At 42.2% G+C, this 115,343-nt stretch carries 96 protein-coding genes, 9 tRNA genes, 6 rRNA genes, 1 other RNA gene, 1 pseudogene and 1 other annotated feature (2 of these 114 cut by a window edge); of the genes and pseudogenes, 45 read left to right on the top strand and 68 right to left on the bottom strand.

Features of this window, described 5'->3' with window-relative positions; all coding sequences use genetic code 11:
- The 25 genes from mazG to metG form a co-directional block, all read right to left on the bottom strand.
- Positions 1-1,471: the 5' portion of a nucleoside triphosphate pyrophosphohydrolase gene (mazG, locus tag NYE65_RS12920; protein WP_340861034.1), read on the bottom strand. 2 nt of this gene lie to the left of the window's left edge; 1,471 of the gene's 1,473 nt are visible here — the first part of the coding sequence; its start codon is at positions 1,469-1,471; only part of the stop codon is in view: it crosses the left edge, with 1 base visible at position 1.
- Positions 1,464-3,086: a putative polysaccharide biosynthesis protein gene (locus NYE65_RS12915; protein WP_340861033.1), complete on the bottom strand. Its 1,623-nt coding sequence runs from the start codon at positions 3,084-3,086 to the stop codon at positions 1,464-1,466. Before NYE65_RS12915 ends, mazG begins: the two co-directional genes overlap by 8 nt.
- Before the next feature lie 178 nt (positions 3,087-3,264).
- Positions 3,265-3,801, bottom strand: a complete 537-nt coding sequence (gene spoVT, locus NYE65_RS12910; RefSeq protein WP_034316314.1) for a stage V sporulation protein T — start codon at positions 3,799-3,801, stop codon at positions 3,265-3,267.
- Between the two features lie 187 nt (positions 3,802-3,988).
- Positions 3,989-7,525, bottom strand: a complete 3,537-nt coding sequence (mfd, locus tag NYE65_RS12905) for a transcription-repair coupling factor (RefSeq protein ID WP_340861032.1) — start codon at positions 7,523-7,525, stop codon at positions 3,989-3,991.
- Positions 7,526-7,681: 156 nt separating this feature from the next.
- On the bottom strand, positions 7,682-7,912 hold the full coding sequence (locus NYE65_RS12900; protein WP_063574553.1) for an anti-sigma-F factor Fin family protein: 231 nt from the start codon (positions 7,910-7,912) through the stop codon (positions 7,682-7,684).
- A 105-nt stretch (positions 7,913-8,017) separates the two neighbouring features.
- Positions 8,018-8,578, bottom strand: a complete 561-nt coding sequence (pth, locus tag NYE65_RS12895; protein WP_034316321.1) for an aminoacyl-tRNA hydrolase — start codon at positions 8,576-8,578, stop codon at positions 8,018-8,020.
- Positions 8,579-8,841: 263 nt separating this feature from the next.
- A complete protein-coding gene (locus NYE65_RS12890; protein WP_057276499.1) occupies positions 8,842-9,480 on the bottom strand; it encodes a 50S ribosomal protein L25/general stress protein Ctc in 639 nt (212 codons plus the stop codon).
- 192 nt (positions 9,481-9,672) lie between these two features.
- The gene (locus tag NYE65_RS12885; protein WP_063574554.1) at positions 9,673-10,425 is read right to left on the bottom strand and encodes an ATP-binding cassette domain-containing protein; all 753 of its coding nucleotides are present in this window, start codon (positions 10,423-10,425) and stop codon (positions 9,673-9,675) included.
- 13 nt (positions 10,426-10,438) lie between these two features.
- Positions 10,439-11,212, bottom strand: coding sequence for an aliphatic sulfonate ABC transporter permease SsuC (gene ssuC, locus NYE65_RS12880; protein ID WP_340861031.1), 774 nt, complete (start codon positions 11,210-11,212; stop codon positions 10,439-10,441).
- Positions 11,187-12,353 (bottom strand): FMNH2-dependent alkanesulfonate monooxygenase, encoded by a 1,167-nt coding sequence (gene ssuD / locus NYE65_RS12875; protein ID WP_340861030.1) that lies wholly within the window; start codon positions 12,351-12,353, stop codon positions 11,187-11,189. The genes ssuC and ssuD overlap by 26 nt, the downstream gene beginning before the upstream one ends.
- Before the next feature lie 12 nt (positions 12,354-12,365).
- Positions 12,366-13,346 (bottom strand): sulfonate ABC transporter substrate-binding protein, encoded by a 981-nt coding sequence (locus tag NYE65_RS12870; protein WP_328178550.1) that lies wholly within the window; start codon positions 13,344-13,346, stop codon positions 12,366-12,368.
- A gap of 312 nt (positions 13,347-13,658) precedes the next feature.
- Positions 13,659-14,612, bottom strand: a complete 954-nt coding sequence (locus NYE65_RS12865) for a ribose-phosphate diphosphokinase (RefSeq protein ID WP_034316329.1) — start codon at positions 14,610-14,612, stop codon at positions 13,659-13,661.
- Positions 14,613-14,627: 15 nt separating this feature from the next.
- Positions 14,628-16,001, bottom strand: coding sequence for a bifunctional UDP-N-acetylglucosamine diphosphorylase/glucosamine-1-phosphate N-acetyltransferase GlmU (gene glmU / locus NYE65_RS12860; RefSeq protein ID WP_098186206.1), 1,374 nt, complete (start codon positions 15,999-16,001; stop codon positions 14,628-14,630).
- A 574-nt stretch (positions 16,002-16,575) separates the two neighbouring features.
- Positions 16,576-16,872 carry a septation regulator SpoVG gene (spoVG, locus tag NYE65_RS12855; RefSeq protein ID WP_034316332.1) on the bottom strand — a complete coding sequence of 99 codons (297 nt, stop codon included), beginning with the start codon at positions 16,870-16,872 and terminating at the stop codon, positions 16,576-16,578.
- A gap of 190 nt (positions 16,873-17,062) precedes the next feature.
- Positions 17,063-17,437 carry a RidA family protein gene (locus tag NYE65_RS12850; protein WP_034316334.1) on the bottom strand — a complete coding sequence of 125 codons (375 nt, stop codon included), beginning with the start codon at positions 17,435-17,437 and terminating at the stop codon, positions 17,063-17,065.
- A gap of 13 nt (positions 17,438-17,450) precedes the next feature.
- A complete protein-coding gene (gene purR, locus NYE65_RS12845; protein WP_048690004.1) occupies positions 17,451-18,275 on the bottom strand; it encodes a pur operon repressor in 825 nt (274 codons plus the stop codon).
- A gap of 61 nt (positions 18,276-18,336) precedes the next feature.
- On the bottom strand, positions 18,337-19,206 hold the full coding sequence (ispE, locus tag NYE65_RS12840; RefSeq protein WP_034316338.1) for a 4-(cytidine 5'-diphospho)-2-C-methyl-D-erythritol kinase: 870 nt from the start codon (positions 19,204-19,206) through the stop codon (positions 18,337-18,339).
- A gap of 324 nt (positions 19,207-19,530) precedes the next feature.
- Positions 19,531-19,707, bottom strand: a complete 177-nt coding sequence (locus NYE65_RS12835; RefSeq protein WP_034316340.1) for a small, acid-soluble spore protein, alpha/beta type — start codon at positions 19,705-19,707, stop codon at positions 19,531-19,533.
- 151 nt (positions 19,708-19,858) lie between these two features.
- The gene (veg, locus tag NYE65_RS12830; RefSeq protein ID WP_034316343.1) at positions 19,859-20,110 is read right to left on the bottom strand and encodes a biofilm formation stimulator Veg; all 252 of its coding nucleotides are present in this window, start codon (positions 20,108-20,110) and stop codon (positions 19,859-19,861) included.
- Between the two features lie 314 nt (positions 20,111-20,424).
- Entirely contained in the window at positions 20,425-21,303 is an 879-nt protein-coding gene (gene yabG / locus NYE65_RS12825) for a sporulation peptidase YabG (protein WP_048689999.1), read from the bottom strand.
- A gap of 201 nt (positions 21,304-21,504) precedes the next feature.
- On the bottom strand, positions 21,505-22,383 hold the full coding sequence (rsmA, locus tag NYE65_RS12820; protein WP_328178552.1) for a 16S rRNA (adenine(1518)-N(6)/adenine(1519)-N(6))-dimethyltransferase RsmA: 879 nt from the start codon (positions 22,381-22,383) through the stop codon (positions 21,505-21,507).
- Positions 22,376-22,939, bottom strand: coding sequence for a ribonuclease M5 (gene rnmV, locus NYE65_RS12815; RefSeq protein WP_328178553.1), 564 nt, complete (start codon positions 22,937-22,939; stop codon positions 22,376-22,378). Before rnmV ends, rsmA begins: the two co-directional genes overlap by 8 nt.
- Before the next feature lie 245 nt (positions 22,940-23,184).
- The gene (locus NYE65_RS12810) at positions 23,185-24,339 is read right to left on the bottom strand and encodes a ubiquitin-like domain-containing protein (RefSeq protein WP_340861029.1); all 1,155 of its coding nucleotides are present in this window, start codon (positions 24,337-24,339) and stop codon (positions 23,185-23,187) included.
- A 278-nt stretch (positions 24,340-24,617) separates the two neighbouring features.
- Positions 24,618-25,385, bottom strand: coding sequence for a TatD family hydrolase (locus NYE65_RS12805; RefSeq protein ID WP_034316352.1), 768 nt, complete (start codon positions 25,383-25,385; stop codon positions 24,618-24,620).
- Positions 25,386-25,594: 209 nt separating this feature from the next.
- Positions 25,595-27,556 (bottom strand): methionine--tRNA ligase, encoded by a 1,962-nt coding sequence (gene metG / locus NYE65_RS12800; RefSeq protein WP_328178555.1) that lies wholly within the window; start codon positions 27,554-27,556, stop codon positions 25,595-25,597.
- A gap of 618 nt (positions 27,557-28,174) precedes the next feature.
- Here metG and NYE65_RS12795 point away from each other — a divergent pair.
- A complete protein-coding gene (locus NYE65_RS12795) occupies positions 28,175-28,459 on the top strand; it encodes an AbrB/MazE/SpoVT family DNA-binding domain-containing protein (RefSeq protein ID WP_034316356.1) in 285 nt (94 codons plus the stop codon).
- A gap of 46 nt (positions 28,460-28,505) precedes the next feature.
- On the opposite strand, the gene rsmI is transcribed toward NYE65_RS12795, so the two are convergent.
- The 23 genes and pseudogenes from rsmI to tadA form a co-directional block, all read right to left on the bottom strand.
- The gene (gene rsmI, locus NYE65_RS12790) at positions 28,506-29,387 is read right to left on the bottom strand and encodes a 16S rRNA (cytidine(1402)-2'-O)-methyltransferase (protein WP_328136263.1); all 882 of its coding nucleotides are present in this window, start codon (positions 29,385-29,387) and stop codon (positions 28,506-28,508) included.
- A gap of 1 nt (position 29,388) precedes the next feature.
- The gene (locus NYE65_RS12785; RefSeq protein WP_034316360.1) at positions 29,389-29,649 is read right to left on the bottom strand and encodes a GIY-YIG nuclease family protein; all 261 of its coding nucleotides are present in this window, start codon (positions 29,647-29,649) and stop codon (positions 29,389-29,391) included.
- Positions 29,636-30,379 carry a tRNA1(Val) (adenine(37)-N6)-methyltransferase gene (locus NYE65_RS12780; protein WP_034316362.1) on the bottom strand — a complete coding sequence of 248 codons (744 nt, stop codon included), beginning with the start codon at positions 30,377-30,379 and terminating at the stop codon, positions 29,636-29,638. The genes NYE65_RS12785 and NYE65_RS12780 overlap by 14 nt, the downstream gene beginning before the upstream one ends.
- 177 nt (positions 30,380-30,556) lie before the next feature.
- Positions 30,557-30,931, bottom strand: a complete 375-nt coding sequence (gene yabA / locus NYE65_RS12775; protein WP_034316364.1) for a DNA replication initiation control protein YabA — start codon at positions 30,929-30,931, stop codon at positions 30,557-30,559.
- Between the two features lie 14 nt (positions 30,932-30,945).
- Positions 30,946-31,776: a PSP1 domain-containing protein gene (locus NYE65_RS12770; protein ID WP_048689969.1), complete on the bottom strand. Its 831-nt coding sequence runs from the start codon at positions 31,774-31,776 to the stop codon at positions 30,946-30,948.
- A 1-nt stretch (position 31,777) separates the two neighbouring features.
- On the bottom strand, positions 31,778-32,782 hold the full coding sequence (gene holB, locus NYE65_RS12765) for a DNA polymerase III subunit delta' (protein WP_412762759.1): 1,005 nt from the start codon (positions 32,780-32,782) through the stop codon (positions 31,778-31,780).
- 8 nt (positions 32,783-32,790) lie between these two features.
- Positions 32,791-33,231, bottom strand: a pseudogene (locus NYE65_RS12760) (YaaR family protein).
- Positions 33,232-33,255: 24 nt separating this feature from the next.
- On the bottom strand, positions 33,256-33,585 hold the full coding sequence (locus tag NYE65_RS12755) for a cyclic-di-AMP receptor (protein WP_034316369.1): 330 nt from the start codon (positions 33,583-33,585) through the stop codon (positions 33,256-33,258).
- Positions 33,586-33,670: 85 nt separating this feature from the next.
- Positions 33,671-34,312, bottom strand: a complete 642-nt coding sequence (tmk, locus tag NYE65_RS12750; RefSeq protein WP_034316371.1) for a dTMP kinase — start codon at positions 34,310-34,312, stop codon at positions 33,671-33,673.
- Positions 34,313-34,351: 39 nt separating this feature from the next.
- On the bottom strand, positions 34,352-35,806 hold the full coding sequence (locus NYE65_RS12745) for an aminotransferase class I/II-fold pyridoxal phosphate-dependent enzyme (protein ID WP_340861028.1): 1,455 nt from the start codon (positions 35,804-35,806) through the stop codon (positions 34,352-34,354).
- 236 nt (positions 35,807-36,042) lie between these two features.
- A complete protein-coding gene (locus tag NYE65_RS12740; RefSeq protein WP_082609258.1) occupies positions 36,043-36,261 on the bottom strand; it encodes a sigma factor G inhibitor Gin in 219 nt (72 codons plus the stop codon).
- 210 nt (positions 36,262-36,471) lie between these two features.
- Positions 36,472-36,587 (bottom strand): 5S ribosomal RNA (rrf, locus tag NYE65_RS12735).
- Between the two features lie 64 nt (positions 36,588-36,651).
- Positions 36,652-39,584: ribosomal RNA gene (locus NYE65_RS12730) — 23S ribosomal RNA — on the bottom strand.
- Positions 39,585-39,688: 104 nt separating this feature from the next.
- Positions 39,689-39,764, bottom strand: a tRNA-Ala gene (locus tag NYE65_RS12725).
- Between the two features lie 16 nt (positions 39,765-39,780).
- A tRNA-Ile gene (locus NYE65_RS12720) sits at positions 39,781-39,857 on the bottom strand.
- A 115-nt stretch (positions 39,858-39,972) separates the two neighbouring features.
- Positions 39,973-41,523: ribosomal RNA gene (locus NYE65_RS12715) — 16S ribosomal RNA — on the bottom strand.
- Together the 16S, 23S and 5S rRNA genes with 2 tRNA genes alongside form the textbook arrangement of a ribosomal RNA operon.
- A gap of 341 nt (positions 41,524-41,864) precedes the next feature.
- Positions 41,865-42,134: a pro-sigmaK processing inhibitor BofA family protein gene (locus tag NYE65_RS12710; RefSeq protein WP_412102290.1), complete on the bottom strand. Its 270-nt coding sequence runs from the start codon at positions 42,132-42,134 to the stop codon at positions 41,865-41,867.
- Between the two features lie 104 nt (positions 42,135-42,238).
- Entirely contained in the window at positions 42,239-42,457 is a 219-nt protein-coding gene (locus NYE65_RS12705; protein ID WP_034316261.1) for a YaaL family protein, read from the bottom strand.
- Positions 42,458-42,477: 20 nt separating this feature from the next.
- On the bottom strand, positions 42,478-43,074 hold the full coding sequence (gene recR, locus NYE65_RS12700; RefSeq protein ID WP_034316264.1) for a recombination mediator RecR: 597 nt from the start codon (positions 43,072-43,074) through the stop codon (positions 42,478-42,480).
- Between the two features lie 60 nt (positions 43,075-43,134).
- Positions 43,135-43,452, bottom strand: a complete 318-nt coding sequence (locus NYE65_RS12695; RefSeq protein ID WP_048688709.1) for a YbaB/EbfC family nucleoid-associated protein — start codon at positions 43,450-43,452, stop codon at positions 43,135-43,137.
- 21 nt (positions 43,453-43,473) lie between these two features.
- Positions 43,474-45,162, bottom strand: a complete 1,689-nt coding sequence (gene dnaX, locus NYE65_RS12690) for a DNA polymerase III subunit gamma/tau (RefSeq protein WP_054398423.1) — start codon at positions 45,160-45,162, stop codon at positions 43,474-43,476.
- Positions 45,163-45,346: 184 nt separating this feature from the next.
- An RNA gene (gene ffs, locus NYE65_RS12685) (signal recognition particle sRNA large type) lies at positions 45,347-45,611 on the bottom strand.
- Positions 45,612-45,758: 147 nt separating this feature from the next.
- A complete protein-coding gene (gene tadA / locus NYE65_RS12680; protein ID WP_255294719.1) occupies positions 45,759-46,265 on the bottom strand; it encodes a tRNA adenosine(34) deaminase TadA in 507 nt (168 codons plus the stop codon).
- A 137-nt stretch (positions 46,266-46,402) separates the two neighbouring features.
- Between tadA and NYE65_RS12675 the strand changes: the two genes are divergently transcribed.
- From NYE65_RS12675 to NYE65_RS12665, 3 genes are all read left to right on the top strand, one after another.
- Positions 46,403-46,948: an isochorismatase family cysteine hydrolase gene (locus NYE65_RS12675; protein WP_340861027.1), complete on the top strand. Its 546-nt coding sequence runs from the start codon at positions 46,403-46,405 to the stop codon at positions 46,946-46,948.
- A 180-nt stretch (positions 46,949-47,128) separates the two neighbouring features.
- On the top strand, positions 47,129-47,788 hold the full coding sequence (locus NYE65_RS12670; protein WP_063589582.1) for a deoxynucleoside kinase: 660 nt from the start codon (positions 47,129-47,131) through the stop codon (positions 47,786-47,788).
- Positions 47,766-48,437: a deoxynucleoside kinase gene (locus NYE65_RS12665; protein WP_340861026.1), complete on the top strand. Its 672-nt coding sequence runs from the start codon at positions 47,766-47,768 to the stop codon at positions 48,435-48,437. The genes NYE65_RS12670 and NYE65_RS12665 overlap by 23 nt, the downstream gene beginning before the upstream one ends.
- A gap of 121 nt (positions 48,438-48,558) precedes the next feature.
- Here the strand turns inward: NYE65_RS12665 and NYE65_RS12660 are convergent.
- The 4 genes from NYE65_RS12660 to guaB all read right to left on the bottom strand — a co-directional run bounded on the left by NYE65_RS12660 (position 48,559) and on the right by guaB (position 53,374).
- Positions 48,559-48,651 (bottom strand) — tRNA-Ser (locus NYE65_RS12660).
- Between the two features lie 131 nt (positions 48,652-48,782).
- Positions 48,783-50,060 carry a serine--tRNA ligase gene (gene serS, locus NYE65_RS12655; RefSeq protein ID WP_328177898.1) on the bottom strand — a complete coding sequence of 426 codons (1,278 nt, stop codon included), beginning with the start codon at positions 50,058-50,060 and terminating at the stop codon, positions 48,783-48,785.
- Positions 50,061-50,123: 63 nt separating this feature from the next.
- Positions 50,124-50,348, bottom strand: a binding site (T-box leader).
- 69 nt (positions 50,349-50,417) lie between these two features.
- Positions 50,418-51,737: a D-alanyl-D-alanine carboxypeptidase family protein gene (locus NYE65_RS12650; protein ID WP_340861025.1), complete on the bottom strand. Its 1,320-nt coding sequence runs from the start codon at positions 51,735-51,737 to the stop codon at positions 50,418-50,420.
- Positions 51,738-51,910: 173 nt separating this feature from the next.
- Positions 51,911-53,374, bottom strand: coding sequence for an IMP dehydrogenase (gene guaB / locus NYE65_RS12645; protein WP_048688703.1), 1,464 nt, complete (start codon positions 53,372-53,374; stop codon positions 51,911-51,913).
- Between the two features lie 111 nt (positions 53,375-53,485).
- Here guaB and NYE65_RS12640 point away from each other — a divergent pair, with 111 nt between their 5' ends.
- Complete coding sequence (locus NYE65_RS12640; protein ID WP_328177899.1) at positions 53,486-54,451, top strand: YaaC family protein; 966 nt, start codon at positions 53,486-53,488, stop codon at positions 54,449-54,451.
- An 81-nt stretch (positions 54,452-54,532) separates the two neighbouring features.
- On the opposite strand, the gene rrf (NYE65_RS12635) is transcribed toward NYE65_RS12640, so the two are convergent.
- From rrf (NYE65_RS12635) to dnaA, 12 genes are all read right to left on the bottom strand, one after another.
- A 5S ribosomal RNA gene (gene rrf / locus NYE65_RS12635) occupies positions 54,533-54,648 on the bottom strand.
- Between the two features lie 64 nt (positions 54,649-54,712).
- Positions 54,713-57,645: ribosomal RNA gene (locus tag NYE65_RS12630) — 23S ribosomal RNA — on the bottom strand.
- A 104-nt stretch (positions 57,646-57,749) separates the two neighbouring features.
- Positions 57,750-57,825 (bottom strand) — tRNA-Ala (locus NYE65_RS12625).
- Positions 57,826-57,841: 16 nt separating this feature from the next.
- Positions 57,842-57,918 (bottom strand) — tRNA-Ile (locus NYE65_RS12620).
- A 115-nt stretch (positions 57,919-58,033) separates the two neighbouring features.
- Positions 58,034-59,584 (bottom strand): 16S ribosomal RNA (locus NYE65_RS12615).
- Positions 59,585-60,327: 743 nt separating this feature from the next.
- A complete protein-coding gene (gyrA, locus tag NYE65_RS12610; RefSeq protein WP_063574565.1) occupies positions 60,328-62,880 on the bottom strand; it encodes a DNA gyrase subunit A in 2,553 nt (850 codons plus the stop codon).
- Between the two features lie 95 nt (positions 62,881-62,975).
- A complete protein-coding gene (gene gyrB, locus NYE65_RS12605) occupies positions 62,976-64,901 on the bottom strand; it encodes a DNA topoisomerase (ATP-hydrolyzing) subunit B (protein ID WP_268936136.1) in 1,926 nt (641 codons plus the stop codon).
- A 75-nt stretch (positions 64,902-64,976) separates the two neighbouring features.
- Entirely contained in the window at positions 64,977-65,240 is a 264-nt protein-coding gene (gene remB / locus NYE65_RS12600; protein WP_034316197.1) for an extracellular matrix regulator RemB, read from the bottom strand.
- 12 nt (positions 65,241-65,252) lie between these two features.
- Positions 65,253-66,371, bottom strand: a complete 1,119-nt coding sequence (recF, locus tag NYE65_RS12595) for a DNA replication/repair protein RecF (protein ID WP_034316194.1) — start codon at positions 66,369-66,371, stop codon at positions 65,253-65,255.
- 21 nt (positions 66,372-66,392) lie between these two features.
- Positions 66,393-66,605 carry a S4 domain-containing protein YaaA gene (yaaA, locus tag NYE65_RS12590; protein ID WP_034316192.1) on the bottom strand — a complete coding sequence of 71 codons (213 nt, stop codon included), beginning with the start codon at positions 66,603-66,605 and terminating at the stop codon, positions 66,393-66,395.
- A 219-nt stretch (positions 66,606-66,824) separates the two neighbouring features.
- A complete protein-coding gene (gene dnaN, locus NYE65_RS12585; protein WP_054398443.1) occupies positions 66,825-67,961 on the bottom strand; it encodes a DNA polymerase III subunit beta in 1,137 nt (378 codons plus the stop codon).
- Between the two features lie 193 nt (positions 67,962-68,154).
- Entirely contained in the window at positions 68,155-69,504 is a 1,350-nt protein-coding gene (gene dnaA / locus NYE65_RS12580) for a chromosomal replication initiator protein DnaA (RefSeq protein WP_034316187.1), read from the bottom strand.
- A gap of 933 nt (positions 69,505-70,437) precedes the next feature.
- Here dnaA and rpmH point away from each other — a divergent pair.
- From rpmH to NYE65_RS12525, 11 genes are all read left to right on the top strand, one after another.
- Complete coding sequence (gene rpmH, locus NYE65_RS12575; RefSeq protein WP_034316183.1) at positions 70,438-70,572, top strand: 50S ribosomal protein L34; 135 nt, start codon at positions 70,438-70,440, stop codon at positions 70,570-70,572.
- An 80-nt stretch (positions 70,573-70,652) separates the two neighbouring features.
- Positions 70,653-71,009 (top strand): ribonuclease P protein component, encoded by a 357-nt coding sequence (rnpA, locus tag NYE65_RS12570; protein WP_328175839.1) that lies wholly within the window; start codon positions 70,653-70,655, stop codon positions 71,007-71,009.
- A gap of 174 nt (positions 71,010-71,183) precedes the next feature.
- Positions 71,184-71,972, top strand: a complete 789-nt coding sequence (spoIIIJ, locus tag NYE65_RS12565) for a YidC family membrane integrase SpoIIIJ (protein ID WP_098185086.1) — start codon at positions 71,184-71,186, stop codon at positions 71,970-71,972.
- Complete coding sequence (jag, locus tag NYE65_RS12560) at positions 71,969-72,589, top strand: RNA-binding cell elongation regulator Jag/EloR (protein ID WP_034316177.1); 621 nt, start codon at positions 71,969-71,971, stop codon at positions 72,587-72,589. The genes spoIIIJ and jag overlap by 4 nt, the downstream gene beginning before the upstream one ends.
- A 334-nt stretch (positions 72,590-72,923) precedes the next feature.
- Complete coding sequence (mnmE, locus tag NYE65_RS12555) at positions 72,924-74,309, top strand: tRNA uridine-5-carboxymethylaminomethyl(34) synthesis GTPase MnmE (protein WP_057278282.1); 1,386 nt, start codon at positions 72,924-72,926, stop codon at positions 74,307-74,309.
- 21 nt (positions 74,310-74,330) lie between these two features.
- Complete coding sequence (gene mnmG / locus NYE65_RS12550) at positions 74,331-76,217, top strand: tRNA uridine-5-carboxymethylaminomethyl(34) synthesis enzyme MnmG (protein WP_230135002.1); 1,887 nt, start codon at positions 74,331-74,333, stop codon at positions 76,215-76,217.
- Between the two features lie 29 nt (positions 76,218-76,246).
- Positions 76,247-76,963, top strand: a complete 717-nt coding sequence (gene rsmG, locus NYE65_RS12545; RefSeq protein WP_328175837.1) for a 16S rRNA (guanine(527)-N(7))-methyltransferase RsmG — start codon at positions 76,247-76,249, stop codon at positions 76,961-76,963.
- Positions 76,964-77,344: 381 nt separating this feature from the next.
- Entirely contained in the window at positions 77,345-78,205 is an 861-nt protein-coding gene (gene noc, locus NYE65_RS12540; RefSeq protein WP_034316169.1) for a nucleoid occlusion protein, read from the top strand.
- Between the two features lie 260 nt (positions 78,206-78,465).
- A complete protein-coding gene (locus NYE65_RS12535; RefSeq protein ID WP_034316249.1) occupies positions 78,466-79,227 on the top strand; it encodes a ParA family protein in 762 nt (253 codons plus the stop codon).
- Positions 79,220-80,080, top strand: coding sequence for a ParB/RepB/Spo0J family partition protein (locus NYE65_RS12530; RefSeq protein WP_340861024.1), 861 nt, complete (start codon positions 79,220-79,222; stop codon positions 80,078-80,080). The genes NYE65_RS12535 and NYE65_RS12530 overlap by 8 nt, the downstream gene beginning before the upstream one ends.
- A gap of 52 nt (positions 80,081-80,132) precedes the next feature.
- Entirely contained in the window at positions 80,133-80,834 is a 702-nt protein-coding gene (locus NYE65_RS12525; protein ID WP_340861023.1) for a DUF554 domain-containing protein, read from the top strand.
- Between the two features lie 48 nt (positions 80,835-80,882).
- Here the strand turns inward: NYE65_RS12525 and yyaC are convergent, their stop codons facing one another.
- Positions 80,883-81,518 (bottom strand): spore protease YyaC, encoded by a 636-nt coding sequence (gene yyaC / locus NYE65_RS12520; protein ID WP_053536995.1) that lies wholly within the window; start codon positions 81,516-81,518, stop codon positions 80,883-80,885.
- Between the two features lie 370 nt (positions 81,519-81,888).
- Between yyaC and NYE65_RS12515 the strand changes: the two genes are divergently transcribed.
- The 25 genes from NYE65_RS12515 to rlmN all read left to right on the top strand — a co-directional run bounded on the left by NYE65_RS12515 (position 81,889) and on the right by rlmN (position 104,330).
- Positions 81,889-82,725, top strand: coding sequence for a mechanosensitive ion channel family protein (locus NYE65_RS12515; protein ID WP_098185079.1), 837 nt, complete (start codon positions 81,889-81,891; stop codon positions 82,723-82,725).
- A gap of 20 nt (positions 82,726-82,745) precedes the next feature.
- Entirely contained in the window at positions 82,746-82,943 is a 198-nt protein-coding gene (locus tag NYE65_RS12510; protein WP_034316158.1) for a DUF951 domain-containing protein, read from the top strand.
- A 166-nt stretch (positions 82,944-83,109) separates the two neighbouring features.
- Positions 83,110-84,210 carry a redox-regulated ATPase YchF gene (gene ychF, locus NYE65_RS12505; RefSeq protein WP_340861022.1) on the top strand — a complete coding sequence of 367 codons (1,101 nt, stop codon included), beginning with the start codon at positions 83,110-83,112 and terminating at the stop codon, positions 84,208-84,210.
- Positions 84,211-84,404: 194 nt separating this feature from the next.
- Positions 84,405-84,689: a 30S ribosomal protein S6 gene (rpsF, locus tag NYE65_RS12500; RefSeq protein WP_034316153.1), complete on the top strand. Its 285-nt coding sequence runs from the start codon at positions 84,405-84,407 to the stop codon at positions 84,687-84,689.
- A gap of 69 nt (positions 84,690-84,758) precedes the next feature.
- Positions 84,759-85,283, top strand: coding sequence for a single-stranded DNA-binding protein (gene ssb / locus NYE65_RS12495; protein WP_057278276.1), 525 nt, complete (start codon positions 84,759-84,761; stop codon positions 85,281-85,283).
- 48 nt (positions 85,284-85,331) lie between these two features.
- A complete protein-coding gene (rpsR, locus tag NYE65_RS12490) occupies positions 85,332-85,571 on the top strand; it encodes a 30S ribosomal protein S18 (RefSeq protein WP_053348323.1) in 240 nt (79 codons plus the stop codon).
- Between the two features lie 238 nt (positions 85,572-85,809).
- Positions 85,810-86,757, top strand: coding sequence for a YybS family protein (locus NYE65_RS12485; RefSeq protein WP_328175834.1), 948 nt, complete (start codon positions 85,810-85,812; stop codon positions 86,755-86,757).
- A gap of 41 nt (positions 86,758-86,798) precedes the next feature.
- Positions 86,799-88,769, top strand: coding sequence for a DHH family phosphoesterase (locus NYE65_RS12480; protein WP_340861021.1), 1,971 nt, complete (start codon positions 86,799-86,801; stop codon positions 88,767-88,769).
- Positions 88,766-89,215, top strand: coding sequence for a 50S ribosomal protein L9 (gene rplI, locus NYE65_RS12475; RefSeq protein WP_034316140.1), 450 nt, complete (start codon positions 88,766-88,768; stop codon positions 89,213-89,215). The genes NYE65_RS12480 and rplI overlap by 4 nt, the downstream gene beginning before the upstream one ends.
- A gap of 140 nt (positions 89,216-89,355) precedes the next feature.
- Positions 89,356-90,720, top strand: a complete 1,365-nt coding sequence (dnaB, locus tag NYE65_RS12470) for a replicative DNA helicase (protein ID WP_034316139.1) — start codon at positions 89,356-89,358, stop codon at positions 90,718-90,720.
- 280 nt (positions 90,721-91,000) lie between these two features.
- The gene (locus NYE65_RS12465; protein ID WP_034316136.1) at positions 91,001-92,293 is read left to right on the top strand and encodes an adenylosuccinate synthase; all 1,293 of its coding nucleotides are present in this window, start codon (positions 91,001-91,003) and stop codon (positions 92,291-92,293) included.
- Positions 92,294-92,571: 278 nt separating this feature from the next.
- A tRNA-Lys gene (locus NYE65_RS12460) sits at positions 92,572-92,647 on the top strand.
- A gap of 8 nt (positions 92,648-92,655) precedes the next feature.
- A tRNA-Glu gene (locus NYE65_RS12455) sits at positions 92,656-92,727 on the top strand.
- A gap of 23 nt (positions 92,728-92,750) precedes the next feature.
- Positions 92,751-92,826 (top strand) — tRNA-Asp (locus NYE65_RS12450).
- Between the two features lie 30 nt (positions 92,827-92,856).
- Positions 92,857-92,929 (top strand) — tRNA-Phe (locus NYE65_RS12445).
- Between the two features lie 408 nt (positions 92,930-93,337).
- Positions 93,338-94,756 (top strand): M23 family metallopeptidase, encoded by a 1,419-nt coding sequence (locus NYE65_RS12440; RefSeq protein WP_340861020.1) that lies wholly within the window; start codon positions 93,338-93,340, stop codon positions 94,754-94,756.
- A 281-nt stretch (positions 94,757-95,037) separates the two neighbouring features.
- Positions 95,038-95,745, top strand: coding sequence for a response regulator YycF (yycF, locus tag NYE65_RS12435; protein WP_034316131.1), 708 nt, complete (start codon positions 95,038-95,040; stop codon positions 95,743-95,745).
- A gap of 5 nt (positions 95,746-95,750) precedes the next feature.
- Positions 95,751-97,583 carry a cell wall metabolism sensor histidine kinase WalK gene (gene walK, locus NYE65_RS12430; protein WP_340861019.1) on the top strand — a complete coding sequence of 611 codons (1,833 nt, stop codon included), beginning with the start codon at positions 95,751-95,753 and terminating at the stop codon, positions 97,581-97,583.
- Positions 97,580-98,917, top strand: a complete 1,338-nt coding sequence (locus tag NYE65_RS12425) for a YycH family regulatory protein (RefSeq protein WP_268591254.1) — start codon at positions 97,580-97,582, stop codon at positions 98,915-98,917. The genes walK and NYE65_RS12425 overlap by 4 nt, the downstream gene beginning before the upstream one ends.
- A complete protein-coding gene (locus NYE65_RS12420; protein ID WP_340861018.1) occupies positions 98,904-99,698 on the top strand; it encodes a two-component system regulatory protein YycI in 795 nt (264 codons plus the stop codon). The genes NYE65_RS12425 and NYE65_RS12420 overlap by 14 nt, the downstream gene beginning before the upstream one ends.
- Positions 99,699-99,704: 6 nt before the next feature.
- Positions 99,705-100,499 (top strand): MBL fold metallo-hydrolase, encoded by a 795-nt coding sequence (locus NYE65_RS12415; protein WP_034316123.1) that lies wholly within the window; start codon positions 99,705-99,707, stop codon positions 100,497-100,499.
- Between the two features lie 271 nt (positions 100,500-100,770).
- The gene (locus tag NYE65_RS12410) at positions 100,771-101,991 is read left to right on the top strand and encodes a S1C family serine protease (RefSeq protein ID WP_340861017.1); all 1,221 of its coding nucleotides are present in this window, start codon (positions 100,771-100,773) and stop codon (positions 101,989-101,991) included.
- 176 nt (positions 101,992-102,167) lie between these two features.
- A complete protein-coding gene (locus NYE65_RS12405; protein ID WP_065310847.1) occupies positions 102,168-102,329 on the top strand; it encodes a CxxH/CxxC protein in 162 nt (53 codons plus the stop codon).
- Between the two features lie 372 nt (positions 102,330-102,701).
- Complete coding sequence (gene rlmH, locus NYE65_RS12400) at positions 102,702-103,181, top strand: 23S rRNA (pseudouridine(1915)-N(3))-methyltransferase RlmH (RefSeq protein WP_034316119.1); 480 nt, start codon at positions 102,702-102,704, stop codon at positions 103,179-103,181.
- Between the two features lie 81 nt (positions 103,182-103,262).
- Entirely contained in the window at positions 103,263-104,330 is a 1,068-nt protein-coding gene (rlmN, locus tag NYE65_RS12395) for a 23S rRNA (adenine(2503)-C(2))-methyltransferase RlmN (RefSeq protein WP_095678798.1), read from the top strand.
- A gap of 59 nt (positions 104,331-104,389) precedes the next feature.
- Here the strand turns inward: rlmN and NYE65_RS12390 are convergent, their stop codons facing one another.
- The gene (locus NYE65_RS12390; protein ID WP_057278265.1) at positions 104,390-104,722 is read right to left on the bottom strand and encodes a heme oxygenase; all 333 of its coding nucleotides are present in this window, start codon (positions 104,720-104,722) and stop codon (positions 104,390-104,392) included.
- A gap of 293 nt (positions 104,723-105,015) precedes the next feature.
- Between NYE65_RS12390 and NYE65_RS12385 the strand changes: the two genes are divergently transcribed.
- Positions 105,016-106,464: a DEAD/DEAH box helicase gene (locus NYE65_RS12385; protein WP_340861016.1), complete on the top strand. Its 1,449-nt coding sequence runs from the start codon at positions 105,016-105,018 to the stop codon at positions 106,462-106,464.
- Positions 106,465-106,969: 505 nt separating this feature from the next.
- A complete protein-coding gene (locus tag NYE65_RS12380; RefSeq protein WP_340861015.1) occupies positions 106,970-109,039 on the top strand; it encodes a catalase in 2,070 nt (689 codons plus the stop codon).
- A gap of 61 nt (positions 109,040-109,100) precedes the next feature.
- On the opposite strand, the gene pepT is transcribed toward NYE65_RS12380, so the two are convergent.
- Together pepT and NYE65_RS12370 are read right to left on the bottom strand one after the other, a co-directional pair.
- Positions 109,101-110,336 carry a peptidase T gene (gene pepT, locus NYE65_RS12375; protein WP_328175827.1) on the bottom strand — a complete coding sequence of 412 codons (1,236 nt, stop codon included), beginning with the start codon at positions 110,334-110,336 and terminating at the stop codon, positions 109,101-109,103.
- A gap of 142 nt (positions 110,337-110,478) precedes the next feature.
- Positions 110,479-111,942, bottom strand: a complete 1,464-nt coding sequence (locus NYE65_RS12370; RefSeq protein ID WP_241636705.1) for an alpha-amylase — start codon at positions 111,940-111,942, stop codon at positions 110,479-110,481.
- Positions 111,943-112,619: 677 nt separating this feature from the next.
- On the opposite strand from NYE65_RS12370, the gene NYE65_RS12365 reads away from it, so the two are divergent.
- Both NYE65_RS12365 and NYE65_RS12360 read left to right on the top strand, forming a co-directional pair.
- Complete coding sequence (locus NYE65_RS12365; protein ID WP_328175825.1) at positions 112,620-113,972, top strand: aspartate aminotransferase family protein; 1,353 nt, start codon at positions 112,620-112,622, stop codon at positions 113,970-113,972.
- Between the two features lie 7 nt (positions 113,973-113,979).
- Positions 113,980-115,343: the 5' portion of a pyridoxal phosphate-dependent decarboxylase family protein gene (locus tag NYE65_RS12360; protein ID WP_340861014.1), read on the top strand. The gene runs 145 nt beyond the window's last position; only the first 1,364 of its 1,509 coding nucleotides appear in the window; its start codon is at positions 113,980-113,982; its stop codon lies beyond the right edge, outside the window.

Here is a 115,343-nt window from a genome sequence, read left to right as displayed (position 1 = left end):
AAAGTCCTTTAGCTTTTGCTTCATCCCAATATGTATCCAATTCTTCCAATGTATAATCCTCAAATTTTTTGTCTGCCCTTTGAATGCACTCTTCTATATATGTAAAACGCTGGTGGAATTTCTGGTTTGCTTTGTAGACGGCTTCTTCCGCTTGTATGTCATAATAACGTGAAATGTTGACAAGCGCAAAAAAGAGGTCGCCCAGCTCTGATTTTATTCTTTCGGCATCCCTGTTCGGACTTAATATTTCCTCTTCCAATTCCTGCACTTCTTCCCTGACCTTCTGCCAGGCTTCGGAAACCTCATCCCAATCAAATCCAACCTTCGCAGCCCTTTTTTGATACTCTTCGGCCCGAAGTAAGTTTGGCAGCGATTTCTCAATACCATCCAGTATGGATTTCAGAGCTTTTGATTCGCCCCCCTTTTCACCTTCTTTGATTTTTTGCCAGTTCACCAATACATCTTCCTCACCGTTCACTTCAACATCTCCGAATACATGCGGGTGGCGCCGAATCATTTTTGCCGTAATGCCTTCAATCACATCATCTATCGTGAACATGCCCTCATCTTCACCGATTTGTGAATGAAGCATCACCTGAAGCAGGACATCCCCAAGTTCACCAACCATACCCTCATCGTCACCTTCATCGATGGAATCAATCAGCTCATATGCTTCTTCTATTAGATATTTCTTTAAACTTTCATGAGTTTGTTTCTTATCCCACGGACATCCGTCAGGACCTCTAAGTTCTGCGATGACCCGCCGCAGCTTAGAAAACTCCCTATACCGTAAAGCTTCATCTTTAACGGGCGGAACATAAACACTCGTCAAGTTACTTAACTCCATCTGACGGTCGAGTTCGAAGAGGGCGCATTTTGTCACTTTTTCCTGACTGCTGCCTGCTGCAGTTACGATATATACCTCGTAGTCATCCGGTAGCTTTTCCATCAAAGTCAGCTTCACATCGGATGCACTGAATGCGTCATACACCTGTCCGATTATCATATGCTGGGTAATGTGTAAATCATCCGGTGAAAGATCTGTTCCATCCAATAGCTGAAACCCTTCAATTGGATCGATCCTAACAGCCTGAAACAATGGGTCAAGGAAACTTTGCCCGCCTTCGAGCTTAATAGCTATTCCAAGAGCCGGACCCTTTTCTAGCAAAAGCTGTACCGTTTTTTCCGCAACCATCGGATGCCCCGGAACTGCGTATAAAACGGAACGGTTCGAGGCCTCGTGTAATAATGTTTCGGCAATTTCTTCATATACGTCTTCAAATTGGTCGTGCTTTTCATATATCCCGTCGAACGCCGTGAAATTTATTCCTTCCCTTTTCAAATCCCCGATTACCGGATGATCAGCCGTTCTGACATAGCATTGTCCCGTTTGAATCAATTTTTTATAAATCCCTAGTGGAAGCTGCTCTAAATCCCCAGCACCAAGGCCTATTATCGTAATCTCATTCATGATTTCGTATACTCCTATTCGTTATTATTAATCGTTTAAGCTTTGAACCTGCAGGTATAAGTGAAAGTTCTTCTTCACCAAATAAGCCTGCACGAATGGCGGTCATCACAAACACGGCTGCACCGATCCCTACACCGGTCAAAGCTTGGACCGTAGCTAACAACCGGCTCTCGCCTGAGGTCATCCATTCGAATAAACAATTGAATAAAACAACCGCCGTACCCATGTACACCGTACTCTTCAAGATTATTAGCACATGTTGCTTTTCAATTAATGTCTTTTTGATATGTACTCTCAATACCACATAAAATAATACCGTCATGATCATATACGCAAGTACTGTTGCCGAGGCTGCCCCCGCGATTTTGTAATGCGGCACAAGGACAAGGTTCAAAGCCCACTTGCTGCCCACCCCCACAATCGTGATGATCACCGGCACGAACGAATGGCCTAAACTTTGAATCACTGCCGCTTCCGCCATTATGAGGGATGTGAATAAAATCGATAAAGAGAAAATTGCTAAAGTAATCGTCCCTTTAACATCAGTGAACAGCATATGATTGACAGGCTTCATCGTCACCACCAGCCCGATCGCAGCAGCGACCCCGATCGTCGCACTTACACGAAGCGCCAATTTGATCTTATTCAATAATTCAAATTGACTTTTACTCTGAACGAATCCGGATATGACAGGTACTAGCGCCAATGCAAAAGAATTAGCCACGACTGTACCTAGCTGAAGCAAAGGCTGTCCTCGATCATATACCCCTTTCCATTCTTTGGCTTCCCTTTCCCCCATCCCCGTTTCCCTTAGCAGGGAGTACAGGTGCATTGAATCGACAAACTGAAACAAGATAAGGATCAAACCAGTAATGCAAAAGGCCAACCCTTGGAAAACCAGGGCTTTGGAAATTTTGATGAAATTCACCGGTTTGATTCTCATTCGTAAAAAAAGCTTCCATTCTTCTCTTAAAATAACGAAAGCAATAAGCAGTACCAGGCCAGTTATGCCGCCTGTTATCGAACCGAGGACCGCCCCCTTGCCGACAACATAATCAGAGTAGCCCTGATGCACGAATATTGTGGAAAGGACCAGTATCGTCAATACCCGGATGCATTGCTCAGCTACCTGCGAACTTGCCGTCGGTAGCATGTCGTTTATTCCTTGAAAATAGCCCCTTAATAGAGAAGAAATGGGCATTAATAAATAAGAATAGGCAACGATTCTCAGCAGACCGGCTAAATGCGGATCCTTCATCCATCCTGCAATCCAATCGGCGCCAAGGAATAGTGCAGCAAACATCATGACACTTATCGAACTTAAGACGACGAATGATGTCACCAATATATCCTTGACCGCAAAGTTATTATTGGAAGACTCCCGTTCTGCAATAAGTTTGGATATGACTACCGGAAAGCCGATTGTCGATAATGTAAAAGCAACACCGTAGAAGGGATAAACCTGTTGATAGATATAAAACCCGATGTCACCCGCAATGTTCTGATATGGTATGCGATAGGCCGCGCTCAAAACTTTTACGATAATCGCTGCAGCGCTCAAAATCAGCGCACCTCGAAAAAGTTCATTTGATGTTTTATTAGGCTTTTCAGCCATTCTTTTTCCCCTTTTCACTCATATGTGGTAGTTATTATAGCATAATTCTAATGGTTATTTTTCAATCCCACCCATACTGTTAATTATTTTCCATTTCCGTTTCTTTTTTAGAAAGTGCAAAAAGGACAGCGCGAATGCTGCCCTTTCCATCTTTTAAGATATAAATGCATGTCCAAGGTTACTGTTCCATTTGTCTAGCTAGGAAGCTTGCTGCTGTTTCAACCGATTTCTGTTCCACTTCACCAATGGTGCTGTCTTTAGAGAAAATCAAGACGGCACCAATCGGGTCGCCACTCGCAATGATTGGAGCTGCAGTATAAGATTGGACCTCTTCATCATTGGAATCAACGAATGAGACTTGTCCGTTCGGAGACTCCAAAACAGGATTTCTTTCTTCCATGATTTTTTCCACTAGGTCACTCACACTTTTGTTTAAGTATTCTTTTTTGGAGCCGCCTGCCACCGCAATGTAAGTATCCCTGTCACAAATCATAACTGGGTTTCCAAGGCTATCATATAGTGCTTCTGCATATTCCCTTGCAAAATCGCCTAATTCACTAATTGGAGAGTATTTCTTTAGGATGACTTCACCATCTCTATCCACAAATATTTCCAGTGGATCTCCTTCACGAATACGGAGTGTCCTGCGAATTTCCTTCGGGATGACGACTCTTCCTAAATCATCAATTCGGCGAACGATACCAGTTGCTTTCATCTAATGTTGCCTCACTTTCATCTAATTGATTTGATAAATCCTCATTTTGTAGCAAAATCATCACCAGCTATTGTACTTAGTATTTTTCTAATGGTAAGTTCTATGCACTTTGAAAAAATTTTTCTTTTTGTTGCATTTTTTTACCATGGTACCTAAAAAAATTTCTTCAAGAGGACAATCATCAATTCTAGTTTTTAGTGGCTTGCGTCTCTTTTTTTACATACTGTAAACCCTTGGCTATCTCAAATAAGATATTGAGCCATTTGCTTTGTTCCACGCCTTTTATGTGCAGGACCAGCTTCATTCGATTGCCGTCCATGCCGAAGCCCACCATACGGCCATACTTCGATCCCAGCTCGAACACTTTTTGTCCATCCACATCGCTGCTGACCTTTTCCCTAAGGAGAATGCTGATTTCCTGCTTTAATTGTTTAATGCTTTCAATTCCGGCCTTTTCAGCATATACCTTCATTTCGGCAATCATGAATAAATAGGAAACCTCTTCTGGATACTCTCCGAAACGATCGATCATTTCATCCTGTAATTCTTCCACTTCTTCAAGTGAAGCGATACCTCTGAACCTTTTATACATTTCTATTTTCTGATGTCCATCCATTATGTAGGCATCAGGGATATAAGCATCCACTTCAACGTCAATTTCCAGTGTGTTCCTCTCTTCAGCTGGTTGGTCATTACGTTTCGCATCCACCGCTTCTTTGAGCATTTGTGAATACAGATCAAAACCAACCGAATCGATGAAGCCGTGTTGTTGAGCCCCTAGAATGTTTCCAGCTCCCCTGATGGATAAATCACGCATCGCGATTTTGAACCCTGAACCTAATTCTGTAAATTCCTTAATGGATTGAAGACGCTTTTCTGCCACTTCCGTCAACACTTTATCTTTCCTATAAGTGAAGAATGCATATGCCACCCGATTGGATCGACCTACTCGGCCACGCAGCTGATAGAGCTGTGAAAGTCCCATTCTATCCGCTTCATTCACGATAAGCGTATTTACATTCGGGATATCAACACCCGTTTCTATAATGGTTGTACTTACCAAAACATCATATTCGCCTTCCAAAAAGCCGAACATGACGGCTTCCAGTTCTTGCTCTGTCATTTGCCCATGAGCATAGGTAACACGGGCATCGGGCACAAGCATGGAAATTTCTTCTGCTTTTCTTGCTATATCCTCTACCCGATTGTAAAGGAAATAAACCTGACCGCCCCTGGCCAATTCCCGTTCTATCGCTTCCGTTACCAATGAGCCATTATACTCCATGACATAAGTTTGGATCGGAAACCGGTTCTCAGGCGGAGTTTCGATGACGGACAGATCCCTCACGCCCAACATCGACATATGAAGGGTCCTCGGAATCGGTGTCGCAGTCAAAGTCAGTACATCCACATTAGTCTTTAACCGTTTGATCTTTTCCTTATGTGTAACGCCAAAGCGCTGTTCTTCATCAATGATAAGCAATCCCAAATCGCGGTACACGATATCTTTGGATAAAATCCTATGCGTGCCAACCACAATATCCACCGTGCCGGACTTCAATCCTTTTATCGTCTCCGTTTGCTGCTTTTTAGTCCGGAAGCGGCTCATATGGCCAATCGAAATCGGATAATCCTGAAAACGCTCCCTTAATGTTTCATAATGCTGCTGGGCAAGGATTGTGGTCGGAACTAGAAACGCAACCTGCTTCCCATCCATTATGGCTTTAAAAGCGGCCCGGATCGCCACCTCTGTCTTCCCATAACCAACATCGCCGCATAATAAACGATCCATCGGCCGTTCCCGTTCCATATCCTTTTTGATTTCGACTATGGAACGTAATTGATCTTCCGTTTCGTTATAAGCGAATGATGTTTCGAATTCCCTCTGCATATCACCATCAGGTGAAAAGGCATAGCCCTTTGCCGCTTCTCTTTCTGCGTATAACTTGATTAAATCATCGGCAATGTTCTCAACGGATGATTGGACCTTGCTTTTGACACGTTTCCATTCCGTACCGCCTAGCTTATAAAGCTTCGGCTCTTTTCCTTCAGAACCGACATATTTTTGGACAAGATCAATTTGGTCGACAGGCACATACAATTTGTCATCCGCTTGATAACGAATATTCAGGTAATCTTTATGGACCCCATTTATTGTAAGGGTTTCAATACCCAAGTATTTACCGATACCGTGGTTAACATGAACGACATAGTCACCGATCTTCAGTTCGGAATAACTCTTGATTCGTTCTGCATTCGATAGTTTCTGTCTCCGTACCGATTTCTTTGACTTCTTATTAAACAATTCCGTTTCCGTGATGATACTGAATTTTTGCATAGGCAATTCAAAGCCACTATTCAGACTGCCGCGTAAAATCTGTACTTTACCTGGAAGGATGCTGTCAGCATTAAACAGTTCTGCTGCCTCTATATCATAGTCGGCTAAAACCGAATGCAGCTTTTTCACCCGTTCTTCATCCTGTCCAAGTATGACGACTGTATATTTCCCTTTTTTCCAACGTTCCAGTTCAGCTTTGAACACATTCATCTGTCCATGGAAATTTTGCATTTGTTTACTGGCAAAATTCAGGATATTCTGAGGATTCGTATGCGGTACATGCCGTAAAAATAATGAAAGGTATACAAACGGCCTGCTGGATTTCATTATTAATTCCTGCATGGGATGAGCCAATTTAATGTCATGGATAATTTGTCCCTGGCTTAAAAGGTCCGTGTACCAACCAGCCTCTTCCTTTTCCAAAGAATCATTGATTTCCTGGATTCTACTGATTTCATCTAAGAAAACCAAACCATTTACCGGTAAATAATCTATTAAACTAGCTGGATCTTCATACGCTAAACTTAAGTATTTAAAGATTTTGTCGGGTATATCCCCCATTTTCAGCTGTTCAAGTTCATAACTGATCGTTTGGACCAGCTGTTCCTTGGTTTTCTCGTCCTTAAGTTTCTTCAAGCTTTTACTTAATCCGCTCTCGAGCCTAGTTATGATTCTTTCGATATGCTCCGTCTCTAGCAAAGCCTCACTGACGGGACCGATCGTCACTTTCTGGAGTTTTTCGATGGATCGCTGATCTTCACTTGAAAAAGTCCTTATTGAATCTATTTCGGTATCGAATAATTCAATTCGTATTGGATTAGGTTCGGTAATCGGGTAAATATCGATGATACCGCCCCTGATACTGAATTCACCTGGAGAAGCAACCATTTCAGACCGGTTATAACCCATGGCAATGAATTTATTAAGCGTTGGTTCAAGCTCGATGTCTTCCCCTAGATTAAACGCTAGCTGATGCCTCTTCCAAATATCCTTTGGAGGAAGCACACGACGCACCCCAGGAATCGGGGCAATGACAATCCCTTTCTTTCCCTCTGCCCAAAAATTCAATGCCTCAACACGTTGGGCCCTTAATTCCGGGCTTGCAACACTCAAATCAGCCGCAATCAATTCATTGGCTGGATATATATATAATTCTTCCTCAGGAATGAAACTTGATAAGTCCTCATGGAATTTTTGTGCTTGCAATAAATTATGGGTAACCAATAAAATAGGCCTATTCGTCTTTTCATATACGGAAGCCAGCAATAGTGATCTCGAGGAACCTGTGAGACCAGAGACGATTTGCTCCTTAAGCCCTTCATCGATGCCGGCTATTAACGAATGAACATCATCTTGTTTGGAGAACAAGTTCTGCAATCCATTCATTTTCTTTCCCCCCCTCTCTTTAACGTGCGAAAAACCATTTGCTGTATTTGAACTTGGCCATCACCAAGACCCTCTTTATTAACGGCAACTTTTATGTGCCCTGGTATTCCAGACAAACGGAAAAATGCTTTGGATTTTGTCCAAAGCCCTCTCCCGCTAATGAATAATATAATCGTTTTCATATAAATCAGGGTTTCTTTGCAGCGTTTCATGGCAATCTTCACATATCGCCCTTACATGCATATCCCCTTCAGAATCATAAACGATCATCTCTTGTCGCTCTTCATCGGTAAGTTGATTAAAACCTAACTGCTCCGTACTCAGTGAGTGTGCCTCGATTGAGCCCAGCTTAGTTCCGCAATGTCGGCATCGATAATGGAGAGCCATTTGGTAACCCCCTATTTTTGTAATAGTGTTAGTATGTACAAAAGTAGAGGGTTTTTATTCAGCGAAACAGGAAGATATTATTCTTTACTTATATCTACTCTCTGCTTATTGGTTATATTCGTTCATGACCTGTATAAATGGTTTTTCCAACCAGGCTTCACATGAAGCTGCGCTTTTTTCGATCGTTGCTCCGACATGATCCCATTCTTCAGGCGAAAAACGCCCTAATACATAGTCAGATACCGGAATGCGGCCAATCGGGCGGCCAATGCCTATTCTGATTCGATTGAATTCCTGTGTACCCAAATGGGCAATTGAAGATTTTATCCCGTTATGACCGCCTGCACTTCCTTTTTGACGAAGGCGAAGCTTTCCTGGAGGCAAATCAAGGTCATCATATATTATGACTACATCCGCGATATCCACCTTAAAGAAATGCATGACAGCCGAAATGGATTCTCCTGACAAATTCATATAGGTTAAAGGTTTAAGCAATAAAACTTTTTCTCCCTTTACCATTCCTGAACCATATATCCCCTTATGTTTTGCTTGATCAAGAGGGATCGACCATCTCCTGGATAACTCATCTATTACTTCAAAACCGACGTTATGCCGGGTTTTTTCATATTGTTTACCGGGGTTCCCTAACCCTACAATAATTTTCATGATTCACACTCCGTCATTACGGTTATTTAGGGAGTTACACTGGGACGAAGTTTTTCCAAGATCCATTGACCTTAGAAAAATAGTACCCTAATTTCAAGCTGGACTGCAAGCGACCGGAGAACTAATTAGGTAAAATCCAAATTAAAGGATTCCATTACGAAAAAAATCTGTCCGATTTAAATTGATGCATCCAGAGATTGAAAAGACGTAACTCGTTAAGAGCTACGCCTATTATAACACGATTCACTTGTTTAATCCCGGCATCATGACTCTGGTGATGCCTTGGTTTCCCTGCCTTCTTCATTTTCAGGGATACCGCCATCCTGCTGTTCACCTGTACTTATTTCCTCTTCCTGGCGAGGAGCCAAAACAGATGCAACAACTTCTTCGCCATCGTGGCCGATTGTAACTTGCTTATTCGTTTGGATATCGGATATGTAGATTGTATCCCCTACCTGAAGTTCGGTAACGTCAACATCGATGGAGTCAGGAATGTCATTAGGTTTAGCCGTGACCGTCACTTCATGAAGAGACTGCTGGAGGACCCCACCGTCTTTCACGCCTTTACAAACACCAACAAGGTTGATGCGAACTTGTGCCTGTAATTGAGCGGACATATCCACAATTAAAAAGTCTGCATGATAAATGGAGTTTTTTAGTGGATCCTTTTGATAATCGGAGAGCATGACTTCATAACTCTTACCTTCCAAGTCCAAAGAAATGATTCCATTACGGCCTATTTCCTTGATTGTCTTTTGAAGCTCGATATTATTGACGGAAATGGCCGTACTGTCATTTTTATTGCCATATACTATCGCTGGGATTTCGCCGCTTTCCCTCAAATTCCTTAAATTAGAGTGTTTTGAATCCGTACGTTCTTTTGCAGCTAATATATTACTCATACATCCTCCGCCTTCCTAATATGAATTACAAGTTTTCCTAATATGAATTACAAGTTTCTCTATATTTAACATTTCCCTAAATGGTGAATCATTAAACATGAAAGGTAAAATCCGACGGGAGCAAGAAGGCGATAAACATATGGTAAACTTAGGAATTCCCTGCAAAATCTTTTTTCATTCTTTTTCTCTAATTCAAGCGTGAATCGCTTTTTTTTCCATTTCCCCCTCAACTTGCATCACTCGGTCAAGGATTTGGGCTGCTAGTGATGAGTATTGAATACTATCCTTTTTCCGTGGTCTCGGCAGATTGATTTCCTTATTCATGACGACTTTGCCTTCTTCGATTAATATGACACGGTCGGCAAGCATTACAGCTTCTTCAACATCATGTGTAACGAGTAAGGCAGTAAAGTCCCTTTTTCTCCATAGTTCTTCAATCAGCCTTTGCATGCCAATCCTCGTTAAAGCATCCAATGCCCCTAGCGGCTCATCCAAGAGGAGAATGTCAGGTTGGTTCACCAATGCCCTCGCTAATGCAACCCTTTGTTTTTGCCCCCCAGATAAAACGGACGGCCAATCATTTGCTCGATCTGCAAGGCCCACTTGCTCCAGTAATTCCATAGCGTTTGACTTCCAATCCCCTTTCAAGCCTACGCCAATATTTTGAAGGATTTTTTTCCAAGGAAAAAGCCTACCATCCTGAAACATCGTACGTGATGATTTATTTAGCCCATTCAATGGTTTTCCATTCACCAGTATCTGCCCGCCCGTCGGCCTTTCCAGTCCTGCCACAAGACGAAGCAAGGTGCTCTTTCCACATCCACTCTTACCGACAATGGCTATGAATTCTCCCTTTTTAAATGTCAGGTCCAGCCCCTTTAATACTTCAAACTCCCCAAAATCCTTTCTTACACCCTGCAACTCCAACGAATTTCCATTTTTCATGTTAACGACCTCCTCATTGGTATGACGGATGCCACTTTAAGCATCTTTTTTCAATTAATTTGGCCGCAACGTCCGATATTTTTCCTAATAAGGCATATAAGAGAATACTAAGAACAACAATATCCATCCTCATGAATTCACGGGCATTCATAGCCATATATCCAATTCCGGAATTAGCGGATATTGTTTCTGCGACAATTAATGTGACCCACATGATTCCAAGGGAGAAGCGGATACCCACCAAAATGGATGGAAAGGCCGCAGGGAGAATCACATTCCAGAATAAAGAAAAACCACTTAACCCATAAACCCTCGCCGCTTCGATTAATTCCTTATCCACCGATTTCACACCATGAAATGTATTTAAATAGATAGGAAATACAACCCCTAAAGCGACAAGGAAGATTTTCGCTTCTTCTTCTATACCAAACCATAGAATCACGAGCGGTATTAAAGCTAAATGCGGAATATTACGCAACATCTGAAGCGAGGTATCGAATAAGGTTTCAGCAATGGCTGATAATCCATTTAATAAACCTAGTACAAAACCAATGATTCCACCTATTAAAAAGCCGATGAAGGCTCGCTGAGCACTGATACCGATATAATCAATAAGTTCACCCGTCCCCAATAAAGCGACACCTGCTTGAAACACTTCAGTCGGGGCAGGCAATATCCGATCCGATAAAATTCCCCACAAGGACAGCAGCTGCCAAGTTACCAAAAGGAGAATGGGCACAATCCATGATATGAGGTACAAACTATTGAACTTTTTGTTTAACTTCATCTTCAATTTCACTTCCTTTTGTAGGGTAGTGGTCATTAGCCAATATTTCCCCGAATGGGCTCGTAGCTTTTGAAACGGGTCCTTGCAGCCTTTCAACAGGGAGTAAGGGGAATAATAATTCCGCAACTCTATACGCTTCTTCAAGATGAGGGTATCCAGATAAAACAAAGGATTCTATTCCGATTTCTTCATATTCCTTCATTCTGGCAGCAACATTTTCTGCACTCCCTACTAGTGCCGTACCGGCGCCCCCGCGCACTAGACCAACACCCGCCCATAAGTTTGGACTGATTTCGAGTGAATCCCTGCTTCCTTTATGAAGTTGCGACATCCTCTTCTGACCCACTGAATCAAATCGTTCAAAAATCTTTTGTGAATTTTCAATCATTTCATCATCCACATATTTAATGAGTTCGTCGGCTGCCTGCCAAGCTTCTTCTTCCGTTTCTCTTACAATGACATGCATTCGTATGCCAAATCTGACCTCACGTCCATATTCTGCTGCCTTTTTACGCACCTTTTCAATTTTCTCAGCCACTTGCAACACGGGCTCACCCCAAGTCAAGTACACATCTATATGCTTTCCTGATATATCGATGGCCGGGTCGGAAGAACCTCCGAAATAGAGTGGTGGATACGGTTTTTGTACAGGCGGCAACAGGATATTCCCGCCCTCAACCTTTAGGTGCTTCCCTTCAAAGTCCACTTTATCCCCAGACATTTCCTTTCTCCAGATATCAAGGAATTCATCTGTTTGCCCATACCGTTCCTTATGATTCAGAAATACGCCATCACCTGCCAATTCGACCGGGTCCCCCCCAGTTACAACATTGATCAAAAGACGGCCATTCGACAACCTGTCGAAGCTTGAAGCCATACGCGCAGCCAAGGTTGGCGACATTAAACCTGGACGGATAGCAACTAAAAATTTCATTCTTTCCGTTGCGGAAATCAATGAAGAACCAACTACCCAAGCATCCTCACAGGATCGTCCCGTTGGAAGCAAAGCCCCTTCAAATCCCAAATGATCAACCGCCTGTGCAATTTGTTTTAAATAAGGAAGTGTAATCGCTCTCCCTCCCTTTGTCGATCCTAAATAGCGACTTTCCCCATGTGATGGCAAAAACCAAAATACTTTCATTTTATTTCCCCCTTATTTTTTATTAACATCTGCAGATGCATCTAGAACATTAATTTTGCTTGGAATTAATTTAAGATTGTAAAATGTATCGGCAATATTTTGTTGATCATCCAAAACCGTACTGGAAATCTCCTCAAGTCCGTATTCTTTTCTATTTAATGTTTTTTCCAATGCCTCCACACTCATTCCAATTTCCGGAGATAAAAACTCAGCGACATCGCTTGGGTTTTCTTCAATCCATTTATCAACTTTTATCAGTTCTTCTTTGATGATCTTCAAAGCCTCTTCATTCCCGGCAAATGAATCAGTTGCCAAGAAGAATTCCCGATTCGCAACCAGTCCTACTCCATCCCGGATCGTTTTCGTTTCAAGCTCCAATTCCGCCGCTGATAAAAATGGATCCCATATTACCCAGGCATCGATTTGGTTTCCTTCAAAAGCAGCCCTCGCATCAGCCGGTGGCAAGTAGACGGGCTGAATGTCATCAAGAGTAAGACCTGCTTCCTCTAACGCTTTGACCAATAAATAATGAACATTGGAACCTTTATTCAAGCCAACCTTCTTTCCCTTTAACTCTTTCACATTTTTAATGGGTGAATCCTTTTGTACGACTATAGCCTCTCCTGATGGGTTTGCCGGTTGATTGGCAATATAGACAAGTGGTGCCTTGGCTGCTTGTGCAAATATCGGCGGCGCCTCCCCTGTATGCCCAAAATCAATGCTGCCGACATTCAAGGCTTCAAGCAGCTGAGGTCCTGCAGGGAATTCAGTCCAATCGACGGTATATCCCACTTCTTTTAAACGTGTTTCCAGATCCCCTTTTGATTTTAAAATATTTAATGTCCCGAATTTTTGATAACCGATTTGGATGGTTTTCTCTGATTCCTTTGCGTCAGCACTTGTGGAGCTGTTCTTTTCCTGCCCACATGCACTCACTATCAGCATGAAGATGCTGAAGATGGACAGCAGCCATATCTTTCGTATTTTCTTCATATTCTGCACACCCTTCTTAAACTTTTTATATAAAAATAAAAGGCTCCTTTCCTTCACCAATTGGACAATAAGGCAAAATGATGCCTAATGTTCAATGGTAAGTGAAAAGGAGCCTTCGGTAGTCCGATCGGCATTCAGTATGCACTTGCATAGTACAGTTTTTCATTCCATGAAGATGAATTGTATTTTGTATGGTTATTTTATTATTACTATTCTCATCTGTCAACTAAGAATTAAATATTTTCTGAAACTTTTAAACAAAAACACGGCGAGCCCGAAAGGCCCGCCGTGTTTCGTTTTTTTATTTGGTTATCAATCGAATAATGTACTGACTGATTGTTCCTCATGCACACGAATGATTGCCTCTGCAATCAAAGGTGCTACAGAAAGACCGACAATTTTATCGATTTTCTTATCTTCAGATAGGGCAATCGAGTTAGTCACGACCAATTCCTTGATCGTTGAATTTTGAATCCTTTCGATGGCAGGACCTGAAAGGACTGGGTGTGTACAACAAGCGTACACTGCTTTAGCACCATTCTCCACAAGGGCATTGGCCGCTAATGTAATAGTTCCTGCAGTATCGATGATGTCATCAATCAGTATTGCTGTCTTCCCTTCAATATTACCAATGATGTTCATGACTTCAGCCACGTTCGGTCTTGGGCGGCGCTTATCGATAATGGCGATCGGTGCTTTTAGGCGATCGGCCATTTTACGGGCACGTGTTACACCACCATGATCTGGGGAAACGATGACGATATCACTTAAATCTTTTTCCTTGAAGAAATCAGCTAAAATCGGAACAGCAACAAGGTGATCGATCAGAATATCGAAGAAACCTTGAATTTGAGGTGCATGAAGATCTAATGTGATTACACGGTGGGCACCAGCCGTTTCTAAAAGATTTGCGACAAGTTTAGCTGTAATTGGTTCACGCGCACGCGCTTTACGATCTTGGCGGGCATAACCGTAATATGGCATTACAATATTGATCGTTTTAGCTGAAGCACGTTTAAGAGCATCGATCATAATTAAAAGTTCCATTAAATTTTCATTGACTGGTTGGCTTGTTGATTGGATTACGAATACATCACAGCCACGGATACTTTCTTCAATATTAATTTGAACTTCACCGTCACTGAAACTTGTTACACTACATTTTCCAAGTTCAACACCGATTGCTGCAGCAATTTCCTGAGCTAAATCGAAGTTTGAATTTAAAGAGAATACTTTTAAATTAGGATCTAAATACTGATTTGACATGATGACCTCCGTCGGTTATTTATTAAATTTCAAATTCTTGACATAATCTTCTTTGTTAACTTGACGAGCCCGGGCAACGGATAGGGCTTGCTGCGGTACATCTTGCGTGATGGTTGAACCAGCAGCTACATATGCCCCTTCTCCTACTGTCACAGGTGCAACCAGATTAGAATTGCAGCCTATGAAGACATTGTCTTCAATCTTCGTCAAATATTTATTTTTCCCGTCGTAATTCACGGTAATAGATCCACAGCCTATATTAACATTCTCCCCAACCTCTGCATCACCAATATAACTCAAATGTGAGGCCTTGCTTCCTTTGCCAAAAACGGTTTTTTTGATTTCGACAAAATTACCGATCTTAACGGAATCCTTAATATCTGATTGAGGTCTAACATGTGCGAATGGACCGATTTTAACAAAACTTCCAATACTGCTTTCGTGCACAACCGATTGGAGGACTTCCGTTCCATCACCAATTTCACAATTACTGATTTCCGTATTCGGGCCAATCAAGCAATCCTGCCCGATGATACTTTTTCCTTTAATGAATGACCCAGGGTTAATGACTGTATCCTGTCCGATTTGCACATCCGCTTCAATGAAAGTTGTAAGCGGGTCGATGATGGTTACACCGTTCCTCATATGCTTTTCATTGATGCGTTTCCGTAAAATTTGCTCAGCCTGCGATAAAGCCACACGGTCATTCACACCCAATGTCTCCTCGAATTCACTGGATTGGAAAGCCGTCACCACTTCGCCTTCTTCTTTTAAGATTTCAATAACATCCGGTAAGTAATATTCTCCCTGGACATTTTCATTCGAAACCTTTTTCAGCGCGCTGAATAATGCTTGGTTGTCGAAGCAATATGTACCGGTATTTATTTCCTTAACATATCTTTCTTCTTCCGAAGCATCCTTATGCTCGACGATTTTTTCTACAAGTCCGCCTTCACCGCGAAGGACCCTTCCATAGCCAGCAGGGTTATCTGCATATGCTGTTAAGATTGTTGCTTTCGCCTGACTTTGCTCATGCAAAGCTATAAGCTCTTTCATTGTTTCCGCTTTAATCAGAGGCGTATCACCGCAAATAACAAGGGTCGTGCCACTTCTTGCGGATAAAACGCTTTCCGCTTGCATTACAGCATGTGCCGTGCCTAATTGCTGTTCTTGTAAGGCATACTTGCATGAATCACCAAGTTGCTCTTGAACCTTTTCAGCACCATGGCCGATGACTGTTACAATATCTTCTATTTGAAGTTGATTGACTTGATCGATAACATGTTGTACCATTGGTTTCCCGCAAACAGGGTGCAAAACCTTATAAAGCTTAGATTTCATCCTAGTACCTTGCCCAGCGGCCAATATTATTGCATAGCGATTACTCATAACAGGCCTCCATTTTCACCTTTTTATCCACTAAAAATATTATCTCAAATAGTGATTCTTTTCAAGGTAACAATTAAAAGTACATATAATTGTCAACCAATCGGGTGAAAAATTTCCGTTATCCGACAGCTTACAAATGCCAGCATTGGACCTTGGGCCATTATTTGGCATCATGAAATGAATGATATATGCCCGGTCAATGTACAGTAACATGTTTCCTCCCCTTTATCCCAAAACACCGCCACGACCGCGCCATACCCTATGTACAAGCCATCTGGCAGCACTGCACCCGTTGTTTACTCCCATTCCGAGATCAGGTTACCGATTCATGTCATTAGAGAGATCCCCTTACAGGAATTTCAATTTCCGTTGAACAAAAAGGTTTTAAAAATAAAAGGATGGGTACTTAAACTTTAGATAACACGTAAGTTTTACAATTCATTTAAGCAAATGTGTATGATAAGCGGATAAGTTCTAAACTTATCTGTTTTTGAATAAATAAAAAAGAGCACTACTTATGAAGTAGGCTCTAGATGCACGACTTATAAATTTAAAGTTTAAAAGTAAGGTTATTTTAAGAAGCACCTGCTCCAGCTTCCTCTAATTCAGTTTCAAGTTCTCCCAATCGATGATATTCTGTCAAGACAGCTTCTTGAATTTTCCCGCGTGTCGAGGAATTGATTGGATGAGCGATATCCCGGAATTCTCCATCTGGAGTTCGTTTACTTGGCATTGCTACAAATAAACCATTGTTTCCGTCGATCACACGAATATCATGAACCACAAATTCATTATCCAGTGTAATTGATGCGATAGCTCTCATACGACCATCCGTATTCACACGGCGTAATCTTACGTCAGTTACTTCCATTTAAGCTCACCATCCCTTTTTGTTGTTGTTAAAACTTAAAGTACATATTCAACAAAAAAACGTGAACTCCTTCTATTATCTGTAATTTTTTTAGAAAATTCAGCCTAGTTTTTAAAAATATTAAAAATCACCCATATATTGCAGGAAAATTACCCATTACGAATGCCCTGAAAAATAAAAAAACGCCCGTTTATTTAACGAGCGCTACCACTTCTATTTCCACTAGTGCATCTTTAGGAAGGCGAGCAACCTCTACACAAGAGCGGGCAGGTTTGTGAGCAGAAAAGTATTCTCCGTATATTTCATTAATCGAACCGAAATCGTCCATACTTTTAATGAATACTGTAGCCTTAATGACAGTTTCCAATGAAGCCCCGGCTTCTTTCAATACAGCTTGGAGATTCTTAAAGACCTGGTGTGTTTGTTCCTTGACATCCCCTGTCACCATCTCACCAGAAGCAGTAAGCGGGATCTGTCCCGAACTGAAAAATAACGTATCCACGATCACGCCTTGTGAATATGGTCCGATCGCTGCCGGTGCTTCATCCGTATGTATCGTTTTCATGAAATGATTCCCCCTATTCCTTTTTCGTAAAATAATTCCCACGGCTGACCTTGATTTTCTTGTCTCTTTCGACCACCTGTGTCAACTTGATTAAAGAAACATAGTCCTCGACAAGGCACTCCTCCGTATGTTCGGATTCGACCAGCACCGCAATTCCGGCAACTGTTGCCTTGAATTCATCCAATAGACTGACCATACCGTTAATGGTACCCCCAGCCTTCATAAAATCGTCTACAATCAATACATTCGAACCTTCAACCAAGCTTCTCTTAGAGAGTACCATAGTCTGGATCCTCTTTGAAGAGCCTGAAACATAATTGATGCTCACTGTAGAACCTTCCGTTACTTTATTATTCCTGCTTACAATGACAACTGGAACATTCAAATAATTTGCCACGGCGTATGCCAATGATATCCCTTTGGTTGCCATTGTCATGATGACTGAGACATTTTTCTTGGCATACATTGAGGCGATTATCCTTCCAACCTTATTCACGGTTTGCGGATGTCCTAAGATGTCTGTCATATATAGATAACCGCCAGGAAGTAGCCTTTCGGGACTAGCGATCGTATCGCATAATCCGTCAATGAAGGCATTGACTTCTTCTTCCTTGATGGAAACAATATATTTCACTCCACCGGCCGCACCTGGAACAGTTGTCAAAGAACCTATCCCGCGTTGTTCAAAGGTATCTTTGATGATCGTCAAATCTTCACTGATCGAGGACTTTGCCGAACTATATCTTTCCGCAAAATAAGTCAGCGAAACAAGTTCCCCTGGATGTTCTAATAAATAATTGGTCATATCGACTAGCCTCTCGCTGCGACGAAATTTCATTGAGACACCCCCTTTGTGAATTCCGAATATTATATAGCAACTATACCATTAATGTACGTTTCTATTCAAGATTGTTTCGATCACCTAACAAACGGACCGCATAGACTTGATCACAAAATCCACGAAGACCATTGTAAATTCTCTGCATTCGCGAATCATGTTCCACCAAACCAAAAACGGTCGGACCGCTTCCGCTCATCAAGACCGAATCTGCTCCAAATGTCTTCATTTGATCTTTAATGTTCGCAACCTCCGGGTATAACTGCAATGTCACTTGTTCAAGAACATTCCCCAACCCTTCACATACATCGTGATAATTGTTTTCCATAATAGCCGAAATCATTCCAGGTACATCCGGATGCTCCATTTTTGAAGTTTGTAGCCTTTTGTATATATCGGCAGTCGAAACGCCGATCGTCGGTTTGGCCAAGATGACCCAGCACTTTGGCGGTGCAGGAAGATGCGTGATTTTTTCCCCGCGCCCTCTGGCCAATGCCGTACCTCCATATACACAAAATGAAACATCAGAGCCAATTTCAGCTCCGATTTCCGCAAGTTCATCCATGGAAAGACCAAGCTTCCACAGTCTATTTAATCCTCTTAAGGTTGCTGCGGCATCACTGCTGCCACCAGCAAGTCCTGCGGCTACAGGTATATTTTTCTCTATAGTTATGGAAACACCTTTATTGATCCCAAAACGTTCCTTTAGAATAAATGCAGCTTGATAGGCCAAATTCCGATGATCATCCGGAACAAATCGATTATGGGATAGAATTTGAATATGATTTCCCGTTATTTCCTTTAGTTCAATTCTATCGGCAAGGTCGACTGTCGTCATGATCATTTCCACCTCATGATACCCATCAGGCCGTTTGAAAAGCACATCCAAAGCCAAATTAATTTTAGCCGGGGCTTTTTCCATAAGCTTCAATATGTCCACCTACTTTAACGTTCTTAAAAGTTCTTGTCCTATTCTATCATATTTGTTTATATTCTAAAGGTTTTTTCATCGTAATTTCAATGTAATGAAACTAAGATTGGCCCTTAGAGGAGAATAGACACATGTAGGCTCATTGGGGGAGCAGCCACTTCCTGCATCCCAAAAGACTTGCTACATTTCCATATAGCATTCACCGATACATAAAAAAACCAGACTCCTTAACTACAATGTAAGCAAAAATGAATAGAGCTATACATTGTATAAAGAGTCCGGCTTCCATCAACATGACGGCATGATCCAATTAAGTGTTTTATCTTACTCTTTGTTCACCAATTGACGTTGTGCTTTTTCGATCGCAAGTTTTACCATGTTTCCTGCATCCCTGGCCCGGATTCCTCCCCAGCCTTCTTTCTGGACAACATCGTAAAATCCAAGTTCCTTAGCCAATTCCTCTTTAAGATCATTTGACATAATCCCTTTTTTCCTGCTCAAGCGAAGCAACCCCTTTCACATGCCGTCACATGCCTAGTGTTTGCAACATACTCTATTTCATTACATCCTTTTTAAGCCTTTATTGGGACTCACAGGATATTTTATACAAAACAAAAAGCAGCAAACAAAATTGTTAGCTGCCTCGTCTAAGTTACATCTCTTGTTGTTTGTTTAAAAATGTTAGTTCTACGGTTTCCGTTAAAACATCCGCATAGCTGTAAGATACTCTTTCAAACGCATTTTCATCTTGGTCGAGCTCAATTACAAAAACAGCCGGATAAGTTTCCGCCAAAGTTCCAAATCGTTCTACAGTCTTTCTTCTTCCACCGTTTGCTTTTAAGAGCAATCTTTTACCCAGGTTTGAATCAAGTGCAGTTTTAATATCAGCTAGAGTTTTTGGCATTTTCGGTCCACCTCACTAAGTTAAGTATATCACAATTTAGAAATATACGCAAACAAAATAATAAATTATATCAGCACTTAAAAATGTAGTCAATATATTTTTATCTGAAATTCGGCAAAATCGCGAACAATTTTATTATATCCTGGGAAATGAAAAATTATGTAAACGAACTATTCCATTATTTATTAAGCCGAATTTTCGTAATTAAATCATTGCCTACGAACATTGCCCCACAAATAACCCATTTTTTTGTGAGGATATCCGAATTCTCCCCCTACCAAAAGCAAGCTGCATTCTTTCAAAATGCAGCTCGTTCATTCTTCCTGAAATGGCTTGAAAGGCAACCCGGTCCGTAACACCCCTTTTGTCTCAATTCCCCCCAGCCCCTTCTCTCCCGTTAATGTATTCCGAAGGACATCCCATACATGAATATGATCGGAAAAAGGCGTAAAGCTTATCTTTCCGACGATATATACCGGATCAAGAGCATGTATATTAACACGGGAAGGAGAACTTGCGAAATTTGCACCCGCTTGGATCAGCGATTCAAAATGCGACTGACAAGCCCCGGCAAATATAATCAGTTGGTCTAAATGAGAAACCCTCCTTCTCGCTTCTCTAACTGTCTGTACAAAATCCTTTGAGTGACGGTAGGCATTAATATCGGACATCGGTCCTTTTGATTTTGAATAGGCATCATGACCGGTGACAACAAGAATGTCCGGCCGATAATGATCCAGCAACCCCCCGATCCTTTGGGGCATTTCCTTTTCATTGCAATAGATGCCATTCACCGGAATACCGAATTTCTGATATAGATCCATGCATTTCCTTAAGTAAGATGCATCCCCATCAACATGGAGCACCCTCCCTGGTATTTGGAAATATTCACCGCTATACCGATAGCCATTACTGGATTGATAGCCGTTTTTTTGTTGTTGCAGCTCTAGATCTTGCGTTAATAAGCGGTCAGATTGTTCTTGTAGTACCTCATTCGACCTTTGTCGATCATTTCTTTCATTATCATTAATAATCATTAAATCTTGAAAAGGTGCATCTGCAATCAGTCGGATATCTTCCCCATAAAGAATAGCTTCACGCCTTCCGTCAATATCGCGGATATCAATTACCCGGAACAACACGTCGCATTTATAAGAAACCCGACCAACAATATCGTTTATTTGAATATTCATGGCCCCACCCCATGAGAAGACTTATTTTCAGCCCGCCCTAGTTTATTTTCATTCTTAAGTTATGCGAATCAATCTTGAATGGTGAAAGGTGGAGATTGGCTACATTTTCGGGTATGTTCCATCATGATGGAGCAATCTCAAAACAAAAAAAGCCGGAAGCTGGGCGTGACCCCATTCCGACTTGAATCTTTCACATTTTCTTTATTTGAAGTTCGGCAATAACGCATCACTTAAGCGGCCAAATTCTTTGATGCTCAATGTTTCGCCCCGTCTGGAAGGATCCACTTCCGCGGCTTCGAGAGCGGCAAGTATGTGTTCCTTTTTTGATTTACCATCTGGCATCTGACTGGTTAAGTTATTTAAAATCGTTTTCCGACGCTGTGCAAAGCACGCCCGGGTCACAGTGAATAAGAAATCCTCATCCAGGACCTCGACGATTGGCTTCACACGCCTAGTAAGGCGGATTACAGCTGAATCAACATTAGGCTGAGGCATGAATACCGTTTTTGGTACGATCATCACTGTTTCGGCTTCTGTATAATATTGAATGGCAATGGATAAAGAACCATATTCCTTTGTCCCGGGTTTTGCGGCAATTCGGTCAGCCACTTCTTTTTGCAGCATGCACACGATACCTCTAATGGGCAAGTCCTCGGACAATAGCTTTAAAATGATCGGTGTCGTGACATAGTATGGCAGGTTTGCAACAACCATCAAGTCCGAGAATCCAGTAAATTCATCCTCGATGACCTTCTTGACATCAGCCTTAAGAACATCCCCGTGAATGATGTTTACATTGTTATAGGGAGACAGTGTATCCGATAAAATGGGCAGTAGACGCTGATCAATCTCAAAGGCCGCAACCTTTTTGCTGCTTTTCGCCAGTTGTTCCGTCAATGCCCCGATTCCCGGCCCAATTTCGATGGCGCCGCTTTCCTCTGTCAAATTGGCATGTTCGACAATACGTTTCAAGATATTCGTATCGATTAAAAAGTTTTGGCCTAAGCTTTTTTTAAAGGAGAATCCGTACTTCTTTAATATTTCTTTCGTTCTGACAGGGGTTGCAATATCCTTATTCATTTTTTTCCTCCTGAATTATCTGTACCATCGCTTTTTCAAAAGCCTCAGTTGATATTTGGAACATTTTTAGTCTCTTATATAACTGTTTACCATTGGTAAACCCGATTTTTAATATAGATCCAAGTTTTTCCCTTCGTTCCTTGGCACCGGATCCCCCGATTAAACCTGCATCTATTAAATCCTGGTGTGAAATCTCTTCTGAAGCCTCTTCATCCATTATTTGGGCATCCTTTAAAGCATTACGAATTGCCTCAGGAGAAGCATGTTCCACACCAATTCCTCTACCTGACTTAGGAAGGGCTTCCTTCTTCGTTAAAAAGGCGTGTTTACACCCTTTTACTTGTTCTGAAATGATATTCCTGATTTTTTGACCTGGAAAATCAGGGTCAGTGAAAATGATGGCTCCACGTGTCTTTTGTGCAAGCCTCACCTGTTCAATACAGGACTCATTCACCGCTGATCCGTTGGTTTCTATTGTATCAGCATTAACAGCCCTTTTTATCGCCACCGTATCGTCTTTTCCTTCTACAATAATAATTTCTTTAATCTTTTTCATGGTTTCCTCCATACAGAAAAGCGCAAGCGCTTTGATTAGCTCTTGGATAAACGTAACCGGTCCCCCGTAAAAAACTTTTTTGGGTAGAGAAGATCATTTATGAAAGTTTACACGCATATATTGAAATCTTATGGAATGGTGAGACGTCTATCTTATTAAAACAGTTTTACATGGGGTTTTTCAACAAATGGAAAATAAAACGCAAAAAACAGGAGACGAATTCATCTCCTGCGAGAGAAACCTTATTAGTCCAATACGCGAATCTTTACTCTCTTAACACCCCAGCGATAGGCATCATTTTTTGAAGAAAAGAAGACGTCAATCCTATTTCCCTTTATTGCTCCGCCTTTATCAGCTGCTACAGCATAGCCATATCCCTCTACATATACTTTCGACCCCATGGGAATTACGCTTGGATCGACAGCAATGATTTTCGCACCTGGATTACTCTTTAGATCTACTCCTGTGGACGTGACTCCGGAACAGCCCTTACAACTGGCAGTATAAGCTGTTGAAGATACGTATATTTCTTTTCCACTTGAAGAACTAACGTTAGTTACTCCCCGTGATGCCTGCGCAACCGTCGTTCGAGTTCCGACCGTTACAACTTTATCCTGCTTTTTATTAACTACTTTTTCTGAAAGTAATTCTCTTTTGACCTCTTTGCCATTTTCTTTAACAACTTCATATTTCTTGGAAACGAGTCCATCTTTTCCTTCTTTGACAATTTTCTCTTTCCCTTTTGATAAAGAGTCATCTTTTTTAGTTATGACAGCAAAGTCAACTGGTTCTTCCACTACATCGGTGACTTTTTCAATTCGAACTACGTTTACCGTATTCCCAGCTTTAACTTTTTCGGTTAATTCTGGCTCAACTCGATCCAAATCATTGAGTTTTACTCCTTGTTGCTTTAAAAAGTCAGCGACAGTAGTCGAAGTTGACCATACCTGCTTTTCGTCTCCACCCACCACTAATTTCAGTGAAAAGGCTTTGTCTATGGCAACTTCCATATTCGCTTTCAGCTTCGTACTTTTTGAAGGGGTGATCTTATCCTGTTCCTTCACACTTAGATTTTGGTCTTTTAAAAGTTCATCTACCGTATCTGCGGTGGACCAGACTTCCGTCTTCTTACCATCCTGTACCATGATGATTTTTTGTGCAGGCTTCCAAACCACCTCCAAATCATCATCAACCTTTGTGGCTCTTGATGGGTGGACATAATCTGCGGCTTGAACCTTAATCTCTAAATCTTCCAACATATCATTTACAGTAGCCGCGTGTGTACGCACTACCTCTTTTTTTCCATCTAGCATGATTGTTACTGTATCCTTTGTTCCTTGATATATAAGTATTCCCAATGCTGTAGAAACAAGAATAGCACTGCAAATGGCCATTGCCATTCTCTTCTTCCCAAAAGGTTTGGGAATAAGGTTTTTCATAGTTTTTAATAGAATGAAAAACTCCTCCTTCCTCCCGGTGATTATATAGACTTAGTTATCAAGCTGTCAACCCATTCACTTCTCATTCAGGAAATTACTACCTATTATGCATATTCCATATTGAAAAGGAAAGGGCGACTTCTCGACATAATAAGCCTATAGTTGGAGTGAAATTTGTTGAAACCTTAAAAAAATCGATTTTAGCTAGCAAACCCCGGGAGATATTGTAAAAAAAAATGTCAGTTAATGCCGAATAATTTCTTGGCATTTTCCGTTGTTGCCTGGGAAACTTCCTCTATTGTAAGTTGTTTGATTTCTGCAATTTGTTCAGCGACAAGTTTCACATATGAAGGTTCATTACGCTTCCCTCTATATGGATGTGGAGCCAAGTATGGACAATCGGTCTCAATCAGTAAACGGTCTAAAGGTACGGCTGCTGCCACTTCCTTAGGTTTTTTTGCATTCTTGAAGGTCACAGGGCCTCCCAATGAAATATAAAAATTCATATTGATGCACTCCAAAGCCGTTTCTGCACTTCCGCTAAAGCAATGCATGATGCCCCCAACCCTTGATGCCTCTTCTTCCTTCAGTATGTTCACGATATCCGCGGTCGCTTCCCGATTATGGATGATAATGGGCAGCCCCACCTTTTTGGCCAATCGAATCTGCTTCCTGAACACCTCCATTTGAACATCTTTCGGAGATTTATCCCAATGATAATCCAGGCCCATCTCCCCAATGGCCACAACCTTTGGATGATTGGATAATTCCTCGATCCATTGTAAGTCGTCTTCTGTCATATCTATAGCATCCACAGGATGCCATCCGACTGCGGCATACATGAAATCATAAGTTTCTATTAATTCCATTGCCCTTATAATGGTAGGCCGGTCAAAACCAACGACTACCATATTATCGACCCCTGCTTCCTTAGCTCTTTCTATTACGTCTTCGAGATCCTCGTTGAATTGTTCCGCATTAACATGTACATGTGTGTCAAATAACATTATTTTTCTTCCTTTCTAGCACTATTTTATAAAAAAATGAAAGTTTTATGTTTCACATTTAGGTAACAAACAGATTACAAAAGAGGCAGTATGCCCAATTAATAAATGTAGAACCAAAAACTAAACCTATATTACGTTACTTTTTCCAAAAGCATAAAGAAAAAAACATAAAAATGTTTCATATGAAACACCTTTATGTTTTCATCCGTTTATTTCACCTTTGAACCATTTGGAATCGATGAATCTATTGTAGCGACTGAGAGCACATCATCCTGGCTTCCCGCCAAAATCATTCCTTGAGAGAGCTCGCCACGAAGTTTAACAGGTTTCAAATTCGTGACACATATCACTTTTTTGCCTACTAAATCTTCTGGTTTATAGTGCTGTGCAATGCCTGATACGACTTGCCGTTTCTCATAACCCAAATCAAGCTGAAGTTTAAGAAGCTTATCCGCCTTCTTTACAGGCTCAACTGCCATTACCTCAGCAACACGCAGCTCCACTTTTGTAAAGTCATCAATAGTGATTTCATCAACCTCGGGAATCGTCTCTTCCACTTTTTCCTCGGCCTTAGGGGCATCCCCCTGCATTTGTTCTTTAATATATAAAACTTCCTCTTCCATATCCAAACGAGGGAAGATCGGGTCTCCCTTCAAGACTTTTGTTTCAGCAGGAATTTGACCGAACTCTGCTAAACTGTCCCAGGATTTCAACACATCATCTTTGATGCTAAGCTGAGCAAAGATCTTTTCCGGTGTTTGCGTCAAGAACGGTTTCAAAAGGATTGCCGTCCTGCGTAATGATTCCGCCAAATGAACCATGACACTGGAAAGGTCTTGTTTCTTTGATTCATCTTTTGCAAGAGTCCATGGCTGGGTCTCATCAATGAATTTATTAGTTCTGCTCACGAGTTGCCAAATGGATGTCAGTGCAACTGAAAATTCCATGTTTTCCATTGCTTCCTCATACTTGCCAACCGTTTCTTGGTTCATTTCAAGCAAAGCTTTTTCGAATTCGCCATTGGATCCTTCGTAATTTGGAATCACACCATCAAAATATTTATTGACCATTGCAACTGTTCGATTTAATAAATTCCCTAAATCATTGGCCAGGTCAAAATTGATCCGTTCCACAAACCCTTCCGGTGTAAATACCCCATCGGAACCAAATGGTACTTCACGCAATAAATAGTAGCGTAAAGAATCCAAACCGTAACGATCGATCAATGTAACGGGATCCACTACATTTCCTTTTGATTTGGACATTTTACCATCTTTCATGAGAAGCCATCCGTGGGCGAAGACTTTCTTTGGAAGCGGCACGTCAAGAGCCATTAACATGATCGGCCAATAAATTGTATGGAAACGAACGATTTCCTTTCCGACCAGATGTACATCGGCCGGCCAATAATTCAAGTATTTAGAATCATTGTCCGTTCCATACCCTAATGCCGTTATATAATTGGTCAAAGCATCAATCCATACATAAATGACATGCTTTGGATCTCCCGGCACCTTGATGCCCCAATCGAAAGTAGTACGTGAAACGGCCAAATCTTCCAATCCAGGCTTGATGAAGTTATTGATCATTTCGTTTTTGCGGGATTCCGGCTGAATGAAATCCGGGTTTTCCTCATAAAACTTAAGTAACCGATCCGCATATTTACTCATCTTAAAGAAATAAGATTCCTCTTTCACCTTTTCAACAGGCCTGCCGCAATCAGGACAGTTTCCATTACTCTCTTCGACTTGACGTTCCGTGAAGAAAGATTCGCAAGGTGTACAATATAATCCTTCATATTGGTCTAAATATATATCACCCTGGTCCAATAACCTTTTGAAAATCTTGGCTACGACCTCTTTATGGCGATCTTCCGTCGTCCTGATGAAATCATCATATGAAATATCAAGCTTTTCCCAGAGTTCTTTGATCCCTGATACGATATTATCTACATATTGCTGTGGAGTGATTCCTTCCTCAGCCGCTTTACGCTGGATTTTTTGACCATGTTCATCAGTTCCTGTTAAATACATGACATCGAAGCCACGCATCCTTTTATAACGAGCCATGGCATCCCCTGCCACTGTCGTATACGCGTGCCCTATATGTAAATTGCCACTCGGATAATATATGGGTGTCGTGATATAGAATGTTTTTAATTTATCTTGCACTTCGTTCCCTCCTCATCATTTGAAAAACCGGCTATGGGACTGGCCCAAGCCATAAGAATATATTTAAGCTATTATCTCTATTTTAACGCTATATACAATTCTGTGCGACAATAATCACTAATCTAATCATCATGTTAATAGAATAAAAAAATAATAAGTAGACTCAACTTAAAAATAAGGATACTTCCCTTCTGTCAGCATTACCTCTTACCTCAACAAAATATACCTAAATTTCTTTTTTTGTGCAACAACTCACATATTCGCAAACTTTTTCAGAAAATTATCCTTAATTCAGAACTTTTGTTTTGAAACTAAAATATATTTAATCATATAATAGGGAAGTATGTTTTCATATGCATACTTTGTCGAAATGTGGTGAAGGGAGCAGTTCTTTGTATCCTGCATTTCTTTACTTTTAAAGGCATAACCGATTTTTTCTCTTTAAAAGCCATTTTGTCACACGAAATGGGCCCTGCTATTTCTTACAAAAAAATGAAAATAAATCATTGACGAATTTGGGAATGGCTGGTATTATAAATTTATAAAAAAATTTGTCGAATAATGGCGAAAAAAATAGAAATAGGGTACTAGATTGTAACTGAGAGGAGAATTTTTTAAATGAAATCTACAGGTATTGTTCGTAAAGTTGATGAGTTAGGCCGGGTGGTTATTCCAATCGAACTTCGTCGTACATTGGGTATCGCTGAGAAGGACGCTCTAGAAATCTATGTGGATGATGAGCGCATCATCTTGAAAAAATACAAACCAAACATGACTTGCCAAGTTACAGGTGAAGTTTCCGATAACAACCTTACACTTGCCAATGGTAAATTGATTCTTAGTCGTGAAGGTGCAGAATTACTTATTCAAGAAATTCAACAAAGCTTCACTGCTTCTAAATAAATGATAAAAAAACTTCCGTTCTTCGGAAGTTTTTTTATGCTCATTATTATTGTATATCAATGTGAAACGCTTGATATACATCGCGTTTTTGCATATTGCGATCTTTTGCGACCTGCTTGATTGCGTCCTTTGAAGTGAACTGCTTGGATTCTATATAATGATTAACATGACCGACGATATCCAGGGCCATCCACCAAGCTTCTTCCGATTCATCCTCCGACCATTGCCCGCCTTCTATTATTAGACAGAACTCACCGCGGATTTCGGATTCCACCGCCCATGCCAAGGCCTCACTCACAGTCCCTCGAATGAACTCTTCAAATTTCTTGGTTAACTCCCGGCATAATACTATACGACGGTCACCTAAAATTTCATGCATATGTTTCAATGTTTCTTTCAATCGATGTGGCGATTCATAAACGATCCAAGTTGATTCCATTTTTTTTAATTTTTCCAGTTCCTGCTTTTTTTCTTTTGCTCCCCTTTGTAAAAAACCATAGAAGTAAAAAGGCTGGGGAACCAGTCCAGATGCAATCAATGCAGTTAATGCAGCATTTGCCCCCGGCAACGGAATGACTTTAAACTGTTCGGCAATGGCATCTTTGACCAGTTCATATCCCGGGTCGGATATCGTCGGCAAGCCAGCATCACTTACCAATGCGATGACCTCTCCAGATCGAAGCCTCTCAAGCATTTGCTTCCCGCTATATTCCTTATTATGTTCATGGTAGCTGACGATAGGTGTCGAAATTTCAAAGTAGTTGCATAATTTCTTCGTATTTCGCGTGTCCTCAGCAGCAATGACATCCGCTTCCTTTAAGATTCTTAAAGCCCGGAAACTCATATCCTCAAGGTTTCCTATCGGTGTAGGAACCAGATATAGAGCCGGCTCCAATCCTTCTTTTTCAAAACTCTTTTGCTGCCACATATCATGTATCCTCCTTTGCCATCCACTTTTCCTTTTGTTTTCTTGTTAATTGCTTAAATTTATATTCAGCCTGCATGGCCAATGTCCGTGTTTCGAATATTTCATGATAAATCAGTTCAACCGGTGTCCGGCCACGTGTATACTTAGCGCCCCTGCCTTGATTATGAACATCAATCCTGCGGTGCAAATCATTGGTATACCCAGCATAATAACTGCCGTCCCTGCACTTTAAAACATAAAAATAATGCTTATTCCTCTCCATATAGAATCCTTCTGATTTCGGGATTATACTCATTTTGATCATTATATACAACAAGCGGGGGAAGAATCTTCAAATCAGGGTTGCCGTCCTTTATCCCTTCTATAAGAATCGTATTCGCTTCTTTTGAACTCTTAGGATAAACGAATTGCAGGCGCTTCGGCTCAATTCTGTACATCCTCATGAAATGCAGGATATCCATCAGACGGCCCGGTCTATGAACGAATGCGGCTTTCCCACCTTGACGCAGCAATTGGCTTGAAACACGCATGACATCCTCAAGATTACACATGATTTCATGTCGGGCAATTGCAAAGTGCTCATTTTTGTTAATTTCCTCGATGGATGGCGTCGGGAAATAGGGTGGATTGCAAGTAACGACATCATATTTGCTATACCCTATCTGCTTTGGAATTTCTTTTATATCTCCATGAATCATCTCGATTTGGGAGGTCACGCCATTATAATCCATGCTCCTCTGGGCCATGTCATATAACCGCTCTTGAATTTCAACACCGGTAATTGTCCCTTTTGTTCTTGTACTCAGCAGCAAAGGTATGACCCCATTGCCTGAGCAAAGATCGACGATTTTCCCTTTTTGAATCGGTACATTCACGAACCTTGATAATAAAACGGCATCTAATGAAAAAGAGAACACCGATGGGCTCTGGATGATCCTTAAATTCTCAGCCAAAAGATAATCCAGGCGCTCATCTCCATTAAGTTCTACCATTGCTGTTACCCTCCTAATCATGTATGGAAAAAGCATGTTTAGGGACCATGCTTCTAAGTTACTATCGTACAAAAAGGGGCCTGACTCATAGTATGCGTCAGACCCCGAATCACTATATATTGTAAACGGTCTATCTATCACGTAAAAGAGATGGAGCATCTTTTATATTATCCATTATCACTTCTTGTTTAAAAAAGATAAACAGAACAGGCAATCCCCTTCTTTTCGTAAACTGCCAAAATGCAGATTGCAAATATGAAAGCCTTCTTGATAGATACGGGCTAAGTTATCATAGCCTTCCCCGATATCCATAACCTTTTCCGCACTTGGAGTACGGTTTTTCACTTTTTGTTTGACCTTAACTGCAGCAGGCGCACTTTCGACTTCCACAAGGCCCAACCGATGGCGCAAATGCTCGTTTTCCAGCTTGACCGACTGATTTTCCTCAAGGATTTCAGCTAAGTTCTGCTTCAATTCTCCAAGCTGCTTATATAATTGGCCTATCTGGGTTTCCATATTGGTCACCGAATCAAAAATATTTTTCTTATCCACGCTCTCCCACCACCTTAATAATCTGTGGCTTGAATAGAAACGGCTCCCTCTTTTAGAATCTCATCTAGAGTATACTCTAATACTCTTTCTTGCCCGATTAGTTCAATCTGAAGTACGCGTTCTAGAATATTAAGCCCCACTACCTTGCCTTTGCCACCAGGCGTATTAATCATTTCACCTAAATCAGGAAGCATTTCCTTCGCACTTTCATACTCATCATTTTCATATTTCAGACAGCACATCAATCGACCGCATAAACCTGAGATTTTTGTAGGGTTTAATGATAAATTCTGATCCTTCGCCATTTTGATGGAAACCGGTTCAAAATCTCCAAGAAATGTGGAGCAACAAAGCATTCTGCCACAAGGTCCGATGCCACCAAGCATCTTTGCCTCATCCCTTACCCCAATTTGGCGCAGTTCTATGCGAGTTCTGAATATGGCAGCTAAATCTTTGACTAAATCACGGAAATCCACGCGACCATCCGCTGTAAAATAAAACACGACTTTATTTCTGTCGAAAGTATATGACACATCAACCAGCTTCATATCCAGCTTATGTTCCACAACCTTTTGACAACATATAGTGTAAGCCTCTTCTGCAGCCGCCTTATTCTCGTCTACAATCAGCTTATCTTTTGCATCAGCGACCCGAAGTACTTTTTTCAATGGCAGGACAACATCGTTTTCATCTACTTGTTTACGGGCTGTAACGACTTTACCGAATTCAACACCGCGGACAGTCTCCACTATTACAAAATCGTCCTTAGGAATTGCGAATTCACCCGGATCGAAGTAGTATATTTTGCCCGCCTTTTTAAAACGGACACCTACAACATCATACAAATCATGATCCCTCCTGCAAATTCAGCACAAGCTGTTCCATCAACAGCTGTGGATTCGTGTTGGACATCAGCTTCCTTTTTGCTTCCAAAATGCAACCCATATGTTCAGCAAGGCGTCTTGGGGAAAGATGAAGAGCGTGAGTTTCAAATTCCTTCAGTTTATTTTGGAACACAACGAAGTCCTTTTTGTCCAACTGAATGTATAATAAATCCTTATATATAAGAAGTAACAAATCAAGACCTCTGTCAACCTGTTCTCTTTCTTTAAAGTGTGTGAACCAATCCGTCTGAAGGTACAGCATTGCCTTCAAGGAATTAAGTTTTAACACTTCATATAATTTTACCACTATTTTTTGAGCTTGTACAAACCATTCATCATGGCTAAGCTCGATTCCAGCTTCCACATTCTGTGTGATGTGGGCAATAACTGAGGCCAGCTGTGGTTCTAACTCCTCTTCTATCAGCTTCCGTTTCACATTCTCCGGAGATAATGGCTTGAACGAAATCACTTGGCACCTAGATAATATAGTCGGTAGAATCCTCTGAAGCTGTTCGGTCATCAATATTGCTACAGTATCAGCCGAAGGTTCTTCTAAAAATTTCAATAGACTGTTGGCTGCCCCCACCGACATTTTGTCAGCATCGGCAATCATATAAACCTTCCGATCTGCCTCTACGCTCTTTTTCGAAAATTCTTCCTGAAGCCCCTTGATTTGCTCTTTCTTTATTGAGAGACCGTCTTTTTCTATCAAATGGACATCTGGATGATTCCCACTTGAAATCCGTTTGCAATTCCGACAAAGTTCGCATGGCTCATAACCTGCCGTCGGGGCTTCACATAGTAAGCTTTTGGCAAAGGCATAGCTTATCTCTTGCTTGCCTGTCCCTTTTTCTCCTTCAAATAAATACGCATGAGCCACCCTGTTCTTCGTTATGCTATTTTGCAGCATCGTCATTACCTGCGGCTGAATTTCACTCATGTCCTGCCATGTTTTATCCAAAACCATCAACTCACTTAGGTATATAAATTAATCAGAAGACCTTTAATCTCACCAATCATTTCCAATATTTCAAGCGAACTTTTCTCTTTATTAAGAATTTCCTAGCTTAACTCAACTAATTTTGCATCTATCGTTTCCACGGTGTTCAATGGCCGGCTCTGGCCATATTCATTCCAGCTCGTTGATTGCTTAAGTTCCAGTCCATATTCAACCGCTTCTTTAACAAATCGTTTCACCAATGCTTTATATTTTGCCAATTCCCTAAAAGTACGTGACCTTACTAAACGCTGACCCGCCCCTTCAATATCGCCTATCAAACGGTTTAATGTTTGGATTTGCATCTTTTGATCCTGTGTCTGGACCATTTGTTGAAACCTTCAATTTCCGGTTTGAAATTGTTTGGCATCCTGACGCGATTTATCCGGCTTAATAGGGATATCATGGTTGATTTTCATAATGAACCTCCCTGAAACTAACCGTTAAAATTGTAAAAAGTTTTCAACCGGCAGAACAAAAATGGTCGCACCGCCCACTTGAATCTCCACTGGGTAAGGTACATATGACTCGGCATTCCCGCCCATCGGTGAAACCGGTGAAACTAATTGGGATCGTGACTGACAATTCTGTTTGATGATCTGGATGGCTTGGTCAACACGTTCATCCTCTGTTCCAATCATAAAAGTCGTATTACCTGATTTTAAAAACCCGCCAGTGCTGGCTAGCTTGGTCGTTCCGAAATTATTTTCCACTAATTGATTCAGCAGGCGATGACTATCCTTGTCTTGAACGACAGCAATGATCATTTTCATTCTCATCATCCTCCGGTTACTCTGAATTTTTACTAACTACATTATATCAAATAGTATTGGTTGAATAATATGGAAACCTATATAATCAGTTTCCCGCTTTCGCTAAAAAATCCAATAGGCCGGCTTTCGTTTCCTCAAAGACTTCATCTATTGACCGGCCTGCATCCACGATAATGAAACGTTCTTTCCATCTATTTATAATGAACTGATACCCTTCACAAACTTTTTTATGAAAGTCGAGGGCTTCAAGATCCAGCCGGTTCACTTCCCGTTCTCCATTGGACTGGATGCGTCTCAATCCCTCTTCTGGGTCGATATCAAAAAAGAGCGTGGCATCTGGCATCATATCTCCAATTGCAAATTTATTGATATTGTAAACTTCTTCTATATCCAAACCTCTTGCATGACCCTGATAGGCTAACGAGCTATCTATAAACCGGTCACAGAGGACAATTCCCCCTCGTTCCAGCTCAGGCATGACCACTTCCACTAAATGCTGACGCCTTGCTGCTGCGTATAATAAAGCCTCTGTCCTCGAGTCCATTGCTGTATTATCTTTATTAAGGATCACTTCCCTAATTTGCTCCGAAATGGGAACTCCCCCTGGCTCACGGGTTAATAGAACTTGATAGCCTTCTTGTTGCAGAGCCTTGCCAAGCATTTGGGTAATGGTTGTTTTCCCGGCACCCTCTGGCCCTTCCATTGTTATAAAAATACCACGTTTCATCGATGTACCTCCAAGGTTCTTTGTATGTAGTATATCATTTTAACCAGTCTGCCCGCTTTCATAAACGATTAATTCTTCATTTGAAAGGGAGGAACCACCATGAAACCTTGATCCCATTTCCAGCAGTCTCCGCAAATTGGATATATGTTCAGGAGTAATCATTTCCCCGGACATAATTAAAGGGATGCCCGGCGGATAAGGAATGACCATCTCGGCGGATACCTCTCCGACTGCTTTCCGTAATGCGACAGGTCTTGCTTTGCTATGCTTCATGACGGAGTAGGGCATTTCAAGCCCTGCCATTGACCTTCCATCAGGCCAGAGGACCCGAAGATCTGCTTCCTTGTTTCCAGTTCTGTCTTGAGTGGCACTTTTTATAGTTTGTATGATTTCATGAAAAGGAAAATCGGTACCCATTTTTAATAAGGGTAAAATCATTAATAAATTATCAGGATCAGCCAACTCCGTAAAAATGCCTTCGGCTTCACATAGCTGCTGTAACTCAAATCCACTTAAACCATTTGTTGATTGAATGACTACTTTTAGCGGGTCTGCCAAGGTGCCTGGCGGCGCCTCCAACACCCTTACTGTCTGCAGGGCACCCAATTTTCCTCTGAAGTCCGATATCTTTTCAATAAGGAATTTTTTATCTTCTGATGTAAAAGCGGCTAAATAGGCCCTGGCCAAGTCGAGCGAACCCATAATTGGGTAAGATGGACTGCTGGACTGAAGCATTTGTAAATAGAATGATGCTTGGTCAACATCAATTAAGGATGAATTCACATGAAGAAATGACCCCATCGTCATGGCTGGCAGTGTTTTATGCGCTGAATGGACAACGGCGTCTGCCCCTGCCAAAATAGCCGACTTGGGAAACGGACTTCCTAACTGAAAATGAGCGCCATGTGCCTCGTCCACCAGCACTGGGATCCCCCTTTGATGTGCGAGTCTTACCATTTCCGTCAAGTCTTCACCAATTCCATAATAATTAGGATAGGTAACAATGATGGCTTTTGCATCTGGATGTACACTCAAGGCTTCTTTAATTAAATTTGATCCCACACCGCCGGCAATGCCCCATTTCTCATAATAATCCGGTTGTAAAAAAATCGGTTGTACATTCGCTAACATCAATCCATGTAAAATTGATTTATGGCAGTTCCTTTGGACAAGGACTTTATCACCTTCCCGGCAGGCAGCAAGAATCATGGCAATGTTGCCTACTGTTGACCCATTAACGAGAAAATAACTCCGCTTTACCCTATATAGATCAGCGAGTAGTTGCTCGGACTTTAGAATGGCCCCCTCTGGAGCATGCAGGTCATCTAAGCCGCTTATTTCCGTGGCATCAATACCAAGCAGGGGGTTGTATAAGGCTTGGCCCTTTTTATTAAACACCCGTCCATTTTTATGCCCTGGGACATGCAGGGATATGGAGCTTTTTTTATGAAAAGCACTCATTGCATCGAACAATGGTGTCTGTGATTGATTCATTTTTCTCTTCCCTCATATCATAGTATTTTTTCATTTTATCAAATAAGTATAATTTTATCTCATATTGCGTCGACAGAAAGGCAATTATGCATCTCTGAGTCTGTTTGGAGGGAACTTACAGAAACATGGGAGCATGTTGCCAAGCATTCTTCTAAAGCACCAAAAAAAGAATCAGAGACTAAAGAAACACACATTTCTTTTATCTCTGATTCTTTAACTTTCCACAAACTATTTTTTCATGATAATATTTCAGGATTAGTGACTTTTCTTAATTTCTTTAAGTAATATTGGTACTTGGGATCGTTCGTATCCGTCCCGATCATATCCCTTTCGCATTCCTCACAAATAAAAGTCGTATATAGATGTATACCCATCCCTTTTACTTGTTCACAAACCGCGCACGTTTCCCCTGCCGTTGTTTTGGTTGTTGTTGTCCCCAACATCTCCACCTCCATACCTGCATTCTCCCCAAAAACCATTGTTCGCATACATTGATTTAAATAGTTTAAGAGAACCCGGGGATGCTTTTAACAATGTATGATGAAGAATTTCAATACGTGTATGTCTTCATAAAAGTTTCCATAATTGATAATCCCTTTATATCCAATGATTTTTCTTTGCATAAGCAAAAAAAAGACCAGCCGGATGGCTGATCTTTTTAAATGGCTTGGCGGCGTCCTACTCTCACAGGGGGAAACCCCCAACTACCATCGGCGCTGAAGAGCTTAACTGCCGTGTTCGGAATGGGAACGGGTGTGACCTCTTCGCTATCGCCACCAAACATAAAAGGAACGTTGTTCCTTCAAAACTAGATAATAAGAAGGTATTTCATTTTTTAAAAAGCGTTGGTTAAGTCCTCGATCTATTAGTATCAGTCAGCTCCACATGTCACCATGCTTCCACCTCTGACCTATCAACCTGATCATCTTTCAGGGATCTTACTAGCTTGCGCCATGGGAAATCTCATCTTGAGGGGGGCTTCATGCTTAGATGCTTTCAGCACTTATCCCGTCCGCACGTAGCTACCCAGCTATGCCTTTGGCAAGACAACTGGTACACCAGCGGTGCGTCCATCCCGGTCCTCTCGTACTAAGGACAGCTCCTCTCAAATTTCCTGCGCCCGCGACGGATAGGGACCGAACTGTCTCACGACGTTCTGAACCCAGCTCGCGTACCGCTTTAATGGGCGAACAGCCCAACCCTTGGGACCGACTACAGCCCCAGGATGCGATGAGCCGACATCGAGGTGCCAAACCTCCCCGTCGATGTGGACTCTTGGGGGAGATAAGCCTGTTATCCCCGGGGTAGCTTTTATCCGTTGAGCGATGGCCCTTCCATGCGGAACCACCGGATCACTAAGCCCGACTTTCGTCCCTGCTCGACTTGTAGGTCTCGCAGTCAAGCTCCCTTGTGCCTTTACACTCTACGAATGATTTCCAACCATTCTGAGGGAACCTTTGGGCGCCTCCGTTACTCTTTAGGAGGCGACCGCCCCAGTCAAACTGCCCACCTGACACTGTCTCCCACCCCGATAAGGGGCGCGGGTTAGAATTTCAATACAGCCAGGGTAGTATCCCACCAACGCCTCCACCGAAGCTGGCGCTCCGGCTTCTCAGGCTCCTACCTATCCTGTACAAGCTGTACCAAAATTCAATATCAGGCTGCAGTAAAGCTCCACGGGGTCTTTCCGTCCTGTCGCGGGTAACCTGCATCTTCACAGGTACTATAATTTCACCGAGTCTCTCGTTGAGACAGTGCCCAGATCGTTACACCTTTCGTGCGGGTCGGAACTTACCCGACAAGGAATTTCGCTACCTTAGGACCGTTATAGTTACGGCCGCCGTTTACTGGGGCTTCGGTTCAAAGCTTCGCTTGCGCTAACCTCTCCCCTTAACCTTCCAGCACCGGGCAGGTGTCAGCCCCTATACTTCGCCTTGCGGCTTCGCAGAGACCTGTGTTTTTGCTAAACAGTCGCCTGGGCCTATTCACTGCGGCTTTTCTGGGCTATTCACCCTAAAAAGCACCCCTTCTCCCGAAGTTACGGGGTCATTTTGCCGAGTTCCTTAACGAGAGTTCTCTCGCACACCTTAGGATTCTCTCCTCGCCTACCTGTGTCGGTTTGCGGTACGGGCACCTTACATCTCACTAGAGGCTTTTCTTGGCAGCGTGGAATCAGGAACTTCGGTACTATATTTCCCTCGCCATCACAGCTCCGCCTTAATGGAAACGGGATTTGCCTCGTTTCCGGCCTAACTGCTTGGACGCGCATATCCAACAGCGCGCTTACCCTATCCTTCTGCGTCCCCCCATCGTTCAAACGATGTATAGGTGGTACAGGAATATCAACCTGTTGTCCATCGCCTACGCCTTTCGGCCTCGGCTTAGGTCCCGACTAACCCTGAGCGGACGAGCCTTCCTCAGGAAACCTTAGGCATTCGGTGGAAGGGATTCTCACCCTTCTTTCGCTACTCATACCGGCATTCTCACTTCTAAGCGCTCCACCAGTCCTTCCGGTCTGACTTCAACGCCCTTAGAACGCTCTCCTACCATCGACACCATACGGTGTCAATCCACAGCTTCGGTGATACGTTTAGCCCCGGTACATTTTCGGCGCGGAGTCACTCGACCAGTGAGCTATTACGCACTCTTTAAATGGTGGCTGCTTCTAAGCCAACATCCTGGTTGTCTAAGCAACTCCACATCCTTTTCCACTTAACGTATACTTTGGGACCTTAGCTGGTGGTCTGGGCTGTTTCCCTTTCGACTACGGATCTTATCACTCGCAGTCTGACTCCCAAGAATAAGTATTTGGCATTCGGAGTTTGACTGAATTCGGTAACCCGTTGGGGGCCCCTAGTCCAATCAGTGCTCTACCTCCAATACTCTCATCTTGAGGCTAGCCCTAAAGCTATTTCGGAGAGAACCAGCTATCTCCAGGTTCGATTGGAATTTCTCCGCTACCCACACCTCATCCCCGCACTTTTCAACGTGCGTGGGTTCGGGCCTCCATTCAGTGTTACCTGAACTTCACCCTGGACATGGGTAGATCACCTGGTTTCGGGTCTACGACCTCATACTCATTCGCCCTATTCAGACTCGCTTTCGCTGCGGCTCCGTCTCATCAACTTAACCTCGCATGAAATCGTAACTCGCCGGTTCATTCTACAAAAGGCACGCCATTACCCATTAACGGGCTTTGACTACTTGTAGGCACACGGTTTCAGGATCTATTTCACTCCCCTTCCGGGGTGCTTTTCACCTTTCCCTCACGGTACTGGTTCACTATCGGTCACTAGGGAGTATTTAGCCTTGGGAGATGGTCCTCCCTGCTTCCGACGGGATTTCTCGTGTCCCGCCGTACTCAGGATCCACTCAGGAGGGAACGAAGTTTCAACTACAGGGTTTTTACCTTCTTCGACGGACCTTTCCAGGTCGCTTCATTTACCCCGTTCCTTTGTAACTCCATGTTGAGTGTCCTACAACCCCAAGAGGCAAGCCTCTTGGTTTGGGCTAATTCCGTTTCGCTCGCCGCTACTCAGGAAATCGCGTTTGCTTTCTCTTCCTCCGGGTACTTAGATGTTTCAGTTCCCCGGGTCTGCCTTCAGTACCCTATGTATTCAGGTAAAGATACTGTTCCATTACGAACAGTGGGTTTCCCCATTCGGAAATCTCCGGATCAAAGCTTACTTACAGCTCCCCGAAGCATATCGGTGTTAGTCCCGTCCTTCATCGGCTCCTAGTGCCAAGGCATCCACCGTGCGCCCTTTCTAACTTAACCGTTAAAAAAGATCTTACAGATGCTTTGAAAAAAATTAATTGCCTTCTATCTATTATCTAGTTTTCAAGGAACAAGCTGTCCCAATCACAACGTGATTGTTTCATTGGTGGAGCCTAGCGGGATCGAACCGCTGACCTCCTGCGTGCAAGGCAGGCGCTCTCCCAGCTGAGCTAAGGCCCCGTTTTGGGAAATGGAATGGTGGGCCTAAATGGACTCGAACCATCGACCTCACGCTTATCAGGCGTGCGCTCTAACCAGCTGAGCTATAGGCCCATTCACATAAATAATAAGCTTCTGCTTCCCAAGCTTATCGCGGGATTGCTATTTAATTGAATGAATCACTCATTCAAAACTGAACAAAACAAAAGCGCCTCGTAATTATCCTTAGAAAGGAGGTGATCCAGCCGCACCTTCCGATACGGCTACCTTGTTACGACTTCACCCCAATCATCTGTCCCACCTTAGGCGGCTGGCTCCATGAAGGTTACCTCACCGACTTCGGGTGTTACAAACTCTCGTGGTGTGACGGGCGGTGTGTACAAGGCCCGGGAACGTATTCACCGCGGCATGCTGATCCGCGATTACTAGCGATTCCGGCTTCATGCAGGCGAGTTGCAGCCTGCAATCCGAACTGAGAATGGCTTTATGGGATTCGCTTACCTTCGCAGGTTTGCAGCCCTTTGTACCATCCATTGTAGCACGTGTGTAGCCCAGGTCATAAGGGGCATGATGATTTGACGTCATCCCCACCTTCCTCCGGTTTGTCACCGGCAGTCACCTTAGAGTGCCCAACTGAATGCTGGCAACTAAGATCAAGGGTTGCGCTCGTTGCGGGACTTAACCCAACATCTCACGACACGAGCTGACGACAACCATGCACCACCTGTCACTCTGTCCCCCGAAGGGGAAAGCCCTATCTCTAGGGTTGTCAGAGGATGTCAAGACCTGGTAAGGTTCTTCGCGTTGCTTCGAATTAAACCACATGCTCCACCGCTTGTGCGGGCCCCCGTCAATTCCTTTGAGTTTCAGCCTTGCGGCCGTACTCCCCAGGCGGAGTGCTTAATGCGTTAGCTGCAGCACTAAAGGGCGGAAACCCTCTAACACTTAGCACTCATCGTTTACGGCGTGGACTACCAGGGTATCTAATCCTGTTTGCTCCCCACGCTTTCGCGCCTCAGTGTCAGTTACAGACCAGAAAGTCGCCTTCGCCACTGGTGTTCCTCCAAATCTCTACGCATTTCACCGCTACACTTGGAATTCCACTTTCCTCTTCTGCACTCAAGTTCCCCAGTTTCCAATGACCCTCCACGGTTGAGCCGTGGGCTTTCACATCAGACTTAAGGAACCACCTGCGCGCGCTTTACGCCCAATAATTCCGGACAACGCTTGCCACCTACGTATTACCGCGGCTGCTGGCACGTAGTTAGCCGTGGCTTTCTGGTTAGGTACCGTCAAGGTACCAGCAGTTACTCTGGTACTTGTTCTTCCCTAACAACAGAACTTTACGACCCGAAGGCCTTCTTCGTTCACGCGGCGTTGCTCCGTCAGACTTTCGTCCATTGCGGAAGATTCCCTACTGCTGCCTCCCGTAGGAGTCTGGGCCGTGTCTCAGTCCCAGTGTGGCCGATCACCCTCTCAGGTCGGCTACGCATCGTCGCCTTGGTGAGCCATTACCTCACCAACTAGCTAATGCGCCGCGGGCCCATCTATAAGTGACAGCGTAAACCGTCTTTCCATCTTCTCTCATGCGAGAAAAGAACGTATCCGGTATTAGCTCCGGTTTCCCGAAGTTATCCCAGTCTTATAGGCAGGTTGCCCACGTGTTACTCACCCGTCCGCCGCTAATCTCAGGGAGCAAGCTCCCGTCGATTCGCTCGACTTGCATGTATTAGGCACGCCGCCAGCGTTCGTCCTGAGCCAGGATCAAACTCTCCGAAGAAATGTTTGACTTGCTCATTTGCTTTTTTGATAGTGTGTGCTCACTTAAAATTTAACGTTGGCGCTTTGTTCTGTTCAGTTTTCAAAGAGCGATTTATTGTCGTTACTTCGTAAGCGACTTTATTATCTTATCATTTACCAAACCTGATGTCAACAACTATTTTCATATTGTTTTTTGGTTAAGCAATGTATGATGTCGTTATTGGCGACTCCTAATATATTATCAGGTTGTTCAATAATCGTCAATGGTTAAATTAGTTTTTTTAAAAAAACTATAGCATGATAAAAACCCCAAGGAAATATCCATGAGGTTTTCATAAGATGACTTCGACACAGAATCCTTTAAATGATCCAATAACCAATGGCCGCCAATGCGGCAACTCCCGGTATTCCAAGCAGGCCGGCGACTGCCGAGGTAACAGGGTTGATCGGGACATGAATGCCCGCCTGATTCCCAAGTGTATTCAAAAAGAACAAAAATGCTGCACCGATAATGACCTTTATAATGCCCTGCCCTATGAACCGGACAGGTCTTAATGGGGCCCCGATAATGAGGAGCATCAAAATCAAGCCGCCAACTATGGCAACAAAGATAACTGGTTCCAAACTCATTCCTCCCCGCAAGCTTGTACTAAACTTATATGAAGAAAACGCTGGATTAAGAACCGAAAAAAATGGCCATGAGGAACAAACAATCCTTCACAGCCATTTCCTTATCATCTTTTTAAGCGAACATTCCTTCTTTTAACTTCCCTGAATAAGTAGAAATATTTCACTTCCGCCAGTCTCGTTTGGGCGATTACTTCCTCAGATGGATCAACGCTTTTTTCAAGTAATGATTTTTGATTATGCCAATTCCATTTCAATTGTTCAAGCTCTTCGATTAATGAATCATTGAATTCATTCCGAAGTTTCTTTTTTTTACGAAAGAACAAGTGAAGTCCTCCCAGCTATCTTATATTTCTCTTCTTCCTTCTATTGCTTTTGATAGCGTCACTTCATCCGCATACTCCAAATCTCCGCCAACAGGAAGTCCGTGGGCAATTCGGGTCACTTTGATGCCTGATGGTCTAAGCAACCGGGAAATATACATGGCTGTCGCTTCACCTTCAATGTTAGGATTAGTGGCCAAAATTACCTCCAGCACTGTTTCATCTTGCAGGCGCTTTAATAAATCAGGAATATTTATATCTTCCGGACCGATTCCGTCCATCGGGGAAATACTGCCATGCAGTACATGGTATAAACCATTGAACTCTCTCATCTTTTCCATAGCTATAACATCTTTCGGATCCTGAACCACACAGATCAAACTTCTGTCCCTCTTTTGATCTTCGCAAATATAGCAGGGGTCTTGATCTGTAATATGACCACAGACTGAGCAATACATAAGATTCCGCTTAGCATTAACAAGTGCTTTTGCAAAATCCAAAACAGTATCTTCCTTCATGCTTAATACATGAAAGGCTAATCGAGCAGCCGTTTTAGGACCAATCCCCGGCAATTTCATAAAACTGTCAATGAGCTTGGAAATTGGTTCTGGATAATGCATCGAATTCCTCCTAAAAATTTCAAAAGAAACCCCCTGAAAGGAAGTTTCTTTTGAACTTGCTTAAAACATACCCGGAAGGTTCATTCCCTTAGTGAATTGTCCCATCGTTTGGTTTGTCATTTCTTCCGCCTTTTTCAAAGCATCGTTAGTGGCAGCCAACACTAAATCCTGAAGCATATCGATATCATCCGGATCGACAACTTCCGGTTTGATGACTACATCGACTATTTCTTTATGTCCAGTCACGATGACCGTTACCATTCCGCCGCCGGCAGTTCCTTCAACCCTTTTTTCACCTAATTCTTCTTGTGCCTCTGCCATCTTCTTTTGCATCTTTTGCATTTGTTTCATCATGTTCTGCATATTACCGCCGCGCATACCCATTTTCCTTACCTCCAATTATTCTTTAATTTCAAGTAAATCATCGCCGACTAATTTTCTAGCCTCTGCTATAAAGGGGTCTTCTTCTTTTGATTCCGTTTCTTCTGGACCGTCGAACTGCTGTGTTGAGATGAAGTCCTCCCGCAACCTTTGCCACTGGCTTTCCGGAACTCCAGCTATCTCCATTCGGTGTCCGGTCAATTGCTGCATGATCGAGGCTATCACTTCCACGAAACGGTTATTTTCCATTGCCATTTGACAATGAATATCATATTTGAATTTTACCACAAAAGCTTCAGTTGACGCAGCAACAGGTTCTGCCTCCGTTAATAAAGCTGCCAATGACTTTTGGTTTTGCAGACCTAACTGTTCAAGCACTTCCCCCCACTTACTTTTCACAGCATTAAGACCTGGCTTTGTAGCTTGTTTCAAAACTTGATTGATCTTTCCGGCAGGTGCTTTATATGACTTTTTAACGGCCCTTTGCGCCTTAGCCTGCTCTGCAGGTTTTTCTGCCATGGCTGCCGGAATCCCGTTTTTCTGCATTTCGAGTAATTTCTTCTCTAAATCTTCTATTTTCTGCTGCAGCTGTTGAAGCTGCCCGTTATCAATTTGATTTGGCCTTTGCTCATTACATAACTTGACAAGTGCCACCTCAAGGAAAATCCTTGGATGATTTGTCCATTTCATGTCCTGCTGTGTTTGATTGAAGCTTTCAATTATGGAGTAAATCGATTCAGAAGAAATCACTTCTGCCAATTCCTTGAATTGGGGATCTATCAAAACACGCTCGAAGGATTCTGCCAGTGCCGGTGCCGTTTGAAACAAAAGCATATCACGGAAGTAATAAATCATGTCTTCTATGAACCTAGCCGGGTCTTTTCCCATGGCCAGCAATTCTTCAAGGACTTCAAGTGCCACCGCTACTTCTTTATCATATATAGCTTTTGCCAGCCGGCTTAAAAACGCTTGCGAAACAGATCCGGTGACAGTCAATGCATCTTCCACTGAAACCGTCTCCGAACTGAAGGATATCGCTTGATCAAGAAGGCTTAGTGCATCCCGCATCCCGCCTTCGGCTGCCCTCGCAATGATATGCAGGGCTTGTTCATCACAAGAAACACCTGTTTCTGCAATGATTTGTGACATCCGGCCAACTATATCTTGAGGCTGGATCCGTTTAAAATCAAACCTTTGGCAACGGGAAATGATCGTTAGTGGAATCTTATGAGGCTCAGTCGTCGCCAATATGAAAATCACGTGCTTCGGAGGTTCTTCCAATGTCTTTAAAAGCGCATTGAACGCCCCTTGTGAAAGCATATGTACCTCATCAATGATATAAACTTTATATGTAACCGCATTAGGTGCATATTTGACCTTATCACGAATGTCACGGATTTCCTCGACACCATTATTGGATGCTGCATCAATTTCTATAACATCTGATATGGAGCCATCGGTGATTCCGCGGCAGGTAGCACATTCGTTACAGGGCTCACTTGTCGGGGCATGCTCACAATTCACTGCTTTTGCTAGAATTTTGGCAGCACTTGTTTTCCCTGTTCCACGTGGACCGGAAAATAAATAGGCATGTGAAACCTTTTGCCCGACCAAAGCATTCTGCAACGTTTTCGTCACATGTTCCTGCCCGACTACATCAATGAATTGTTGCGGCCGCCATACCCGGTATAATGCTTGATACCCCACGGAAATCCCTCCTTCTTTTCTCCATCTTGTTTATTATACATTACTGATTTCCTTAATATCAAAGTCTAAAATGAAATTTCATCATTGCCTCATTTTTTATCAGAAATACCAAGCACTTTACCTTCTTGGCATAAAAAAAAACCCACCCGATACGAATGAGTTTTTTGTTTATGTAAAATAACTGCCGTGCACCTTCTGTCGATTAGCAACCATAAGCGTTACTTAAGCAGTTAGCTCGGCCCAGGCAACCCTGCGGCACATGAGAACTTCCACTTAATGCTGCTTCCTTCCGGACCTGACATGGTTCATGGAGTCCCATTGCGCAGGACCCGGGCGTCAACGCCACTTACTTAAGGCAGGCCCTACAGAATGCTAACCTCGAGAAGGGATTCAACCTCGCTAGAGCGGATTGCGAGTACAGGGCACCGCTACCTCCCCGTCTAGCACGGCAAAAGTAATACCAATTTCACAGCGTCATTACGACGCATAATTCATTATACTAAGGTAACAAAAAAAACGCAAGTGTTGTTCTTGGACAGTTCAATTCCAAATTTATCAAATGAAGCAAAGATTTATCTTCAACATTCGTTTTTCACTTATTTATTTTCTTCAACAAGCTTGAGTGCCTGCTCTCTTTTCAACGTTTTCTTTCTATCCCTTAGCTCCTTAAAAAAAGAAGTCAAAATCCAGCCGCACTCTTCCCCCAATACACCGCTGGTTACATCACATTGATGGTTAAAGCGTTCATCTCGAAGTAAATCCATGAATGTGCCTGCACAGCCAGCCTTTGGATCATGTGCTCCAAAAACAACCCTTTTCACCCTTGATTGCAAGATGGCACCGGCACACATCGGGCAAGGTTCCAGCGTTACATATAATGTCGCATCTTCAAGACGCCAACTGCCGGTGGCACGGCAAGCCTCATTAATTGCAAGGAGCTCCGCGTGTGCCGTGGCATTCTGTTCCGTTTCCCTCAGGTTATGCCCCGTCGAAATAACTTGATCATCTATTACGATTAAAGCGCCAATCGGCACTTCATTCAATTGCCGCGCCTTTTTTGCTTCCTCTAAGGCTAAATTCATGTAATGAACATCATCCTTCAAAAAAAAACCCCCTCTTTAAATAGGAGTAAACAGACAAATATAAGACAAAATAAAGGTCATACTACTTGTTCTAATGAATAGTAACGCATTCGGCATATGTGCTGCAAGTAAATTCTCACAATACAGGAGGATATACCATGAATCGACCTGAATCGCCTTCCTTTGCATTGCTTATCATTGATATGATCAATGACTTTGACTTCAAATACGGGAATATGCTCCTTGCACATACGAAACTTATCGTCGATCCGATCTTGAAATTAAAGAAGCAAATGAAAGAAAAAGGTTTTCCAATCATTTATATCAATGATCATTATGAGTTATGGCAGGCTGACTTCGATAAAATCATTGATAAATGTAAAAATGAAGGTAATGCCTCATTAATCGAAAGAATAAAACCTCAACAGGACGAATTTTTTCTCATCAAGCCGAAGCATTCAGCATTTTATGGGACGGCACTCAATACACTGCTTAAACGACTAAACGTGGATACCCTGATCATTACTGGCATAGCTGGCAACATCTGCGTGCTATTCACGGCCAATGATGCCTATATGCGGGAATATAAATTATGGATTCCGAAGGATTGCATTGCTTCTGCATCAAAGGAAGATAATCATTACGCATTAAAAATGATGAACCATGTTCTCAAGGCATCCATAAAACAAGGTGAAGACATGTAAGCATTCAATCGAACAAGGCATTAATCTACATACCTCCCCAATTAACACTCTTTCATTCTCTTTCTTTATCAACCTGACAAAAATGTCACTAAAGTCCCAAGTCTGTGATACAATATCTCTTGGCGAAAATCCTATGACCGGGAATTTTAGCTTGATACCTCATGAAGGAGGACAGATTGGATGAAATCCACCCCATTTATCACTGTCGAAGGTCCAATCGGTGTGGGAAAAACATCACTCGCAAAAGTTATCGCAGATCATTTTCAAATTTCATTATTAAGGGAAATTGTCGATGAAAATCCATTTCTCGGGAAATTCTATAAAGATATTGATGAGTGGAGCTTTCAAACAGAAATGTTTTTTCTGTGTAACCGTTATAAACAATTGGAAGATATCGAAAAAAAGTATCTTACTAATGACCAAGCCGTAGTGGCTGATTATCATATATTCAAGAACTTGATATTTGCTGAAAGAACGTTAAAGAACGAACAATACAATAAGTACCTTGAGATATTCAATATTTTAACACGGGATATGCCTGAACCTAATATGGTGATTTATTTAAACGCAAGCCTTGATACTCTTCTCTCCCGAATCGGTAAAAGAGGTCGTGAAATCGAAGAAAATATATCCTCCATTTATTTAGAGCAGTTATCCGCGGATTATCGAACATTCATGGAAACATTCGAGAAACAGCACCCTGACATCCCTGTTCTTACATTCAACGGAGATGAGCTGGATTTTGTCGGGAACAAGGATGATTTAAAAACGATAATCAGCCAAATAGAGAATGCCCTGCACAAAGGAGTAAAGTCAAATGAACTTACGAAAGAAATATAATATTCCAAACAACGCCGTCATTACGATAGCAGGGACGGTTGGCGTAGGAAAATCGACCATGACCAATGCGTTAGCCGATGCCCTTCAATTCAGGACATCATTTGAGAAGGTTGATACGAACCCCTACCTGGATAAGTTTTACGATGATTTTAATCGTTGGAGTTTCCACCTGCAAATCTATTTCCTCGCTGAACGTTTTAAAGAGCAAAAAAAAATCTTTGAATATGGCGGCGGTTTTATCCAAGACCGTTCCATTTATGAAGACACCGGGATTTTTGCAAAAATGCATTATGAAAAAGGCACGATGAATGACGTGGACTACGAAACGTATACAAGCCTTTTCAATGCCATGGTAATGACGCCATACTTCCCGCACCCTGATTTACTTATCTATCTCGAAGGTTCGATCGATGATATCCTCAACCGGATCCAAGAGCGCGGCCGTCCAATGGAACAGCATACCCCAATTGAATATTGGCAGGAAATGCACGGCCGTTACGAAGAATGGATTGATCAATTCAACGCCTGCCCTGTCCTTCGATTAAATATAAACGAATATGATCTTATGCAGGATGAAGCAAGTATCGAACCTCTTATAAAACGGATTGCCGAATATATGGAGCAAACCAAGTTGTTGCGAAATGTGTAAAACAGAAAAACCACCGGTTATCCGGTGGTTTTTTAATATATTAGAAAACAAAAATTCCGTTACATTACTGTAACGGAATTCATCGATATCCAATTTATGCGCTGTGGTTATTAATAAGTTATGGAGGAGGTAGAGGGATTCGAACCCCCGCGGGATTTGACTCCCCTGTCGGTTTTCAAGACCGATCCCTTCAGCCGGACTTGGGTATACCTCCGTATCAACATTTATTATATTACATGGAATCAAAATCAAAGTCAAGCCCTCTATAAAGTTTTTTTAAAATAATTTTCAAACTTTGATAAAAGGGGAATCAGCCTCTTTAACCAGAAGCTGATTCCCTTTGACTTACGGTTTAATGACTTCCGCACCGCGCATATATGGACGTAATACTTCAGGAATGATAACACTGCCATCTTCCTGCTGGTAATTCTCCAAAAGGGCAGCGACTGTACGGCCGATTGCCAAACCTGATCCATTTAGGGTATGGACGTGTTCCGGTTTGCCTTTTGCATCACGTCTGAAGCGAATATTGGCCCGTCTAGCCTGGAATGCTTCAAAGTTACTGCAAGAAGAAATTTCGCGATACGTTCCATAGCTCGGGATCCAAACCTCGATATCATACTTTTTAGCAGCTGTGAAACCAAGATCTCCTGTACACATGCTTAGCACTCGGTATGGAAGACCCAGCAATTGGAGGACCTTTTCGGCATGACCTGTGAGATTTTCCAACTCTGCATAGGAATCTTCCGGCTTCACGAACTTCACTAGTTCAACTTTATTGAACTGGTGCTGACGAATTAGCCCTCGCGTATCACGACCCGCAGATCCTGCCTCTGAACGGAATGAAGCACTGTATGCCGCATAGCTAATCGGCAGATCGTCCGTGCTCATGATTTCATCACGATGGAAATTTGTCACCGGCACTTCAGCTGTAGGAATCAAGAAGTAATCATCACTTTCAATACGGAAAGCATCCTCTTCGAATTTTGGCAATTGACCTGTCCCGGTCATGCTTGCACGGTTCACCATATATGGTGGCAGCATTTCTTCATATCCGTGTTCCTCAACATGAAGGTCTAACATAAAGCTAATTAGTGCACGCTCTAATCGAGCACCAAGACCCCGATAAAATACAAATCGGCTTCCGGTCACTTTTGCTGCCCGTTCAAAATCCAGGATGCCTAGATCTCCAGCTACATCCCAGTGTGGTTTCGGTTCAAACTTGAATTCAGGTAACTCCCCCCATTTACGGATTTCGACATTATCGTCTTCCGTCTCACCAACAGGCACGCTTTCATGCGGTATATTAGGAATGGAAAGAAGTAATGTTTCTAATTGTGCTTCCACTTCACGAAGCTCATCATCGAAACCTTTTATACGGTCACCGACTTCACGCATTTCCGTAATCAACTGATCTGCATCTTTTTTCTCCCGTTTCAATATGGCCACTTGCTGTGAAACTTCATTTCTTTGGCTTTTTAACTTTTCCGTTTCAGCAATTAAGGTCCGGCGCTTTACATCCAGTTCCTCGAATTTTCCTAAATCAGTTAAATCTTCACCTCTGAATTGCAATACACGCTTCACTTCTTCAAAATTATTTCTTACATATTTCAAATCCAACATTTCAGTTCCTCCTTAATGTTTTTGATGATTTATCAAAGAACGCAAAAAACTCCCGTCCCCTGAAGAAGGGACGAGAGTTAACCCGCGTTGCCACCCTAGTTGAAGGCCTATGAAAAACGCCTACCACTTATCACGATAACGGCTTTTAACCGAAAGTATTTACTGACCCAAAAGGCTTTCCATACTCTGCTCCAGGAGGGATTCACAAAACTCTCACACCGATTTCCACCAGCCATCGGCTCTCTGTAGAAAGAAATACTTGTTACTATTTCCTGTCATTGCTTTCTTATATAATCAAATTGTTTTCCATAATGTACTATAATTTTATACATTACGCAACCGTTTTATACAGTAAACTTAAAACCAGCCTTTAACAGTGGAAGCCACACTGCTCCAAACGTCTCCAAAGAATCCGCCAACCGCCCGCATTGATAATACGAACCAGTTTGCCTTTTCAACGGATTCGGCAGCTACGACGTTAACCTTAACTGGATCGCCGTTGATGTACCCGTAATCTTCTCCTTTTTTAGGAGTGACTGTGATGTAGCCTAGCTTTTCACCTTTTTTGATTGGTGCAGTCAGCTTACCATCATCATTCAATTTGTTTTTATCGATCACTAAATCTGTTTTATAGTTGTCTTTCCCACCATTTTCAACAAGTAGCTCGATTGCTTTTTCAGATTGAATCTTAACTTCTTTTTCCTTGCCTTTCACTACTGAAAGTGTTTCTTTCCCTTTCACCTGGTAGTTGGCTGGAAGGACTTTTTCCTTTTTAAATGTTGCATAAGCATAGTTCATAAGCTTAGTGCTATCTGCAAAACGTTCGTTTTTATTAGTGGACTTCATGACCACCGTGATATAGCGCTGACCGTCCCGGATAACCGTCCCTGTATGGCCATAACCGGCAAAGTCGGTAGATCCCGTCTTTAGTCCGTCTACGCCTTTATATTCAAAAATCAGGCCAGGCAGCATCCAGTTGAAGTTCGGATATTCTTTTCCATCACGGAACTTCAATTTAGGAATGCTGGCGATTTTTAAAACTTCCGGATAATCATTTATTAAACGATAAGCAAGAAGTGCAGTATCTTTTGCTGTCATGATATTTTCATCATCTTCATCACCTGAAGGATATTGCCCTAATAAATCGGAGTTATTCAACCCGCTGGCGTTAACGAATTTATGATTTTTCAAGCCTAATTCTTTTGCTTTTTCGTTCATTAACTTAACGAAGCTCTTTTCACTTCCGGAAACTAGCTGTGCTAAAGCTACTGTTGCCGCATTTCCTGAATAGACGGCCATAGCTTGATATAGTTCCTTAACTGTATAATCTTCACCTTCCGTTAACCCAACATTCGACAAATTGGGTGCTTTTGAAAGGTCATGTACATATTTATTTATTTTTACTTTTTGATCCCAACTGATTTTCCCATTTTCAATTGACTCCATTATGATGTACTCGGTCATCATTTTAGACATGGATGCAATCCCTAATACTTTATCGGCATTTTTTTCATACACGATTTGTCCCGTTTCACCATCGATTATGATGGCTGCCTCTGCTTTTAAACCTAAATTATCAGATTCAGCAACAGCTTCCCCCGGTTGATAGGCAAATTGCGACATAACAAGAACAAAAACAAAAGTGAAAATGAGGGTCATCTTGCTGATTTTTTTCAATTTCCAATACCTCCAACTTTTAAGCTAATCTCTATAACAAAGAAGAAACTTTATGTAAATCCCTTGACACCTTGTCTAGTTTATCACAGAAAAAATAAAAAAAATAGACAGAGTAATCGCAGACTCTGTCTATTTTAACAATAAATTTTAATGACGATTATATGTTAAATTCATTACATTGAGTAGTTCGGTGCTTCTTTAGTTATTTGGACATCATGAGGATGGCTCTCCCTTAATCCAGCACCGGTCATTTTGACAAATTGAGAGTTTTCTCTCAACTCTTCCAATGTGGCTGTACCGCAATATCCCATACCTGAACGAATGCCGCCAATCAGTTGGAAAATGGTATCTGATAGAGGTCCTTTGTATGGAAGGCGCCCTTCGATGCCTTCCGGAACGAATTTCTTGTTATCTTCCTGGAAGTAACGATCCTTAGATCCTTTTTCCATTGCAGCAACAGATCCCATACCCCGATACACTTTAAAACGGCGACCTTGGAAAATTTCCGTTTCGCCAGGGCTTTCAGTTACACCTGCAAGCATACTGCCAAGCATTACTGCATGTCCACCTGCAGCCAGGGCTTTAACGATATCACCTGAATATTTAATTCCGCCATCAGCGATAATCGTTTTACCATGCTTTCTTGCTTCTGTTGCACAGTCGAAGACTGCCGTGATTTGTGGAACACCTACACCGGCTACAACCCTTGTCGTACAGATTGACCCTGGTCCGATTCCCACTTTCACTACATCGGCTCCCGCTTCAATCAATGCTTTCGTCCCTTCAGCTGTTGCCACATTACCGGCAATGATCGTCAATTCAGGATAAGTCGCGCGGATTTCCTTCACCATTTCAAGGACGCCTTCTGAATGACCGTGAGCTGTATCAAGTACAATTGCATCGACATGGGACTTAACAAGCATTTCAACACGCTTCATTGTATCCTTAGTGACTCCGACTGCAGCACCTGCAAGCAATCTCCCTTGCTTATCTTTCGCCGAATTCGGGAACTCAATGACTTTCTCGATATCCTTGATCGTAATAAGTCCTTTAAGAACTCCATTATCGTCTACAAGAGGAAGCTTTTCGATTTTATACTTTTGAAGAATCTTCTCTGCTTGTTCCAAGTTAGTTCCTACTGGTGCTGTGACGAGATTCTCAACAGTCATGACACTGGAAATCTTCAAGGAAAAATCGGAAATAAATCGCAAATCACGGTTTGTAATGATACCCACAAGTTTTTGATCCTCAATATTGTTGACTACAGGAACACCCGAAATGCGATATTTACCCATTAAATGCTCTGCATCGAATACCTGGTGATCTGGCGTCAAGAAAAATGGATCGGTAATTACACCGCTTTCTGAACGTTTTACTTTATCCACCAGTTCAGCTTGTGCTTCAATGGACATATTTTTATGAATGATACCCAATCCGCCTTGACGAGCCATGGCAATCGCCATCTCTGCTTCCGTCACGGTATCCATTCCTGCACTGATGATAGGAAGGTTGAGCTTTAAGTTTTCAGCTAAGTTGACTTGAAGGTTGACATCTTTCGGCAAAACCTCTGATTTCGCTGGAATTAATAGGACATCATCAAAGGTTAAACCTTCTTTTGCAAATTTATTTTCCCACATTATTTTCCCCTCCTGCTTAAAAATATTATTTGTAGGTTATCAATAGGACATACTACTGTCAAGAAGAGAAATAAATGTTTGATTATTCTATTAATTCGGAGGACAGCTGCAATGCCTGAAAACAATGATAATTTCGATAAATATACACCTTTTTTTTCCGCATCTTCCTCTCAACTTTTTTTACAAAAATGTTACACACAAGAAAAAATAGCAGAAGCGGAAATCAAAAGTTATGATAATTGTTATCCATTTATTTACCATCTTGAACATGCTAAAACATATTATAATCAGGCAGCCATTGCACCACTTTCCATTCAACCAATCCTTACATTTTATGGATTTGCCCAATTATTAAAGGCCTGTTTGCTCACGATTGATCCTAACTATCCGGAATCGACTTCGATGCTTGCCCATGGGGTAACTACGAGGAAAAAGAAAAAGCAACAATATGAATTTTTGAAGGATGAAGTAAAAACGCAAAAAAATGGACTTTTCACCTGCATCGCCGAGAAGTTATTTCATATCAAGCATCTGGAAGGTGAAAAGTTTTCCATGGGTACACTTATGAAAGAAATCCCGGATATGCAAAACTTTACATGGTCCATTTCCAAGAAAAATTTTGTCGCCCTACTACCCTTTCCCAATGGTTTTCAATTGCCTTCAACCATATTGGATAGCTATCAAATGTCCAGCAGTCGATTGGAAGAATTTTTGAAAGCTAAAACGAATCAAATTTACAGTATTTCGGAAGCTCCTGGAACACTGCATTTAAAGACAGAGGGTGTTCCCATTCATAATGCCACATCTCCAATACGGTATAATTTAGCAGAAGGACAATTCATGCTATCTCTGAATAAAGATTCGTCCGCTTTTTCATTACCTGAACTTTTGATTCATTATTTGATTTCTTATAACCTTAGCATAATAGCTCGTTATGAAACAGAATGGTGGGCAGAGCTGATGAAAACCATGCCTAATGACGATTACCCTTGCATTGTGCAATTCCTTAAAATAAGCCAAGCTAAGGTGCCATTTTTAATATTTGAATGGATTAAGTCGGAAAGGTTCCACATCTGATCCTTCCAACACCCTATTGGTGAAATAATCTGACCTGAAACGACAAAAAAAGACCAGCCGGATGGCTGATCTTTTTAAATGGCTTGGCGGCGTCCTACTCTCACAGGGGGAAACCCCCAACTACCATCGGCGCTGAAGAGCTTAACTGCCGTGTTCGGAATGGGAACGGGTGTGACCTCTTCGCTATCGCCACCAAACATAAAAGGAACGTTGTTCCTTCAAAACTAGATAATAAGAAGGTATTTCATTTTTTAAAAAGCGTTGGTTAAGTCCTCGATCTATTAGTATCAGTCAGCTCCACATGTCACCATGCTTCCACCTCTGACCTATCAACCTGATCATCTTTCAGGGATCTTACTAGCTTGCGCCATGGGAAATCTCATCTTGAGGGGGGCTTCATGCTTAGATGCTTTCAGCACTTATCCCGTCCGCACGTAGCTACCCAGCTATGCCTTTGGCAAGACAACTGGTACACCAGCGGTGCGTCCATCCCGGTCCTCTCGTACTAAGGACAGCTCCTCTCAAATTTCCTGCGCCCGCGACGGATAGGGACCGAACTGTCTCACGACGTTCTGAACCCAGCTCGCGTACCGCTTTAATGGGCGAACAGCCCAACCCTTGGGACCGACTACAGCCCCAGGATGCGATGAGCCGACATCGAGGTGCCAAACCTCCCCGTCGATGTGGACTCTTGGGGGAGATAAGCCTGTTATCCCCGGGGTAGCTTTTATCCGTTGAGCGATGGCCCTTCCATGCGGAACCACCGGATCACTAAGCCCGACTTTCGTCCCTGCTCGACTTGTAGGTCTCGCAGTCAAGCTCCCTTGTGCCTTTACACTCTACGAATGATTTCCAACCATTCTGAGGGAACCTTTGGGCGCCTCCGTTACTCTTTAGGAGGCGACCGCCCCAGTCAAACTGCCCACCTGACACTGTCTCCCACCCCGATAAGGGGCGCGGGTTAGAATTTCAATACAGCCAGGGTAGTATCCCACCAACGCCTCCACCGAAGCTGGCGCTCCGGCTTCTCAGGCTCCTACCTATCCTGTACAAGCTGTACCAAAATTCAATATCAGGCTGCAGTAAAGCTCCACGGGGTCTTTCCGTCCTGTCGCGGGTAACCTGCATCTTCACAGGTACTATAATTTCACCGAGTCTCTCGTTGAGACAGTGCCCAGATCGTTACACCTTTCGTGCGGGTCGGAACTTACCCGACAAGGAATTTCGCTACCTTAGGACCGTTATAGTTACGGCCGCCGTTTACTGGGGCTTCGGTTCAAAGCTTCGCTTGCGCTAACCTCTCCCCTTAACCTTCCAGCACCGGGCAGGTGTCAGCCCCTATACTTCGCCTTGCGGCTTCGCAGAGACCTGTGTTTTTGCTAAACAGTCGCCTGGGCCTATTCACTGCGGCTTTTCTGGGCTATTCACCCTAAAAAGCACCCCTTCTCCCGAAGTTACGGGGTCATTTTGCCGAGTTCCTTAACGAGAGTTCTCTCGCACACCTTAGGATTCTCTCCTCGCCTACCTGTGTCGGTTTGCGGTACGGGCACCTTACATCTCACTAGAGGCTTTTCTTGGCAGCGTGGAATCAGGAACTTCGGTACTATATTTCCCTCGCCATCACAGCTCCGCCTTAATGGAAACGGGATTTGCCTCGTTTCCGGCCTAACTGCTTGGACGCGCATATCCAACAGCGCGCTTACCCTATCCTTCTGCGTCCCCCCATCGTTCAAACGATGTATAGGTGGTACAGGAATATCAACCTGTTGTCCATCGCCTACGCCTTTCGGCCTCGGCTTAGGTCCCGACTAACCCTGAGCGGACGAGCCTTCCTCAGGAAACCTTAGGCATTCGGTGGAAGGGATTCTCACCCTTCTTTCGCTACTCATACCGGCATTCTCACTTCTAAGCGCTCCACCAGTCCTTCCGGTCTGACTTCAACGCCCTTAGAACGCTCTCCTACCATCGACACCATACGGTGTCAATCCACAGCTTCGGTGATACGTTTAGCCCCGGTACATTTTCGGCGCGGAGTCACTCGACCAGTGAGCTATTACGCACTCTTTAAATGGTGGCTGCTTCTAAGCCAACATCCTGGTTGTCTAAGCAACTCCACATCCTTTTCCACTTAACGTATACTTTGGGACCTTAGCTGGTGGTCTGGGCTGTTTCCCTTTCGACTACGGATCTTATCACTCGCAGTCTGACTCCCAAGAATAAGTATTTGGCATTCGGAGTTTGACTGAATTCGGTAACCCGTTGGGGGCCCCTAGTCCAATCAGTGCTCTACCTCCAATACTCTCATCTTGAGGCTAGCCCTAAAGCTATTTCGGAGAGAACCAGCTATCTCCAGGTTCGATTGGAATTTCTCCGCTACCCACACCTCATCCCCGCACTTTTCAACGTGCGTGGGTTCGGGCCTCCATTCAGTGTTACCTGAACTTCACCCTGGACATGGGTAGATCACCTGGTTTCGGGTCTACGACCTCATACTCATTCGCCCTATTCAGACTCGCTTTCGCTGCGGCTCCGTCTCATCAACTTAACCTCGCATGAAATCGTAACTCGCCGGTTCATTCTACAAAAGGCACGCCATTACCCATTAACGGGCTTTGACTACTTGTAGGCACACGGTTTCAGGATCTATTTCACTCCCCTTCCGGGGTGCTTTTCACCTTTCCCTCACGGTACTGGTTCACTATCGGTCACTAGGGAGTATTTAGCCTTGGGAGATGGTCCTCCCTGCTTCCGACGGGATTTCTCGTGTCCCGCCGTACTCAGGATCCACTCAGGAGGGAACGAAGTTTCAACTACAGGGTTTTTACCTTCTTCGACGGACCTTTCCAGGTCGCTTCATTTACCCCGTTCCTTTGTAACTCCATGTTGAGTGTCCTACAACCCCAAGAGGCAAGCCTCTTGGTTTGGGCTAATTCCGTTTCGCTCGCCGCTACTCAGGAAATCGCGTTTGCTTTCTCTTCCTCCGGGTACTTAGATGTTTCAGTTCCCCGGGTCTGCCTTCAGTACCCTATGTATTCAGGTAAAGATACTGTTCCATTACGAACAGTGGGTTTCCCCATTCGGAAATCTCCGGATCAAAGCTTACTTACAGCTCCCCGAAGCATATCGGTGTTAGTCCCGTCCTTCATCGGCTCCTAGTGCCAAGGCATCCACCGTGCGCCCTTTCTAACTTAACCGTTAAAAAAGATCTTACAGATGCTTTGAAAAAAATTAATTGCCTTCTATCTATTATCTAGTTTTCAAGGAACAAGCTGTCCCAATCACAACGTGATTGTTTCATTGGTGGAGCCTAGCGGGATCGAACCGCTGACCTCCTGCGTGCAAGGCAGGCGCTCTCCCAGCTGAGCTAAGGCCCCGTTTTGGGAAATGGAATGGTGGGCCTAAATGGACTCGAACCATCGACCTCACGCTTATCAGGCGTGCGCTCTAACCAGCTGAGCTATAGGCCCATTCACATAAATAATAAGCTTCTGCTTCCCAAGCTTATCGCGGGATTGCTATTTAATTGAATGAATCACTCATTCAAAACTGAACAAAACAAAAGCGCCTCGTAATTATCCTTAGAAAGGAGGTGATCCAGCCGCACCTTCCGATACGGCTACCTTGTTACGACTTCACCCCAATCATCTGTCCCACCTTAGGCGGCTGGCTCCATGAAGGTTACCTCACCGACTTCGGGTGTTACAAACTCTCGTGGTGTGACGGGCGGTGTGTACAAGGCCCGGGAACGTATTCACCGCGGCATGCTGATCCGCGATTACTAGCGATTCCGGCTTCATGCAGGCGAGTTGCAGCCTGCAATCCGAACTGAGAATGGCTTTATGGGATTCGCTTACCTTCGCAGGTTTGCAGCCCTTTGTACCATCCATTGTAGCACGTGTGTAGCCCAGGTCATAAGGGGCATGATGATTTGACGTCATCCCCACCTTCCTCCGGTTTGTCACCGGCAGTCACCTTAGAGTGCCCAACTGAATGCTGGCAACTAAGATCAAGGGTTGCGCTCGTTGCGGGACTTAACCCAACATCTCACGACACGAGCTGACGACAACCATGCACCACCTGTCACTCTGTCCCCCGAAGGGGAAAGCCCTATCTCTAGGGTTGTCAGAGGATGTCAAGACCTGGTAAGGTTCTTCGCGTTGCTTCGAATTAAACCACATGCTCCACCGCTTGTGCGGGCCCCCGTCAATTCCTTTGAGTTTCAGCCTTGCGGCCGTACTCCCCAGGCGGAGTGCTTAATGCGTTAGCTGCAGCACTAAAGGGCGGAAACCCTCTAACACTTAGCACTCATCGTTTACGGCGTGGACTACCAGGGTATCTAATCCTGTTTGCTCCCCACGCTTTCGCGCCTCAGTGTCAGTTACAGACCAGAAAGTCGCCTTCGCCACTGGTGTTCCTCCAAATCTCTACGCATTTCACCGCTACACTTGGAATTCCACTTTCCTCTTCTGCACTCAAGTTCCCCAGTTTCCAATGACCCTCCACGGTTGAGCCGTGGGCTTTCACATCAGACTTAAGGAACCACCTGCGCGCGCTTTACGCCCAATAATTCCGGACAACGCTTGCCACCTACGTATTACCGCGGCTGCTGGCACGTAGTTAGCCGTGGCTTTCTGGTTAGGTACCGTCAAGGTACCAGCAGTTACTCTGGTACTTGTTCTTCCCTAACAACAGAACTTTACGACCCGAAGGCCTTCTTCGTTCACGCGGCGTTGCTCCGTCAGACTTTCGTCCATTGCGGAAGATTCCCTACTGCTGCCTCCCGTAGGAGTCTGGGCCGTGTCTCAGTCCCAGTGTGGCCGATCACCCTCTCAGGTCGGCTACGCATCGTCGCCTTGGTGAGCCATTACCTCACCAACTAGCTAATGCGCCGCGGGCCCATCTATAAGTGACAGCGTAAACCGTCTTTCCATCTTCTCTCATGCGAGAAAAGAACGTATCCGGTATTAGCTCCGGTTTCCCGAAGTTATCCCAGTCTTATAGGCAGGTTGCCCACGTGTTACTCACCCGTCCGCCGCTAATCTCAGGGAGCAAGCTCCCGTCGATTCGCTCGACTTGCATGTATTAGGCACGCCGCCAGCGTTCGTCCTGAGCCAGGATCAAACTCTCCGAAGAAATGTTTGACTTGCTCATTTGCTTTTTTGATAGTGTGTGCTCACTTAAAATTTAACGTTGGCGCTTTGTTCTGTTCAGTTTTCAAAGAGCGATTTATTGTCGTTACTTCGTAAGCGACTTTAATAATATATCATTTATATTATTCCTTGTCAACAACTTTATTCTTTCGCTGTCGACTTAGTTATTATATCTAGTATCAGGAATAAAAGCAATAGTTATTTTAAAATAAATAATATTCATCCATTCATAGATTTCAAATACTATGACTTTACCCCTGATCAAGAAGAAGAAGCTTAGATTTCAAGAGTGAATTTTTTCTTTAAACATTGATAGTACTTCTTTTATATATAATTCACGATTAATCCCTAAATTGATAATTTGCCCACTATCCATCACCTTTATGACCGGTCATGTTTGCGAGCCAGCATCAATAAAAATGATTTCAGCGATGAATCCATTGTTCAGTTTGACCCGGCTTCCCATGGAAAAATTAGCGAAGCTTATTAGGGAAGTAACTTGAAGCCAACGAGTCTTTACCCAAACCCGAACACTCTAATATCATTTGATACCGAGCTAATGCAAAAAAGACCCAGCTTTATTGCTGGGTCTTCAATGTTTTTACGGTTTATACAATTTGAGCGTTGCTTATAGATACCCCCGCTGTCTCATTGTTTCAAAAAAATCAAAGGGAATTTCAAAAGGGGCTCGGAATTAAAATTCCGAACCCCTTTTTTAGTAAAAGATTATTCTTCCGTATCTTTTTCAGTTTCTTCATTTTCTTCATTTACCGTAGGTTCAGGATCAGAATCCGGGTCTAGAGTTGTTACCGCCTCTATTTCCATGTCTTTTTCTTCTTCTTCTTCCCTTCCTACGATGGCCACCGTAGAAACATATTCATTATCTGCAGATTCAAGTCTGATGAGCTTAACACCCTGTGTATTACGGCCCGTTTTAGAAATGCCTTCGACTTCCATTCGGATCAATACACCAGCTGCTGTAATCAGCATCAAATCTTCATCTTCACCCGTAACTGTTTTCACGGCTATAAGTTCACCATTTTTCTCAGTGACATTACATGTTTTTATTCCTTTGCCTCCACGGCTTTGAATACGGTATTCTTCCGCAGAGGTCCTTTTTCCATAACCGTTTTTCGTAACGATCAGGACTTCTTCATCATCTTCAAGAATTTCCATTCCGACAACTTCATCATTTGTCCCTAAGGAAATTCCTTTTACTCCTGCTGCAGTACGTCCCATTGTCCGTACATCCGTCTCTGGGAAACGAATCATCATACCGGACTTCGTTCCAATTATGATCTGTTTCTCTCCATTCGTAAGTCGGACAGAGATCAATTCATCATCTTCACGTAAACCTAGGGCAATTAAACCGTTATTACGGATATTTGCAAAAGACGATAAAGGTGTACGCTTTGATATCCCATGTCTGGTCGTGAAGAATAAATACCAATCGTCCGCAAATTCCTTCACAGGTATGATTGCATTGACCCACTCGCCTTTATCGACTTCCAACAAGTTGATAAGCGGCAATCCTTTTGCCGTCCTGCCATATTCAGGTATTTCATATCCTTTTGAACGATAGACTTTACCTTTGTTGGTGAAGAATAATAGAGTGTCATGAGTCGAAGTGGTTAACAAGTGACCGACAAAGTCATCTGTATTCGTTCCCATACCCTGTATTCCGCGCCCCCCGCGTTTTTGACTGCGGTATGTGGTTGCAGGCAAGCGTTTAATATAACCGTTATGCGTAAGTGTTACGATTATATTTTCCTCTGGGATTAAATCTTCATCTTCCAGGCTTTCAAAGCCGGCTAATGTGATTTCGGTTCTCCGTTTATCATCAAAACGTTCTTTAATTTCAAGAAGCTCTTCACGGATAATTTCAAGAACCTTTTCTTCATCAGCAAGAATCGCTTTATATTCTGCAATTATAGCCATTAATGCCTGATATTCATCTTCAATTTTTTCACGTTCCAGACCTGTCAAGCGCTGTAAACGCATATCCAGGATAGCTTGCGCCTGTTTTTCGGAAAGTGAGAATTGTGTCATTAAGCCTTCACGGGCAATATCTGTCGTTTGGGAACTGCGGATCAACGAGATGACTGCATCCAAATTATCAAGTGCAATACGCAAACCTTCTAAAATATGGGCACGGGCCTCCGCTTTCCGCAGTTCAAATTCAGTCCTGCGACGTATGACTACCTGCTGATGCTCCAAGTAGTAGCGCAGGCATTGTTTTAAATTCAGCACCTTTGGCTGACCGTCCACCAAAGCAAGCAGATTGATTCCGAAGGTGGTCTGCATCGCGGTGTGCTTATACAGGTTGTTTAAAAGGACATTCGCATTAACATCCTTTCGAAGCTCCATGACAATACGCATACCATTGCGATCCGATTCATCCCGTAAGTCGGTGATGCCTTCGATTTTCTTATCTCGGGCAAGTTCTGCAATTTTTTCAATCAATCTTGCTTTATTCACTTGATAAGGGATTTCCTTAACAAGGATTACCTGTTTACCATTCGGTTTTTCTTCAATCTCTACTTTCGCCCGTTGAATGATTGACCCTTTACCGGTTTCATAGGCCTTTCTGATTCCGCTTCTCCCTAAAATCAAACCGGCTGTCGGAAAGTCCGGACCAGGAATATATTCCATCAACTCTGGAATTGTAATCTCAGGATTCTTGCTTAAAGCCAATACGCCGTCAATTACCTCACCTAATTGATGGGGCGGAATATTGGTTGCCATTCCTACCGCTATTCCTGATGAACCATTCACCAACAAGTTCGGGAAACGGGCAGGCATGACGGCTGGTTCTCTTTCTGAACCATCGTAGTTATCCTGGAAATTGACCGTATCTTTATTTAAGTCCCGGAGTAACTCCATCGAGATCTTCGACATTCTCGCTTCGGTGTACCTCATTGCGGCAGCTTGGTCACCATCGACCGAACCGAAATTCCCATGTCCATCTACAAGCATATAGCGATAGTTAAAAGGTTGCGCCATCCGTACCATCGTTTCATATACTGCCGAATCACCATGCGGGTGATATTTACCGATAACTTCCCCGACAATACGGGCTGATTTCTTAAATGGTTTATCCGAAGTCATTCCAAGATCGTTCATTGCATAAAGAATTCTTCGGTGTACCGGTTTCAAACCGTCCCTTACATCAGGCAAAGCCCGCGACACGATAACGCTCATCGCATAATCCAAAAACGATGTCCGCATCTCGGTACTTATATTTATTTCTTTAACACCTGATCTTTCATTTTCTGACATGGAGCCAACCTCCTATTAAAAGCTTATATCTCATTTAAGTTTAACTGTTCGTGCACTATGTAAAGAACAGGATGTAAAAAGCATCCTGTCAAAAATCAGATATCAAGATTTTTTACATAAATTGCATTTTCTTCAATGAAGTTACGTCGCGGTTCCACCTTGTCGCCCATCAGCATCTCGAAAGTTTCATCTGCCTCGGCGGCATCTTTCAAACTGACTTGAAGCAGCGTTCTCGTTTCTGGGTTCATGGTCGTTTCCCACAATTGCTCCGGATTCATTTCCCCCAGCCCTTTATAACGCTGCAGGTTAGGCTTTGGAGTAGTTGGCAAACTTGCCATGATTTCTTCAAGCTCGCGGTCATTATATGCATAATCCACTTTTTTCCCTTGCTGAATCTTGAAAAGTGGTGGCTGAGCAATATATATATATCCATACTCGATGATTTTTCTCATATACCGGTAGAAGAATGTCAACATCAGTGTTCTGATATGGGCACCATCCACATCCGCATCCGTCATAATAACAATTTTATGGTATCTGGCTTTTTCAGTATTGAATTCATCACCAATGCCCGTTCCTAGTGCTGTGATGATCGTACCTATTTCTTCATTGTGCAGGATTCTGTCCAATCGCGCTTTCTCAACATTCAGGATTTTACCCCTTAGCGGCAATATGGCCTGGAAATGGCGGTCCCGCCCTTGTTTTGCCGAGCCTCCCGCAGAGTTTCCTTCAACGATGTATAATTCGCTGATACTCGGGTCCTTAGAAGAACAATCTGCCAATTTACCTGGTAGATTGGATACTTCCAAAGCACTTTTCCTCCGGGTCAATTCACGTGCTTTCTTCGCTGCCAAACGGGCTCTCGCTGCCATTTGCCCTTTATCTACTATTTTTCGGGCCACGGCAGGATTTTCGTATAAGAAGGCATCAAGTCGTTCCGAAAGAATGGAATCAGTAACCGTTCTTACCTCAGAGTTTCCGAGTTTGGTTTTCGTCTGACCTTCAAATTGCGGATCAGGATGCTTAATCGAAATGATTGCCGTTAAACCTTCCCGGACATCTTCACCTGAGAAATTGGCATCCGCTTCTTTTAAAAGACCATTTTTCCGTGCATAATCATTGATGACACGGGTCAAAGCAGTCTTGAATCCCGATTCATGTGTACCGCCTTCATAGGTATGAATATTATTGGCAAAAGAAAAGACATTGCTGATATAGCTATCATTATATTGCAAGGCCAATTCAACGGAAATTCCATCTTTCTCGCCTTCCATGAAAATCGGTTCCTCATGCAATACCTCTTTAGAACGGTTCAAATGCTCAACATAGGATTTGATACCGCCCTCATAGTGGAACTCCCTGATTTTTTCTTCTTCTTCACGTTTATCTTCAATGATCAGCTTCAACCCTTTATTCAGGAATGCAAGCTCACGGATTCTCGTGGCTAATGTATCAAAGTCATATTCCAAGGTATCCGTGAAGATTTCACCATCAGGAATGAAGTGTACAGTCGTTCCGGTATGATCGGTTTCCCCGATGATTTTCAAATCTTCTTTTGGGATACCGCGGTTAAATTGCTGATAATGGATTTTACCTTCACGATGAACGTAAACTTCCAATACCGTGGATAAGGCATTAACTACTGATGCCCCCACACCATGCAGACCGCCGGAGACCTTATAACCTCCGCCGCCAAATTTACCGCCCGCATGAAGGACCGTCATGATTACTTCTACAGCCGGGCGTCCCATTTTTTCATGGATCCCCACAGGAATTCCCCGACCATTATCGACTACGGTTATGCTATTATCTTCTTCGATCGTCACTTTGATTTCCGTACAGAAACCAGCCAGTGCCTCATCAATACTATTATCGACAATTTCCCAAACAAGATGGTGAAGTCCTTTTGCAGAGGTAGTGCCGATATACATCCCCGGACGTTTACGAACTGCTTCTAAGCCTTCTAAAACCTGTATCTGATTCTCATCGTATGCCTGAGCTTGTACTTCTTTTTGTTCCATTGTCATACGTATCACCTACACTTTTCTTTTGGCATTTATCAATTTTCAGGAGTAATTATAACGTTTAGCTACAATTCAAAGAATATCTATATCATCGATTAAGAGCGATGGCTGCAGTGAACGCTTTTTCAAGGTGGACGACGCGAGCGGTGAATAATAAACCTGTTTGTCCGTCACTACAATCGATTTAACCGAGTTTTTTGCTAAATGGGAAGTTACATCGGACTTTTTCTCCAAAAATTCACTCATGATTGGAGAGGCCTGAAGCAGCTTCTTATCTAAAATGGCTATGACATCGTCCGTTTTCACAAGAATGTCTTCACCAATGTGGAGATACATACATTCACCTCATCATTTAACCTTTTTTATACTTCCTTGACTAACATAAAAGGTGGACGCTTCTCGTAGGGTTTGATGATCGATTCCATCAACGGAGGGTGTCGTCACAAATGTTTGCACTTTCCCCTGTATCGTATTCAGTAAATGGGATTGACGGAAATCGTCGAGTTCCGATAACACATCATCCAATAATAAAATGGGATACTCGCCGATTTCTTCATGGATCAGCTCAATTTCGGCAAGTTTCAAAGACAAGGCAGTCGTACGCTGTTGTCCTTGTGAACCATATGTCTGGACATCACGGTCATTCACAAAAAAAACCAGGTCGTCACGATGAGGACCTACCAGTGTAACACCCCGTTCAATTTCCCTTGTTTTTATTTTATCAAATTTTTCTGTGTATACTTCTATCATTTTCGTCAAATCCATAGATTCTGATACATCAAGCGACGGTTTATATTGGATTTTCAATACTTCTAGATTTCTGGAGATCCCCGAATGAATAGGTTCTGCCCATTGCTGGAGCTTTAAAAGAAACTCGTACCTTCTTTCGACAATTTTCGCTGCATACTGAATAAATTGATCGGTCAGCACGTCAAGCATCGTCGTATCCGTTTGTTTCCGGGTCTGCAGAAGCTTTAAGTAATGATTTCTTTGTTGAAGTATTTTATGATATTGGCTCATATCATGAAGGTATACGGGAGAAACCTGGCCAATTTCCATATCTATAAAACGGCGTCTGACTAGAGGACTTCCCTTTACAAGGTTAAGATCCTCAGGCGCAAACATGACCACATTCATATTTCCGACATATTGACTCAACTTTCTTTGTTCAATATGGTTGCACTTCGCCTTTTTCCCTTTTTTTGAAATGGTCAGCTCAAGTGGTATTGAGGTATTTCTCTTTCTAACTCTTCCTTCTATTTTAGCATACTCTTCATCCCAGCGAATAAGTTCTTTATCATTTGAGGTCCGATGGGATTTTGCCATTGCTAAAACGAAAATGGATTCCATGACATTTGTTTTTCCTTGAGCATTTTCGCCGAGGATTACATTGACTTTATTCTCAAAAGCCAGATTCAATTCGGTATAGTTGCGGTAATTTTTCAAACTTATATTTTCAATATACATATTCCGCTCTTCCCTTATGTTTTAGCTTGTAATTGTGTAGGTGCCAAATCCAGGAATCTCTATTTTATCACCTGATCTTAATTTTCTGCCTCTTCTCACGTCTAATTCGCCATTAATGTAAACCTCGTATTCACTTAAGAACCATTTCGCCATTCCGCCGCTTTGGATCAAATCGGCCAATTTCAGGAATTGTCCAAGCGTAATATATTCAGTATTGATTTTTATGGAGTCCATTCATGCTTCACTCATTTCTAAGTAGTCTTTAATATTTCATTTTACTAAATTAATCCCATTAAGACAAAGTATAGCTTTTTCAGTTCTTGTTTTTAGCGATTGAGAGTCTCGTACAGCATTGAAAAAACGCCAAAGACCCTTTGGAAACCTATGTTTAAATATAAAAAAATTAAAGACCTGCTATACAAGCCTTTAATTTTTTTGAAATATTATTTTAGCTTAATAAGTCCTTACCGGGAGAATTAATTGCAGCATGGAATCGTCATGTAGCGGACGAATGACAAACGGACGCATTGCACCTGTGAAATTAATTTTTATATCGGATCCTTCCAATGCCTTTAAAGCATCCATTACGAATTTGGCACTGAATGAGATCTTCAGGTCTTCACCTTCAATGGCTTCTGCCTGAACTTCCTCAATTACTTTACCAATTTCAGGAGTATTGGAAGAGACTTCGATTATACGGCCTTCCAGGGTTGTTAATTTAACGACATTATTTCTTCCTTCTCTCGCCAATAAGGAAGCCCTGTCGATCGCTTGAAGGAAATCCTTGGTATGAACAGTCACATCGGTTTTGCTATCTGATGGAATCAAGCGTGATGTATCGGGATAATTCCCTTCAAGAAGTCTTGAGAAGAATAATAAATTTTCAGCTTTGAAAAGTACTTGGTTTTCGGTAATGACGATTTCAATGAGTTCGTTTGTATCATCAAGGATTTTACTTAACTCATTCAGACTTTTACCTGGGATGACAACGCTATAGGTCCCGTTAATTTTATTTTCTATTTTGGCTGTTCTCATTGCAAGCCTATGACTATCTGTTGCAATACAGGTCAATTCGTCATCTTGAACCTTCAAGTTTACACCTGTTAAGATGGGGCGTGTTTCTGACGTGGACACTGCAAAGCCAGTTTGGCGGATGAGGGTCTTTAAAAGGTCCGTTGGAAGTTTGAAAATATTTTCTTCTGCAATGATCGGAAGATGAGGATATTCCTCAGGATCCAGTCCATTTAGATTAAATTCAGCTTTTCCCGAGCGAATAATCGTTTGAAAGTTATTCTCCACTTCAATTTCTACAGTATCCATCGGTAGCTTTTTGACAATTTCACTGAAAAAACGGGCATTCAGGACTATACCGCCGCTGCTTTTAACTTCAACTATCTCATCTCCGTCAACCTCAGCGGGAATGAATGATTGGATGGAAATATCTGAATCACTACCTGTTAGAGTGACCCCCTCACTAGTAACGCTTATCTTTATCCCTGTTAGGATCGGAATCGTCGTTCTTGATGTGACTGCTTTCATTACTTCTTGGACACTATGAACTAATCGATCTCTTTGGATTATAAATCTCATGTTTCATCCTCCAATTTTTTATTGCCGAATAGGCATATTTATTAATAATTTTTATTAAAAAAAGATAGTAGTAATAGTAGTAGGCCCTGTTGATATGTGGATAAGTCAACTCAACCTAAGGAAAAACAGTCTATCCACATGTGGACAGACTGTGTGTAAGTAGTCGCCAGTTATTCACATTATCCAGAATCCATTATACCCTAAGCTGGTCCTGGATTTCTTTAACCTGACGTTGAAGCTGGGTGTCCGTTTGCATGAGTTTGGAGATTTTTTCATGCGCATGGATGACGGTCGTATGATCGCGGCCTCCAAATTCATCACCTATCTTGGGCAGGGATGAGTCCGTCAATTCCCTGGAAAGATACATGGCAATCTGTCTTGGAAAGGCCACGGATTTAGTCCGTTTTTTCGCCTTGAAATCCTCAAGTTTGACACTATAATGTTCACCCACCGTCTTCTGGATTTCCAAGATGGTGATTATTTTAGGTTTTGAGCTAGGAATGATGTCTTTTAATGCTTCAGCTGCCAAATCGGCATTTATATCTTTATTGATCAATGAAGAATAAGCGACGACACGAATAAGTGCACCCTCAAGCTCACGAATATTGGAATCGATTTGGTTGGCTATATAGAGCATGACTTCGTTCGGGATATCAAGACCCTCAGCTTTTGCCTTTTTACGCAATATGGCAATCCGCGTTTCCAGATCAGGTGGCGTGATATCCGTGATCAAGCCCCACTCAAACCTTGAACGGAGACGATCCTCTAGTGTAGGTATCTCTTTTGGCGGGCGGTCACTCGAGATGACGATCTGTTTGCTTTCTTCATGCAGCGCATTGAATGTATGGAAAAACTCTTCTTGAGTTTGTTCTTTTCCCGCAAGAAATTGAATATCATCAATTAATAAAACATCCACGCTTCGGTATCTATCACGGAATTCCCCAGCTTTATTGTCCCGGATCGAGTTGATGAATTCATTCGTGAACTTTTCAGACGATAAATAAACGACCTTCGCATTCGGATTATGCTCTAGAACATAATGCCCGATTGCATGCATTAAATGAGTTTTTCCAAGGCCGACGCCCCCGTATATGAATAAGGGATTATAGGCTTTGGCCGGAGCTTCTGCGACAGCGAGAGACGCGGCATGGGCAAAACGATTGCCGGAGCCGATGACAAATGTATCGAATGTATTTTTCGCATTAAGCATATGCTGTGGAAATGCAGCATGCTCTTTATCCTGTTTTTTTATCTTTTTAGGCTGAACAGGAACGGCAAAATCATCATCTTCTTGATTGGGGGGAATGATGAATTTTGCTTCCAATTCCTCACCGGTAAGTTCAAACAATACATCGGAAATAAGATGGGAATAGCGTTCTTCAAGCCAATCCCTGGCAAATTCATTGGGAGCGGTGACTGTTAATGTATCACCTTGCAGTAAATAAGCCTTGGTTGATTTAAGCCAAGTTTCAAAGCTTGGTTTACTGATTTTCTTTTCGATTTTTCCGAGCGCCTGGTTCCAGAGGCTATCGATGTTATCCAAACTTATCCCTCCTTTGCAAAAAAAATTTTTAATCATTGTATCTAAATGTATAGGCACAAATAAACTCATCGATTGCCGTCTTCATATTAATTTTGACAGCAAAGGTTCGGTGAGCTGTATTAAGGAATTTTTGTGTTGTGTAATGTGAAGTGCCCAAAACTATATCTTGCGCTGTACAACCTTTGTACAGACTACATCTGGTGAGCCAGTGCAGATTTGAATGTTTATTCATCAACAGGTATTTTAAGAAATATATAATAAAGAAGAAAAAAGGGTTTTCGACAATATCCACCATCTGTGGACAGATTAATATACACAGGTCGGATAAACTATCCACAAGTTATTCACAGTCTGTGGATAAACGTTACCTGTTGATAAAGTTATTCAGAGTGAAAACACAAATATAATATCAGAAATTCAGGCGTCTTGCAATGGGTTAGAAAACTTTATCCACAACTTACCGGGCTTGTGGGAAAAACTTTTCCACAGGCCATTGTTATGTGCAAAAGTCTCTAAAATGGGATGTGGATAGAAAAAAACATGTCGAATTTTATCCACAGACCATGATTATAGGCTCGAATTAATTTGAGATGAACCAGGTGTTCAAGCCGGAAGACCTGCATGGGGAAAGATCGAAAGGGATTCAGGTTCGTTCTTATAATTTGTCGAATGGTGTGTCGTAAGGGAGGATTACTTGCGAATCTCATATTCATGCTCATGGATAAAATGATGGAAATTTCCCCTTCCCCAAAAATTTCTATATCAGTTCGGAGCAAAATCATTTACAATAGGCTAGGTAGTAAAAAAAGGCCTACTGGACATTGAGCATTAAAAAAAGAAATTTTTTATGGATGAGGTTGACAAGTAGAAACCTCCATCTATATAATTGTAAAGACTGTCTTTAACTGTTATTCCTCAGGGAGGTGTCATATAATGAAAAGAACTTATCAACCGAATAACCGCAAACATAGTAAAGTTCACGGTTTCCGTGCACGTATGAGCACGAAAAACGGACGTAGAGTAATCGCTGCACGTCGCCGTAAGGGCAGAAAAGTATTATCTGCATAGACCACTGAAAAGTCTCAGTGGTCTTTTTTCGCAAAATAAGGGATTTACTGAGACTCAATTCATGTAATGAAGGTGTAAAAATGAAAAAAAAGTTAAGGATTAAGAAAGAGGATGAATTTCAGCTTGTGTTTAAAAAAGGTGAATCTTCTGCTAATCGGCAATTCGTTGTCTATGTCCTTGAAAAGCCGGGTCAGGATTATTTTAGGATCGGCCTTTCTGTCAGTAAAAAAATCGGGAACGCCGTTATGAGGAACCAAATCAAAAGATACATACGGCAAGCGTTTTTGGAATTGAAAGAAGATATAGAAGAGGGTAAGGATTATATTGTGATTGCTCGAAAACCAGCGGCGGAGATGGACTTTTTCCAGGTGAAAAGCAGCTTGATACATGTCCTGAAACGTTCTAAATCACTAAACTTTAAAATGAAAAAACAATAAAGTCCCCTTAATATCGAATAAGACTCCTCGTATCATATGGTTACTTAAGTAAGATGACATAGAAAATTCCGATTGTAACTGTGGAAAAAGTGGATTACTTTTCCTTGAAATCTTCTAATAAACAGTTCACAATTGTTTCAAAAAAGATTGATTGCAGTTAGGAGGAAATTACGGTTGAAAAAACGAATATTACTCATTATTGGACTAGCCTCGATAATGATGCTGTTGGCAGGGTGTACCGAAATTAAAGAACCTATTACTGCGGATAGTGAAGGTTTTTGGAATTCATACATTGTCTATCCATTATCAGCCCTGATCATCTGGCTTTCTGAAGCATTCGGCGAGAACTATGGTTTGGGAATCATCGGCGTTACACTAATCATTCGCCTGGCATTGCTTCCATTAATGATCAAACAGGTGAAAAGCTCGAAAGCCATGCAGGCCATTCAGCCTGAAATGAAAGAACTTCAAGCTAAATACAGCTCAAAAGATGCTGCCACACAACAAAAACTACAGCAAGAAACAATGGCTCTATTTTCGAAATATAATGTGAATCCATTGGCGGGATGTTTGCCGATATTGGTGCAAATGCCGATTTTGATCGGATTTTACCATGCAATCAGCCGTACGGAAGAAATTGCTTTACATAGTTTTCTTTGGTTTGATTTAGGTTCCCCGGATCCTTATTATATTTTACCGGTCGTTGCAGGTATCACCACTTTCATCCAGCAAAAGATGTCCATGGCTGGAATGAACTCGAATCCACAAATGGCGGCACAAATGACGATGATGCTTTACATCATGCCAATCATGATTGTTGTATTTGCTATTAATTTCCCCGCTGCTCTTTCTCTTTACTGGGTAGTTGGTAACATTTTTGGTATTGTTCAAACATATTTCATCAAAGGTCCAGATCTTAGAAAAGCAGCTGCGGAAAACGCGGGAGGGGCAAAGAAAAAGTGAAAAAAGTGACTGCTACAGGACAATCTGTCGAAGAAGCAGTAAATTTAGCTTTAGCTCAACTGAACAGCACTAAGGATCGCGTGGAGATTGAAGTAGAAGATGAAGGAAAAAAAGGTTTTTTTGGTTTATTTGGTGCAAGAAAGGCAATCGTCCATGTGACATTGCCTCCGGATCCCATTGAAGAGACACTTGGATTTTTGAAGAACGTCTGCGTCGAAATGGGAGTCAATGCACAAATAAATGTCACCCGTAAAGGTAAGAACGTAACATTCCATTTATCAGGTGATAAAATTGCATTATTGATTGGAAAAAGGGGTCAAACACTAAATTCACTTCAGTATTTAGCACAGCTGGTAGCAAATCGATATTCGAAGCAGTTTTTGAATATTACCGTAGATGCAGAAGATTATCGAAGCCGCCGCAATGACACCTTAATCCAATTGGCTGAAAGAATGGCAAATAAAGCCACGAAAACAGGTAAAGCTGTTTCACTGGAGCCGATGCCATCCTATGAACGTAAGGTCATCCATAATGCTCTCCTGGATTATCCAAAAATAAAAACAACCTCAAGTGGGACGGAGCCATATCGTCACTTGGTCATCACTCCACTTAAATGAACCTTCTGCTTTTAAGCAGGGGTTCTTTTTTTAGGGATGAATGTCGAATATTTTTTTTGCGAATTTTCCATTCAACAATAAGTGACAAACTTTTTATATTTTCTTGATCCTTAAAGGGGATGGAAGAAAATGAAGCGGGCGATATTTGTTATTCACATGTGGATAAGTTAAAATGGTTGTTACAGAATATGGATTAACGGCGTGTGGATAACTCTTGGAAGGAAGGAGTATCTACTTTTTTTCATGAATATACTGTGGTATTGTAGTAATTTAGGGATTCGACGATTTTATTATCAGAAAAAAATAGAACTATCAATATATAAGAGGTGAAAGCATGGAATTCGATACAATCACCGCTATCTCTACTCCCTTAGGGGAAGGGGCGATCGCCATCGTTAGAATCAGCGGTGATGAGGCCATAGAAATAGCCGATAGGATCTTTAAAGGACCAGGTGGAAAAGGATTGCTTGAAGTGAAATCACATACGATTCATTATGGCCACCTTATCCAGCCTAAAACAGGTGAAATCATAGAGGAAGTCATGGTTTCGGTCATGATGGGTCCAAAGACATTTACAAGGGAAGATGTAGTTGAAATAAATTGTCACGGCGGAATCGTTTCGGTCAATAGGGTACTGCAGCTTATTCTCTCACAAGGTGCTCGTTTAGCGGAACCTGGTGAATTTACGAAACGGGCTTTTTTGAATGGCAGGATCGATCTTTCCCAAGCTGAGGCAGTTATGGACTTAATCCGTGCTAAAACGGATAAAGCCATGAATGTTGCATTAGGTCAAATGGAAGGCCGGCTTTCGAAATTAATCCAAAATCTGCGTCAGGAAATTTTACAGACCCTCGCTCAAGTCGAGGTAAATATAGATTATCCGGAATATGATGATGTCGAAGAAATGACGCATCGTTTATTTTTGGAAAAAGGCAGTTATGTAAAGAATGAAATAGAGAAGCTGCTTCACACGGCCCAACAGGGGAAAATACTTCGGGATGGACTTGCGACCGTTATCATAGGTCGTCCTAATGTCGGAAAATCTTCATTGCTTAACAGCTTAGTTCATGAAAACAAAGCGATCGTCACTGATATTCCAGGTACAACACGTGATGTTATTGAAGAGTATGTCAATGTTCGCGGTGTACCGCTTAAACTTGTCGATACAGCAGGAATTCGCGAAACGGAAGATATCGTTGAACGAATTGGAGTTGAACGGTCTCGTGCAGTATTAAAAGAAGCGGATTTAATATTGCTTGTATTGAACTATTCCGATGATTTCACTACTGAAGATGAGAAACTATTCCAAGCGGTTGAGGGAATGGATGTTATCGTTATCATCAATAAAACAGACCTTCCACAAAAAATCGATATGGAAAAAGTTAAGGAAATGGCGGCATCCCATAAAGTTGTTACCACTTCATTACTGGAAGATCGAGGGGTCGATGAATTGGAGGAAGCGATCGCTTCTTTATTTTTCGAAGGTTCTTTAGAAACGGGAGACCTTACCTATGTGTCCAATGCAAGGCATATAGCTTTGCTGGGGCAGGCATTACAGGCTATCGAAGATGCAATTGATGCTATTGAAATGGGTACGCCGGTTGATTTGGTTCAAATCGACTTCACGAAAGCATGGGAGTTACTTGGAGAAATCATTGGCGAAAGCGTTCAGGATAATTTGATCAACCAATTGTTCTCTCAATTTTGTTTAGGAAAATAAGCGTAAAAGGAGGAAAAGGATATGCAATACGAAGCAGGTAGCTATGATGTCATTGTTATTGGTGCCGGTCATGCTGGCAGTGAGGCGGGCCTTGCAGCTGCAAGAGTAGGAGCTAAAACGTTGATGATCACCATTAATTTGGATATGGTCGCCTTTATGCCATGCAATCCCTCCGTCGGCGGACCGGCAAAAGGGATAGTCGTTAGGGAAATTGACGCTTTAGGCGGTGAAATGGGAAGAAATATCGACAAGACCCATATTCAAATGAGGATGCTCAATACGGCAAAAGGTCCGGCCGTTCGTGCGCTGCGGGCGCAGGCTGATAAATTTCTCTATCAGCAAGAAATGAAAAAGACGATAGAAGACCAAGAAAATTTGACATTGATTCAAGGAATGGTAGAGGAATTAATTGTTGAAAACGATGTATGTACGGGTGTCATCACAAAAACAGGTGCGGTGTACCGTGCAAAAACTGTCGTAATCACGACGGGAACATATTTACGCGGTGAAATCATTTTAGGGGAACTGAAATATTCAAGCGGCCCTAATAATCAGCAGCCTTCCATCAGGCTTTCCGAACACTTGGAGCAGTTAGGATTTGATTTGGTCCGTTTTAAAACAGGAACGCCTCCACGTGTGAATAGTTCTTCCATAGACTACAGCAAAACGGAAATTCAGCCTGGCGATGAAGTGCCTCGTGCCTTTTCTTATGAAACGACAAAGTTCATAACGGATCAATTGCCATGCTGGTTAACGTATACGAATGAGGGTACACATCAGCTCATTGATGATAATCTACACCGTTCACCAATGTATTCCGGAATGATTAAAGGAACCGGACCGCGTTATTGTCCATCGATAGAAGATAAAGTCGTTCGTTTTAATGATAAGCCACGGCATCAAATCTTCTTGGAACCTGAAGGTCGCAATACAAAGGAAGTTTATGTGCAAGGTTTATCCACCAGTCTGCCTGAAGATGTGCAAGTGAAAATCCTGCAAACAATTCCGGGACTTGAAAAAGCGGAAATGATGCGTGCTGGATATGCAATTGAATATGATGCCATCGTTCCTACACAGCTATGGCCTACACTTGAAACGAAGAAAATCAAAAATCTATATACTGCAGGTCAAATTAACGGGACATCCGGGTATGAAGAAGCAGCAGGACAAGGATTGATGGCCGGTATTAATGCAGGATTGAATGCAATGGGTAAGGAAGAACTGATTTTAAGCCGTTCGGATGCCTATATTGGTGTTCTCATTGATGACCTTGTAACGAAAGGTACGAATGAACCATACCGATTGCTGACTTCACGTGCAGAATATCGTTTATTATTGCGTCATGATAATGCCGATCTACGCTTAACGGAAATTGGATTCAATATCGGAATGATCAAAGAAGAACGCTACAAACGTTTCCTTATGAAAAAAGAAGCGGTTGAAATGGAAAAGGAACGATTGAAATCAAACTTCATCAAACCGACCAAAGAGGTGCAAGAAGTCATTACTGCAAGTGGCGGGAGTGAATTAAAGGATGGAATCCGTGCCTCCGATTTATTGAAAAGGCCTGAAATGGATTATTCCCATATTCAGAAGTTGGCGCCAAGTGATGTCGAACTGAGTGAAGAAGTGACGGAACAGGTCGAAATCCAGATCAAGTATGAAGGATATATCGAAAAATCCTTGCAGCAAGTCGATCGCCTGAAAAAAATGGAGAACAAAAAGATTCCAGAGAATATCGATTATGATGCAATTTCTGGTCTTGCAACGGAAGCACGTCAAAAATTAAAGCAGGTCCACCCGCTATCAGTAGCTCAGGCTTCAAGAATTTCCGGTGTGAATCCCGCTGATGTTTCCATTCTGCTTGTTTATTTGGAACAAGGTAAGATTGCCAGAGTATCTCAGTAACGGAAATACCCGAAAAGGATTGAAAAAACATGAATATTGAACAGTTCCAACAAGCACTGCTGGAGAAAGGGATCGAGCTTTCTCCTCAACAGCTTGATCAGTTTGACACGTATTATCGATTATTGGTGGAATGGAACGAAAAGATGAACTTAACAGCCATCACAGATAAAGAAGAAGTTTATCTAAAGCATTTTTATGATTCAATCAGTGCAGCCTTCTATTTTGACTTTAACGAATCCTATCGAATTTGCGATGTTGGGGCTGGAGCTGGATTTCCGAGTATTCCATTGAAGATTTGTTTCCCTGATATCCACGTCTCGATTGTGGATTCCTTGAATAAGCGAATTTCTTTTTTGAATCACCTTGCGGAGTCATTGCAATTAAAGGGAGTTTCCTTTTATCATGACCGGGCGGAAACCTTCGCCCAAAAACCGGAGCATCGCGAATCCTATGATATTGTCATGGCGAGGGCGGTAGCCAGGATGTCGGTTTTAAGTGAACTATGTTTGCCGCTTGTTAAACTGGATGGGACGTTCATTGCCATGAAAGCGGCTAGTGCACAAGATGAAATGGACACAGGGAAGAAGGCCATTTTTACATTGGGCGGAGAAATCGAAGAAATTCATCCTTTCACATTGCCAGAGGAAAATAGTGAAAGAAACATCATTACTGTAAAAAAAGTGAAGAAGACTCCTAAAAAATACCCAAGAAAACCAGGGACACCGAATAAGCAGCCTATTGAATAACCTCTGTACGATAAAGTATGTTTTCATAGTAAGAGCAGAGGATTCAGATATATATGGCTGGTACTTGCCCTTATTTTCTTTTACTATAAATGTATGACCTTATTATTTTCACTTAATACTGCATGTGCCAACAAGAAGGCATTTTCGGTACAGGTTAAGACGTGTGCCCTTAGCTTGCTGATTCAGGGAAATAATTTTTGGAAAGCCGGCCGATATTTATAAAAACTGGCCGTCACCCCTCATTATTGCCTTGATGGCGCCAGTCGACATGTTTTTTACAGTGAAGGGACATATGTATAACCATGTCGGGAAATGTATGCAGGACTTGTCCTTTAAATAGAGAATATGTTATTTGGGAGTTTTAAAAGGTGGTGTAGGAAGATGAAGCATCCTTTTTCGCGGTTCTTTGGGTTTGGCGAAAAGGAAGAAGAGCAACTAGAGATGGAGACACCTAGCAATAATAATGAAGAAATAAGAAAAATTTCCATTTCCGACATTGTGCCTAATCGATTTCAACCAAGGACCGTTTTTAATGACGATAAAATTGCCGAATTGGCTCAAACGATCCATACACATGGGATCATTCAACCAATTGTAGTAAGGGCTTATGGTCAGGGGAAATATGAAATCATTGCAGGTGAGCGTCGTTTCCGGGCCATGCAAAAGCTTGGCTGGGAATTGGCACCTGCTATAATCAAAGATTTCACCGATACAGAAACGGCTTCCGTTGCGCTGATAGAAAACCTTCAGCGTGAAGAACTGACACCGATTGAAGAAGCTTTGGCTTACGGAAAACTATTGGAGCTGCATAGTTTAACCCAAGAAGCCCTGGCACAAAGACTGGGAATTGGTCAATCCACCGTGGCGAATAAGCTTCGGCTGCTTAAGCTGCCGCAAGAGGTTCAGGATGCACTTCTTCAAAAGCAAATTACGGAACGCCATGCCCGCTCGTTGATACCGTTAAAGAGTCCTGAAAAGCAGTTGAAACTGCTTTTGGAAATCATCGAAAAAGGGTTAAACGTCAAGCAGACCGAAGAGCAGGTCGTCAAGCTCTTAACGGGTACTGTGCAGAAGCCGAAACCTAAGCGAAAAGCGTTTAGTAAAGACATGAGGATTGCCGTGAATACCATCCGCCAATCGCTCAGTATGGTTACAGACAATGGAATAAATCTGGATGCAGAGGAAGAAGAATTCGAGGAGTATTATCAGTTCACGATTAAAATACCCAAGAAAAAAACTTGATTCCCCATCCTTAGCCCGCTTGGTAGTCTCCGATTACCAAGCTTTTTTTATTTTCTCTCCAAAACTGGCATTTTCCACTTTTAAAACACTCAACTTTTCCTGGATTTTTAATGCTTTTTGAAGTATTTCAAATTTTAAGAGGAATTTCAGAAAACGATTTCTTCCAGTAACATTCATGATAAAATAGAAAGAAATAATTGGATTCACGGTAAAAATCAATAGATATAGCGTCATGAAGATAGTTGAAAGCGGGTGAATTCGTGGGTAAGATTCTCGCCATTGCCAATCAAAAGGGCGGTGTTGGAAAAACGACAACTTCTGTCAGTTTAAGTGCTTGTCTTGCATACATTGGACAGAAAGTCTTAATGGTTGATATTGACCCGCAGGGAAATGCGACAAGCGGTGCAGGTATTGACAAAGCAGATGTGGAACAATGTATTTATGATGTATTGGTTGATGATGTTGAGGCCAGTACCGTTATCATGGAAACAAAGGTGGAAAACCTATATGCTATACCTGCGACAATTCAACTTGCAGGTGCAGAAATTGAACTTGTTCCAACCATCTCAAGGGAAGTCCGATTAAAAAGGGCGTTAGAAGAGGTGCAAAGCCAGTATGATTACATTGTGATTGACTGCCCTCCATCATTGGGTTTGCTTACGCTTAATGCCTTAACGGCTGCCGATGCTGTTTTGATCCCAGTACAATGTGAATATTATGCATTGGAGGGTTTGAGTCAACTATTGAATACGGTTCGCCTCGTCCAAAAGCATTTGAACCATGATTTGAAAATCGAGGGTGTGCTATTGACGATGTTGGATGCAAGAACAAATTTAGGTCTCCAGGTCATAGAAGAAGTCAAAAAATACTTTCAGGATAAAGTCTACCAAACCATCATTCCCCGCAATGTCCGTTTGAGTGAAGCACCGAGCCATGGAGAACCGATAATTATATATGATCCAAAGTCACGAGGGGCGGAGGTCTATCTAGAATTGGCAAAGGAAGTGGTATCAAATGGCTAAAGGGCTTGGCAAAGGGCTTAACGCACTTTTCAACAGTGGGGAGATCAGTAAAGATGAAATCGTGCGCGAAATCAAATTAAGGGAATTAAGGCCAAATCCTTATCAGCCCCGAAAGAGCTTTCGGCTAGAAGCTATAGAGGAATTAAAGCAATCCATCATGGAGCATGGGATATTACAGCCGATTATTGCCCGGAAAAGTATTAAGGGATATGAAATCGTGGCTGGGGAAAGGCGTTATCGTGCTGCCATGGAAGCTGATTTAAAGACAGTTCCAGTCGTTGTGAGGGAATTGAGTGAACAGCAGATGATGGAACTGGCCATTTTGGAAAACCTGCAACGGGAAGATTTGAATCCGATCGAAGAGGCTGCCGCTTATCAAACGCTTCTTGAAAAATTGGAATTCACCCAGGAGCAGCTGGCCAACCGGCTGGGAAAAAGCCGACCCCATATTGCGAACCATCTTAGATTACTATCTTTGCCTGAAGGAATTAGGAGATATATCTCCGACGGAGAAATATCCATGGGACATGGCCGGGCATTGCTGGGTTTAAAGAAAAAAGAGATGCTCAAGCCGGTAGCGGATAAAGTCCTCAAGGAAGGTATGAATGTCAGACAGCTGGAGCAGTATATACATCAATTGAATGATACCGTTTCACGTGAAACCAAACCTAAGAAACAAGAGAAAAAAGATATCTTCATAAAGCAAAGGGAGACAAGTCTGCGTGAAAGACTAGGAACGAGCGTAACGATAAAACAAAGCAAGAAAAAAGGAAAAATAGAAATAGAGTTCTTTTCAAAAGAAGATTTAGAGAGAATTTTGAACTTGATCGATCAAGAGAACCTTTCCTCTTAGATCCCCTTATGAAAAGATCATGAAGACATATGCAGAAAATTAGGTGGATGAGATGGTATTATTAGGGGCTTTGGTGAACGGTGCCTGCATTTTAATCGGCTCGATTTTAGGAAGGTTTTTACAACATATACCTGAGAAGATTAAAGAAACGGTCATGAGCGGTATCGGTTTAGCCGTGATGGTTTTAGGTTTGCAGATGGGGTTTAAAAGCGATAATTTCCTTGTTGTCATTTTAAGTATTGTCGGCGGGGCGGTCATCGGTGAATGGATGGATCTTGAGGGCAGGCTTAATTCTTTAGGCAATTGGATTGAACGCAGGATGAAAGCGAAGGAAGGAACCTCGATATCTCAGGGGTTTGTAACAGCTACGCTCATATTTGGGATTGGGGCGATGGCCATTATCGGTGCCCTGGATAGCGGTATCCGGAATGATCATGACGTTTTGATAACAAAGGCGATAATCGATGGATTCACAGCACTTGTCCTCGCCAGCACGTTAGGCATAGGGGTACTTTTTTCAGCATTTCCTATCATTCTTTATGAGGGATTCCTGGCGGTTTTTTCAAGGCAAATCAATACGATGATCCCATCTGCATTAATGGATTCCTTCATATTGGAAATGACGGCAACTGGTGGAGTCATGATTTTGGCGATTGGTTTGAATATTATCGGTGTAACCAAAATCAGGGTGGCGAATCTGCTTCCGGGCATAATGATCACGGCCATTCTGGTTACTTTCATGTATTATGCATAAAAAAGAAGGAAGGGCTGGCCCCTTCCTTCTTTTTTATGAAAAAACCGATCAAAGGGTTTTTTCTTGCTTGAATGACCATGTGAAAGGAGTGATGGAAGGTTTTATTGGATAATGATTTTGTGCTTCATAAATCCCCTCGGCAATGGTTTTGGCCATTTTTAGCACAAGATTAAGACGCGTGTTCTGCAAGACCATGAACTCCATGAATCCACTTACATTCACGATTCCTGTAATATGGGCATTTCCGACGGAAGGAAGGTCTTTATTGACCCCGGCACCCGGCTTAACTGGTCCCTGGCCGATCTGAACGATGCCGACGCTTTTCATTTTCCCCAAGCAAGCATCGATTCCGACTATAAAGGCATTGGCATGTAGCTTTTTAATTTCATTTAATTTTTCCTGTAAATTCATCGCATGTATAGGGTCATCCAGAGTACCATAAACATGGAATGAAGAAGAACTGTTTTCAGCCTTTTCACTAAGCAGAGTGCCGACAAGTGGTCCGAGTGAATCGCCTGTGGAACGGTCTGTGCCTATGCAGACGATGACGATTGGTTGAAGCTTTCCTGTTGGGAGGAGGTTGATTAATTCCTGGGAAATTTGTTTGGATGCATCCGTATCTTCATGCAGGATGCGACTTAATCTATTTTTATTATTATTAAATAGACTAGAATTCAGATTCATCGGCTCAACTCCTTTACTTTATTTGGTATTACAGTATACGGATAAAAAGGGGAAAATATACGGTATTTAACATGATGGGTGAGGGAATTTTTTCAAAACATGCAAACAGGTGAAGGGGATATGAATCGACGTTATCCTCTACCAATTGCTTTCATCTATACTTTCTAGTAAATGATCATTTGAATGTTCGGGAAAAAATTTCTAAATTCTATTAACTATATACCCATCATTTTTTTGTACAGAAACCATTATTTATTGATAAAATAGAGAAAATCTCTCTATTTCATGGTTACCTCCATGCATGGAGGGTAGAGGAATACGTCGAAAATATAATAGTTTTGCTGTTATTTGCATTAGGCAGGAGGAAAATATGGATCGCATTTATGATAGCGTTGCAAAAGAGATATTGGATGAAAAGATATGGCTGCTGATGGGTGAGGGGATTATTAAAATCTTCCTTGTTCTGCTGTTATCGCGTATTATTATTACAATAGGAAAGACTATTCTGAATAAATTTTTCAAAGCACGTTTAAGAAGTCCCATTCGGGTAACGGAACGCAGGGAAGCGACACTCATTAAATTGCTGGAAAATATCATTACCTATGTCATCAATTTCATTGCCTTGTTGATGATTCTGGAGATTCTTGGTCTTCATGTAATGCCATTACTCGCTGGTGCCGGTGTTCTCGGTTTGGCCATTGGATTTGGCGCACAAAGTTTGGTCAAGGATATAATTACCGGGTTTTTCGTTATCTTTGAAGATCAGTTCTCGGTCGGGGATTATATTAAAATCAATACTTTTGAAGGGGAAGTCCTTGAAATCGGGCTTCGTACGACGAAAATTAAAAGCGGTGCAGGTGAATTGCACTTCATACCCAACGGCAGCATCATCCAGGTTACGAATTACTCCATTTTAAATAGTATGGCAATTGTTGATGTGACCATACCTAACGATGGATCGACCGAGCGTGCTGAGAAAGTGCTGATTGATCTTTTAAACAGTATGGAAGGCAAATACGAAGCCTTGATCAAAGCACCTGAATTTTTGGGAATTGAAAAAATCAGTCCTGAAGAAATCGTCTTTCGGATTAAAGCGGAAACAAAGCCGATGCATCACATTGAAATCAGTAGGATATTAAGAAAAGAAATAAGTGCTGCGCTTGATGCAAGTGGGATTAAATCTACGTACAATGGCAGCGAGTCATAGGAATTGGGGGGCTCATGATTATGGAGGAAAAGGAATTTGCACTAAAGGATATTGTGGAAATGAAGAAACCACATCCCTGTGGAGTGAATAAGTGGAGAATTATACGGCTCGGAATGGATATCCGGATAAAATGTGAAGGATGCGGTCATAGCGTGATGCTGCCTCGACGTGAATTCGCGAAGAAAATGAAAAAAGTTCTGCAAAAGCATGAGGAGTGATCATGCTTTTTTTTTGGAGTGAAAGTAGTCCGGCGTTTCTCATGATTTACTTGTCTTTTTAGGAAGCGAAATCTATAATTGGGAAAGGTTTAGGTATTGGATGGTCTTTATAGAAGATCAGTTCTTTTCCCATATGTACGAATCATCTTGAAGGAGTGAAATATAAATGGCTTTAACAGCTGGTATAGTCGGTTTGCCTAACGTAGGTAAATCCACTTTATTTAATGCAATAACTCAGGCAGGTGCGGAATCTGCCAACTACCCTTTCTGTACGATTGACCCGAATGTAGGGATTGTGGAAGTGCCAGATCACCGTCTGCAAAAATTGACTGAATTGGTAAAACCGAAAAAAACGGTTCCGACAGCATTTGAATTCACGGATATCGCCGGGATTGTAAAAGGAGCAAGTAAAGGAGAAGGTTTAGGTAATAAATTCCTTTCCCATATCCGTCAAGTGGATGCAATTTGTCAAGTCGTCCGTTGCTTTGCAGATGATAACATTACCCATGTTTCCGGAAAAGTAAATCCAATCGATGATATCGAGGTCATCAATCTTGAATTGATCCTTGCCGATTTGGAATCTGTTGTCAAACGCATCGACCGTGTCGGGAAAATGGCCAAGCAAAAAGATAAAGCCGCTGTGGCAGAACATGAAATCCTTTTGGCTTTAAAAGAAGCATTGGAAGATGAAAAGCCTGCACGTTCCGTCGAGTTTACCGAAGAACAGCAAAAAATCGTGAAGGGCATGCATTTACTTACAGCTAAGCCGACGCTTTACGTGGCGAACGTGAGCGAAGATGAAGTGGCGAATGCTGACGATAATGAATATGTTCAGCAAGTTCGTGAATATGCCGCTAAGGAAAATGCCGAAGTAATCGTGATTTGTGCCAAAATAGAGGAAGAAATTGCAGAGCTTGAAGGTGAAGAAAAGGAAATGTTCCTATCTGAACTTGGCATCGAGGAGTCAGGTCTAGATCAGCTGATCCGTGCTTCTTATAATCTGCTTGGATTGGCAACATACTTTACAGCAGGCGTACAGGAAGTGCGGGCTTGGACATTCCGCAAAGGAATGAAAGCCCCTCAATGTGCTGGCGTCATTCACACGGACTTCGAACGCGGTTTCATTCGTGCCGAAACGGTTTCTTATACCGATTTACTTGAAGCGGGCAGTCATAGTGCCGCAAAAGAAGCGGGTAAGGTTCGTTTGGAAGGTAAAGAATACATCGTTAACGATGGCGATGTTATCCATTTCCGTTTCAACGTATAAGAATCAAAGACCCTACCATTCCATATGTAGGGTCTTTTTTATAGACTTAAATCATTAGATTACATTTAATTGTAATAAGTCGAACCGTTCGTTGCAAAGCCTCTTTAACTATGCTATAATTTTATCTTGTGAGTAATTATAAATAATTGCTCCTTGCCCAATTGGGCCGCTTAGACCAAAAGGAGGTGACAGTGATGAGAAAATACGAAATTATGTATATCATCCGTCCAAACATTGAGGAAGAAGCTAAAAAAGCTTTAGTTGAACGTTTCAACACAATCCTTTCTGATAATGGTGCGGAAGTAGAAGCAAAAGAATGGGGTAAACGCCGTCTAGCATATGAAATCAATGATTTCCGTGATGGTTACTACATGCTTCTTAAAGTTAACGCTGAAAGTGCTGCGATTCAAGAATTCGATCGTCTAGCTAAAATCAGTGAAGACATTATTCGCCACATGGCTACTAGAGAAGAAGTTTAATTCGACAATTAATATAAATTCTAATCTTGTTTCACATGAAACAAGCTTGAAACCTAGGGGTTGATTCTGATGATGAATCGCGTAGTTTTGGTAGGACGCTTAACTAAAGATCCTGAATTACGATATACACCTAATGGAGTTCCCGTAGCTACCTTTACTTTAGCTGTCAACCGTAGTTTTACGAATCAGCAAGGTGAACGTGAAGCGGATTTCATTAACTGTGTAGTTTGGCGTAAACCGGCAGAAAATGTAGCTAACTTCTTGAAAAAGGGCAGTTTAGCTGGCGTGGATGGACGTGTCCAAACACGTAATTATGAAGGACAAGACGGCAAACGCGTATATGTGACGGAGATTCTGGCTGAGAGCGTTCAATTCCTTGAACCACGAAGCAGTTCAGCGGGTGAAAGAAATGAAGGCGGTTCTTACGGTGGAGGTCAAAGAAGTTATGGTAATAACGGAAATGACAACAATTCGTATGGACAAAATCCTAATCAGAATCAACGAAGCAATAACAACTACACTCGTGTAGATGACGATCCATTTGCAAATGACGGTAAAACAATCGACATTTCAGATGACGATCTTCCGTTTTAAACAGCCGTTTAAAATGAAAATTCAAAAAAGCAGGGAGGGAAATATATTATGGCAATGGGTGGACGTAAAGGACGCGGTAAGCGTAAAAAGGTTTGTTATTTCACATCTAACGGAATCACTAAAATTGATTACAAAGATACAGATCTTCTTAAAAAATTCGTCTCAGAACGCGGTAAAATTTTACCACGTCGTGTAACTGGCACAAGCGCTAAATATCAACGTAAATTAACGATTGCTATTAAACGCTCACGTACTATGGCATTACTACCATACGTATCTGGTGAATAATAAATTGGCACGTTGAGGAGTTATCCTTAATGTGCCTTTTTTAATAAGTTTTCACTTATGCCTGTAAACCGCTGAATTGCGGTTTTTTTTATTTCAGAAGGAAGTTATCCGCGCGTTTTCCTCAGAAAAAATAATCATATCCCAAAAAAAGACTGTGATGTTTGAAATATCCTGGCCGTAACGGATACAATATAAAGATGGAGATAAGACATCAATCATAACAGGGGGTGAAATAAAGATGAATAGCGGGAGACGAATTGCCGAGGGCGGAGCACTTCTGGCACTATATTGCATTTTATTGTTCATCACCATTCAAATCCCACTATTGGGTATTTTCACTACTTTCTTTTTACCCATTCCATTCATACTGGTCACAATCAAACAAAAGTTATCGTGGAGCCTTGGTTACTTATTTGTAGCCTCGTTATTGTCGATCCTCATCGGGACGATATTGTCTGTTCCGTTGACCTTGCTCATGGGGGCAACGGGAATTGTGATCGGCTATTTTTTGAAAAAGGACAAACCGATGGCACCTATGTTCATAAGCGCAGTCCTTGTCTTTCTGGGGGGCATTTTATTAATGTATGCAGCTTCAGTTTTGATTACGGATGTTAATTACATAGAAGAATCGATGAACATTCTTGAGGGGTCCATTGAAAATTCAATCGGTATCATGGATACCTTTGGACAGGCACCGACAGAGCAAGTCAAAAAGCGGATGTATGAATCGATCGATATGATGAACACGCTGATGCCAAGTTTGTTCGTTTTGATGTCCGTCATCATGGTTTTATTGATTTTCTTTGCAGCGCATCCCATTGTGAAGAGGTTCAGTGATAAGGCGTTAAAATGGCCTCATTTTCGAGATCTGCGACTCCCGAAAAGCCTTTTATGGTATTATTTAATTACGATGCTTCTTGCTCTTTTTGTGAATACGGACAAGAACAGTTTTGTATATATGGCCATAACGAACCTATTTTTCATACTGCAGTTCTTCATTTTATTACAAGGATATTCCCTGATATTCTATATCGCTCATGTTAAGTCATGGGTTAAGGCCATACCTGTTTTAATTGTGGTTTTTTCTTTGCTTCTGCCGATTCCGATTATAACGACGGCCGTCCGATTTTTAGGTATAATAGATTTAGGCTTTCCTTTTAGGGAGACAATCAAGAAAAAGGAATAGAAGACTTTTTTGTAAAACAGATGCTTTTAGGAGCTGAAACTATGCCATCTTATTTGAAAGAATACTCGATTAAGTCCCCATTGTATGGGGTGCTGGCCGCAGTCGTTTTACTTTTGGGCGTACTGGCTTATTATAATTGGGTTATTGCACTTGTTGGACTATTGATTCTTGCTGGTTTATTTTATTTAACATTAAGAATGGTAGAAAAAAAGCAACGGAAGACAGAAGAGTATATAACGACTTTATCCTACCGTTTAAAGAAGGTGGGCGAGGAAGCGTTATTGGAAATGCCGATTGGGATCATGCTCTTTAATGAGGATTATTACATTGAATGGACCAATCCATTCCTTGCTTCTTGTTTTAGTGAGGATTCCTTGGCAGGAAGATCGCTATACGATGTTGCGGACTCGATAGTACCATTAATCAAGCAAGAGATCGAGACAGAGACACTTACGCTCCACGATCGGAAATTCAAGGTGGTCCATAAGCGTGATGAAAGGCTTCTTTACTTTTTTGATGTGACGGAGCAAGTGGAAATTGAGAAATTATATGAAGATGAGCGAACGGCAATTGCGATTATTCTTCTTGATAATTATGATGATTTGACACAGGGTATGGATGATCAGCGTAAAAGCAGCATTAATAGCTTGGTTACCTCACTTCTCGATAAGTGGGCAAGGGATAATGGCGTTTTCTTTAAACGGGTTTCCTCGGAACGATTCATCGCTGTCTTTAATGAGCATATCCTTCAGCAGCTTGAAAAGGGGAAATTCTCGATTTTGGATGAAATCAGGGAAACGACGGCCAAGCAAAATGTACCACTGACCTTGAGCATCGGTGTCGGCTCGGCCGTGTCATCCTTGCCGGAACTAGGTACGCTTGCCCAGTCCAGCTTGGATCTCGCTTTAGGGCGGGGCGGTGACCAGGTGGCCATAAAGCAAGCGAATGGAAAAGTTAAATTCTATGGCGGCAAAACCAATCCGATGGAAAAACGCACGAGGGTCCGTGCCCGTGTGATTTCCCATGCATTGAAGGATATAGTCCTTGATAGCGATAAAGTCATTGTCATGGGCCATAAAAACCCGGATATGGACGCAATTGGTTCAGCGATCGGCATCTTGAAAGTTGCCCAAATGAATGAACGTGAAGGCTATATTGTCATAAACACCCAGCAGCTCGACAGCAGTGTCCTTCGTCTAATGGAAGAAATCAAAAATAAAGAAGAGCTGTATGCCCGGTTCATAACACCTGATGATGCATTTGAAATGATTACGGATGAGACCTTGCTGGTTGTGGTCGATACCCATAAACCTTCCATGGTGATTGAAGAGCGGTTATTGAATAGAATCGATAAGGTTGTGGTCATCGACCATCATCGGCGGGGTGAGGAGTTCATCAAGAACTCATTGCTCGTCTATATGGAGCCATATGCATCTTCAACGGCAGAGCTTGTTACAGAACTGCTTGAATATCAGCCGAAACGCTCAAAAATTGATATGCTGGAGTCGACGGCGCTTCTTGCAGGTATCATCGTCGATACGAAAAGCTTCACCTTAAGAACAGGATCACGCACTTTCGATGCAGCCTCATATCTAAGGGCACATGGAGCTGATACGGTACTTGTCCAGAAATTCTTAAAAGAAGACGTGGACACCTATATCAAACGATCGAAGCTCATTGAAGAAGTCATCTTTTATAAAAAGGGAATTGCCATTGCCGCGGCAAAAACCGATCAGGTTCATAATCAGGTGCTCATTGCTCAGGCTGCGGACACCCTATTGACGATGGATGGCGTTGTCGCTTCCTTTGTAATGGCTAAGCGGTCTGATGATACGGTGGGGATAAGTGCGCGTTCTCTTGGTGATATCAATGTACAGGTGATCATGGAAATGTTGAATGGAGGCGGACATCTAACGAATGCCGCCACTCAACAGGTATGCTCCATTGATGAAGCCGAAATTCGATTGAAAGCAGCTATTGATGAATATTTAGAAGGGGGATATAAAGAATGAAAGTGATATTTCTTAAAGACGTTAAAGGTAAAGGGAAAAAAGGGGAAGTTAAAAATGTTGCGGATGGTTATGCACATAATTTCCTGCTTAAACAAGGATTGGCCGTTGAAGCAAATAATTCAAACGTGAAAACTTTGGAAGCACAGAAAAATAAAGAAGAATCACTTGCAGCAGAAGAGCTGCAGCAGGCTGAAGAATTGAAAGTGCAGCTGGAGAAATTAACGGTTGAACTATCTGCCAAAGCCGGTGAGGGCGGGCGTTTATTCGGTTCCATCACGACTAAACAAATTGCATCTGAGCTTCAGAAAAAACACGGTATCAAGGTTGATAAACGTAAAATGGAGCTTGCTGAAGGCATCCGCACTTTAGGGCATACAAAGCTTCCGGTGAAGCTTCATCCTGAAGTCACTGCAACACTGACTGTACATGTGAAAGAAATTAACTAATTTTAGCTGTTTCATATCTGTGAAAAATTGATAAAATAGAGATAGACGAAAAATGTGATTGGGCACGTTGTCCTTTCACTTTTTTCTTTTTTACTAGAAACATATAAAAGGTATCCTCTTAGAATGGGAGGTTTTAAGATATGATAGAACAATTTCAGGATAGGATTCCACCTCAAAATATAGAAGCCGAACAGGCTGTGCTAGGAGCCATTTTTCTTGAGCCCTCTTCATTGACCGTTACATCGGAAGTTTTGATTCCGGAAGATTTTTATAGAAGCTCTCATCAAAAGATCTTTAATGTGATGCTTAAATTGAATGACGAAGGAAAAGCTGTCGATTTGATTACGGTGACAGAGGAATTGGCTGCGACAAAAAACCTTGAAGAAGTTGGCGGGGTTTCTTATTTAAGTGAATTGGCCGGATCGGTGCCTACCGCGGCCAATATTGAATATTATGCCCGCATCGTCGAGGAGAAGTCATTGCTGCGCCGTTTGATCCGGACTGCGACGAACATCGCTCAGGAAGGCTACAGTCGCGAGGACGAGGTCGAGGAGCTGCTCGGTGAAGCAGAAAAAACGATCATGGAAGTGGCCCAGCGTAAAAATTCCGGGTCTTTTCAAAATATTAAGGATGTATTGGTTGCGACTTACGATAACATAGAAATTTTGACTACCCGTAAAGGGGATGTCACGGGAATACCGACAGGGTTTGCTGAACTGGATCGAATGACAGCGGGGTTCCAACGTAATGACCTCATCATAGTTGGTGCCCGCCCTTCGGTTGGTAAAACCGCTTTTGCATTGAACATCGCTCAAAACGTTGCGACCAAAACGGAGGAGAATGTAGCGATTTTCAGTCTTGAAATGGGTGCAGAGCAGCTCGTTATGCGTATGCTCTGTGCTGAAGGGAATATCAACGCCCAGAATTTACGGACAGGTTCCTTAACTGATGAGGATTGGCGTAAACTGACGATGGCGATGGGAAGCTTGTCGAATGCCGGCATTTATATCGATGATACGCCAGGTGTCAGGATTGGTGAAATCCGTTCAAAATGCCGTCGTTTGAAGCAGGAACATGGCCTTGGCATGATATTGATCGATTACCTGCAGTTAATTCAAGGCGATGGCCGTTCAGGCGACAACCGTCAGCAAGAGGTATCCGAGATTTCACGTTCACTCAAAGCGCTGGCTCGGGAACTTAAAGTGCCCGTCATCGCCCTTTCCCAGCTATCGCGGGGAGTGGAGCAGCGTCAGGATAAGCGCCCGATGATGTCTGATATCCGGGAATCCGGGAGTATCGAGCAAGATGCTGATATCGTCGCATTCTTATACCGTGATGATTATTATGATAAAGAATCTGAGAATAAAAATATCATTGAAATCATTATAGCGAAACAGCGTAATGGTCCGGTGGGCACGGTTTCGCTTGCATTCGTAAAAGAATATAATAAATTCGTCAATCTCGAACGCCGCTTCGATGATGATTCGATGTCTCCCGGCGCATAGGGGACTGCCTGCCATTCATGCAATGGCGGGCTTTCTCTGTTTCGGGAAAAAGAAAGGCCCTAATGATAATAGAAAAAGAAATCAGAGGGCACAATAATGTTTGACAATCCTAAAAAAACCGGAAAGAAATTCTCATATTTACGAACAAAGAATTTTTTAAAAAGTGTATTGTTCGGATTTTGTATTGACTTCCAGTTTGGATTATTGATAAAATAGGTTTGTTTGATAAGAACCGGTTAATGATCGGTATTACGTGAACCTTTGGAGGTGCTTTATTCAGATGTCATCAGTTGTAGTAGTCGGTACACAATGGGGAGACGAAGGTAAAGGTAAAATAACAGATTTTCTATCCCAGAATGCGGAAGCCATCGCTCGTTATCAAGGTGGGAATAATGCAGGGCATACAATTAAATTTAACGGCGTTACCTATAAACTGCATTTAATTCCGTCAGGGATTTTTTATAGTGATAAGATTTGTGTCATTGGAAACGGTATGGTAGTTGATCCAAAAGCTCTTGTAGAGGAGCTTGCTTATTTACATAGCCATGGGGTGAGTACGGATAATCTTCGTATCTCGAATCGTGCACATGTCATTCTTCCTTACCATATCAAATTGGATGAAGTCGAAGAAGACCGTAAAGGCGCCAACAAAATTGGAACGACTAAAAAGGGAATCGGCCCTGCATATATGGACAAAGCTGCTCGTAACGGAATCCGTATGGCAGACCTTTTGGACCGTGAAATTTTCGAGGAAAAATTGTCTCAAAATCTTGTCGAAAAAAACCGTATGTTCGAACGCTTCTATGAAACGGAAGGTTTCAAAATCGAAGATATCTTGGAAGAATACTATGAGTACGGACAACAAGTGCAGAAATATGTTTGTGATACATCCGTTGTATTGAATGACGCACTTGATGAAGGAAAACGGGTATTATTCGAAGGGGCACAAGGTGTCATGCTTGATATCGATCAAGGAACATACCCATTCGTCACTTCTTCCAACCCGGTTGCAGGTGGAGTTACAATCGGTTCGGGTGTAGGTCCTACGAAGATCAACCATGTGGTTGGAGTATGTAAAGCATACACAAGCCGTGTAGGCGATGGTCCTTTCCCTACAGAATTGCATGATGAAGTCGGTAACCAAATCCGGGAAATTGGCCGTGAATATGGAACAACTACAGGCAGACCGCGCCGTGTAGGCTGGTTTGACGCTGTTGTCGTTCGCCATGCTCGCCGTGTCAGCGGGATTACCGATTTATCATTGAACTCGATTGACGTATTATCAGGTCTTGATACGGTCAAAATTTGTGTGGCCTATGAATACAAAGGCGAAATCATTCATGAGGTACCAGCGACTTTGAAAGCGATTGGCGAATGTAAACCAGTCTATGAAGAGCTGCCAGGCTGGTCAGAAGACATCACAGGCTGCAAATCATTGGATGAGCTTCCAGAGAACGCTCGCCACTATGTAGAGCGCGTATCTCAATTGGTAGGCATTCCTTTGACCACTTTCTCTGTCGGTCCTGACCGTAACCAAACAAATGTCGTGAGAAGCCCTTGGCGTCTAGCGTAATTCATGAAAAAGGAGCTGGCTTTTTTTGCCGGCTCTTCTTTCATTTTTAAGATCGATGCATTATATGTCACGTTCGGGAGGTCCGGGATACCGAGTGAATGTTGATAAAAACTATAGGGAAAATAAAAAAGATAAGAAAAAAATAATTTTATTTCAAAAAACTATTGCCTAAACTATAAGAACCATGATATTATCAAAAGCGTCGTCACAATAGAACAAGCCATTAACAAGCTACAGATGGTAAGTTAACATCCAGCAAAGAAACATTTCATTAGAACGAGCCATTAGCTCAGTTGGTAGAGCATCTGACTTTTAATCAGAGGGTCGAAGGTTCGAATCCTTCATGGCTCACCATTTTTTCCGGCCCATTGGTCAAGCGGTTAAGACACCGCCCTTTCACGGCGGTAACACGGGTTCGAATCCCGTATGGGTCACTTCTTTATATATATGCTTTACTGGTCCCGTGGTGTAGCGGTTAACATGCCTGCCTGTCACGCAGGAGATCGCGGGTTCGATTCCCGTCGGGACCGCCATTTTATTTTTATTAATAAAATAGAATATTTGGCTCAGTAGCTCAGTCGGTAGAGCAAAGGACTGAAAATCCTTGTGTCGGCGGTTCGATTCCGTCCTGAGCCATCCTTGTATAAACGCCTTTCCTTTAGGGCGTTTTTTGTTATGCATCCAGAGGATTATGAATGAAATCTTGTTAATAGATTGTTAACGATTTGTAACATACCATTTTCGTCCAATTCGGAATATAACTCGCTTTTACCCTTGCTGGGCTTAGGCCCACTCCTTTTTCCGCAGTTTATTGAACTGTCCCCATTACCATATCTATTGGTACATGTTGTCACCATTTATACAGTTCTATTACATTATGAAGTCTGTTTCTTGTTTTTTTTCTTAATATGGTAGAGTTATGAGTGATAAAAATCATTATAGAAATCAGTCATAAGCATCTGGATATTTAAATTGGACTAATAAATCTCAAATAAATTTGATTAGTTTCTTAATTGGTGACTGAGCCGTTAAGGAGGACAATATATGTTTAGCTCAAAAGGCAAGGGGATCATCCTGTTGATGGTTTCCGTCATTTTGGTGCTTGCGGGCAATCGGGTAACTGCTGCTGGGATATCGGAAACTGCAACCATACAGCATGTTTATCTTAATGATGAGTTCGTCGGCAGTGTGACGGATGAAACGGAAATCGAAAACATCGTAGCCGATAAGGTAGAGGAAGCACAGGAAGATTATCCTGACTTTACATTCGATAAGGAGACACAGCTGAAGTTCGTACCTGAAGAGGTATTCGATGAAGATGTTAAAGAGGATCAGGCTGTTAAGGGAATTCAAGATCAGTTGAATGTGAAGGCCGAGGCGTATGAAATCGACATAGATAACCAGGCGGTCGCTTATGTTGCGTCAAAGGAAGATGCAGAGGACGTTCTGGAGAAAATCACTTTATTATATGTAAATGAAGAGGAATATGCTGAATACGAATCAGGTAAAAAAGAAAGTGAAAAAGATGCCGATTCGTTAAAAGAGCCAGGAAGCAGAATTCTGGATATCGAATTTTCACTTCCCGTTACGTTTAAAGAGACAATGGTATATCCAGACGAAATCAAGAGTGTCGATAAAACCCTTTCCATGATAGAAGAAGGAAAGGAAGAAACGACGATCTATGAGGCTAAGGAAGATGAAGATCTTGAAGCCATTGCCAATAGCCATGATATGGACCTGGATCAACTGCTGGAGCTGAATCCGGGACAGGATGAGGACAAAGGTGTTAAAGAGGGCGAGCGTCTCTATGTGACCCAACGTACCCCCTATGTGAACGTAATGGTAGAAAGAGAAGTATTAAAGGAAGAGAGAATTCCTTTTGAAAAGAAAGTGAAGGAGGATGACGAACTTCCAAAGGGCGAACTCATTACTGAACAAATGGGGAATGAGGGGATTCTTGCGTTCACCTATAATGTATCTGAAACAAATGGAAAGAAAATCAGTGAATCGATCGTAAAAAAAGAAGTCACGGAAGAAGCTAAAACGGAAATCACCAGAAAAGGCACCAAGGTCATACCTTCACAGGGCAGCGGTACATATTCATGGCCTGCAGATGGGGGCTATATTTCCAGTAAGCAGGGCCAGCGCTGGGGGAAACTTCATAAAGGTATCGATATTGCAAGGCCAGCCACCAGGACCATAACGGCAGCAGATCATGGGATAATCGAAACTGCTGGGAATTCTGGAGGATATGGAAATAAGATAACGATCAATCATAATAATGGGTATAAGACAGTGTATGCCCATTTGGATTCAATAGATGTAAAAGCGGGACAAAAGATTGAAAAAGGCATGAAAATTGGCATGATGGGTTCAACAGGTCACTCGACCGGTGTCCACCTCCATTTTGAAATATATAAAAACGGGTCTCTCGTTAATCCGCTAAACTATATAAGTCAGTAATTGATGGAAGTCTTCGAAAATTATTCGAAGACTTCTTCTGCTTTATTAATAGATGAGAATAATAGGAAAAAGGTGATTTAATGCCTATAAAATGATAAAGTAGAATAGAGACAATTTGCTTTCATTCCGGTGTTCAGCCCCTTTTATTGGGTATATATATGTAACTTTGCTGAAACTAGGTTGCGAAGCTTTGTGAAAGCAGAAGGAAAAGTGAATAAGGTCCCGGATAAGGACACGGTTTTTAATAGATTCAGTTCAGTTATTAAAAAGGAGATAAGTACATGGATAAAAAGATTTTGGTAGTGGATGACGAAAAGCCAATTGCTGATATATTACAATTCAATCTAAAAAAAGAGGGCTACGAAGTTTTTTGTGCTTATGATGGCAATGAAGCTCTCAAAATGGTGGAAGAACGGCAACCTGATTTGATTTTACTTGATATCATGCTGCCGCAGCGCGATGGGATGGAAGTATGCAGGGAAGTAAGGAAGAAGTATGAAACCCCGATCATCATGCTAACGGCAAAAGACTCGGAGATAGATAAGGTGTTAGGATTGGAGCTTGGTGCAGACGACTATGTGACAAAGCCATTTAGTACCCGGGAAATAATTGCCCGCGTTAAGGCGAACCTTAGACGTCAGCAAGCCGTTCCGGTTCCTGATCAAGAAAATGAACCGAAGGAAATTACGATAGGCACGCTCACTATCCATCCGGATGCCTATGTGGTATCCAAGCGCGGCGATACGATAGAATTGACGCATCGTGAATTTGAGTTGCTTCATTACTTAGCGAAGCACATCGGTCAGGTCATGACAAGGGAGCACTTATTACAAACCGTGTGGGGCTATGATTATTTTGGTGATGTACGGACGGTCGATGTAACGGTCAGACGTCTTCGTGAGAAGATTGAAGACAATCCAAGCCATCCTGGCTGGATTGTAACTAGAAGAGGGGTCGGTTATTACCTGCGTAACCCTGAACAGGAGTAGTTTCTATGAAAAAGGTTGGTTTTTTTCGCTCAATTCATTTTAAATTTGTTCTGATTTATGTATTGCTCATTTTCGTGGCGATGCAAATAATCGGGGTATATTTTGTTGGGGAATTGGAAGAAAATCTTGTCGGGAACTTTACGAAATCAATAAAAGGTCACGTTAACCTGCTTACCTACAGTATTGGTGAAGAAATGGAAAAAGAGAGGGGAGAGGAAGATCCGACCCTCGAAGAAGCGATTGATGCGATATTGAAAGACCGGGATAATTCATCGAATGATATTTCGGAAGTACGTGTCATCGACACCCGCAGCAGGCGCGTGATCGGAACTTCAGCCCCAGGTAACCAGGATATTGTAGGGAAGAAAACGACAGAGGTCCTTATCAAGAATACGCTCACTTTTGGAAAAGAAGATAGTGATGTATTTCGCGATAAGAAAACAGGCAGGAGGCTCTGGGTCCTTTCGACACCCGTTGAAGCAAATGGGGAGGTCATTGGCGCCGTCTATGTAATAGCCGAGATGGAGAATGTCTTTGAGCAGATGGATGAAATCAATAGCATCTTCATGACGGGTACGGCCATCGCTTTGGTCATTACGGCCATCTTGGGGATCCTGCTCGCACGAACGATCACCAGACCCATGTCTGATATGAGAAAACAGGCCCTGGTGATGGCAAAAGGGAATTTCTCCAGAAAAGTCAGGGTATATGGCGATGATGAAATTGGCCAGCTTGCCGTCACTTTCAATAATTTGACCAAAAAACTCCAAGAGTCGCAATCAAGCACAGAAGGAGAGCGGCGTAAGCTTTCATCTGTCCTTGCCAATATGACGGATGGCGTAATTTCAACGGACAGGCGCGGTCGGGTGAACTTGATTAATGAACCGGCGGCACAATTATTGAATGTCTCGAGTGAAACCGTCATGAACCAACCGATCATTGAGGTTTTGGGTCTTGAAGAAGAATATAAATTTGAGGATTTATTGGAAGAGCGAGAGTCCATTATCCTTGATTACAGCAAAAAAAACCAGCCTTTCATTTTGAGGGGGAATTTTTCGGTCATTCAAAAGGAAACGGGATTCGTTAATGGTTTGATCACTGTTTTGCATGATATAACAGAGCAGGAAAAAATCGAGAGCGAACGCAGGGAATTCGTTGCCAATGTATCACATGAACTGCGAACTCCGCTAACGACGATGAGAAGTTACCTGGAGGCATTGGCTGAAGGTGCATGGAAGGACGAGGAAATCGCTCCATCGTTTTTAAGTGTGACCCAAAATGAAACGGAGCGAATGATCAGGCTTGTTAATGATCTGTTACAGCTTTCGAAAATGGACAGTAAAGATTACAGGCTTAAAACCGGCTGGGTGAATTTCAATAAATTCTATGACCACATCATCGATCGTTTTGAAATGTCGAAAAATGATGACATCACGTTTAAGCGTGATTTGCCGAAGGAAGCTTATTTTGTGGATATTGATGAAGATAAAATTACCCAGGTTCTCTATAATGTAATCTCCAACTCATTAAAGTACTCACCTGAAGGGGGTCAAGTGACTTTCCGCGTCAGGGCATCTGATGGCTTTATCATTGTGAGCATTACAGATCAAGGCGTGGGTATCCCGAAAAACGTCATTGATAAAATTTTCGACCGCTTCTACCGTGTGGATAAAGCAAGGGCCCGTAACTTAGGCGGGACAGGGCTTGGTTTAGCGATTGCAAAAGAGATGGTCGTGGCGCATGGCGGGAAAATATGGGCGGAAAGTGTGGATGGAAAAGGAACTACCGTGTTCTTTACACTTCCTTACGAACAGGAAGAAGAGGATGATTGGTCATGAATTTTGAACGTGCAAAAAGTATCATACTGATTATTTTGGTTGGGACAAGCATATTTTTGACATGGAGCATTTGGACGTACGAGCCTGAGTATGATCCATTTGAACAATCGTCGGAATTTATAAAGATTAAAAGCGATGTCCAGATCGTCAGTGATGTCATTAAACCAGTCAGTATCCTTTTCCATGGCAATGGGCAGCATTTCCAGACTTCCAGCCCGGTAGAAATCAATGAAATGGAAAATGAATTTTTACAATGGCGTTTCAGCGGTTTAAAAGAGGTATCCGTAAAAAGGCTGCAAAGGAAATTTGACGATTTTGTTCATGAAGATGGATCGATCGAAATCGAATTCTCCGATGATATCCCCATCTCTCTTTATAAAACGGTATTGAATATAAGGGATAAGGAAGTGCCTGAATTTTCATTTGATCGAATCATCATTAAACAAAAGGATATCAGCGGTAATGAATCTGCCGTTTATTTTGTTTCCTACGATCAAGAGAAGGTTTATCAAGGTTTGGTCGATTCTAAAAAGCTAAGGAATTTCATGGATTCATTTTATAGGGGTTCCTATGATAAGCATCCTGAATACGTTGCAGAAACGATAAACAGCAAAAGGACGCTGTTCGTCCCGGAAAACCCAGTGGAAATCAACAAACTTGAATATTATATTGACTATTTGGATATTGGAAACTTGAAAAATGCGTTATTTAGTTTTCCGAAGTTCGTTCGCCAGGAATCGGTTTCGGTCGGTGAGGAATATACGGATGGAACAAGACTTATGACGGTCAATAAAGAGAATTACTTAATTTCTTATATCAATCCGGCACAAAAGAGCAAGTTATTTGACAGTTCCAGTGACCTTTTGCAAAAAAGCATCGATTTCATCAATGATCATGCCGGTTGGGAAAATAACAATTACCGCTTTGCCTATATGTCGGAGAATGAACAACGAGTGGTATTCCGTTTATTCGTAAATGGTTATCCGACCTTCAATGAATCTGGAATGGCAGAAATCGAGCAAATTTGGGGGAAAGAAGAAATTTATAGCTATGACCGCCCATACTTTTCACTTGACTCAGTCCTCCCGTCAGAAGGATCGCCAAAGACTTTACAAAGCGGTAAAGAAGTAATTAATCAGCTGAAATCGAAAGATAATATCGATTTCAAAAGTGTGGAGGACATATCGATTGGCTATAAACTGAATAAATCCCTCGATTCCAAACTTGTAACTCTAGTTACACTCGAGCCCACTTGGTATTATCGTATCGGCGATAAATGGTTTATTGTGCCTTTTGATGAAGATACGGGAGGCGATCAAAGTGGATTGGAATAATACAAAGTCGATTTTCATCATGGTTTTCTTCGTTTTGAATATTTTTCTTCTTTATCAATTCCTGGAAAAGATTAATGACTCCCAGTATGAAAGTTTCACGGAGTCAACAACGGAAGAACTGTTGAAAGAAGATGAGATTTCAATAGAAACCCCACTTCCGAAACAAAAGTCGGATCAATTTCTGATTGCCCAAAGCAAGACTTTCGAGAAGAAAGATATACAGTACCTGAAAAATCAAAAAGCAAAAATCATCGATGATAAGAAGCTTGTGGGTACATTTAAGGTACCGGTTGGCATGAAAGCGGAAATTAATGCTGCAGACCTTGATATATTCCTGAAGGAGTATATATTAAAAGGAAATGAATATCGTTTTTGGAGCTATGATGAAATAAGCCAGACCATCACCTGCTATCAAGTGGCAGATAAAAAGATGTTTTATAATAATAGTAAAGGGAAGGTCACTTTATATCTGAACAAGAAGGGTGAAATCGTTTCCTATGAACAAATGTATTTAGAGGGGATCGAAAAATTCAATAAACCCAAAGTATTGACATCTGCTGTAAATGCTATCGGAGCATTATATCAGAATGGTGATATTGATCCCAAAAGTAACGTCACGAATGTAAAATTGGGATATTACAATTCGTTGCAGACGACATCTGTGTCACATTTACTTGTGCCAACATGGTGGGTGGTCATTGATGACGAAACGGATCTTTTCGTGAATGCTTTTGATGGAGAGGTCATTGAATTGAATACAGAAGAAAAAATACTGGAGTGAGTATAGATGACAATGCATTTTAGTGTTCTCGCAAGCGGGAGTACAGGAAATGCCTTTTTCGTGGAAACGGAGGATCAATCATTCCTCGTCGATGCCGGCTTAAGCGGTAAAGCCCTGGAAGCATTGTTTCAGGATATAGGCCGTGATATGTCCAAGCTATCCGGTATCCTTGTTACCCATGAACACAGCGACCATATTAAAGGTCTTGGCGTGGTTGCCAGAAAACATAAACTCCCGATATATGCGAATGCAAAAACATGGAATGCCATGGAGCGATCGATCGGTGAAATTGCAACCGAACAAAAATTCACATTTGAAATGGAACAGGTCAAAACGTTCGGCAGCCTTGATATAGAATCTTTCGGCGTTTCACATGATGCGGCAGAGCCGATGTTTTACGTCTTTCATCATGAAGATAAGAAACTTGTGGTCATTACCGATACAGGGTACGTAAGCGATCGGATGAAAGGAATCATCTCAAATGCCGATGCTTATGTATTCGAAAGTAACCATGATGTGTCCATGCTGAGGATGGGAAAATATCCATGGAGCATCAAGCGCCGGATTTTAAGTGATGTCGGACATGTTTGTAATGAAGACGCTGCCCTTGCAATGAGCGAAGTGGCCGGTGATAAGACCAAGCGGATTTACCTGGCCCACTTAAGCCTTGATAACAATATGAAGGATCTAGCAAGAATGTCGGTGGAACAGACGTTAAAGACAAAGGGGATCATCGTGGGTGAACAATTTTCCTTATATGATACTGACCCGAAAAGACCAACGGAACTTGTTACATTATAAATGAAAGGAATGGATGAGGGATACCTTGTTCATTCCTTTTTTATTTTTAAAAATTTCGATTCGTAAGTTACGAATCGGATTAAAAGGGGTATCGTTTGGTTAGAACTGTATAGGTAAAAGGAAAAGGGCTGATACTAGTCAATTTTATGTTGCCCCTTAAATTAAGCATGCATTTTTTTAGAAAAATTTCGGTAATTGAGTATAATTGAGGGAGGATACCAAACAATAGAATTGCTATAATACATTACTAAAATGAGAGGATGGGGCGGTCTTGGGTTATTATGATCAGAATGATGAGAACCAAAATAAACGGAAAAAAAGCCATACGAGCTATTTTCTAGCAGGCTTGGGGGGCGCCATCATCGGGGCCTTACTTATTTTATTAGCCTTTCCGGGAAGCGGACTGTTAAATAACGATGAAAAAGAAAGTACAACGGAAAAATCAACGGAGAGAAGGACCACGGAGCAGTCCCAGCAAAACCTTACTCTTGATGTAACAAGTGCCGTCACAAATGCCGTTGATAAAGCCAGCGACGCAGTGGTCGGCATCACTAACATTCAGGAAACGAACTTCTGGAGTCAAGGGGGCAACGCCGAGGACAGTTCTGCAGAAGCCGGCACTGGATCTGGAGTCGTCTACAAGAAAGATGGCGGCAAGGCCTATATCGTCACGAATAATCACGTCATTGAAGGAGCTAATGAACTTGAAGTGACATTAAGTGATGGCACTAAATTGCCAGCTGAACTACAAGGCAGTGACCCATGGACAGATTTAGCCGTCATTGTCGTTAATGGTGAAAAAGTCAAAACCATTGCTGAATTCGGAAACTCCAGCAAATTGAAACCTGGTGAGCCCGTCATTGCCATTGGCAATCCATTAGGCCTTCAATTCTCCGGGTCGATCACACAAGGGATCATCTCCGGGTTGGAGCGCACGATAGAGGTAGATATCAACGAGGACGGACAAGTGGATTGGAATGCGGAGGTCATCCAGACCGATGCGGCGATTAATCCAGGTAACAGCGGAGGGGCACTCGTTAATATGTCAGGGCAGGTCATCGGAATAAATTCGATGAAGATTGCAGAAAATGCAGTGGAAGGAATCGGTCTTTCCATTCCGATCGATTCAGTAATCCCGATTATTAATGATATAGAGGAATTTGGTGAAGTGAAACGTGCTTTCTTGGGTGTTAACCTTGCATCTGTAGAAGAAATTTCCCAATACCATCAACAAAATACATTAAAGCTGCCAAGGAAAGTTACTTCAGGCGTTGCAATAACAGGCGTTCAAAGCAACTCTCCAGCATCCAAAGCAGGATTGAAAGAATTTGACGTCGTCGTTGGAATGGATAATGAAAAAATCCATGATGTCGTGGAATTAAGAAAATACCTTTACAATGAAAAACAAGTCGGTGATAAAGTTAAAATCATTTATTACCGTGACGGAAAGAAAGAAACAACGGAAGTCACGCTTTCAAGCAGCGAAATTTAAAGAACAAAAGGACAGGGGGCAGAAAATGCCTCCTGTCCTTTCTATTTCCTTGCTCTTTTCTTATTTTTTGTTACGATTACCTGTGGATATATAGTGAAATTAAAGATCTCATGTGACTTGTGGATAATTGGGAATGGAAGTACCGGGAATAATGAATGGGAAAGGAGATATGAAAGATGAAATTATATTGCTGTCAGGAACACGTGGACATGGCGCTGGATGAAGTGGTATACGAATGTGAAACCTATCCTGTTTTAACGCTTGTTCCCGAAGAAAATCAGTTATCAACAACCTGTGAATATTGTCGAAACGTGGCAATATATCTAGTAGGGAACTAATATTCCCATACAAGATGTGGATAGATTTTGTGGATATGTGGATAACTTTTGTGGATAACATGTTTGTAACCTGTTCTTAACCTGTTCTTAACATTTTCCGAAGATTAAAGCGGCGGGTGGAATCGTTTAGATCCAAGCATTTGGTAGTACGAATAATCAAGATAATTGTTAGTATTGGAACTAAGTCCAGCCGAACTTCTTCAGTAATGAAAGTTACCGTTGCCGCTTTCAGGGGCAGCGGTTTTTATTATAAAAGCATTAAAAATTGGAAAGGATATGCTTGTTTTGCTTATAGGTCACTGTAAGGTATGATAATAGGTAGGCAAATCCAACAATTGATAGTAAAAACATAATGAAAGCTAGAGGATATATATGAAAATAACGATTATTACTGTTGGCAAGCTAAAGGAAAAATACTTAAAGCAAGGAATTGCTGAATATACAAAAAGGTTAAGCGCCTATGCTAATATAGAACTTGTGGAAGTACCGGATGAAAAGGCTCCGGAGAATCTGAGTACAGCGGACATGGACATTGTAAAGCAAAAGGAGGGTGAACGAATTCTGGCCAAAGTCAGCCCGGACACCTACGTAATAACGCTTGAGATCAATGGAAAACAGCTTACTTCAGAACAGCTGGCCACTCATATGGATCAGCTTGCCACCTATGGAAAGAGCAAGATTGCATTTATTATTGGCGGGTCGCTTGGACTTGGCACAGAGGTGTTATCAAGAAGCGATTATGCCCTTTCCTTCTCGAAAATGACCTTTCCGCATCAATTAATGAAATTGGTTCTTGTGGAGCAAATATATCGGGCTTTTCGGATAAATAGAAATGAACCATATCATAAATGATAGAGACTGATTCCGGGGGAGTTCCCCTTAATGTAATGGGTTAAAGTATTAAATCTTACTGTAATGAAAAGAGGGTAACGAATGAATAAAGAGTCCATTTATGGTTTAACATTCGAACAATTGACAGCGTGGCTTTCGGACCATGGCCATAAAAAATTCAGAGCTTCCCAAGTCTGGGAGTGGCTTTATAGAACACGTGTGACGAGTTTCTCTGAAATGACGGATGTTAATAAAGAGTGCATAAAATTACTTGAAGAGCACTTTGTCATCCAGACTTTGACTGAGCACGTCAAGCAAGAAGCAGCGGATGGCACGATCAAGTTTCTGTTTAAATTACAGGATGGCAACCTTATCGAAACGGTTATGATGAGACATAAATACGGAATTTCGGTTTGTGTCACCACCCAAGTGGGATGTAATATTGGCTGCAGTTTCTGTGCCAGTGGGTTATTGGCCAAAAGCCGTGATTTATCCAGCGGGGAGATAGTGGAACAAATCATGAACGTTCAACTGCATCTGGATAAATTGGAAAAAGGTGATGTTGTAAGCCATGTTGTAGTAATGGGTATTGGCGAACCGTTCGATAACTTCGAAAATATGTTAGACTTTTTGAAAGTGCTCATGGACCATAAGGGTCTTGCTATCGCGGGCAGGCGCATTACTGTTTCGACAAGCGGCCTTGCCCATAAGATCTATGAATTCACCGATACTCAATTACAGGTGAATCTGGCCATCTCATTGCATGCGCCGAATAATGAGCTCAGGACGCAAATCATGAAGATAAACCGAGGCATCCCAATAGAAAAATTGATGAAATCTCTTGATTATTATTTAGAGAAAACGAATAGGAGAATTACGATCGAATATATCCTATTGAAAGATGTCAATGACCATAAAGAAGAAGCCGAGCAACTTGCCGATCTTCTTGATGACAAAAAACATCGTCTCTATGTCAACCTGATCCCATATAATCCTGTAGATGAGCATAGCCAATACCAAAGAAGTGACAAAGAGTCCGTTCTCTCGTTTTATGATACGCTGAAAAAGAGAGGCATCAATTGTAAAATCCGCCAAGAACATGGAACGGATATTGATGCGGCTTGCGGTCAGCTTAGAAGTAAACAAATCAAAAAAGCCGAAGCTAAGTAAATTCATTAAAAAACAAAAAGAGGACGCATATTTTGCGGCCTCTTTTTTGTGTGATTTCATTATTTAGCTATTTCCTTTACCGAGGCGACTTCATACGTTGTAAGCTCGCTGCCTAGAATTGGAGATTCTTTTTTTGCTTCACCGGAACCTGGTTCAGGCCGTTTATGTGCAGCTTTGAATGCATCGCTATTTCTCCAAGCCGTAAAGTTATCAAGGTTTTCCCAGTACATATTAACGCTCAGTTCATCGTGATCCGTCAAATTCTGCGTTAATAATACTTCAACTTTTACGAAGCCTTCCATCGTATCAAGTGGACCTGGTGCAGTAAATCCTGGGGCCATGACTGCACCCATCCCTTTTTTGACTCTGATTCTATTCGTTACGATTATCATAATGAGTCCTCCTTTTGGCCATCGGTTTGGAATAAACACCCTTTATTTCCGCAATTTCATACATATTTTAGCATATTGAAAGAAGCAGGGTCCATTTTGATTAACTCCAATCATGGGGACCTGAAGACATTGTTTCAGTGAAGGCGGACATTTCATTATATTGAAATAGAACTATTGAATTTGGATATTACAAGGTTTATTGGTGCATATCGCGTATAATAGAACTCTGTATAAGGAAATTACGATTATGGGAACAATAAAGCAACATACTAAACAACAAAAGAGGCTGTTATATGAATGAATTGAGTTTTACTGACTATACATTAAGCGATGAAATTGTTAGGGCATTAGAAAGCTTGGGATATCAACTTCCAACCGAAGTACAGCGCGAAGTGATTCCAGTGGCGCTGAAAAGGCGGGATCTTGTCGTTAAATCGCAAACAGGAAGCGGCAAGACCGCTTCATTCGGCATACCGATCTGCGAAATGGTCAATTGGGAAGAAAATAAGCCTCAGGCGCTTATTTTAACACCGACACGTGAGCTCGCTGTACAGGTAAAAGAGGATATTACGAATATTGGCAGATTTAAGAGGATAAAGGCTACTGCAGTTTATGGAAAACATCCATTCGCACTGCAAAAAGCGGAATTGAAACAAAAAAGCCATGTAGTCGTCGGAACCCCGGGTCGTGTTCTCGATCATATCGAGAAAGGGACATTCGCCTTGGAACGTTTAACTCATTTAGTTATTGATGAAGCGGATGAAATGCTGAATATGGGCTTCATCGAACAAGTGGAAGCCATTATTAAGGAGCTTCCGAAAGATAGGGTAACCATGCTGTTCTCTGCTACATTACCTGAGAGTATAAAAAAACTATGCAAGCAATATATGAAGGATCCTTTGGATATTGAAATCAAAGCAAAGGGTTTAACGACGGAGAAAATTGAACATGCCCTTATAGAAGTGAAAGAAGATGATAAGTTTTCCCTGCTTAGAGACGTAACCATCACGGAAAACCCCGATAGCTGCATCATTTTTTGCCGGACAAAAGATAGGGTGGATCAAGTATGTGAACAGCTGCTGGAACTGGAATATCCGTGTGATATGATTCACGGCGGCATGCTTCAGGAAGATCGCCTTGCAGTGATGAATGAATTCAGAAGAGGTGAATTCCGCTATTTGGTTGCAACAGATGTTGCTGCCCGTGGAATTGACATCGACAATGTAACCCATGTAATTAACTATGACCTGCCATTGGAAAAGGAAAGTTACGTACATCGAACGGGAAGAACGGGCCGTGCCGGTAAAAAAGGAAAAGCCATTACTTTTGTGACGCCGTACGAAGACAAATTCCTTACCGAGATCCAAGGATATATCGGTTTTGAAATCCCTAAGATGACTGCTCCATCTAAAGAGGAAGTCTCCAATAAAAAAACGGAGTTCGAAGCCAAACTGGAAGCCCGTCCAAAAATCAAAAAAGATAAAAGTGAACAATTGAATAAACAAATCATGAAGCTGTATTTTAATGGCGGCAAGAAAAAGAAACTCAGGGCTGTGGATTTTGTCGGAACCATCGCAAGGATTGATGGAGTGAATGCAGAGGACATCGGTATCATTACGATCCAGGATAATGTTTCTTATGTGGAAATATTGAATGAAAAGGGACCGCTTGTCTTGAAAGTGATGAAAAATACGAAAGTGAAAGGCAAACTTTTGAAGGTTTCAGAGGCCTTTAAGAACTAAAGATGTCGAATGAAAGAAGCGGGAAGACCGAAAATCGGTCTTCCCGCTTCTTTTTTGTATGACTTGGGACAGGAACTTTTCGACCCACCGGGGGAAAATTCGACCTACACACAGATAATTCGCCCTCCCCCGAAATGATCCGTCCTCACTGAAATAGTAGTTTTTTTGTTTATGAGGAGGTTAAGATTCTTTCTCCAAATTCTGTTTAACCGTCAAAACAGAGTGGTATATGAGGAAGGATAACGCGATTATTTCGAAACAATAAATACATCTGTTTGTAGAAAAAAGGGGTTTATCTAATTTTAAAACAAAGTTGATTGGAACGTAAGGTGCGGGACTCTTGCGGGAAAAGCGAGTCCAGGGGAGACCCCGCAGGCGCAAAGGCGCCGAGGAGGCTCACGGACCGCCCGCGGAAAGCGAGTGCCTGGAGTCGAAGTCAACGGCCCTGTAGACAATAAACAACGCGATTTAATCTGAATTCTTAGATATGGAGGGATTGAGTGGGATGACGAAAGCAAATGAAAGCGGAAGAGCCGATGGGCAAAGTAAGCAGCGGCAGCTGGATCAATATCGAGTGGACGATAATGGGAAAAAGATGACGACTAACCAAGGTTTGCGTGTTTCTGAGGATGAGCATTCTTTGAAAGCGGGAACCCGTGGTCCAACTTTGATGGAGGATTTTCATTTTCGTGAAAAAATGACTCATTTTGACCATGAGCGTATTCCTGAGCGGATTGTCCATGCGCGTGGATCTGGAGCACATGGATATTTTCAGGTATATGAACCGATGACCGAATATACAAAAGCCAAGTTTCTTCAAGACCCTTCAGTCAAGACACCAGTATTCGTTCGTTACTCCACGGTGGCAGGTTCCCGCGGATCGGCAGACTCGGTCCGTGATGTAAGGGGATTTTCCACAAAGTTTTATACGGAGGAAGGAAATTATGATTTGGTCGGAAATAATATTCCGGTATTTTTTATCCAGGATGCCATTAAGTTCCCGGATTTAATTCATGCGGTTAAACCGGAGCCTCATAACGAAATACCTCAGGCGGCATCTGCCCATGATACGTTTTGGGATTTCGTCGCCAACAATGAAGAAACGGCACATATGGTCATGTGGCACCTATCTGATAGGGCCATACCGAGAAGTTTCCGGATGATGGAAGGGTTTGGTGTCCATACATTCCGTTTTGTAAATGAACAAGGCGTGGCCCATTTTGTTAAATTCCATTGGAAGCCTGTACTGGGAGTAAAATCCCTTGTCTGGGATGAGGCACAGAAAATTGCAGGGAAGAATCCCGATTTTCACCGCCAAGATCTGTGGGAAGCGATAGATACCGGGAATTATCCTGAATTTGAATTTGGCGTCCAAATGATTAAGGAGGAAGATGAATTCAAATTCGACTTTGATATCCTTGATCCTACTAAACTATGGCCGGAAGAACAAATCCCGGTTAAAATAATCGGAAAAATGGTTTTGAACCAAAATACGGATAACTTTTTTGCAGAGACGGAACAGATAGCTTTCCATCCGGGGCATGTTGTACCGGGTATTGACTTTTCAAATGATCCGCTGCTTCAGGGACGTTTATTCTCATACACCGATACCCAGCTATCCAGATTGGGAGGACCGAACTTCCATGAGCTACCGATTAATAGGACGGTTGCCCCCGTTCATAATAATCAGCGCGATGGCATGCACCGGATGTCAATAAATCCAGGGCCGGTCAGCTACCACAAAAATTCCCTTGCAGGCAACTCTCCTGAACCTGCTTCGGAAGGGGAAGGCGGCTATGCACATTACCAGGAGAAGGTCGATGGCAGGAAGGTCCGGCAGCGCAGTGAAAGCTTCAAGGATCATTACAGCCAGGCTAAACTATTTTGGAATAGCATGACGGATGTGGAGAAGGAGCATATTATTCAGGCTTTTCACTTTGAAGTGGGAAAAGTGAAAAGTAAGGATGTTCAGCAGCAAATTGTCGAGATGTTCAGCAATGTGGATGTTGAACTGGCCAAAACGATCGCCATGGGAGTGGGCGTGAATCCTCCAGCCAACAAAATTGAGGTTCAAATGGACTTGGCTTCTCCGGCTTTAAGCCAAGAGCAAATGAAAGTGAACACGGCCGCAACAAGAAAAGTGGCAATCTTGGCTGCAGATGGTTTCAACGGTTCAGAGGTTAATCAAGTCTTGGAATCATTTAAATCGGCAGGTATAACGGCTGAATTCATCAGTCATAATCGTGGAGTGGTTACAAGTTCTGAAGGACAGCAGGTCGAGGTGAATCAGACATTCCTGACAGCCGATTCGGTACTTTTCGATGCTGTATATGTGGCAGGGGGGCAGGGGAGTGTCGATGCTTTAATGGCATCCAAGGAACCCATTTACTTTGTTGATGAAGCCTACAATCATTTCAAAGCGATTGGTGCGGGAAAAGAAGGGGCCATGATCTTATCGAAGGCAGGCATCATTTCCAATGATCCAGCTTCAGGCATTGTAGCTGTTACGGATCAAAATAGCGGTTCTGCCTTTATCGAGGCAATTGCCAAGCACCGTCACTGGAAACGCCCTTAATATCTATTGAAAACCCCCAGACTTGAAGTCTGGGGGTTTTCAATAGATATTTCGTATCAAGCTACTTTGCTTTTTCTTCAAAAAGTGATGCAATGCCAACGATCACTTTAGTGGACAATATCATATTATCAACTGAAATAAACTCATATTTTCCATGAAAGTTCTCCCCGCCCGTAAAGATGTTGGGTGTTGGCAGGCCCATATACGATAATTGAGATCCGTCCGTACCACCGCGTATTGGAGAGATTTTCGGTTTTATATCGAGTTTCTCCATTGCTTCATGGGCGATATCCACTATTTCCTTCACAGGCTCAATTTTTTCCTTCATGTTGAAGTATTGGTCGTGTAATTCGAGCTGGATTCGGTTTTGGCCATATTTTTCTTTTAAATCTTCGATTACTTTTGTTATATATTCCTTGCGTTCATTGAATCTTTGGCGGTCGAAATCCCTGATGATGTAAGAAAGCTTGGTCTCTTCCACATCACCATGAAAGGAAAGCAGGTGATAAAATCCTTCGTAACCCTCCGTATTTTCCGGTGCTTCTGCCGCTGGGAGTTTATTATGGAATTCCATGGCGATTTTTGCCGAATTCACCATTTTTCCTTTAGCCGTTCCAGGATGAATATTCGTCCCTTTGATCAGGATTTTGGCCGATGCTGCATTGAAGCTCTCATATTCAAGTTCCCCAAGCGGGCCACCGTCCACGGTGTAGGCAAATTGGGCATCAAAGGCATCTACATCAAACTTATGGGGTCCCCTGCCGATTTCCTCATCGGGAGTAAAAGCAACACGGATTTTTCCATGTTTGATTTCCGGATGCTTGATCAAATAATCCATGGCAGTCATGATTTCGGCAATTCCAGCCTTATTATCTGCTCCCAACAGGGTTGTCCCATCCGTTGTAATCAAGGTATGCCCTATATAGTTCTTAAGCGAAGGAAAATCATCAGGTGAAAGAATGACATCCAATTTTTCATGTAGAGTAAGATCTTTGCCATCATAGTTGTCAACGATTTGCGGTTTTACATCTTTTCCGGTGAAATCCGTTGCTGTATCGACATGGGCCAAGAAACCGATTGTCGGAACATCCTTATTTGAATTGGCTGGCAAGGTTGCCATGACATAGCCGTTCTGATCCATTGTCACTTCCTCCATCCCAATGGATTGAAGTTCCTTGACCAATGCATTTGCCAATGTCAGCTGTCCGGGTGTAGAGGGGCATGAGGGATTTTCCTCATTCGATTGGGTATCCACTTTCACATAAGAAGTGAATCTTTCAATGATTTCATTTTTCACTTTTCCTTCAACTCCTTTCTCCCTTATCTTACCATGATTAATTGAAATGGAAAAATTATCTTTTTTTCAAATCTTCAAGGGCGGGGTCATCATCAAAGAACGGCATATCTGAAAGCGACATGCCGTTCTTTGATATTCCTTTTTAGAGTGGATTATTCAAGGCCCATACAGATACGCTTTTACCATGAACGGGGAAGGTAGCGAAACCATCTTCTTCAATGGTAATGTGGTCATCTTTATGACAAGTTAAATCAATCCAGATTTCACCAGCACGATGTTCGCCGACGAACATCCTTTTTTCACTGTTGTGATCTCCATTAGAGATAATGACCGCACACCCCGAGCCTTCTAGCTCTTCAACTCCGTGCCGGACCCAGCCTATCGTATTTGGATCATCAAAGTAATCGGTCTGTTCTCCGTAAGCTTTTTCATACCTAGCGAATAATAGGCGATCCAGGATATCCTTTTTCCCAGGCACCGGAGAAGGTCCGCCGATTCCATAATAGTCCCCGTAAAAGACACACGGATAACCGCAAAGTCTAAGCAGGGTAAGTGCATATGCCGATGGCTTGAACCAGTCCTTTACCCAAGACTCCAGTGATTCGTGAGGCTGGGAGTCATGGTTATCGACAAAAGTGACAGCCTCTGCTGGATTGGTTTGGACGAGGGTATCATCAAAGATGGTTGAGAGGTCGAAGTCTGCTCCTGCGTTTGAGGCCTCATGAAATTTATAATGCAGGGAAACATCGAACAAGTTGAGGTCATGATTGGTTTGCTCTAAGTAAGTTTGACAGGCTTTAACATCCGCCTTCCAAAATTCGCCGACCATGAAAAAATGTTCCTTTGTATAAGGAATGAGTTCTTGGAGAAATTCGTTGATGAATTCATAATCGATATGCTTAACGGCGTCCAAACGAAAACCATCACACTTTAACGTATCAACCATCCATTTTCCCCAGCTAATCATTTCCTTACGAACTTCCGGCAGGCTGTAATCGATGTTGGCAAACATTAAATAATCGTAGTTTCCGAATTCATCGATGACATGCTTATTCCAGTGCTTATTTTCGCCTGTGATGCGAAATACACCCATTTTGTCGTTTTCGGCATCATAGTCTGTACCATTGAAATGAGTATGGTTCCACTTAAAGTCAGAGTATTTATTTTTACGTCCCGGAAAATCGAATTTTGTCCAGCCTTCCATCTCGAATGGTTCTGAAATATCTTCCATACGGTTGTCTGGATTGACTTCAATCACTTCAAATTTTTCGGTTCCATCAGCTCCTGCTTTATGGTTCATGACTAAATCGATATAAACGCAAAGTCCGTAGTTATGGCAAGTGGCTATTGCTTGCAGCAATTCATCTTTGGTCCCGTATTTGGTACGAACTGTTCCTTTTTGGTCAAATTCCCCCAAATCGTAACCGTCATATATTCCATATCCATTATCCCCAACGGATTGCCCTTTGGTAACTGGCGGAAGCCAAACGCAATCAATTCCTATATCCTTCAACTTAGAGGCTGCGTATTTCAATCTGTCCCAATGAGAACCATCTGCCTCAAGATGCCACTCAAAAAATTGCATCATCGTATGATTTCTTTTCATCTGTTTCCCCCCCTGACACCGACCCGATTTTAAAAAAAGTGAAACTAATGCAATCGGATAAAGTAATAATGGAAATCTTTACCCACTAAAACCAAATGATAAACAAGTGAACAACCCTCTTGATTGAGGTTCATTTACCTCTCTATTTTACTATTTTATACCAAATAAGGGTATTTTATATTGATTAGCAGTTAAAAATTAATCAAATGTGGAGGAATAACCCGAAAAAGGCTATACGCCAATTCAAAAAGAGGCATCCCGAATTTCGGGATACCTCAATTTTTTGTAAGTCTATTATCCTATTATACCTCTTCGTTTAAAGAAGTGGGCGAAAGCCATTGCACCAATTAATAAGAGTAGGAGCACGGAAGATAGAATGATCGTATCTTTGGAGGAGCTGCTTTTCTTTTAAACCATTCATTGTTCTTCCTCCTTTTCCATGATTTTTGACTGCGTTCAGCTTATAAACAGAGTCTTAATAAAGCCTTAAGAACATTTTTATATTCAATAGATAAATAGAGAATAGGCCCCAGTTTTAACCTTTTCTTAATTTTATTGGAATTTAATAGCAGAAAAATGAGTGAATTTACTCATTGAGAATAATTATCATTATCAGTAAAATTAGTTCCATGATAATGATAATTATTCTCAATTAATTCAATACATGGAGGTTCAATATGGTAACGAATACGCTCACAAAAAATGATCAACTACTGGAACAACAAAATACAAGGGAATCAAATGCCCGATCATATCCTAGAAGATTACCCATGGCGATCGATCATGCGGAGGGAATTTACTTAACAGACATGGATGGAAAACGATATATTGATTTTCTTGCCGGGGCTGGAACATTAGCGCTTGGACACAATCATCCGGCAGTGCTTGAAGCAATGGAAAAAGTTCTTAAGGATAAACGTCCTTTACATACATTGGACTTTACGACGCCGATCAAAGAACAATTCGTCGATGAAATTTTTGAATGCCTGCCAGAGGAATTCAGAAAAAATGCAAAAATTCAATTCTGCGGTCCTACTGGCGGAGATGCCATCGAGGCGGCACTTAAACTGGTTAAGACAGCGACAGGCAACAGAAGCATTTTATCTTTCCAGGGAGCTTACCACGGGGCAACACATGCAACGATGTCAATCAGCGGCAATACAAAACCAAAGGAAAAAATCCAAGGGTTAATGCCAGATGTGCAATTCCTGCCGTATCCCTATCAATATCGCTGTCCCTTCGGAGTAGGCGGAGAAGAAAGCCATAAAATCAGCAGCCAGTATATCGAAAATCTATTGAATGATCCCGAATCAGGATTATTGGCACCTGCAGGGATGATTTTGGAGGCAGTACAAGGCGAGGGAGGTTCCATTCCAGCTCCAATTCCATGGCTTAAGGAAATCAGGAGAATAACGAAAGAGAAGGGCATTCCGCTTATTATCGACGAAGTTCAATCAGGCATCGGCCGTACAGGGAAGATGTTTGCCTTTGAACATGCAGGAATCGTCCCGGACGTTCTTGTCCTATCCAAAGCAATAGGCGGAAGTCTTCCATTATCGGTGGTGATTTATAACAAAGAGCTGGACCTATGGTCACCAGGTGCACATATCGGTACGTTCCGCGGAAATCAAATGGCGATGGCAGCAGGAACAGCGACTTTAAAATTCATGAAAGAGACGAATCTTGTGGAGCATGCCGCTAAAATGGGAGAAATCTTAAAGGATATTCTTAAAGATTTGCAAAAAGATATTAAGCAGATCGGCGATGTCAGGGGCCGGGGATTAATGGTCGGTGTGGAAATGATCAATCATGAAGAACCGCAAAATGCGAATGGAAGCCATCCTGCTGATTCGCAACTTGCCAGTGCCATTCAACAGGAATGCTTTCAAAGAGGGTTGATTCTGGAAGTTGGCGGCAGACATGGAAGTGTAGTGAGATTCCTGCCTCCATTGATCGTAACGGAATCCCAGCTTCGCGAAGCCACTGCAATTTTTGAACAAGCTGTTCGTGCAGCTGTTGCAAGAGGGTGAATGATCAATGATCGAAACGATAAATAAAACGGACTTTGCTTATTCTCAGATGTTCTTGAATAACGAAGAAGGTTTCAATAACTACAGCCAGTCATTAAAAATCATTGAAAAAAAGCTGACAGACTTTTTAAAAGGGAACGATTCACCATACTCTGGGAAAAAACCGTATGAAATCGAAGCAAGATTAAACGAGCTGTCCCTTGCTTCTCCAAAAGGGAAGACACTGGAAGCAGTGGCGGATGAGCTGGCAGAGTTTGTTATTAATGACAGCATCAATGTACACAGCCCTGCTTGTATCGGACATTTGCATTGCCCGACATTAATACCTGCCGTTGCTGCCGAAATGGTTATCGGTACGTTGAATCAATCCATGGATTCATGGGACCAAAGCTCTGCTGCCACCTTCGTTGAAGAGCGTTTAATAGATTGGCTTTGCAGCCAGGTAGGGTTACCGGAACAAGCGGATGGGATTTTCACAAGCGGTGGAACCCAATCTAATTATATGGGCCTGCTATTGGCTAGGGACGCATATTGTAAGAAATTCTGGGGTGTTGACGTTCAGCAGCATGGCTTGCCGGTCGAGGCGAATAAATTGCGGATCTTATGCTCAGAGGCTGCCCACTTTACGGTTCGGAAGTCTGCGGCACAGCTGGGACTTGGAGAACAGGCTGTAATAACGATCAAAACGGATGCAAATCACCGTTTGTCCATAGACGAATTAAATCATCAAATGCTGCTTTTGGAGAAACAGGGTTTAATGCCATTTGCCATCGTTGCAACTTGTGGAACAACGGATTTCGGTTCAATCGATCCATTACATGAATTGTCCGAAGCTGCAAGGAAGAATGGGATATGGCTGCATGTGGACGCCGCATATGGAGGCGCGATGATTTTAAGTAAGGATTACAAAGACTTAATCAACGGTATTGAACGGGCCGACTCGATTACAGTTGATTTTCACAAATTATTCTATCAACCCATCAGCTGTGGTGCTTTTCTTGTCTCTGACAGCAACTCATTCCAATATATCCAGCATCACGCAGATTACTTGAATCCACAGGAAGATGAAGCGGAGGGCATGGTTCACTTAGTCAATAAATCGGTTCAAACGACAAGAAGGTTCGACGCACTGAAGCTCTGGATGTCATTGAAGGTCGTTGGACTGGAAACTTTTGCCGAAATGATCGATTATACTTGTCACCTTGCACGTGAGGTGGCTGTGAAGATCGATAAAGAGGAAGGATTCACAGTATTGAATAAAGCCCCTGAATTGAATGCGGTTGTATTCCGTTATAATCCCGAAGGAGAAAGTGATCAGTTAGTTAATCTATTAAATAAACAGATTCAGCAGGAACTACTGAAAAGCGGACG

This window comes from Peribacillus sp. FSL R5-0717, from assembly GCF_038002945.1.
GTDB lineage: Bacteria > Bacillota > Bacilli > Bacillales > DSM-1321 > Peribacillus > Peribacillus frigoritolerans.
Note: the sequence above shows the minus strand (reverse complement) of the source record. Positions and strands in the feature narration are given on the sequence as shown.

Coding starts and splice junctions, on each gene's coding strand:
- NYE65_RS12915 (WP_340861033.1), bottom strand. CDS start 3,086: ATGGCTGAAAAGCCTAATAAAACATCAAATGAACTTTTTCGAGGTGCG.
- spoVT (WP_034316314.1), bottom strand. CDS start 3,801: ATGAAAGCAACTGGTATCGTTCGCCGAATTGATGATTTAGGAAGAGTC.
- mfd (WP_340861032.1), bottom strand. CDS start 7,525: ATGAATGGATTGCAGAACTTGTTCTCCAAACAAGATGATGTTCATTCG.
- NYE65_RS12900 (WP_063574553.1), bottom strand. CDS start 7,912: ATGGCTCTCCATTATCGATGCCGACATTGCGGAACTAAGCTGGGCTCA.
- pth (WP_034316321.1), bottom strand. CDS start 8,578: ATGAAAATTATTGTAGGGTTAGGGAACCCCGGTAAACAATATGAAAAA.
- NYE65_RS12890 (WP_057276499.1), bottom strand. CDS start 9,480: ATGAGTAATATATTAGCTGCAAAAGAACGTACGGATTCAAAACACTCT.
- NYE65_RS12885 (WP_063574554.1), bottom strand. CDS start 10,425: ATGAAAAATGGAAATTCGTTGGAGTTGCAGGGTGTAAGAAAGGATTTT.
- ssuC (WP_340861031.1), bottom strand. CDS start 11,212: ATGAAGTTAAACAAAAAGTTCAATAGTTTGTACCTCATATCATGGATT.
- ssuD (WP_340861030.1), bottom strand. CDS start 12,353: ATGAAAGTATTTTGGTTTTTGCCATCACATGGGGAAAGTCGCTATTTA.
- NYE65_RS12870 (WP_328178550.1), bottom strand. CDS start 13,346: ATGAAGAAAATACGAAAGATATGGCTGCTGTCCATCTTCAGCATCTTC.
- NYE65_RS12865 (WP_034316329.1), bottom strand. CDS start 14,612: ATGTCAAATCAGTATTTAGATCCTAATTTAAAAGTATTCTCTTTAAAT.
- glmU (WP_098186206.1), bottom strand. CDS start 16,001: ATGAGTAATCGCTATGCAATAATATTGGCCGCTGGGCAAGGTACTAGG.
- spoVG (WP_034316332.1), bottom strand. CDS start 16,872: ATGGAAGTAACTGACGTAAGATTACGCCGTGTGAATACGGATGGTCGT.
- NYE65_RS12850 (WP_034316334.1), bottom strand. CDS start 17,437: ATGAAAACGATACATACGGATGAAGCACCGGCAGCGATCGGACCATAT.
- purR (WP_048690004.1), bottom strand. CDS start 18,275: ATGAAATTTCGTCGCAGCGAGAGGCTAGTCGATATGACCAATTATTTA.
- veg (WP_034316343.1), bottom strand. CDS start 20,110: ATGCCAAAAACTCTAGCTGATATTAAAACTGCACTTGATTCAAACCTG.
- yabG (WP_048689999.1), bottom strand. CDS start 21,303: ATGAATATTCAAATAAACGATATTGTTGGTCGGGTTTCTTATAAATGC.
- rsmA (WP_328178552.1), bottom strand. CDS start 22,383: ATGAATAAGGATATTGCAACCCCTGTCAGAACGAAAGAAATATTAAAG.
- rnmV (WP_328178553.1), bottom strand. CDS start 22,939: ATGAAAAAGATTAAAGAAATTATTATTGTAGAAGGAAAAGACGATACG.
- NYE65_RS12810 (WP_340861029.1), bottom strand. CDS start 24,339: ATGGCAATGGCCATTTGCAGTGCTATTCTTGTTTCTACAGCATTGGGA.
- NYE65_RS12805 (WP_034316352.1), bottom strand. CDS start 25,385: ATGTTATTTGACACACATGTACATGTTAATGCGGAACAATTCAACGAG.
- NYE65_RS12795 (WP_034316356.1), top strand. CDS start 28,175: ATGAAATCTACAGGTATTGTTCGTAAAGTTGATGAGTTAGGCCGGGTG.
- rsmI (WP_328136263.1), bottom strand. CDS start 29,387: ATGTGGCAGCAAAAGAGTTTTGAAAAAGAAGGATTGGAGCCGGCTCTA.
- NYE65_RS12785 (WP_034316360.1), bottom strand. CDS start 29,649: ATGGAGAGGAATAAGCATTATTTTTATGTTTTAAAGTGCAGGGACGGC.
- NYE65_RS12780 (WP_034316362.1), bottom strand. CDS start 30,379: ATGGTAGAACTTAATGGAGATGAGCGCCTGGATTATCTTTTGGCTGAG.
- holB (WP_412762759.1), bottom strand. CDS start 32,782: ATGGTTTTGGATAAAACATGGCAGGACATGAGTGAAATTCAGCCGCAG.
- NYE65_RS12755 (WP_034316369.1), bottom strand. CDS start 33,585: ATGAAAATGATCATTGCTGTCGTTCAAGACAAGGATAGTCATCGCCTG.
- tmk (WP_034316371.1), bottom strand. CDS start 34,312: ATGAAACGTGGTATTTTTATAACAATGGAAGGGCCAGAGGGTGCCGGG.
- NYE65_RS12745 (WP_340861028.1), bottom strand. CDS start 35,806: ATGAATCAATCACAGACACCATTGTTCGATGCAATGAGTGCTTTTCAT.
- NYE65_RS12740 (WP_082609258.1), bottom strand. CDS start 36,261: ATGGAGGTGGAGATGTTGGGGACAACAACAACCAAAACAACGGCAGGG.
- NYE65_RS12710 (WP_412102290.1), bottom strand. CDS start 42,134: ATGAGTTTGGAACCAGTTATCTTTGTTGCCATAGTTGGCGGCTTGATT.
- recR (WP_034316264.1), bottom strand. CDS start 43,074: ATGCATTATCCAGAACCAATTTCCAAGCTCATTGACAGTTTTATGAAA.
- NYE65_RS12695 (WP_048688709.1), bottom strand. CDS start 43,452: ATGCGCGGCGGTAATATGCAGAACATGATGAAACAAATGCAAAAGATG.
- NYE65_RS12675 (WP_340861027.1), top strand. CDS start 46,403: ATGAATCGACCTGAATCGCCTTCCTTTGCATTGCTTATCATTGATATG.
- NYE65_RS12670 (WP_063589582.1), top strand. CDS start 47,129: ATGAAATCCACCCCATTTATCACTGTCGAAGGTCCAATCGGTGTGGGA.
- NYE65_RS12665 (WP_340861026.1), top strand. CDS start 47,766: ATGAACTTACGAAAGAAATATAATATTCCAAACAACGCCGTCATTACG.
- serS (WP_328177898.1), bottom strand. CDS start 50,060: ATGTTGGATTTGAAATATGTAAGAAATAATTTTGAAGAAGTGAAGCGT.
- guaB (WP_048688703.1), bottom strand. CDS start 53,374: ATGTGGGAAAATAAATTTGCAAAAGAAGGTTTAACCTTTGATGATGTC.
- NYE65_RS12640 (WP_328177899.1), top strand. CDS start 53,486: ATGCCTGAAAACAATGATAATTTCGATAAATATACACCTTTTTTTTCC.
- gyrA (WP_063574565.1), bottom strand. CDS start 62,880: ATGTCAGAAAATGAAAGATCAGGTGTTAAAGAAATAAATATAAGTACC.
- gyrB (WP_268936136.1), bottom strand. CDS start 64,901: ATGGAACAAAAAGAAGTACAAGCTCAGGCATACGATGAGAATCAGATA.
- remB (WP_034316197.1), bottom strand. CDS start 65,240: ATGTATCTCCACATTGGTGAAGACATTCTTGTGAAAACGGACGATGTC.
- recF (WP_034316194.1), bottom strand. CDS start 66,371: ATGTATATTGAAAATATAAGTTTGAAAAATTACCGCAACTATACCGAA.
- yaaA (WP_034316192.1), bottom strand. CDS start 66,605: ATGGACTCCATAAAAATCAATACTGAATATATTACGCTTGGACAATTC.
- dnaN (WP_054398443.1), bottom strand. CDS start 67,961: ATGAGATTTATAATCCAAAGAGATCGATTAGTTCATAGTGTCCAAGAA.
- rpmH (WP_034316183.1), top strand. CDS start 70,438: ATGAAAAGAACTTATCAACCGAATAACCGCAAACATAGTAAAGTTCAC.
- rnpA (WP_328175839.1), top strand. CDS start 70,653: ATGAAAAAAAAGTTAAGGATTAAGAAAGAGGATGAATTTCAGCTTGTG.
- mnmE (WP_057278282.1), top strand. CDS start 72,924: ATGGAATTCGATACAATCACCGCTATCTCTACTCCCTTAGGGGAAGGG.
- mnmG (WP_230135002.1), top strand. CDS start 74,331: ATGCAATACGAAGCAGGTAGCTATGATGTCATTGTTATTGGTGCCGGT.
- rsmG (WP_328175837.1), top strand. CDS start 76,247: ATGAATATTGAACAGTTCCAACAAGCACTGCTGGAGAAAGGGATCGAG.
- noc (WP_034316169.1), top strand. CDS start 77,345: ATGAAGCATCCTTTTTCGCGGTTCTTTGGGTTTGGCGAAAAGGAAGAA.
- NYE65_RS12530 (WP_340861024.1), top strand. CDS start 79,220: ATGGCTAAAGGGCTTGGCAAAGGGCTTAACGCACTTTTCAACAGTGGG.
- NYE65_RS12525 (WP_340861023.1), top strand. CDS start 80,133: ATGGTATTATTAGGGGCTTTGGTGAACGGTGCCTGCATTTTAATCGGC.
- yyaC (WP_053536995.1), bottom strand. CDS start 81,518: ATGAATCTGAATTCTAGTCTATTTAATAATAATAAAAATAGATTAAGT.
- NYE65_RS12515 (WP_098185079.1), top strand. CDS start 81,889: ATGGATCGCATTTATGATAGCGTTGCAAAAGAGATATTGGATGAAAAG.
- NYE65_RS12510 (WP_034316158.1), top strand. CDS start 82,746: ATGGAGGAAAAGGAATTTGCACTAAAGGATATTGTGGAAATGAAGAAA.
- ychF (WP_340861022.1), top strand. CDS start 83,110: ATGGCTTTAACAGCTGGTATAGTCGGTTTGCCTAACGTAGGTAAATCC.
- rpsF (WP_034316153.1), top strand. CDS start 84,405: ATGAGAAAATACGAAATTATGTATATCATCCGTCCAAACATTGAGGAA.
- ssb (WP_057278276.1), top strand. CDS start 84,759: ATGATGAATCGCGTAGTTTTGGTAGGACGCTTAACTAAAGATCCTGAA.
- rpsR (WP_053348323.1), top strand. CDS start 85,332: ATGGCAATGGGTGGACGTAAAGGACGCGGTAAGCGTAAAAAGGTTTGT.
- NYE65_RS12485 (WP_328175834.1), top strand. CDS start 85,810: ATGAATAGCGGGAGACGAATTGCCGAGGGCGGAGCACTTCTGGCACTA.
- NYE65_RS12480 (WP_340861021.1), top strand. CDS start 86,799: ATGCCATCTTATTTGAAAGAATACTCGATTAAGTCCCCATTGTATGGG.
- rplI (WP_034316140.1), top strand. CDS start 88,766: ATGAAAGTGATATTTCTTAAAGACGTTAAAGGTAAAGGGAAAAAAGGG.
- dnaB (WP_034316139.1), top strand. CDS start 89,356: ATGATAGAACAATTTCAGGATAGGATTCCACCTCAAAATATAGAAGCC.
- NYE65_RS12465 (WP_034316136.1), top strand. CDS start 91,001: ATGTCATCAGTTGTAGTAGTCGGTACACAATGGGGAGACGAAGGTAAA.
- NYE65_RS12440 (WP_340861020.1), top strand. CDS start 93,338: ATGTTTAGCTCAAAAGGCAAGGGGATCATCCTGTTGATGGTTTCCGTC.
- yycF (WP_034316131.1), top strand. CDS start 95,038: ATGGATAAAAAGATTTTGGTAGTGGATGACGAAAAGCCAATTGCTGAT.
- walK (WP_340861019.1), top strand. CDS start 95,751: ATGAAAAAGGTTGGTTTTTTTCGCTCAATTCATTTTAAATTTGTTCTG.
- NYE65_RS12425 (WP_268591254.1), top strand. CDS start 97,580: ATGAATTTTGAACGTGCAAAAAGTATCATACTGATTATTTTGGTTGGG.
- NYE65_RS12415 (WP_034316123.1), top strand. CDS start 99,705: ATGACAATGCATTTTAGTGTTCTCGCAAGCGGGAGTACAGGAAATGCC.
- NYE65_RS12405 (WP_065310847.1), top strand. CDS start 102,168: ATGAAATTATATTGCTGTCAGGAACACGTGGACATGGCGCTGGATGAA.
- rlmH (WP_034316119.1), top strand. CDS start 102,702: ATGAAAATAACGATTATTACTGTTGGCAAGCTAAAGGAAAAATACTTA.
- rlmN (WP_095678798.1), top strand. CDS start 103,263: ATGAATAAAGAGTCCATTTATGGTTTAACATTCGAACAATTGACAGCG.
- NYE65_RS12390 (WP_057278265.1), bottom strand. CDS start 104,722: ATGATAATCGTAACGAATAGAATCAGAGTCAAAAAAGGGATGGGTGCA.
- NYE65_RS12385 (WP_340861016.1), top strand. CDS start 105,016: ATGAATGAATTGAGTTTTACTGACTATACATTAAGCGATGAAATTGTT.
- NYE65_RS12380 (WP_340861015.1), top strand. CDS start 106,970: ATGACGAAAGCAAATGAAAGCGGAAGAGCCGATGGGCAAAGTAAGCAG.
- NYE65_RS12370 (WP_241636705.1), bottom strand. CDS start 111,942: ATGAAAAGAAATCATACGATGATGCAATTTTTTGAGTGGCATCTTGAG.
- NYE65_RS12365 (WP_328175825.1), top strand. CDS start 112,620: ATGGTAACGAATACGCTCACAAAAAATGATCAACTACTGGAACAACAA.